The sequence below is a fragment of the Pseudomonas sp. R151218B TE3479 genome (assembly GCF_053629195.1).
This window is the reverse complement of the sequence record NZ_JBRJHV010000001.1, coordinates 3,949,029-4,064,371: the sequence shown is the minus strand read 5'-3', so window position 1 is coordinate 4,064,371 and position 115,343 is coordinate 3,949,029. Positions and strand designations below refer to the sequence as shown.

At 60.8% G+C, this 115,343-nt stretch carries 69 protein-coding genes and 3 pseudogenes (2 of these 72 cut by a window edge); 37 read left to right on the top strand and 35 right to left on the bottom strand.

Annotation, left to right across the window (positions count from 1 at the left end; translation table 11 throughout):
* On the bottom strand, positions 1 to 866 hold the 5' portion of the coding sequence (locus tag AB7M32_RS17515) for a substrate-binding periplasmic protein (RefSeq protein ID WP_454250730.1). It extends 10 nt beyond the left edge of the window; the window shows 866 of its 876 coding nt (coding positions 1–866); its start codon is at positions 864 to 866; the stop codon falls past the left edge of the window.
* Between the two features lie 5 nt (positions 867 to 871).
* On the bottom strand, positions 872 to 1,333 hold the full coding sequence (gene pedF / locus AB7M32_RS17510; protein ID WP_072405424.1) for a cytochrome c-550 PedF: 462 nt from the start codon (positions 1,331 to 1,333) through the stop codon (positions 872 to 874).
* A gap of 253 nt (positions 1,334 to 1,586) precedes the next feature.
* On the opposite strand from pedF, the gene exaA reads away from it, so the two are divergent.
* Together exaA and AB7M32_RS17500 are read left to right on the top strand one after the other, a co-directional pair.
* Positions 1,587 to 3,452, top strand: a complete 1,866-nt coding sequence (gene exaA / locus AB7M32_RS17505; protein WP_454250729.1) for a quinoprotein ethanol dehydrogenase — start codon at positions 1,587 to 1,589, stop codon at positions 3,450 to 3,452.
* A 147-nt stretch (positions 3,453 to 3,599) separates the two neighbouring features.
* Positions 3,600 to 4,244, top strand: a complete 645-nt coding sequence (locus AB7M32_RS17500; RefSeq protein ID WP_454250728.1) for a pentapeptide repeat-containing protein — start codon at positions 3,600 to 3,602, stop codon at positions 4,242 to 4,244.
* A 74-nt stretch (positions 4,245 to 4,318) separates the two neighbouring features.
* On the opposite strand, the gene AB7M32_RS17495 is transcribed toward AB7M32_RS17500, so the two are convergent.
* Together AB7M32_RS17495 and AB7M32_RS17490 are read right to left on the bottom strand one after the other, a co-directional pair.
* A complete protein-coding gene (locus AB7M32_RS17495) occupies positions 4,319 to 4,957 on the bottom strand; it encodes a response regulator (RefSeq protein ID WP_454250727.1) in 639 nt (212 codons plus the stop codon).
* Positions 4,957 to 6,210, bottom strand: coding sequence for a HAMP domain-containing sensor histidine kinase (locus AB7M32_RS17490; RefSeq protein WP_454250726.1), 1,254 nt, complete (start codon positions 6,208 to 6,210; stop codon positions 4,957 to 4,959). The genes AB7M32_RS17495 and AB7M32_RS17490 overlap by 1 nt, the downstream gene beginning before the upstream one ends.
* 376 nt (positions 6,211 to 6,586) lie before the next feature.
* On the opposite strand from AB7M32_RS17490, the gene AB7M32_RS17485 reads away from it, so the two are divergent.
* From AB7M32_RS17485 to AB7M32_RS17460, 6 genes are all read left to right on the top strand, one after another.
* Positions 6,587 to 7,753, top strand: a complete 1,167-nt coding sequence (locus AB7M32_RS17485) for an ABC transporter substrate-binding protein (RefSeq protein WP_454250725.1) — start codon at positions 6,587 to 6,589, stop codon at positions 7,751 to 7,753.
* Between the two features lie 27 nt (positions 7,754 to 7,780).
* On the top strand, positions 7,781 to 8,770 hold the full coding sequence (locus tag AB7M32_RS17480; RefSeq protein WP_063321454.1) for a YVTN family beta-propeller repeat protein: 990 nt from the start codon (positions 7,781 to 7,783) through the stop codon (positions 8,768 to 8,770).
* Positions 8,767 to 9,498 (top strand): ABC transporter ATP-binding protein, encoded by a 732-nt coding sequence (locus tag AB7M32_RS17475; RefSeq protein ID WP_454250724.1) that lies wholly within the window; start codon positions 8,767 to 8,769, stop codon positions 9,496 to 9,498. The genes AB7M32_RS17480 and AB7M32_RS17475 overlap by 4 nt, the downstream gene beginning before the upstream one ends.
* Positions 9,495 to 10,286 (top strand): ABC transporter permease, encoded by a 792-nt coding sequence (locus AB7M32_RS17470; RefSeq protein ID WP_454250723.1) that lies wholly within the window; start codon positions 9,495 to 9,497, stop codon positions 10,284 to 10,286. The genes AB7M32_RS17475 and AB7M32_RS17470 overlap by 4 nt, the downstream gene beginning before the upstream one ends.
* Positions 10,287 to 10,537: 251 nt before the next feature.
* Complete coding sequence (locus AB7M32_RS17465; RefSeq protein ID WP_454250722.1) at positions 10,538 to 11,071, top strand: PQQ-dependent catabolism-associated CXXCW motif protein; 534 nt, start codon at positions 10,538 to 10,540, stop codon at positions 11,069 to 11,071.
* A 60-nt stretch (positions 11,072 to 11,131) separates the two neighbouring features.
* Positions 11,132 to 11,797, top strand: a complete 666-nt coding sequence (locus AB7M32_RS17460) for a response regulator transcription factor (protein WP_060742607.1) — start codon at positions 11,132 to 11,134, stop codon at positions 11,795 to 11,797.
* A 189-nt stretch (positions 11,798 to 11,986) separates the two neighbouring features.
* Here the strand turns inward: AB7M32_RS17460 and nahK are convergent, their stop codons facing one another.
* The 4 genes and pseudogenes from nahK to AB7M32_RS17440 all read right to left on the bottom strand — a co-directional run.
* Positions 11,987 to 14,629 (bottom strand): hybrid sensor histidine kinase/response regulator NahK/ErcS', encoded by a 2,643-nt coding sequence (gene nahK, locus AB7M32_RS17455; RefSeq protein WP_454250721.1) that lies wholly within the window; start codon positions 14,627 to 14,629, stop codon positions 11,987 to 11,989.
* Positions 14,559 to 15,722 carry a nitric oxide-sensing protein NosP gene (nosP, locus tag AB7M32_RS17450; RefSeq protein WP_454250720.1) on the bottom strand — a complete coding sequence of 388 codons (1,164 nt, stop codon included), beginning with the start codon at positions 15,720 to 15,722 and terminating at the stop codon, positions 14,559 to 14,561. The genes nahK and nosP overlap by 71 nt, the downstream gene beginning before the upstream one ends.
* A 179-nt stretch (positions 15,723 to 15,901) precedes the next feature.
* Positions 15,902 to 16,428: pseudogene (locus AB7M32_RS17445) on the bottom strand (nitrous oxide reductase accessory protein NosL).
* Between the two features lie 168 nt (positions 16,429 to 16,596).
* Positions 16,597 to 16,914 (bottom strand): annotated as a pseudogene (locus tag AB7M32_RS17440) (regulatory protein NosR); the annotation flags it as partial.
* 322 nt (positions 16,915 to 17,236) lie between these two features.
* On the opposite strand from AB7M32_RS17440, the gene AB7M32_RS17435 reads away from it, so the two are divergent.
* Positions 17,237 to 18,367 carry an FAD-dependent monooxygenase gene (locus AB7M32_RS17435; RefSeq protein WP_454250719.1) on the top strand — a complete coding sequence of 377 codons (1,131 nt, stop codon included), beginning with the start codon at positions 17,237 to 17,239 and terminating at the stop codon, positions 18,365 to 18,367.
* A 277-nt stretch (positions 18,368 to 18,644) separates the two neighbouring features.
* Complete coding sequence (locus AB7M32_RS17430; protein WP_454250718.1) at positions 18,645 to 19,469, top strand: hypothetical protein; 825 nt, start codon at positions 18,645 to 18,647, stop codon at positions 19,467 to 19,469.
* 202 nt (positions 19,470 to 19,671) lie between these two features.
* On the opposite strand, the gene AB7M32_RS17425 is transcribed toward AB7M32_RS17430, so the two are convergent.
* The 4 genes from AB7M32_RS17425 to AB7M32_RS17410 all read right to left on the bottom strand — a co-directional run bounded on the left by AB7M32_RS17425 (position 19,672) and on the right by AB7M32_RS17410 (position 22,972).
* Positions 19,672 to 21,009 (bottom strand): hypothetical protein, encoded by a 1,338-nt coding sequence (locus AB7M32_RS17425; protein ID WP_454250717.1) that lies wholly within the window; start codon positions 21,007 to 21,009, stop codon positions 19,672 to 19,674.
* A 54-nt stretch (positions 21,010 to 21,063) separates the two neighbouring features.
* A complete protein-coding gene (locus tag AB7M32_RS17420; RefSeq protein ID WP_454250716.1) occupies positions 21,064 to 21,975 on the bottom strand; it encodes a transglycosylase SLT domain-containing protein in 912 nt (303 codons plus the stop codon).
* 2 nt (positions 21,976 to 21,977) lie between these two features.
* Positions 21,978 to 22,337, bottom strand: coding sequence for a hypothetical protein (locus AB7M32_RS17415; protein WP_454250715.1), 360 nt, complete (start codon positions 22,335 to 22,337; stop codon positions 21,978 to 21,980).
* Positions 22,338 to 22,435: 98 nt separating this feature from the next.
* Complete coding sequence (locus AB7M32_RS17410) at positions 22,436 to 22,972, bottom strand: RNA polymerase sigma factor (protein WP_454250714.1); 537 nt, start codon at positions 22,970 to 22,972, stop codon at positions 22,436 to 22,438.
* 246 nt (positions 22,973 to 23,218) lie between these two features.
* Between AB7M32_RS17410 and sctW the strand changes: the two genes are divergently transcribed.
* From sctW to AB7M32_RS17340, 14 genes are all read left to right on the top strand, one after another.
* Complete coding sequence (gene sctW, locus AB7M32_RS17405) at positions 23,219 to 24,331, top strand: type III secretion system gatekeeper subunit SctW (RefSeq protein WP_454250713.1); 1,113 nt, start codon at positions 23,219 to 23,221, stop codon at positions 24,329 to 24,331.
* Positions 24,331 to 26,430, top strand: coding sequence for a type III secretion system export apparatus subunit SctV (gene sctV / locus AB7M32_RS17400; protein WP_454252154.1), 2,100 nt, complete (start codon positions 24,331 to 24,333; stop codon positions 26,428 to 26,430). Before sctW ends, sctV begins: the two co-directional genes overlap by 1 nt.
* A gap of 17 nt (positions 26,431 to 26,447) precedes the next feature.
* On the top strand, positions 26,448 to 27,407 hold the full coding sequence (locus AB7M32_RS17395; protein WP_454250712.1) for an FHA domain-containing protein: 960 nt from the start codon (positions 26,448 to 26,450) through the stop codon (positions 27,405 to 27,407).
* Positions 27,404 to 28,753 (top strand): FliI/YscN family ATPase, encoded by a 1,350-nt coding sequence (locus AB7M32_RS17390; RefSeq protein WP_454250711.1) that lies wholly within the window; start codon positions 27,404 to 27,406, stop codon positions 28,751 to 28,753. The genes AB7M32_RS17395 and AB7M32_RS17390 overlap by 4 nt, the downstream gene beginning before the upstream one ends.
* A 2-nt stretch (positions 28,754 to 28,755) precedes the next feature.
* Entirely contained in the window at positions 28,756 to 29,199 is a 444-nt protein-coding gene (locus AB7M32_RS17385) for a type III secretion protein (RefSeq protein WP_454250710.1), read from the top strand.
* 7 nt (positions 29,200 to 29,206) lie between these two features.
* Positions 29,207 to 29,767, top strand: a complete 561-nt coding sequence (locus tag AB7M32_RS17380; protein ID WP_454250709.1) for a type III secretion system HrpP C-terminal domain-containing protein — start codon at positions 29,207 to 29,209, stop codon at positions 29,765 to 29,767.
* Entirely contained in the window at positions 29,764 to 30,486 is a 723-nt protein-coding gene (locus AB7M32_RS17375) for a type III secretion system protein (RefSeq protein ID WP_454250708.1), read from the top strand. Before AB7M32_RS17380 ends, AB7M32_RS17375 begins: the two co-directional genes overlap by 4 nt.
* Positions 30,476 to 30,856 (top strand): FliM/FliN family flagellar motor switch protein, encoded by a 381-nt coding sequence (locus tag AB7M32_RS17370; RefSeq protein WP_454250707.1) that lies wholly within the window; start codon positions 30,476 to 30,478, stop codon positions 30,854 to 30,856. Before AB7M32_RS17375 ends, AB7M32_RS17370 begins: the two co-directional genes overlap by 11 nt.
* Complete coding sequence (gene sctR, locus AB7M32_RS17365; protein ID WP_454250706.1) at positions 30,853 to 31,506, top strand: type III secretion system export apparatus subunit SctR; 654 nt, start codon at positions 30,853 to 30,855, stop codon at positions 31,504 to 31,506. The genes AB7M32_RS17370 and sctR overlap by 4 nt, the downstream gene beginning before the upstream one ends.
* A gap of 7 nt (positions 31,507 to 31,513) precedes the next feature.
* Positions 31,514 to 31,780 carry a type III secretion system export apparatus subunit SctS gene (gene sctS, locus AB7M32_RS17360; RefSeq protein ID WP_092164917.1) on the top strand — a complete coding sequence of 89 codons (267 nt, stop codon included), beginning with the start codon at positions 31,514 to 31,516 and terminating at the stop codon, positions 31,778 to 31,780.
* Entirely contained in the window at positions 31,780 to 32,574 is a 795-nt protein-coding gene (sctT, locus tag AB7M32_RS17355; protein ID WP_454250705.1) for a type III secretion system export apparatus subunit SctT, read from the top strand. Before sctS ends, sctT begins: the two co-directional genes overlap by 1 nt.
* Complete coding sequence (gene sctU / locus AB7M32_RS17350; protein WP_454250704.1) at positions 32,571 to 33,647, top strand: type III secretion system export apparatus subunit SctU; 1,077 nt, start codon at positions 32,571 to 32,573, stop codon at positions 33,645 to 33,647. Before sctT ends, sctU begins: the two co-directional genes overlap by 4 nt.
* Positions 33,648 to 33,720: 73 nt before the next feature.
* Positions 33,721 to 34,668 carry a type III secretion system chaperone gene (locus AB7M32_RS17345; protein WP_454250703.1) on the top strand — a complete coding sequence of 316 codons (948 nt, stop codon included), beginning with the start codon at positions 33,721 to 33,723 and terminating at the stop codon, positions 34,666 to 34,668.
* Positions 34,656 to 36,077, top strand: a complete 1,422-nt coding sequence (locus AB7M32_RS17340) for a hypothetical protein (protein ID WP_454250702.1) — start codon at positions 34,656 to 34,658, stop codon at positions 36,075 to 36,077. Before AB7M32_RS17345 ends, AB7M32_RS17340 begins: the two co-directional genes overlap by 13 nt.
* 93 nt (positions 36,078 to 36,170) lie before the next feature.
* Here the strand turns inward: AB7M32_RS17340 and AB7M32_RS17335 are convergent, their stop codons facing one another.
* The 11 genes from AB7M32_RS17335 to AB7M32_RS17285 form a co-directional block, all read right to left on the bottom strand.
* Entirely contained in the window at positions 36,171 to 36,518 is a 348-nt protein-coding gene (locus tag AB7M32_RS17335; protein WP_454250701.1) for a type III secretion protein HrpV, read from the bottom strand.
* 5 nt (positions 36,519 to 36,523) lie between these two features.
* Positions 36,524 to 36,733, bottom strand: a complete 210-nt coding sequence (gene hrpT, locus AB7M32_RS17330; protein ID WP_025213875.1) for an HrpT family type III secretion system protein — start codon at positions 36,731 to 36,733, stop codon at positions 36,524 to 36,526.
* Positions 36,730 to 38,811 carry a type III secretion system outer membrane ring subunit SctC gene (gene sctC / locus AB7M32_RS17325; RefSeq protein ID WP_454250700.1) on the bottom strand — a complete coding sequence of 694 codons (2,082 nt, stop codon included), beginning with the start codon at positions 38,809 to 38,811 and terminating at the stop codon, positions 36,730 to 36,732. Before sctC ends, hrpT begins: the two co-directional genes overlap by 4 nt.
* Position 38,812: 1 nt before the next feature.
* Complete coding sequence (locus AB7M32_RS17320; RefSeq protein ID WP_123417482.1) at positions 38,813 to 39,238, bottom strand: type III secretion protein; 426 nt, start codon at positions 39,236 to 39,238, stop codon at positions 38,813 to 38,815.
* Positions 39,225 to 39,449: a type III secretion protein gene (locus AB7M32_RS17315; protein ID WP_025213878.1), complete on the bottom strand. Its 225-nt coding sequence runs from the start codon at positions 39,447 to 39,449 to the stop codon at positions 39,225 to 39,227. The genes AB7M32_RS17320 and AB7M32_RS17315 overlap by 14 nt, the downstream gene beginning before the upstream one ends.
* A 102-nt stretch (positions 39,450 to 39,551) precedes the next feature.
* Entirely contained in the window at positions 39,552 to 40,127 is a 576-nt protein-coding gene (gene sctL, locus AB7M32_RS17310) for a type III secretion system stator protein SctL (RefSeq protein WP_454250699.1), read from the bottom strand.
* Between the two features lie 544 nt (positions 40,128 to 40,671).
* Positions 40,672 to 41,475, bottom strand: coding sequence for a type III secretion system inner membrane ring lipoprotein SctJ (sctJ, locus tag AB7M32_RS17305; RefSeq protein ID WP_454250698.1), 804 nt, complete (start codon positions 41,473 to 41,475; stop codon positions 40,672 to 40,674).
* Between the two features lie 7 nt (positions 41,476 to 41,482).
* Positions 41,483 to 41,839 (bottom strand): type III secretion system inner rod subunit SctI, encoded by a 357-nt coding sequence (gene sctI, locus AB7M32_RS17300; RefSeq protein WP_265028345.1) that lies wholly within the window; start codon positions 41,837 to 41,839, stop codon positions 41,483 to 41,485.
* Between the two features lie 52 nt (positions 41,840 to 41,891).
* The gene (locus AB7M32_RS17295) at positions 41,892 to 42,776 is read right to left on the bottom strand and encodes a hypothetical protein (RefSeq protein WP_454250697.1); all 885 of its coding nucleotides are present in this window, start codon (positions 42,774 to 42,776) and stop codon (positions 41,892 to 41,894) included.
* Positions 42,777 to 42,836: 60 nt separating this feature from the next.
* Entirely contained in the window at positions 42,837 to 43,190 is a 354-nt protein-coding gene (locus AB7M32_RS17290) for a hypothetical protein (protein ID WP_454250696.1), read from the bottom strand.
* 31 nt (positions 43,191 to 43,221) lie between these two features.
* Positions 43,222 to 44,199, bottom strand: coding sequence for a sigma 54-interacting transcriptional regulator (locus tag AB7M32_RS17285; RefSeq protein WP_123417490.1), 978 nt, complete (start codon positions 44,197 to 44,199; stop codon positions 43,222 to 43,224).
* 599 nt (positions 44,200 to 44,798) lie between these two features.
* On the opposite strand from AB7M32_RS17285, the gene AB7M32_RS17280 reads away from it, so the two are divergent.
* Together AB7M32_RS17280 and AB7M32_RS17275 are read left to right on the top strand one after the other, a co-directional pair.
* Positions 44,799 to 45,239, top strand: coding sequence for a CesT family type III secretion system chaperone (locus AB7M32_RS17280; RefSeq protein ID WP_454250695.1), 441 nt, complete (start codon positions 44,799 to 44,801; stop codon positions 45,237 to 45,239).
* Between the two features lie 176 nt (positions 45,240 to 45,415).
* A complete protein-coding gene (locus tag AB7M32_RS17275; protein WP_454250694.1) occupies positions 45,416 to 47,284 on the top strand; it encodes a hypothetical protein in 1,869 nt (622 codons plus the stop codon).
* Positions 47,285 to 47,376: 92 nt separating this feature from the next.
* Here AB7M32_RS17275 and AB7M32_RS17270 read toward each other — a convergent pair whose 3' ends face one another.
* Positions 47,377 to 47,841 carry a transketolase gene (locus AB7M32_RS17270; protein WP_454250693.1) on the bottom strand — a complete coding sequence of 155 codons (465 nt, stop codon included), beginning with the start codon at positions 47,839 to 47,841 and terminating at the stop codon, positions 47,377 to 47,379.
* 184 nt (positions 47,842 to 48,025) lie between these two features.
* The gene (locus AB7M32_RS17265) at positions 48,026 to 48,592 is read right to left on the bottom strand and encodes a response regulator transcription factor (protein ID WP_454250692.1); all 567 of its coding nucleotides are present in this window, start codon (positions 48,590 to 48,592) and stop codon (positions 48,026 to 48,028) included.
* A gap of 662 nt (positions 48,593 to 49,254) precedes the next feature.
* Here AB7M32_RS17265 and AB7M32_RS17260 point away from each other — a divergent pair.
* From AB7M32_RS17260 to AB7M32_RS17235, 6 genes and pseudogenes are all read left to right on the top strand, one after another.
* Positions 49,255 to 50,814 (top strand): GMC family oxidoreductase, encoded by a 1,560-nt coding sequence (locus tag AB7M32_RS17260; protein WP_454250691.1) that lies wholly within the window; start codon positions 49,255 to 49,257, stop codon positions 50,812 to 50,814.
* A gap of 119 nt (positions 50,815 to 50,933) precedes the next feature.
* Positions 50,934 to 51,383: a DoxX family protein gene (locus tag AB7M32_RS17255; protein ID WP_454250690.1), complete on the top strand. Its 450-nt coding sequence runs from the start codon at positions 50,934 to 50,936 to the stop codon at positions 51,381 to 51,383.
* A 137-nt stretch (positions 51,384 to 51,520) separates the two neighbouring features.
* Positions 51,521 to 51,625: pseudogene (locus AB7M32_RS17250) on the top strand (short-chain dehydrogenase); the annotation flags it as partial.
* A 92-nt stretch (positions 51,626 to 51,717) separates the two neighbouring features.
* Positions 51,718 to 53,094: an anthrax toxin-like adenylyl cyclase domain-containing protein gene (locus tag AB7M32_RS17245; protein WP_454250689.1), complete on the top strand. Its 1,377-nt coding sequence runs from the start codon at positions 51,718 to 51,720 to the stop codon at positions 53,092 to 53,094.
* Between the two features lie 115 nt (positions 53,095 to 53,209).
* Entirely contained in the window at positions 53,210 to 54,463 is a 1,254-nt protein-coding gene (locus AB7M32_RS17240; RefSeq protein ID WP_454250688.1) for a hypothetical protein, read from the top strand.
* Between the two features lie 145 nt (positions 54,464 to 54,608).
* Positions 54,609 to 55,538, top strand: coding sequence for a phosphoribosyltransferase family protein (locus AB7M32_RS17235; protein ID WP_454250687.1), 930 nt, complete (start codon positions 54,609 to 54,611; stop codon positions 55,536 to 55,538).
* 210 nt (positions 55,539 to 55,748) lie between these two features.
* Here the strand turns inward: AB7M32_RS17235 and AB7M32_RS17230 are convergent, their stop codons facing one another.
* Positions 55,749 to 57,227 carry a hypothetical protein gene (locus AB7M32_RS17230; protein WP_454250686.1) on the bottom strand — a complete coding sequence of 493 codons (1,479 nt, stop codon included), beginning with the start codon at positions 57,225 to 57,227 and terminating at the stop codon, positions 55,749 to 55,751.
* 194 nt (positions 57,228 to 57,421) lie between these two features.
* Between AB7M32_RS17230 and AB7M32_RS17225 the strand changes: the two genes are divergently transcribed.
* On the top strand, positions 57,422 to 60,079 hold the full coding sequence (locus AB7M32_RS17225; protein ID WP_454250685.1) for an excinuclease ABC subunit A: 2,658 nt from the start codon (positions 57,422 to 57,424) through the stop codon (positions 60,077 to 60,079).
* A 387-nt stretch (positions 60,080 to 60,466) separates the two neighbouring features.
* The gene (locus tag AB7M32_RS17220) at positions 60,467 to 61,195 is read left to right on the top strand and encodes a helix-turn-helix transcriptional regulator (protein ID WP_454250684.1); all 729 of its coding nucleotides are present in this window, start codon (positions 60,467 to 60,469) and stop codon (positions 61,193 to 61,195) included.
* Between the two features lie 73 nt (positions 61,196 to 61,268).
* Here AB7M32_RS17220 and AB7M32_RS17215 read toward each other — a convergent pair whose 3' ends face one another.
* The gene (locus AB7M32_RS17215) at positions 61,269 to 61,868 is read right to left on the bottom strand and encodes a LysE family translocator (RefSeq protein WP_072405402.1); all 600 of its coding nucleotides are present in this window, start codon (positions 61,866 to 61,868) and stop codon (positions 61,269 to 61,271) included.
* 626 nt (positions 61,869 to 62,494) lie between these two features.
* Between AB7M32_RS17215 and AB7M32_RS17210 the strand changes: the two genes are divergently transcribed.
* Together AB7M32_RS17210 and AB7M32_RS17205 are read left to right on the top strand one after the other, a co-directional pair.
* Complete coding sequence (locus AB7M32_RS17210; protein WP_454250683.1) at positions 62,495 to 63,268, top strand: acyl-homoserine-lactone synthase; 774 nt, start codon at positions 62,495 to 62,497, stop codon at positions 63,266 to 63,268.
* A gap of 29 nt (positions 63,269 to 63,297) precedes the next feature.
* The gene (locus AB7M32_RS17205; protein WP_454250682.1) at positions 63,298 to 64,164 is read left to right on the top strand and encodes a helix-turn-helix domain-containing protein; all 867 of its coding nucleotides are present in this window, start codon (positions 63,298 to 63,300) and stop codon (positions 64,162 to 64,164) included.
* A 69-nt stretch (positions 64,165 to 64,233) separates the two neighbouring features.
* Here AB7M32_RS17205 and AB7M32_RS17200 read toward each other — a convergent pair whose 3' ends face one another.
* Genes AB7M32_RS17200 through AB7M32_RS17190 form a run of 3 tightly spaced genes read right to left on the bottom strand, consistent with a single transcriptional unit; the run spans position 64,234 to position 69,835 of the window.
* A complete protein-coding gene (locus tag AB7M32_RS17200; protein ID WP_454250681.1) occupies positions 64,234 to 67,308 on the bottom strand; it encodes an efflux RND transporter permease subunit in 3,075 nt (1,024 codons plus the stop codon).
* Positions 67,305 to 68,408 (bottom strand): efflux RND transporter periplasmic adaptor subunit, encoded by a 1,104-nt coding sequence (locus AB7M32_RS17195; RefSeq protein ID WP_454250680.1) that lies wholly within the window; start codon positions 68,406 to 68,408, stop codon positions 67,305 to 67,307. The genes AB7M32_RS17200 and AB7M32_RS17195 overlap by 4 nt, the downstream gene beginning before the upstream one ends.
* Entirely contained in the window at positions 68,405 to 69,835 is a 1,431-nt protein-coding gene (locus AB7M32_RS17190) for an efflux transporter outer membrane subunit (protein WP_454250679.1), read from the bottom strand. The genes AB7M32_RS17195 and AB7M32_RS17190 overlap by 4 nt, the downstream gene beginning before the upstream one ends.
* 293 nt (positions 69,836 to 70,128) lie before the next feature.
* On the opposite strand from AB7M32_RS17190, the gene AB7M32_RS17185 reads away from it, so the two are divergent.
* Entirely contained in the window at positions 70,129 to 71,469 is a 1,341-nt protein-coding gene (locus AB7M32_RS17185; RefSeq protein ID WP_454250678.1) for a diaminobutyrate--2-oxoglutarate transaminase family protein, read from the top strand.
* Positions 71,470 to 71,554: 85 nt separating this feature from the next.
* Here AB7M32_RS17185 and AB7M32_RS17180 read toward each other — a convergent pair whose 3' ends face one another.
* The 5 genes from AB7M32_RS17180 to AB7M32_RS17160 form a co-directional block, all read right to left on the bottom strand.
* Entirely contained in the window at positions 71,555 to 73,516 is a 1,962-nt protein-coding gene (locus AB7M32_RS17180) for a MacB family efflux pump subunit (RefSeq protein ID WP_454250677.1), read from the bottom strand.
* A gap of 2 nt (positions 73,517 to 73,518) precedes the next feature.
* The gene (gene macA / locus AB7M32_RS17175) at positions 73,519 to 74,670 is read right to left on the bottom strand and encodes a macrolide transporter subunit MacA (RefSeq protein ID WP_072405395.1); all 1,152 of its coding nucleotides are present in this window, start codon (positions 74,668 to 74,670) and stop codon (positions 73,519 to 73,521) included.
* A gap of 78 nt (positions 74,671 to 74,748) precedes the next feature.
* Positions 74,749 to 79,263 carry a non-ribosomal peptide synthetase gene (locus tag AB7M32_RS17170; protein ID WP_454250676.1) on the bottom strand — a complete coding sequence of 1,505 codons (4,515 nt, stop codon included), beginning with the start codon at positions 79,261 to 79,263 and terminating at the stop codon, positions 74,749 to 74,751.
* Entirely contained in the window at positions 79,241 to 105,547 is a 26,307-nt protein-coding gene (locus AB7M32_RS17165) for a non-ribosomal peptide synthase/polyketide synthase (protein ID WP_454252153.1), read from the bottom strand. Before AB7M32_RS17165 ends, AB7M32_RS17170 begins: the two co-directional genes overlap by 23 nt.
* A gap of 472 nt (positions 105,548 to 106,019) precedes the next feature.
* On the bottom strand, positions 106,020 to 115,343 hold the 3' portion of the coding sequence (locus AB7M32_RS17160) for an amino acid adenylation domain-containing protein (RefSeq protein ID WP_454250675.1). The gene runs 3,852 nt beyond the window's last position; only the last 9,324 of its 13,176 coding nucleotides appear in the window; its start codon lies off the right edge, out of view; it ends in the stop codon at positions 106,020 to 106,022.

The window sequence follows — 115,343 nt, the reverse complement described above, 5'->3', positions numbered from 1 at the left end:
ATCTCGGGCACTTCGTAACGCAGGCCGTAATGGGCGTAGACAGCCTTGACGCTGCCATCGCGGATCAAACCTTCCAGTGCCTCTTCCACCGCATAGGCCAATTGACGGTTGCTTTCATGCACCGCCATGCCGATTTCCCAGCGTTGCTTGCCCATGTTCGGATAGGCATTCTCCGCCAGTGCCAATTGCGGATCGGCCGCCTCATGCACTTGCCAGTCGATTTCCCCACGCATGGCCATGACCGCGTCGACCTCGCCAGCCTGCATGGCCTTGAAGGCCTGGCTGACACCAGGGTAATGGCGGGTCTTGGCGCTGAGCATGCCGTTGAACACCGACGTCAGGTAGAACGACGGCACGCTGTCGACTTCCACCCCGATAGGGTGCTGCTGGAACACCGCGACGCTGCCCACCGAATCCAGCCGGCGGCGGTCATACGCCACCTGCCAGCACTCCTGCTGATAAGGCCCGAACATCACCACCTGGGCGTTTTCCAGCTCACCGATGTCGTTGCGCTTTTGCACGTAGTCGTGATCGTACGGCACACGCATCATCAAGTCGGCCAGTTGACGATCATGCAGCGGGCTGCTGCGCCAGATGTAATCACGCAGATCGTCATCGAGCTTCTCGCCGGGCGGTGCCCACATCAGCTTCAGACGCACACCCAGGGCCTTGGCCAAGGCATGGGCCAGTTCGACGTCGACGCCCCTGGGCTGGCCCTGGTCTTCGAAGCTGTAAGGGGCGAAGTCCTTGTAGACCGCCACCTTCAGTTCCCCGGCGGCAATCATCTGGTCGTAGCTGCGCACCTGGGCCTGAACCGCCTGGGCACCTAGCAACACGCAGCAGATTACCCAGGCGAACCAGCGCATGGCGATCACTCCTCGACGTGCACGCTGTCAAGATAGGTGCGCACCGCCCACAAGGCTTCCTGGCTCAGGTAATCGGCCATTTTCGGCATGTAGACCCGACCGTCGCGCACCGCGCCGTGGCGCACGCGCTCGACAAACCATTCGTCTCCGGCTTCGGCGGCGTCCAACATGCGCAGGTCGGGGGCGATCCCGCCGGACTTGGCTTCCAGGCCATGGCAGGCCGCGCAGTTCTGGTTGTAGGCTGAGGCGCCGATTTCCACGGCTTTTTCACGCTCGGGAGAATTGCGATACGGGTTCTGGGCAGCCCACCCATCAGCGTCCAATGGCAAGTTGCTGTCCTTGATCGGGGTCAGCCCCTTGGTTTCCACTGCCTGGGGCACTACGTTGCCATGGGCCCACGCGGAGCCTGCGCCGGTCAGCCCCATCAGTAATGCGGTAACGATGATGGCGTTGCGTTTTGTTGTCATTGTTATGCCCTCTGGATTGCACGCAAGACCTCTTGGCAGAGGCCGTGCCGTCATCTTAGGAACCCTGGGGCGCCAGCCGAATGCTGCTTTGGTGGCCGGGGTCTAGTTCCTTGGTAGCAGGCCATCCGACGCAAGTCGCAAAGACAGGCGGTTCGGGAAGTCTTCCCGGCAAGGGCGGGACTTTTTCCGTATCGGCCAGGCACCGGCGCGACCCAACCTAGTCAGGCCAAAACCTTCACTGGGAACTGCCACCATGAGAATAAAAACGCTACCCGCCCTCTCCGCCCTGACTGTTGCCTTGCTGCTGGCCGGCAGTCTGTCGCTGAGCCCCTTGGCCAACGCCGCGACGCCAGGGGTCAGTTGGGAAGACATTGCCAACGACCACCTGACCACCCAGGACGTGCTGCAATACGGCATGGGCACCAACGCCCAACGCTGGAGCCCGCTGGCCCAGGTCAACGACAAGAACGTCTTCAAGCTCACCCCGGCCTGGTCCTACTCGTTCGGTGACGAGAAGCAGCGCGGCCAGGAGTCCCAGGCCATCGTCAGCGACGGCGTGGTCTACGTCACCGGTTCCTATTCGCGGGTATTCGCCCTCGACGCCAGGACCGGCAAGCGCCTTTGGACCTACAACCACCGGCTGCCGGACAACATTCGCCCATGCTGCGATGTGGTCAACCGCGGCGCGGCGATCTATGGCGACAAGATCTACTTCGGCACCCTGGACGCGCGCGTGGTCGCCCTGGATAAAAACACCGGCAAGGTGGTGTGGAACAAGAAGTTCGGCGACCACGCCGGCGGCTACACCATGACCGGCGCCCCAGTGCTGATCAAAGACAAGACCAGTGGCAAGGTGCTGCTGATCCACGGCAGCTCCGGCGACGAATTCGGTGTGGTCGGGCAGTTGTTCGCCCGCGACCCGGACACCGGCGAAGAAGTCTGGATGCGCCCGTTCGTCGAAGGCCACATGGGCCGCCTCAACGGCAAGGACAGTACCCCGACCGGCGACGTCAAGGCGCCCTCCTGGCCCGACGACAAGACCACTGAAACCGGCAAGGTCGAAGCCTGGAGTCATGGCGGCGGCGCACCTTGGCAGAGCGCCAGTTTCGACGCCGAGACCAACACCATCATCGTCGGCGCGGGCAACCCCGGCCCTTGGAACACCTGGGCGCGCACGGCCAAGGATGGTAACCCCCACGACTACGACAGCCTCTACACCTCGGGCCAGGTCGGTGTCGACCCAAGCACGGGCGAGGTGAAGTGGTTCTACCAACACACGCCCAACGACGCCTGGGACTTCTCCGGCAACAACGAGCTGGTGCTGTTCGACTACAAGGACAAGGACGGCAAGGTGGTCAAGGCCACCGCCCACGCAGACCGCAACGGCTTTTTCTACGTGGTGGACCGCAACAACGGCAAGCTGCAGAACGCCTTCCCCTTCGTCGATAACATCACCTGGGCCAGCCACATCGACCTGAAGACCGGCCGTCCGGTGGAGAATCCCGGCCAGCGCCCGGCCAAGCCATTGCCCGGCGAAACCAAGGGCAAGCCGGTGGAAGTCTCGCCTCCGTTCCTCGGCGGCAAGAACTGGAACCCCATGGCCTACAGCCAGGACACCGGGCTGTTCTACGTCCCCGGCAACCAGTGGAAAGAGGAGTACTGGACCGAAGAGGTGAACTACAAGAAAGGCTCGGCCTACCTGGGCATGGGTTTCCGTATCAAGCGCATGTATGACGATCACGTCGGCAGCCTGCGGGCGATGAACCCCACCACCGGCAAGGTGGTCTGGGAGCACAAGGAACCGCTGCCGCTGTGGGCCGGCGTGCTGGCGACCAAGGGCAACCTGGTGTTCACCGGCACTGGCGACGGATTCTTCAAGGCCTTTGATGCGAAAACCGGTAAGGAGCTGTGGAAGTTCCAGACCGGCAGCGGCATCGTCTCCCCGCCCATCACCTGGGAACAGGACGGCGAGCAGTACATCGGCGTGACCGTCGGCTACGGCGGCGCCGTACCGTTGTGGGGCGGCGACATGGCCGAACTGACCAAGCCCGTGGCCCAGGGTGGGTCGTTCTGGGTGTTCAAGATTCCGAGTTGGGACAAGGCAACCGCGCAGAAATAGCCCGATCCCACCTGAATCCTGATCGATACAACAATCCCCTGTGGGAGCGAGCTTGCTCGCGATGGCGCCGCGTCAGTCAACATCAATGCCGGCTGAACCACCGCCATCGCGAGCAAGCTCGCTCCCACAATTGCCCGAGTTCATGTCATGAGATGCTTGTCATTGCTGCTACTGTTCATTGGCGCCTTTGCCAACGCCGACGACCTCGACACCCCGCTCACCCTCAACGGCTGCGTCATCGCCGAAGCCAGTCAATGCCCCGGCGCCAACCTGCGTGGCGCAAAACTGGCGAACCAGGACCTGCGCAAAATGAACCTCAGCGGTGCCGACCTGCGTGATGCCGATCTGCGGCACGCGCGGCTGGACCTGGCCAACCTTGAGAAAGCCCAGTTGCAGGGCGCCAACCTGACCCGCGCCAGCCTGCAACAAAGCAACCTGCGCCTGGCGGACTTCAGCGGCGCCACGCTCAAGGCGATCCAGGGCTGGGGCCTGTTCGCCCAGGGGGCGCAATTCCAGCGTGCCGACCTGACCGCCGCCTACCTTCAGTTCGCTCGCTTGTCCGGCGCGCGGCTGCAGGGTGCCAACCTGCAGGCCGCTGACCTGGAGATGGCCTGGCTGAGCAAGGCCGACCTCAAGGGCGCCGACCTGCGCGACGCCAACCTGCAGGAGGCCAAGCTCGGCGAAAGCAACCTGGAACAGGCCAACCTGAGCGGCTCCCGCCAGCACTATGGAAATTTCCAGGATGCGAACATGGAAGGCTGCACCGGCTGCCCGACTTCTTGGGATCAGTAAGGATTGCCACAGAACCCTGTGGCGAGGGGATTTATCCCCTCACCACCGTTGACCATCGCAGTGGAACCTGGGATTCACCCCGCCACCCGCACCACCCCCATATCAATCCCCAAGTGCACCAGCTCGGCATGGGAGCTGACCTGCAACTTGCTCTTGAGCAACGTCAGGTGGTTGGACACGGTCTTGGCGCTGATGCACAGCTGTTCGGCGATGGTGCGGGCGGGAGTGCCCTTGGCGAGCATGACGAAGATCTCCAACTCCCGCTGGGTCATGCATTGCAGACGCTGGTCGACATCCTGCCGGGAGCTGGCGCAGGCCAGTTGCGTGGCCAGGGATTGTTCGATGTAGGCATGGCCGGCCAGCACTCGGCGTACCGCTTCCACCAGCACCTGGGGCGCCGAGTTCTTGGTCAGGTAGCCCGCGGCGCCGGCGTCCAATGCCTGGCGCACCAGCGGCAGCTCGTCGTGCATGCTGAAGAACAACACCCGCAATTGCGGCAGGCGCTGGCGCAACCGGCGGGTGGTTTCCAGACCACTGATACCGGGCAGGCCGAAGTCCATGATCACCAGGTGCGGCACCTGCTCCTGCACCTGGCTCAGCGCCTCTTCACCGGTGGCCGCTTCGCGGACCTGCAGGTCCGGCATCAGCACCCGCAACAGGCTGGCGTAGCCCTGCCGAACCACCGCATGGTCATCCACCAACAAAATGTTCATCACGCCTCCAGAGCAATATTCAAGGCCAGCGCCCAACCGGCGCCAGGCTGGCTGATGATGCGCAACTCCCCGCCCAGACTGCGCGCCCGTTCGGACATCGAGTGCAAGCCCACACCGGCGCGCGGTGGCTGCGTCGCACCGCGGCCGTTGTCGCGGACCAGCAAGCGCAGGCGCCCGGCGCGATGTTGCAGGCGAATCCGTACCTGCGTGGCACCGGCATGCCGGGCAACATTGGTGAGGGCTTCCTGTAGCAAGCGATACAGGTGAGTCTTGTCCGATCCGGACATGGGCGGCAATGCTTCGTCGATCCGCAGCTGACAGGCGATGCCCTGGCTGGCCTGCCATTGCCCGGCCAATAGCCCGATGGCCTCGCATAACGGCAGGTGCTGCAACACCACCGGGTACAAGTCATGCACCAGCGCCCGGAAACCCTGTTGCAAATGCTCGCAATGGTCTTCGAGCTGGCTGACGGTCTGCTCCAGCGCCCGCGGTTGATCCATCACCAGGCGCAACAGGCAGGCGCGGGCACGAATGCCAGCCACGTATTGGCCCAGGTCGTCGTGCAGGGTCTGGGCCAGCCGGGTGCGCTCCTGCTCCTGCACGGCCAGCAAGGCCTCGGTGAGTCGGGCGTTATCGGCCTGGGCCTCGGCCAGGGCGGCGGTCATGCGATTGAAATGCCCCGCCAGTTGCTGCGCTTCCGGAACACCTTCAGTGCCCAGGCGCACCTGCAGGTTTCCGGCAGACACCTGACACAGAGCCTGCAGCAATTCATCGAGCAAACCCATGCCCCGGCGTACCGCCCAGCGAATCACCAACAGGCTGAGCGACAGCGCCAAGGCGCAGACGTACAACAGTTGCACCAACGAATCGAGAATCTCGTCGATCTCGTCCCGAGGATCGACGGCAATCCAGGCCCGCCGACCGTCGGGCAACTCCACCACCTGGGCCGCGGGGCCGTCTTCCAGTAGCTGGCGGCCGAGCCAAGCTTTCATCCCGTCTTCGTCCGCGGGGAACCGTTCCCCAGGGGCCAGCCAACGGACCCGCACATGACGTAGGCTGCCGGTCAACCGCGGCTGAAGACTGGCCGGATCGCGCTCGGCGGTTTCACGCAGGTAATGCACCACCGACTCGGCTGATTGCAATTCTCGCGTCACATCGGCCATGGCCTGGTGCAACAGCAGGACGGCACAGGCCAGGGTGACCAGGGCGAAGAAGGCTGACACCCAGAGGTTGATGCGCCATAGGGCCGACATGGCTAGTGCTCCAACCCTGAATTGATACCCCCACCCTGTGGGAGCGAGCTTGCTCGCGATGACGGCGGCACAACCGATACTGAGGCCGACTGAAGCACCGCTATCGCGAGCAAGCTCGCTCCCACAGGAGGGGTTGGAGAGTTCCAGGCCTTGGGACGATCCACCCCGATCAAACTCAGGATCAGCAGCAACGTCAGCAGCAGGGTCTTGAGAGTCCGCATGGTCTGTCCCTTCCTGGGCAATGACGATGCCTGCATCCTAAAACCCCGGCTTCCAACGCGAGTTACTACCTTGGTACTGCCCCGGCGGTACTTTCTGCATATTTCCCCAGAGCCATAGCCTTCCTATGCTGGCGCTACCCGCAATGGAGGACGTCATGCGCCGGCTCGTCAATTACGCCCTGGTTTTTCTGCTGGCAGCGGCGACCGCTCACGCGGGCGACGCCACGCCGCTGCAAGTGCGCATCGGCTACCTGGGTTATCGCCCCGACCCGGGCCCGCTGCTGTCCAATGTCATTGCCGAACCGGCCGATGCCGGGTTGCGCGGCGCTGAGCTGGCGATCGTCGACAGCAACAGCACCGGGCGTTTTCTCCAGCACGACTATCGCCTGGAAAGCGCCAGCGTCGACAGTCCCGAAGCCCTGCTCCAGGCTGCCCGCGCCCAACACGACCAAGGCCTGCGGCTGTTCGTGGTCAATGCACCAGCCACCAGCCTGCGCGATCTCAGCGCCGCCCTACCCGACAGCCTGCTGTTCAACGCCGGCAGCCCCGACGACAGCCTGCGCACCACCGACTGCCTGGGCAACGTGCTGCACAGCCTGCCCGACCGCGCCATGCTCGCCGATGCCCTGGTGCAGTTCAGCGTGGTGCGCAAATGGCAGCGGGCCTTGCTGATCGTTGGCCAGACGCCCGAGGACCAGGCCTATGCCGCCGCATTGCGCCGGGCCATGAAACGCTTCGGCATGAAGATCGTCGCCGAGAAGGCCTGGCAGTTCGACAACGACCAGCGCCGCAGCGCCCAGGCCGACATGCCGCTGTTCACCCAGACCGCCGAGTACGACGTGGTGCTGGTGGCCGACGAGCGAGGTGACTTCGGCGAATACCTGCCCTACCAGACCTGGTACCCACGGCCGGTGGCCGGCACCCAAGGGCTGACGCCCACCGGCTGGCACAAGACCGTGGAAACCTACGGCGCGGCACAGTTGCAAAAACGCTTCGAAGCCCTCGCCGGACGCTGGATGAACGACCGTGACTTCGCCGCCTGGATCGCCGTGCGCAGCATCGCCAGCGCGGTGAGCAAACTGCGTCAGGCCGACCCGTTCGCCATCCGCCAACTGGCCCTCAGCGACCAATTGCCCCTGGACGGTTTCAAGGGCCGCAAGCTCAGCTACCGGCCGTGGAACGGCCAACTGCGCCAACCGATTCCCCTGGTCCAACCCCGGGCGCTGGTCAGCACCTCGCCCCAGGACGGTTTTCTGCACCCCTCCAATGAAATGGACAGCCTGGGCTACGACCGGCCCGAAGTGAGCTGCCGTTACCCCTGATCGATAACAACAATAAGGAAAACCGCCATGCGCCGCCCGCTGTTCAAACCGGCCCTGCTCTGCCAAGTCCTTGCCCTGGGCGCTGTTCTGCTGGCCGCCGGTCCCGCCGCTGCCAGCATCGCCTGGGTCTCCAACGAAAAAGACAACAGCCTGAGCCTGATCGACATGCAGAGCCTGGAAGTCATCGAGACCTTGCCCGTGGGCCAACGCCCCCGCGGCCTGTTGCTGTCCCATGACAATCGCCTGCTCTACATCTGCGCCAGCGACTCGGACCGGGTCCAGGTGATGGACGTCGCCACCCGCAAGATCATCAAGGAGTTGCCTTCGGGCAAGGATCCCGAGCAATTCGCCCTGCATCCCAACGACCGCTGGCTGTATGTCTCCAACGAAGACGACGCCCTGGTCACGGTGATCGACACCCAGACCTCCGAAGTGCTGGGCCAGATCGGCGTAGGTGTCGAGCCCGAAGGCATGGCCGTCAGCCCCGACGGCAAGTGGGCGGTCAACACCAGTGAAACCACGAACATGCTGCACTGGATCGACACCAGCACCCAGACCCTGGCCGACAACACCCTGGTGGACCAACGGCCACGTTTCGTCGAGTTCAATCGCGACGGAACGCAGCTCTGGGCCTCGGCGGAGATCGGCGGCACCCTGACCGTACTCGACGTCGCCACCCGCCAGGTGCTCAAGACCCTGACGTTCCAGATCAAGGGCGTGCATCCGGACAAGGTGCAGCCGGTGGGCATCAAGCTCAGCGCCGACGGCAAGCTGGCGTTCGTCGCCCTGGGCCCGGCCAACCATGTGGCGGTGATCGACGCCAAGACCTTCGAAGTGCTGGATTACCTGCTGGTGGGCCGACGGGTCTGGCAACTGGCTTTCACCCCGGACCAGAAGCAACTGCTGGCGACCAATGGCGTCAGTGGCGATGTCTCGGTGATCGATGTAGAGAGCCGCAAAGTCCTGAAGTCGGTGAAAGTCGGGCGCTACCCTTGGGGCGTGGTGGTCACGCCATGAACGCTCTGGAAGTCAGCGACCTGAGCTTTGCCTATGGCCCGCGCGAAGCCCTCAAGCAGATGAGTTTCAGCCTGCCCGCCGGCCGTTTCGCCGCGCTGCTGGGGCCCAACGGCGCTGGCAAGTCGACGCTGATCGCCCTGCTCACCCGCCTGTACGACCTGCAACGCGGCGATATCCGCGTCGGCGGCCACTCCCTGCGCAAATCACCACGACCGGCCTTGCGCCAGTTGGGCGTGGTGTTCCAACAAAGCACCCTGGACCTGGACCTGAGCATCGAACAGAACTTGCGCTATCACTTGGCGCTCCATGGTTTTTCCCGGCGCCAAGGCTGCGCCCGCATCGATGCCGAACTGATCCGCCAACACCTGACCGAGCGCCGCCACGAGCGGGTACGCGACCTCAATGGCGGCCATCGACGCCGGGTAGAAATCGCCCGCGCGCTGCTCCATGAGCCGCGCCTGTTGTTGCTGGACGAACCCAGCGTCGGCCTCGATCCGGCCAGCCGCCTTGCCCTCGGCCTGCACATTCGACAACTGTGCAGCGAACAGGGCATCAGCGTGCTCTGGACCACTCACTTGCTGGACGAAGTGCAACCCAGCGACGACCTGTTGATCGTGCACCAGGGCCGCCTGGTTGCCAGCGGCCAGGCCGACGCGGTGAGCCTGGAACACGGTGGCACCCTCGGTTCGGCCTTCACCCATTTGACCGCCTCGGGAGCCCGGCCATGAACGCGTATTGGCACTGTTTCAGCGGCATCGTGGTGCGCGAATGGCTGCGCTTCGTGCTGCAACGCACCCGGCTGCTCAGCGCCCTGGTCCGACCACTGCTGTGGCTGCTGGTGTTCGCCGCCGGCTTTCGCGCGGCACTGGGCATCGCCATCATCGCGCCCTATGACACCTACATTCCCTACGAGGTGTACATCGTGCCGGGGCTGGCCTGCATGATCCTGTTGTTCAACGGCATGCAGGGCTCGCTGTCGATGGTCTACGACCGGGAAATGGGCAGCATGCGCGTCCTGCTCACCAGCCCCCTCCCCCGGGCTTTCCTGCTGGCGAGCAAGTTGCTGGCCACCTCGCTGATCTCGCTGTTACAGGTCTATGCCTTTCTTGCCATTGCCTGGCTGTATGGCATCCAGCCACCGGCTATGGGTCTGCTGTCGGCCTTGCCAGCCTTGCTGCTGGTGGCCCTGATGCTCAGCGCCCTGGGCTTGTTGCTGTCCAACGCCATCCGGCAACTGGAGAACTTTGCCGGGGTGATGAATTTCGTGATCTTCCCGATGTTCTTTCTGTCCTCGGCGCTGTACCCACTGTGGAAAATGCAGGAAGCCAGCCCCTGGCTGTACTGGCTCTGCGCGGTCAGCCCGTTCACCCATGGCGTGGAATTGGTGCGTTTTGCGCTGTATGAGCAGTTCAATCTGCTGGCGATGGCGGTATGCGTGGGCTTGACGCTGGTGTTCGCGCTGATGGCGGTGTGGACGTTCAATCCGCAGCATGCGGCGTTGCGTAAGGCGGGTTGATCCTGCCCTATCCCAATATCCCTATGGGTGGAAACCCTGTGGGAGCGAGCTTGCTCGCGATAGCGGCGGATCATTCAGCAATGATGTTGACTGACACACCGCTATCGCGAGCAAGCTCGCTCCCACAAGGGTTCTGCGCGGGGCTCCATGGCTAAAATTACTACTTTAGTACCGGTTTTCCTGTCTATGGTCGCATTCACAAGATCTCGACCCTGGCATGTAATGGGCGCATAACAAAAAGGATAAATCCTATGCCCCGTTTGCTGGCGATCCTCTTGCTGGGCCTGGCGCTGAATGTCGCCCAGGCCGAGACCACGCTGTTTTCAGCGCAGGGCTACCGCATCGCCCAATACCGCAGCCCGACGCCCGCCACCGTCGACGGTGCACAGACCCTGGACACCCAGGCGTTGCAACAGCTGCTCGGGCAAGCGTCGCCTCCTCTGCTGATTGACGTGTACCGCCGGCCCTGGGTCCAGGGGCAGTTTATCGACAACGAGCCCCATGCCAACCTACCAGGCAGCCTGTGGCTGGCCAATACCGGCGACGGTGACCTCACGCCGGCCTGGCAAGACTATTTCGCCCATCACTTGCGCAAGGCCACCGCCGGGCAGACGGATCGACCACTGGTCTTTTATTGCCGCTCCGATTGCTGGTTGAGCTGGAACGCGGTAAAACGCGCCGCTGCCATGGGCTATAAGCAAGTGTACTGGTATCGCGATGGCCTCGATGCCTGGGAGGCGGCCAACCTGCCCCTGCAAGCGGCCCGCCCCGAACCCTTCCCCTGATTTTGCAAAGAAATGCGCGCAACTGCCCTGCCCCACACGACAATAACGAGGTGAATGGCCATGTATAAAATCCTGATAGCCGACGATCACCCACTGTTTCGCGAAGCCATCCACAACGTCATCAGCGACGGGTTTCCTGGCAGCGAGGTCATGGAAACCGCCGACCTGGACAGTGCCCTGGCCTTGACCGCCGAGCACGACGACCTGGACCTGATCCTGCTGGACCTGAACATGCCCGGCATGCACGGGCTCAATGGCCTGATAAACCTGCGCAACGAGGCACCGACCATTCCCGTGGTCATCGTTTCCGCCGAGCAGGACAAGCAAGTGGTGTTGCAGGCCATCACCTATGGCGCGGTGGGTTTCATCACCAAATCCTCGCCGCGCTCGCAGATGACCGACGCCATCGAGCAGATCCTCAACGGCAACGTGTACCTGCCGCCGGACATCATCCGCACGCAAAAGAGCCCGGTGGGCAGACGCCTGAACGAAAACCCGGCGTTCCCGCCGGAACTGCTCCAGGCCTTGACCCGCAAGCAACTGCTGGTGCTCGAACGCATGACCAAGGGCGAGTCGAACAAGCAGATCGCCTACACCCTGGATATCGCCGAAACCACGGTCAAGGCCCACGTCTCGGCGATCCTGCGCAAGCTCAATGTGCACAACCGGGTGCAGGCGATCCTCAGTGCCGGGGATATCGATTTCGGGGCTTATCTGCGGCGGTGAACAGGCAACACAACTACCTGCTGGGCCCGAGGCCATGGGGCCCCTGTGGCGAGGGAGCTTGCTCCCGCTGGGCTACGAAGTAGCCCCAAAACCGTTCACCCTGGTGTGTCAGGTTGAATGCATTCAGCCTCTTTGGGGTTGCTGCGCAACCCAGCGGGAGCAAGCTCCCTCGCCACAATGGGGACCGGCTCAAGGATTGCGGGGCTGGCTCAACAAATGACTCATCGCAATCTTCAACTTCATCGGCCGCACCGGCTTGTGCATCAGGGTGTGGCCGCGCTCGCGGATCTGCTGCTTGAGTTCGTTGCTGTAGTTGGCGGTGATCATCATCGCAGGGATCGGTGAGGCCCGGCGGGCGTTGATCCGGGCCACGGCATCGACGCCGTTCTGATCGTGGTCCAGGTGATAGTCGGCGATCAGCAGGTCCGCCTCGGCGTGGTAGTTGTCCACCTGGCGGGCCAGGTCCTGTTCCGACAGCGCGGTCACCACCCGACAACCCCAGCCTTCCAGCAAGGTGCGCATGCCGGCGCAGATCGCCGCATCGTTATCCAGCACCCAGACCCGTGCCCCACGCAGTCGCTCGAGCATTGGCTCGCTCATGTCCAGGCACGGCAACGGCTTGGGCGCGGTGGCGCTCAGCGGCACGTCGATGGCGAACATCGAGCCCTTGCCCGGCCAGGAGCGCACCTGGATCCGGTGTCCGAGGATCCCGGCAATCTTCTCGACAATCGCCAGGCCCAGGCCCAACCCACGGTCCTGGTTCGGGCGCTGCACGTCGCCACGCTTGAACTCCTGGAATATTTCCTCCAGGCGGTTCTCGGCGATGCCGATGCCGCTGTCCCAGACCTGGATCGACACGCGCTGGCGATGTCGGCGACAGCCCAGCACCACCCGCCCGCTGGGGGTGTAGCGAATGGCGTTGCTCAGCAGGTTACGCAGGATCCGCGCGAGCAGTTGCATGTCGCTGCGTACCAGCACCGAACAGCCGACAAAGTGCAACTCCAACCCTTCGCTGCGGGCGATCTGGGCGTATTCGGCGGCCAGGTTGTCCAGCAACTCACTGAGGCCGAACGGCGCGACATCGGCCTTGATAACCCCGGCGTCCAGCTTGGAGATGTCCACCAGGGTGCCCAACAGGTTCTCCACGTCCTGTAGCGAATTGCTGACGTTGCGCACCAGTTGCGCGTTGGCGACCGGCTCGCGGCGCTCAAGCAAGGCGCTGGTGAACAACCGGGCAGCGTTGAGCGGTTGCAGCAGGTCATGGCTGACGGCCGCGAGGAACTTGGTCTTGGACAGGTTGGCCTGCTCGGCCTCGCGCTTGGCCTCGCGCAGGCGCAACTCCACCCGGCTGCGCTCGTCGATTTCGCGCAACAACTGATCATTGAGCGTGGTCAGTTCGGCGGTGCGCTCCTGGACCCGCTGTTCCAGGTTCTGGTAAGCCTGGTGCAAGGCTTCGGCGGTGCGACGGCGTTCAGTGATGTCGCGGATCAACACGAAAATCCCGACCACTTCACCATTGGCCAAGCGGTTCGGCACGTAGGAGCGCAGCATGTAGCGCTCCTGGTTGTTGATGTTGGTCTCGGCGAATTCGAACGTCACGCTCTCACCCGCCAACGCCCGGGCCACGTAGGCTTCCAGGCGCTGGTAATGCTGCTCGCTATGGGCTTCGCGCAGGCTCTGGCCGAGCATCACCCCACGGGGCCAGCAATACCATTGCTCGTAGACCTTATTGGTGAACTCGTAGACCAGGTCGGCGTTGAGGTAGGCGATCAGCGCCGGCACATGATCGGTGATCAGGCGGATCCAGCGCTCGCTTTCGCTCAGTGCCTCGGCATGCTGGTAGCGCTCGGTGATGTCGGTGAAGGTGTTGACGTAGCCACCGGTGGGCAACGGATGCGTGCGAATCTCCAGCACCCGGCCATCGGACAGCCGCTGCTCGCATTCGTGGATCAGCCGGCCGTTGCTGTCGCGGCTGGCCGGGGTCAGCAGTTGCAACTCACTGTCGGCAATCACTTCGTTGAACGGCCTGTGGGCCGCCACCGGCGCCAGGCCGCTGAGTTCGAGGAAGCGCCGGTTCCACAGTTCCAGCACGCCTTGGGCATTGACCATCGCCACGCCCTGGGACAGGTTGTCCACTGCCCGCTGCAACAAATGGGATTTCTGCGCGATGGCCTGCTCGCGGCGCACGGTTTCGCTGAGCTTGACGTCGGTGATGTCGGTAAACAGGATCACCCGCCCGCCTTCCTGGGTCGGCCGCTCGCTGACTTGCAGCCAACGCCCGTTCTGCAAGCGATACAACACGTGCTCGTCGGCCTGGCCCCGGGGTTCTTCGCTGAACAGGCCGTTGGCGGTCATCAGGCGCTTGACCTCGGACAGACGCATGCCGGCGATGATCCGTACCCGGCTGTTGGCCCAGAAGGCCTTGAAGCGGCTGTTGAACAGGACGATGCGTTGCTGCTCGTCGAACAGCACAAACGCGTCGGAGATGCTTTCGATGGCATCGATCAGGTGTCGATGTGCGGTTTCCGCCCGCAGCCGCGCCTCGCCCAGCAAGTGATTGCCGGCCTTGAGTTCGGCCATGGCCTGGTTCAGGGCATCGGTGCGCTCACGCACCTGCTCGGCCAGCACCACCGAGTGTTGGAATGCCGCATAGGGGTCGTTGCCCCGGGTGACGCCGGACTCCACCCGCTCGATCAGCGCCTCGTTGATGCGCCGCAACTTGCGGTTTTCGTGCTGCAGACTGGCGAGCTGAGCCTGTAGGTCAGCGATGGCCGGGGACGCGATGTCGGGCAATGGCAACTCCGGTGAACGTCTGGTTGATGTGCATGCCATTGAACTGTTCTCCATAGGTGTTGAACCCCATCACCCGTTGTTCCCGCAGGAACTGGCCGATCTGCTCCAGGCCGCCACGATCTTCCAACTCCAGGCGCCGGAGGAAGCAATCGCAGCCGATGGTCAGCAACAAGTCGCCAAGGCGCGCCTGCAAACCGTCGAACAGCGTTTGCAGGTTGTGCAGCAAGGGACCGGGAGTCATCGCGGTAAGGACAATGCCGTTCTCCACCGCACAGTAGAAACTCAGGCTCAAGTCCGGGTGCACCTGCTGGATCGCCCGTACGTAGTACTGGTCATTGATGCGCACGGCCAAGGGATGGGCGGCGAACACCCGGTAGTCGAGCGCGCTCACCGGCACGCCAATGTGCCGGGCGTATTCCTCGGCGGCGGGTTCGGCGTTGAGCTCATAGACCCGTCGCGAGGCGCTGTCCGCACCGGTCACCACCAGTTTCTCTTGCCGAGGCAGGATGTGATGGGTGGTGAAGACTTCGAACTCCAGCCAGGTGTTGATCAACACCACCACGGCCGCGCCACTGTGGAATTGGCCTTCGAAGTAGACGTGGGTGTGGGTCAGGTAGTTGTCATCGCCGGCCGAACCGCCGAAATGCGGGATGTCCCCCAGGGCTGCGCTCAAGGCCGCCAGCACCATCTCCTCGCGGCTGGACAGGCCATCGAGCAGGGTCAAGGCGAAACTATGGCCCTTGATCGGCGCCAAGGCGTTGCTGCGACAACCGCTGGCCAGGCGCTCGACCATTTGCTGGGCGTCGATCAGGCTGAAGTGTTCCATTTCCCCGATCAGCTCGGCGGCAATGGAAAAGTGTCGATGGTCGAAACCCACCGCCGTCACGCAGTTGCGGCCGTAGCCCTGGGGGGTGATTTCCCCGGCGCTGGTGCAGCCCACCAGGCGAATCCCGCCGAAACTCTGGGACAGCGCCTGGCCCAGGGCCGGCAAGTCGTATTCGGCGGAACAGAAAAACAGCACGAACCCCAGGTGCGGGTGCAGCAACTGCCGCGCCAGCGCCTGGGCCACCTGCTGGACGTCGGTCGCCTGGGACATGGCGCTCACCACACCTTCGCTCTGGGCCTGCTGCATCGTCGCCTCCGGCGGGTGCGTGATAGGAGCCCTGAGTGTACGAAGCCGCGCCGGCTCGACGAATGCTACTTGGGTAGTGGGTGGACGCTTCCATGGGATGAGGTTGATGCGCAATGTGGCGAGGGAGCTTGCTCCCTCGCCACAAAGGCGGTTCGGCATACAAGCAACATTGCCAGGTATCAGTGACTCATCGGCGCCATCGCGCTTGCCTGCCCCAGCAGTTTCTGGTCGATGTCTTCCAGGCGCAGCACCCGGCCGCCGGTATCGCTGGCGAGTTTTTGTGCCGCCTGGGGATCGGAGAACGAGGCCAGTACCACGCCCATGGCGCCTTTGAGCCCACTGCCGATGACGAAGTAGGCGGTGCGGGCGTCGATCAGGTGGGCGTCATCCGGCGTGTCCCAATGACTGCGGCCCATGTCATGGACATACAGCTTGACGTCAGCCCGATGGTTTCCGGTTGCAGCCACCAGCCCAGCATCTCCGCCGTCGAGCAGAACTTCTTCACGCCCCCTGCCCCGACTGCCGCGCCCTTGGGCCCGGGAAAGTCAGTGATGACCATGCCGCACACATGGCACTCGTCACCGGGATGGAACGCCGGCACCGCCTCGCTGGCCGCGAGTGGTTCGGCCTTGTCGCAAGCTGCCAACGCCAGGCACATCAGTAACCCGGCCAAGAGACGGCCCGCCTTGAAGGACACCCTGTTCATCGTTGCATGCTCCCTTGTTCAAGTTTAGAAATCATGGGCACACCAGCAGGGCCGCGCCGAGTACGCTGATTTCCATACCTTTCTGGTACCAGAGCGTCAGCCACATCGGCCGGCTGGGCTCCTCGGCGGCCGCCAGTTGCTCGGCGCTGGATAATGGCCGTTCCAGGTAGGATTCGGGCAGTTGATAGACCAGCTCGAAACTGCTGAAGGAGCGGGATCGAGAATGACCTGGACATTGATCGGCTTGCCTGAATAAGCGGAAATGTTCACCCCATCCAGGCTCTGGAACACATAGCCCACGACCTTGCCGGCAGCGGACAGTTTGCGAAGCTCGAAGGGGCCGTCGGGCTCGGAGATCGAATCGACCGCGCTCAGGACGGGGTGGATACGCTGTTGCTGGATATCACCGTAGTCCTTGGCCTGGGCGAGGTTTGCGATCAACAACAAAAGAACGAACAGCCCATGGAGCCAGAAGGCTTTTCTCATCTCTTGCGCCTGGAGTAAATCTGCGCTTACACAACGCTGGGAACTCTATGTAACGGTGGAACCACTCATCGATTCGACAATGTGGTTGAAGGATAAAGGGCTTCGTCATCCACTCCAGTTTTCCAGTACGCCAAGTCATTCACGTGCCTAGCCGAACGTTACGAAGATAATTGCTGCCCTACCCGGAGGAGGACAATCAATGTGTCGCCCTTCGAAATGGGCGCAGTTCCACTCCTCGTCAAGCCGGAGAAGCAGCCCAACCTGATAACTGCATTACATCGACGGAATAAAGTGCCAACTTCGGCTGTTGTAAAGACTTAACATGACTAAGGGCTTGTGGATGAGAATTTTGATTGTCGGTGGCGGAATCGCCGGTTTTTCCATGGCCAGGGCGCTTGAGCTCAAAGGCTACCAGGCAGATTTGGTTGAACGCCGCCCTGACGAAAGCTCCGGTGACTCAGGACTGTTCCTGCCGGGAAACGCTGGCCGCGCGCTCAAGCAACTGGGCCTGCTCGACCGTGTTCAAAGTGCCGCCGCCGTCATCCGCACCCAGAGCATCCTCGACAAAAACGGCAGGCAATTATCTGTGACACAGACCCAAGACGTGTGGGGATCATGTGGGCCCTGCCTCTCACTTCCTCGCGCCGAATTACACGGCATTCTGCGTCAATCCTTGTCTCGGACTCAGCTACGTTTTGGATTGGCGGTAGAAGCAATCGAGCAATCAGCCACGACATGCCAGGTGAACTTTTCCGATGGCTCATCCGCCACTTATGACATTGTCATCGGTGCTGACGGTATTGGTTCATCGGTACGCAGCATGCTGTTCCCGGCGATCGATCCGACCTACGTCGGCAATGTCAGCTGGCGTTTCATAACGCGTAACACCACGGCAATTGATAGCTGGACGGCGATGCTGGGTCATCGCAAAGCTCTGCTCGCAATTCCGGTAAACGCCAATGACATCTACGTATACGCCGATACCGCGCTCGCCTTCCAGGACATTCAGAGCACAACTGCGCAAGCATCGCTGCCAGCACTGTTCAACGATTTTTCCGGTCCTATTTTGCCGCTCATTACGCAGATACCTGCCGGCACTCTGGTGCATTTCAGCAAAATAGAACAAGTCGTCATGGACGATTGGGTAAAGGGACGTGTTGTGCTCATTGGCGATGCGGCTCACGCAGCCTCACCGAGTATGGCGCAGAACGCAGGCATGGCGCTTGAGGATGCGCTGGTATTGGCAGCGTCGATAGCCGCAACAGAGAGCCCAGATGGCGCGCTTGCGACTTACACCGCTAAACGCAGACACCGCGTTGAATGGACGCAAAAGCAATGCGCAGCCCGGGATAAAATGCGGGCGTGGCCGACTCCGATGCGCAACGCCGTCCTCAAAGTGTTCGGTAACAGATTGTATGCACGGAGTTACTCGCCTTTGGCGGCGCCCCTTTGAGTAAAGATCCGGGGCAACGAATGGCTGGTCGATATGGGAACCCGCAGAGAATCTGGAACCACACATTGGATTTAATACTAAGGAAGTGATCACAATGGGTGGTAACTGTATTTCCCGCGTGCGCAACAATCACATGGACGCCACCACGGTGGCTCCATCACCGCCCGAGCCGACTACCGATGGCCCCGCGGCTCATCCACACGATGCGCAAGATACCCCAAGAGACTCATCCTTAACGCGACCGCATGCCCCTGCGAACCATCCACGCGCGTCACTCTTGACGGGCATTCAGTTTGAACATTCATCTGCAGGCCACTCACTTCGGCCCAGCCCTTTGAGCAATGTTCCGCCAGAAATTTTTCTTGAGGTGGCCAGTCATTTGCCTGCGAAAGACAAGGCTGCGCTCGCCAGTACGGCGCGCGCTTACCACCAGACCTTACCCACTGCCGGCCGGGAGCATAAACAATTGCAGAAATTGTTCCGCCAGCTCAATGCTGGTCATGGACGCGCTGCCCCCCAGGCAATAGACGATGCCCTTAGGTTATTAGCCTCACCCCTCCACCCGGAAGATCATGAAAAACTGAGTCGCCGCCTGACAACCTATTTGCAACGCCAACTTTCAGAATTAAGCACCGGCACTCGATACGTTGGGCACTTGGAGAAAACGATCGAGCAGTCTCTATCATTAATTGATACTTCACCCCGTCAAAGCATGGGCCTCGCGAGCGCAATTTCGCCGTTGTTGAATCTCACACGTACGCCGGCCTTGGCCACTACAGGCTTGGCTGCATCAAGCAAGTTGCGCGATGTCGTCACGTCGGCCCAGCCGATGAGCATGACGACAACAACAAAAGACCAGATGGCCTGGACCTTGAGGAATCTGAACCTGCATGGGTTGCAACACCTACCCGAACAAGAGCGAGGCGCCGCGCTCGAGCAACATGTAAGCGCAATGGAGAGCTTATATGCAACGAGCTACACACCCTCGTTGCCGATGCTCAACCCGCTATCTTCCGCGATCCGACAAGTTGCCTCGCTGCCAGCCCCACAGCAAGCGGGTATTGAGGCCAGACTGGATCAGCTTCAACGCTGGGCTAGATAAACAGATCGGATCGCATAAAGGGCATCTGAGGCTAGAAATACAGCGTGGTGCCTATCACCCTGGTGCCATACATTTCGTCAGGTGCTTTACAGCGTTAAAAATGCCCCGCCATTTTGCTGCGACAAAAAACGCTTGGCATAAATGCCAAGCGCATACTCATAGTCCTGACTGCAGCCTATCGACCTCATCCGAGAGGCGTGAATCAGACGGGATTCTCCGTCGCACCTCCGCCCTCTCTGAGTCTGCGATGCTCCAGCGCGCGGTCCTTTATTTCTCTCGCCGTAGTGACAGCGCCTCGCGCCAGCGCCTTACCGGCCTCGAGCGTTGCATCAGCAACTTCCTGCGCTTTGGCGGGAACGTCCTCTTGCAATACTTTTACGGCCGCATTGCTGAGGGGCTCGGTTGCAATACTGGCCACCCCATAAGAACCAAAAGTAAGCGCCGACATGGCGAGGTTAACCGTGTGGTCTACCGCAGCGACCTTTCCTGGCTCCAGACCTTTCTGGGTTGCCAGATCTCTGGCCGCACCACGAGCCAGCGATGCCAAAGCGAATCCGCCGCCCAGTACGCCCGCGTTGGAAACCATACTTGGGAAGGAAAACGCGCCACTCAGAGCCGATGCCGTATCGGTAATGACGTCCAGGGGAAGCTTGGCCAGACGTTTGGCACCGTTTGCCATCGGGCTCAGTGCTGTACTTTCTTTCAGCGCTTGATATTGGGTCTTCCAGTCGGTACGACCTAAAAGATAGGCGGGCCCGGCACGATGGGCCTGCAAGTCGTTTTTGTTCATAAGATGGGCATAACCTGCGCCGGCAGCCAAACCTCCCGCTGAGGCGATAGCCGTATCAACCGCCGAGGCAGCCTTCGGTCCGACTGTGGCATTCATGGCGCCCGCTACCACCAAGCGCACAGCATTGCGAGCACTGAAGGTCTGCCAGGACAGCGCAGACTCCCCAGCGTTACTCACCCTGGTTTGCTCCTTTTTGCTGGTCAGGGCTTGCTGCATCACCGGCTCCAAGGTTTCCGGCGGCGGCTTCAGCCAATAAGTGTCGTGCGTGGCTCTCGCCAGCAGACCACCGCCTACCGCATCCATCGCACCGGAAAAGGAGCCCGCCACAAAGCCGGTCAAGGCTGGATTATCGGCAACATGAGCCGTCACCTCGGGCACCTTGTCCAAAATAACCGAGGCCGCCGCAAAGGGTACGGAAGCCACCGCACCTTGTATCGGAGCCGTGACACGATCCATGCGCGCCGCTTTGTCGAGCAACGCATCGAGCGTCTCCGGCGTCTCTCCCATTTCCTTCAATTCAACGGCGCGATCATGAATCAAGGCATTGATGGCCTCATGGTTCTCAGCCGTCCTGTGGGGTTCGAACAGGCCGTCAAGTTTGTCTTTCAACGCGGTCAGCTCTGGAGAGTTGTCTCCATTAACAGACGACACGTCCCCGCTTCGCTCCAGATGCGTTGATCGCGCATCGTCAACGTGATGTCTCTCTAGTGTGCGCAGTGGCACGGGCGAGCCGGCTCTATTGATATCCATGAGGTGCTACTCCTTACATGCGGGTTTATGTTCTGCGCAAACGCGAGGTGTCTATCAGCCAGGCAGTTGGCCTCTGCCGCTTCCAATGATCTCGGCGAATTGCAATACGTTGGCCGGATAACCGGGATCCCCTACCCCTCCGGTATCCGCCAAATCGTTGCGATTGACCTTGTCGGGGCCAGAGTTATAGGCGCGCAGCCCTGCGCCGATGTCGCCACCGAAAGCATTGGTCTGATCACGCAAATAGAGGGCCCCCGCCATGATGTTGTCGCGGGGGTTGTTGACGTCGGCATTGCCAAGCAGCGCTGGATTGTCCCTCTTCAATTGAGCGAAGGTGTCGGCATTGACTTGCATCAAGCCAGCGTCGGTCTTGCCGTTGACATTGGTGCTGCTGGAATTCAGGTTGCCTCTGGACTCCGCCCAGATCTGCGCTGCTATCACGTTGCCTGGAACGCCCGTAGCATTGGAGGCATCCACGATATCCTGGCGATACGGCTCCAGCTGCGCGGGCAAATGCAACCCACCCTGACCGCTCAAGGCCGGACTGCCTGCCACACCACCGGCCTGGGCATTGTTGACTCCACCGCCTGGCGCGGCAGAACTACCCGGTTGCGCCATCAACGTGTTGTGAGGTTGAGGCCCTGGCTGGGCAACCCCGCCTTCCCCGGCCCCTTCCTGTTGATTCATCAAGGAATGGAGCCACTGCATGATGGCCTTCATGATGACTTCCATCAGTTGCATCATCAGGTCCGTTGGCTCGGCATTACACTTCTGTGCAGACACAGGCCCGTCAGGCACCTGCGGAGGCGGGCCGAAATTGATCGGCCGCTCAGGGCGAGCTGCGAACATATCGCCAGCCACGGCGGGATTTGAACCGGCGTGCCGTCTAAACCGCTCGTTGTGGTTTTCAGGCGCAAGGAGCGCCTCGGGGGCGGGGCTACGAATGGGAGAGATAGACAGGCTCAAATTCAATGCTCCAGGTTCGCGGATACAGTGGCGATCGGTTCGAGGGCATAGTGCTCAGGCAAAACGGTTTGATGTACGGAGTGCGAAACAGGGCCAGTATCGAACAGTCGCCTCATCAATCGAGCAAACTGACGTTTGGCGGAAGGCGATTTTTCGACGAGCGCTCTGGTCGTTTCCTGCAACGCCAGCTCGATGCCGGTTGGCCTGAATACAAGCAATGTTCGGCTGGAGGCCAGGTTCGCGCACACATTCCCGGCGCTTACCGATGATGTCTCGAGTGTCCAGTTCGGAACCCGTGCGATAGCCTGTCCGGCCTCGGAATTGTCATCAGGACCCTGGATGTAAGCGATGCAGATTCGCATACCGGGCACTCCGTGAAGATGGGATCTAAATAATGCGTGGAGCCAGAGGCGAAAGAGGTTCCCTGTTCTAATCGCCATGGGCACAGATTCGCTTGGGCTCAGTACTCGCTGGAGACTCGCCGCTTGAGTTGCTCGCGGGCCCGCGACAGGCGCGAACGCACCGTGCCAACCGGTATATCCAGCCGAGCGGCGGTCTCCAGGTAATTACCTTCCATTTCCATCGCGACCCGAATCACCTCCTCCATATTCGGCGGCAAGGTTTCCATCGCACGAAAGACTCGCACCAGCTGACGCAAGCCGCTGACCTCGGACACAACATCGCGACTGTCGGCCATCTCCAATACGCCGCATTCTTGCAGGTCATCATGAAACGGCTGGTTGTAGAGGCGCCTGAAATGGCTGCGAACGAGGTTGAGCGCAATGCCGCAGAGCCAGGTCAGCAGCAGCGAGTCGTGCCGAAACTTGTGCTCGTTACGTAGCGCTTCGAGGAAGGTTGCCTGAAGCAGATCCTCTGCATCATCAGGGTTCGCGACCTTTGCCCTGATAAACAACCGCACCTTCTGCACCATCCTGCGATCGAGCTGACGAAGGAGAGAAGCCGGAGCCGGATACGTGATCGAGTTGATTACACACATGGACAATAACCATTTGACGGTAAGTCCGGCTGTAAGAGCGATATGCGTGCCAACCGTTTGCGCGATCTAAACCACTGTTCTTCATGAAGATTTTTTTAAGTTTTTTTCTGTTCGTGCAATCTTTTGCATAAACCGATCGAAGTCGTCACGCATTTATGCACGCCCGCGCGAAAGCGCTGACTTCAGGAACCCGATGGTGGGTTTGCGCCACTCACTGCGCATGATTCTTTGCATCGATGCCGTCCCATGAAAATCCCCGGTTTCACCCCAGTCGCGATTCATTCGGTCAATCCGGTAAGCGCCCGCCCAGCGTTGTCCGCTACGCAGACGGCGTCGCACATCGCAAAAGACCAGGGCACCACGCCGCAACAGGTGGCGCGATTCACCTCGGCATTGATCCAACAAAGCAAAGAACTCAGCCAGCGTGAGCTGGTCATCGGCGGTACCGTCTTGCAATCAAAGGCGATGAAGCTCGGTGAGCTTTATCAGATGCTGATGGGCAGTAATGACAGAAGGCTGGATGAAGCAGTGCGTATCCTGCGCCAGACCCTGAAACGTCAACGCCCTGATGAGTCGATGCTTGGCCGGGTGCTCGCCTTCGCTGGCGGGGACCCGGCCAAAGCGCACGTCATGCTGCAAGCCGCAATGAAACAAGCACATCACGAGGGGGCCCGGGATGAGCACCAGGCGCTGTCGGATCACGCCAGCGCACTCAGGCAGCGCCATGGCAACAGAGCCCGCGCGGGGATCAATACGGCCCGGGCCTTTTCCAGATCGGGGCTGGACTCTCAGCGACGCAAGAATCTGCGGGAACTGTATTACAACGGCGTCGTGGGCCAGCCCACCATAACCAGCCTCATCGACACGCTATTGGGTCAAGAGGATGGCGAAGCACAGTTCGAGCCGACCTTGCGCGACCTGCGTCGTGCCATTGCCGACGACCTGGCCTCAGCCAATCCATCGAGCCCTCGCCAGCAATTACGCACCTTGATGCATGGCGTGAATACCGCCAGGCATGTATCGACTCTGCTTAAAAGCTGCGAACACCTGCTCGGGCGCATGCGTGACAAGAACCCGCAACTGCAGGTGAGCGCACCGACGTTTCTCAAACACTTGCTCGTACTCTCGGGCAAGGGCATGAACCTGCAGGAAACCTTGCAACTCACGCAATTTATCGGCGGCGCGCAACTCAAGCATCAGTTGTCATTCCTCAACGGCCTGCGCCCGATGCTCCAACAGCTGCCTATCTTGCTGTGGCAAGACCTCAAGTCCCGACAGAATGCTTTGGGGAACCTGTTGTTGCTGATGGCCGAACTCACTCAGCAAGAGCAAAACCAGCTCAAGGGGAACCTGGCCTGATGAATCTGATTATCGACCTGCTAAACCGTCTGGCACTCGCGGCGATGCGCCGCTCAGAAGTCGTCGGTGCGTTTATCGTGCTGGCCATTGTGTTCATGATGATTACCCCGATACCCACCTGGCTGGTGGACATTCTGATCGCGGTGAACATCTGCATCTCCTGTCTGCTGATCATGTTGGCCATGCAGTTGCCCCGCCCACTCGCCTTCTCGACGTTCCCTTCGGTGCTGCTGATCACAACCATGTTTCGTCTGGCCCTGTCGATTGCCACGACCCGGCTGATTCTGCTGGACCAGGACGCCGGGCACATCGTGGAAGCGTTCGGGCAATTCGTGGTGGGCGGAAACCTGGCGGTCGGCATGGTGATTTTCATGATTCTGACAGTGGTGAATTTCATGGTCATCACCAAGGGTTCGGAACGGGTGGCCGAAGTAGGCGCACGTTTCACGCTTGACGCCATGCCCGGTAAACAGATGTCGATCGACAGTGACTTACGTGCCAACCTCATCAGCGTCCACGAGGCCAAGCGCAGGCGCTCGGAGCTTGGCAAGGAAAGCCAGCTGTTTGGCGCAATGGACGGAGCAATGAAGTTCGTCAACGGCGACGCAATCGCCAGCCTGATCATCGTCGCGATCAACATGATTGGCGGTATCACCATTGGCGTCATACAACACGGCATGACTGCCGGCGATGCCGTGCAGCTGTATTCGGTACTGACCATCGGCGACGGCCTCATTGCACAGATCCCCGCGCTGCTGATCTCCGTGACGGCCGGCATGATCATCACTCGCGTGCCGAACGAAGATGCCGCCGGGCCGGCCAATATCGGCCGTGAAATTGCTGAACAGATCACCAGCCAGCCCAAGGCCTGGATCATCGCCTCGGCAGCGATGCTCGGCTTCGCCGCCATGCCCGGGATGCCGACCCTGGTGTTCATCACGATCGCCATCATCTGTTGCGGCGGCGGCCTGTTGCAGATCAATCGCGCCAAGCCCAAGGGCAATCAAGAGCAAGCCGCCCCGACCACCCCGGAAAATAACGGACAGGAAGACCTGCGAATGTTCCTGCCCAGCCGCCAGTTTGTCCTGCAATTTCATCCCAGCCAGAGTCTTGAGCGGATCGAAGCCCTGGTCAGCGAGATTCGTCAACGGCGCAATCGCCTGGTGGTGAACTTCGGGCTGACGCTGCCCTCGTTCATCATCGAACACCAGGCGCATCTGGAGCCGGATGAATTCCGCTTTACGGTGTACGAGGTTCCTGTACTCAAGGCCACGTTCAGCGAGACCCTGGTGGCTATCGATGGCTCCTCACAGGCCATTGAGAGCGACCAGCAATACAGCAAAGGCAGTTCGGAACGGCAGGAAAGCCAATGGATCTGGGTACCGGCCGATGCTGACCACCTGAACAATTGCGACGTGGAAATTATCAGCCCCAATACGCTGATTATCGAACGCATGGAGCGCGCGCTGCAGATTTGCGGGCCGCAATTCATCGGGCTGCAGGAAACCAAAGCGATCCTCGGTTGGCTGGAGACAGAACAGCCGGAACTGGCGCAGGAGCTGCAGCGCGTCATGCCTCTGGCGCGTTTTTCTCAGGTACTGCAGCGGCTGGCTTCCGAATGCGTGCCCCTGCGCGGTATCCGGGTGATCGCCGAAACCTTGATCGAACATGGGCAACATGAGCGAGATGTCCTGGTCCTCACCGATTATGTACGTATCGCCCTCAAGTCGTTGATCTACAACCAGTATTGCAGCCAGGAGGGATTGCTCGTCTGGCTGTTCACCCCTGAGAGCGAAGGCATCCTGCGTGACAGCCTGCGTCAGACGCAAACCGAGACATTCTTTGCCCTGAACAGCGAATCCAGCCTGATGCTGGTTCAACAATTGCGCATGGCTTTCCCGCAGCGATCGTCAGAACGCGCGGTGATGTTGGTCGCCCAGGATCTGCGCGCTCCGCTACGCACGTTATTGCAGGACGAGTTCCATCACGTGCCGGTGCTCTCCTTTGCCGAGATTACCAATGCCTCCGAGGTGAAGGTGCTCGGCCGTTTCGACCTGGAAAATGAATTCTTGCCCTTGGAAGACGACTATGCGGCTTGATGTCGAGTGCCTTCGCGATGTTTGAACTACGTGTATTGAATGGGCTGCACCAGGGCGCTGCATTGCCGTTGGTCGGTGACCAATGGGTGATCGGCGCCAACGACGACCATGATCTGGCGTTATACGACCCGGGCATCGCCTCGCTCCATTGTCGGTTGAGCAGAACCGAGGAAGGCTGGAACCTGGCGGCCGAACAGATGCCGGTCAACGACGACGAAGGGCGTGCGTCAAATGCCATCACACTGACGCCGAACCAACCGTTCGCCGTCGCAAACGTCTGGCTGTGCCTGGCATCCGCCGAAGAGCCCTGGCCTGACGTACCGGCTCTGGCTACGCCTGCGGATACCAACGGCCAGCCGCCTCAGTCGTCATCGTCTCCCGCGCGTAAATCGATGCCAGGCGTGCCATCCTTGAAGCTGATATCGGCGGTGATCGCTGGCGTGGTCGTAGGCCTGGTCGGTGGCGCCTGGGGCCTTAGCCAGTCCGAAGCCCCGCCGAGCGCCGTCAAGGTTACCGCGGCCAAGGCGCCTCAAAGTCCGGCGCAGCCCTCCCCGGCGACTGCCTCCGCCCAATCCTCCGCTAGCACCCGCCTGAAAGATCGGGAACAGATCCGTCGGCTCCTGACCACTCAATTGGCGGAACGCCTGCTCACAGAGGTCACCGTCGAGGAGCTTGACGAAGGATTGGTGCTCAAAGGCAACCTCAAGGAGGAAGCGCTGGAGGTCTATCAGCGAATGCTCAAGAGTTTCAAGGAGCGCTATCCCACCACGGTCCCGATGGTCGATCAAGTCGGCATCGTCAGGACCAGCTTGCCGTTCACCCTGGTGCAAATCATCGCTGGCAACAACGCTCACCTGGTGACCGCCGACGGCCTGCAGATTTATGTTGGCGACGTGGTGCAGGGCCTGCGTTTGACGCGGATAGATGAGCACAAAATCATCTTCGATGGCGACCAGCATATCGAGGTGAGCTGGTGACCGATGCGCTTGAACAATGGGCTCGACAACAGCGCGCGCGGCTGGCCAGTTGTACGGCCGTGCGAATCAGCGGCAAGGTTTCGGCGGTGAGCGGGATACTGCTGGAATGCCAGGTGCCTGCGGCCAAGATTGGCGATCTTTGCGAGGTCAGCAAGGCGGACGGCAGCTCAATGCTGGCGGAAATTGTCGGTTTTACCGATCAATGCACACTGCTCAGTGCCCTTGGCACCCCTGCCGGCATTCAAGTCGGAGCCCGTATCCAACCGCTTGGGATGGCTCACCGCATAGGGGTGGATGATCAGTTGCTCGGAAGCGTGCTCGATGGTTTTGGTCGACCGTTGCTAGGCGCCGGCCTCGGCGCTTTTGCCGATGTCCATGATGGGCGCAGCACCACGGCGGTGATTGCCGATGCCCTGCCGCCGATGCAAAAGCCACGCATCAGCAACCCGCTACCCACCGGTATTCGCGCCATCGACAGCGCCATCCTGTTGGGCGAAGGGCAGCGTGTCGGATTGTTCGCCGGAGCGGGCTGCGGCAAGACCACGCTGCTGGCGGAGATGGCCAGGAACATGGACTGCGACGTCATCGTTTTCGGCCTGATCGGCGAACGGGGACGGGAACTGCGCGAGTTCCTCGACCATGAACTCGATGATGAATTACGCCGGCGTTCGGTACTGATCTGCGCCACCTCCGATCGCTCCAGCATGGAGCGTGCGCGCGCCGCTTTCACCGCCACCGCTATCGCGGAAGCCTACCGTCAGCGCGGCATGAAAGTGCTCTTGCTGATTGATTCGCTCACCCGTTTTGCCCGTGCTCAACGCGAAATCGGCATCGCCGCCGGGGAACCGATCGGACGTGGCGGCCTGCCCCCCTCGGTCTACACCCTGCTGCCGCAACTGGTCGAGCGCGCGGGCATGAGCGAGAACGGCTCGATCACCGCCATCTACACCGTGCTGATCGAGGCCGACTCGATGAACGATCCCGTCGCCGACGAAGTCAGGTCGCTGCTCGACGGGCACATCGTGCTGTCGCGCAAGTTGGCCGAGCGTGGGCACTATCCGGCCATTGACGTGTCCGCGAGCATCAGCCGGATCCTCGGCAACGTCACCAGCCGCGAACATGTCCAGGCCAATAATCGCCTGCGCCAGTTGATGGCGGCCTACAAGCAGGTGGAAATGCTCCTGCGCCTGGGTGAATACCAGGCCGGCGCCGACCCGGTCACTGACCTGGCGGTACAACTGAACGACAGCATCAACCGCTTCCTGCGCCAGGACCTGCGCGGTCCGGTAGCGCTTGAAGAAACACTCGCCCAACTCAATCACATTACCTCGCAGCTGGTGGACTGACCTTGGACGAAGATCTCGATACGGACCCGGAGCGTCAGGCGCTGGAGCGCGTCATCGGCCTGCTCGGCCCTTTGCGCCAACACCGCCAGGCCAGTGCCGAACGTGCCCGTGCGCGCCTTGCACGGGAGGTGGCGAGGTTGCGCGCGCAACTGCTGTCTAGCGAAAGCTCAATGAACCAGGAGCGTACCAACCAGAAGCGCAAGCGGCGGTCGCTAGCCGATACCCACCTGCAGACCACTCTGGAACTGGCTGATATCGACCGCTGGCACGAAAAGGAGCGACGCATGCTTGATCGCCTCGCCCAGATCCGCCAGGACGTCAGCCAGTTGCGCTTGCACATCGAAGCGCAGGAGCAGTCGTTGCAACAAGCACAGCTGGACGCCAAGGCACGGCAACGCGCGGTGGAAAAACTCGCCTGCATGAGCGAGACACTCAGTGAGGAATAAGTGAGACATGACTGCCCCCATCAAGCACACGCCACCCCAGCGCCCTGCTCCACAGGTACCTGCCGCGCCTGCGGCAAGACCCACCGCCGCGGCATCCTCGACGCCGTCGAGCAAAGGCCCCGAGGTCCAACGCAACCGTCCGGTCGAAGTCAGATCTGCCAACGACGGCGTCAGACCGCTGGACGCCGATGCGATGTTGTTCATGCAGATGCTTGTGCCACCGCCCCCCGCCTATTCGGACGACCAGGGCAGCTCGGGCAATGGTTCGAGCTCGTTCTCGATGTTCGCGCCGCTCGACGGCATACCGACACAGTTGATTGATGAGCTGGCGCTGCAGTTGCCGCAACACGGCGATCGTCCTTTCAGCGCCACCCTGCTCATGCCCAATCTGGGCAAGGTCCAGATTCGTGCCCAGAAACGAGACAGCCATTGGGACATCGAGCTCGGCCTGGAACGCGCAGACGTCCTGGAGCGATTGACCAAGCATCATGGCGCCTGCCAGCAAGCGTTCGCCCAGGCGCTGGACCATGACGTCGAGCTGAGATTACAGCCGACGGGGCCTGCATGAAAAAACTCAGCCTGAGACGCCTGTCGAGCACGGTCGCAATGGCCTCCCTGGCCTTGGGGCGCGGCCGTTTTCTGGAGTTCACCAGCGGAGCTGAAAAGATACGCATGACGCTCGGTCCCCTGACACCCTGCGGCGTCATTGCCGATGAGCGCTGGATAGGCTTGTCCAGCCGACACGGCCCCCTGCTGTTGTCGAACGCCGATGCGCTGCTGAGTCTGTGCGGTGAAGTTCCCGTGCTCACCGCAGAGCCGCCGCAAGCGTGGTATTGGCAGTTGATCAATCAACGGATGGCGCCGGTGTTGTCCGACCTGCTCGCACCGTTGGCGTCACTGGCCGAGGAGCCGGTACTGGATGACCGCTGGGATTGTCGCGTGCTCATCGAGCGCAATGGCGAGAAAGCCTACGGAACGCTAAGCCTCGGCGCCGAATCACTGCTGCGAATGCTGAATGACGCACCGTGGCGATTTATCGAACAAACCGTGCCTGAATGTTGGGTTCTGACTCATCCGGTCATCGTTGGGCGCATGGATTTGCTGGTCAATCAGCTGCGCTCATTACGGCCAGGCGATGTGCTGTTGCCTGCCGAGGCAGTCTTCGATGTTCAAGGTCGAGGAAACCTGCACCTGGGCAACCAGCGCTGGGCGGTTTGTAGCGAAGACCGGAATGATCACTTACAGCTCAGGCTGATTCACGAGGAAGGCTCCATTCATGAGCAATGAACTGCAGGATGAAGAACCGTTGTACGAGTTCGACAATAACGATGAGTTGGCGGCCCAGGAAGCGAACGACGACCAGCAGGAACGGCTCGATTCAGCGCAGCCAGACGTCCCCCTCACGCAGGAGGCTGCAACGCAGCCGCCATCGCCCTTGTCCGGCGTGACCCTGGCGTTGACCATACGGTGTGGCGAAGTGAAGCTGAGCCTCGAAGCGCTCGGCCGGCTGGCGGCCGGTTCCGTGGTGGATGTCACAGGCATGGCACCGGGCGCAGCGACGTTGTGCCATGAAGAGCGGGTGGTCGCCTACGGTGAGCTGGTAGACGTGGATGGACGCTTGGGTATGCAAATCACTCGCTTGGTATTTGATCAATGATTCTGGATGGCATGAACCCGATCATGCTCGCGCTGTTTCTGGGTGCGCTCTCGCTGATCCCGTTGTTTTTGATTGTCTGCACCGCATTTCTGAAAATCTCCATGGTGTTGCTGATAACGCGCAATGCCATCGGCGTTCAACAGGTTCCGCCCAATATGGCGTTGTACGGCATTGCCCTGGCGGCGACGATGTTCGTGATGGCTCCGGTGGCTTATGAAATCCAGCAACGGGTGGCTGAAAATCCTTTGCAGATAGGCACTACCGAACAACTTCAAGCCAGCGTGAACACGGTCATCGCCCCGCTGCAAAACTTCATGAGCCGTAACACCGATCCGGACGTCCTGACTCATCTGGTCGACAACACCCATCGTATGTGGCCTGCGGAACTGGCCGAAAAAGCCAGCAGCGAGGATCTGCTGCTGGCGATTCCAGCCTTCGTATTGTCGGAGCTGCAGGCCGGGTTCGAGATCGGTTTTCTGATTTACATTCCGTTCATCGTCATTGATCTGATCGTGTCCAACCTGCTGCTTGCGCTTGGCATGCAAATGGTCTCGCCCATGACCATTTCGCTGCCGCTCAAACTGTTGCTGTTCGTCCTTGTCCAGGGCTGGACGCGGTTACTCGACAGTCTGTTCTATTCCTATCTGTGAGGCTGCCGTGGAAGCGCTGGAGTTGTTCAAACAGGGCATGTATCTGGTGGTGATTCTTACCGCACCACCGCTGCTGGTCGCGGTGCTGGTGGGCGTGTTGACGTCGCTCGTACAAGCCTTGATGCAGATCCAGGACCAGACCCTGCCCTTTGGCATCAAGCTGGTCGCCGTGGGCGTGACCCTGGCGGCGACCGGCCGCTGGATCGGTGTTGAATTGATCCTGTTCATCAACACCGCGTTCGACCTCATCGCGCGCACCGGAGGCGCCGTTTGATGCCATTCAATGCCGAGTATTTGTTCGAACTGATGCTCGGTATCGCGTTAGCCATGGCCAGGATTCTACCGTGCATGATGCTGGTGCCAGCGTTTTGCTTCAAATACCTCAAGGGGCCGCTGCGTTATGCCGTGACCTGCGCGGTTGCGATGGTTCCAGCGCCGAGCATCGGTCGGGTGTTGTCCGGACAACATGAGAACTGGCTGATGATCGGCGGTTTGTTGCTCAAGGAAATGGTCCTGGGCGTTCTGTTGGGGTTACTGCTGTATATGCCTTTCTGGATGTTCGCGACGGTAGGCGCCTTGCTCGACAGCCAGCGCGGCGCCCTCAGCGGCGGCCAGATGAACCCTTCCCTCGGGCCCGACGCGACGCCACTGGGCGAGTTGCTGCAGGAAGTGCTGATCATGCTGGTCATCCTGTCCGGCGGCCTCTCGCTGATTACCCAGGTCATCTGGGACAGCTACATCATTTGGCCGCCCACCGCATGGATGCCTATCATGACGGTAGAGGGGCTGGACATATTGCTTGGCGAGCTGAACAGGACCCTGCAGCACGCATTGCTTTACGCGGCGCCGTTCATAGGCCTGTTGCTGCTGATTGAGGCCGCTTTCGTCATCGTCGGTCTTTATGCCCAGCAACTGAATGTTTCGATTCTGGCGATGCCGGCCAAGAGCGTTATCGGTTTGCTGTTTCTGCTCGTGTATCTGCCCACGCTCCTCGATCTGGGTAACGCCGAGGTCGGACGCTGGTTCGATTTGAAGTTTCTGCTGAACCTGTTGGTGAAAGTGCCGTGAGCGAAAAAACCGAAAAGGCGACGCCAAAGAAAGAACGCGACGCGAGGGAAAAAGGCCAGGTTGGGCAGAGCCAGGACCTGGCCAAACTGCTGGTGCTGATGGTGGTCAGCGAAGTCTGTCTGGGCATGGCCGAGGAAAGCATGACGCGCCTCCAGCACCTCACCGAATTACCCTTGCGACGACTGAACGAACCCTTCGCCAGTACTGCCATCGAGCTCAGCGGCACAGCGCTGTGGACACTTGTTTCCTTCATCGTGGCCAGCGTCGGCGTGGCGATTCTGATACGCCTGGCCGGCACCTGGATGCAGATCGGATTTCTCTTTGCGCCCAAGGCCCTGAAGGTCGATCTCGGCAAGCTCAATCCAATCGGCCAGATCAAGCAGATGTTCTCTAAACAGAATCTGATGAACCTGCTGTTGAGCGTCCTCAAAGCGCTGGCCATTGCGGTCATTCTGTATGTCTCGATCATGCCCATCCTGGGCAAGCTGGTGCTGTTGGCCGACACCGATCTCGTCACCTACTGGCGCTCGTTGCTGGAGGTATTTCAGAACATCTTGCGCAACACCTTGGGCCTGTTGCTGGTGATCGGCATGGTCGACTTTGCCCTGCAGAAATATTTTCACGCCAAGAAATTGCGCATGAGCCACGAAGACATCAAGCAGGAATACAAGCAGTCCGAAGGCGATCCGCACGTCAAAGGCCATCGTCGTCAGCTGGCGCACGAACTGCTCAACTCCGAACCCAGCACGGCCCCCCGGCCGGTCGAGGATGCCGACCTGCTGTTGGTCAATCCGACCCACTACGCGGTGGCACTGTTCTATCGACCAGGCCAGACACCTTTGCCACTGATTCATTGCAAAGGACAAGACGATGATGCACTGGCGCTGATCAAACGCGCCCAGGACGCCAAGATTCCGGTGGTCCAGTGTGTTTGGCTGGCACGTGCGTTGTACACCGTTCGCACGGGTCGCCATATACCGCGCGAAACCCTGCTGGAAGTTGCCCACATCTATCAGGTCATTCGCCAGCTTGATGAAGTCACCGAGGAAATCATCCAGCTCGAAACCCACTGAGCAACCATTGCAGTCATAAAACTTTAATACCGGCGCGCTTTAATGGTGGTCAAAACTTCTGGAAGTTTACCCCATGCATTCGTCGAGCTCGCGCTTCCAATCCCCGGGATCGATCCCACTCTCAGAGCAAACGAACACGTGGTTATTGGAGGCCGCTGAGCGGCTCGGCATTCCCTCTGCGCAGGCACGAGCGTTCTCCCGTAGCGCCCAACTGTCGTTGCCGGGGCTGACCTTGCAATTGTCGCTCTGGCAGACGTCGCCTGTGCAGCAGTGGGTGGTGTTGGCTCTGCTGCCACGCCCCAACGGTTTGCCGGTTGAGGTCTGGAGCGAGTTGCTGCTGCGGTCCAATTGCGCCATATCGGCAATGAGCAGTAGCAGCGTGAGCCTGAACGACAGCGGTGACGCCGTGCTCGTGCTGCGCCTTATCTCGCAGCCGCAACATCAGCGTGAATTGCTTGCCGATGAGCTGAGCCATCTCTTGTCCGTCGGCGAAAGCCTCGTGGCGGGTGCCACCGCACTTCAAGATAACCAAGGCGGCGCACCCGGGCCCGTCACCACGGCACCGAGGCAAGATGAGCGCGCGGGGCAACAGGCGCAGGCGGCGATGAATCGGGAATGGCATCGTCCATTACTGATCGCTGCGCTGCAGCACTTGGACATCGCCGCCCCACCCTTCGAGCAGATATTGACCGTCGGCGTGATCCAGGCCAACGGCCGTGCCTATGAAGTGATTGCCGACAGTGACCACCAACATCTGCTGATCAGTACGCCGCTGCCAACTTCGCTGAACACGGCGACGCAACGCGAACGCGCATTACTGGCCAACCTGCACCTGATGATGCTGACCCAAGCTGCCGTGGTCCTCGCGCCACACGGCAGCGCGTTACAGGCGCGCTGGAACAGCACAGGGCTGGATGGTCAGGCATTTGCCGAATGGCTGCTGGACTTCGGTCAACTGGCCGAGAGCTTCATGCAGACCCCAGCCATTCGCCCAGCAAGGAACATCCCATGGACCCGATAACCCCAAACCTGGGACGCATCCTGCCAGCACCGCAAATCGAGTTGCGGCATCGTCATCCCACCGCTGATGCAAATGCTTTGGAACGCGGCGAGGCACCCGCTCACTTGCCTGACTTCACTTCGCGCGCCCGCGCGCATGTGACAGGCCTGAGCCAGGCCTTCCATCGCGACTATCTGGCGCCGGCAGGCAGAGCCACGGGCGCCCTCTGGGAAAGCGCCAAGGAACACGGCGTGGCCCTGGGCAACAAGGTCGGACGCGGAGCAAAGCTCGCGTTGAGCGACAGCATGGCTAATTTGCCTTCCGGCCGCACAACGCTTGCCGCTGCGGGCCATACGGTCCAACAGATGGTCAACTGCGGAGCGCCTACCTATCTTCGCGAGTTGGCGTTCATGCATGCCTACAGCGCGCTCAACGAAGGGCTCGCGAAAAAAAGCCCGGGGGCAATGCTGACTTTGCAGGCCGCTGTCTCACTGACGACCATTGCCACCCAGCTCTACGTACGCCAACCGCGCCTGGATCGTCTCGCCGCCGATTCCAGCGATGCGGTACGCGGGCACTTCGCCCTCAGCGAAGCGAAATGGAACGCTCTGCCGCCCGATAAACAAGACACGCTGCGCCTGCAGATGAAGCGCGATTCGCGCAACATCACCCGCAACCAGGTCGTCGCTGAGGCGCTGTATCTGGGTATGGGCGCCATGGGCGTTGCGCGTGGTGACGGCGCGCTGAGCGCGAGGGTTTTGGCCACTCAGCTACGCGACGTGATTTATGCTCTTTCTCGCGAAACCATGCAGGCCACTTTCAGCATGACCGCCCCCCAGGACGACACCAAGACCTACGGGGTCGACGAGGATAATATGCCGACGCTCGGCTGGGCCTACGGTGCCATGACCTTGAGCATGGGTTTCATGCTCGACTCCATCAGTGAACAGGTCTTGCCACCGGGCCAGACGTTGACGAGTCCGGCACTGCTCGGGCCGGATCAGCAACCGCTGTTGGGCGAAGCACTGGTCGCTTCCATCCAATCCCTGGCCGGCACGCGCGCGGCATTCAACACCGTTGTCGCGACCCTCGACAACCATCTGCAGCGGCATTTCGACACGCGCCAGGTGGGCACCAACCAGGAGTTGAAACCGAACCTGCCGCTCAAGGATTATGGCCGGGTCTTGGACCAATCCCCCGCCCGAGTCGCCTGGGCCAGCCTGGCTGGCGCAATCAATATGGCCACCGGCGAAGCACTGCGCGGCAAGGTTGCGCCCGCCCTCTCCGGCTTTCTCGGGAATATGGGGACCGCAGCGGCGATGGGTTTGGCCTATCGCACCGTCAATCAAACATTCCAATCCCACGCGAGTGTGCGCAAGGCCGTCGACAAACAAGCGGCGACGGCTGCTGCCGGGCAACAGCAAGCTTGAACCGCAACGCCGCGCCGCGCGGTCGACAGTTCAAGCGTCGCAAAAGGAAGGGAAACTGCGCCAGCAATCGCTACTGGCGCAGCGGATGGACGGTCATTCCAAGGGGCTCAAGCCTGCCAACAGCAATTGATGTTGGCAGATATTATCGAGCACCGCGCGACCATGGGAGAATGACGGCACCGCATGCCAGACAACGAAGTCGCGGTGGGCATCGAGAAACAGAAAATAGTCAGGGAACAGGTAGGATTGCGTGAAGCGCCGCTCCAGCGCCTCACGCAGTTGCTGGGGCTGCAGCGCGCGACTGTCGATGTGCAACGCTATACCCCAATCATGGTGCTCATGGCGACTCACGAAAGAAACACCCGTTGCTACCGGCCATACCGCTGTCTGCCCAGCAGCCACCCGTTCGTAGAACTCCGCTTTCCCCGAGACTTGTATCATGGTGCTCAATCCCGCAGTGGCACGACAGTATAGTCCGCGGTGTCCTGCGGATTTTCCAGGCCAGTACGCATGTCCGCTGGCCACCAGATCACCAGCTCCCGGTTATTGGAGTCGGGACGGTCGCAGGACCGTCCAGAACAGCCGCCCGAGGTCGTCGAGCAACCGGAGAGCATCACACACAGAAGGCCGAACGCAGCCCAGTTCATCTTGGTCATCGAGTTGCCTCCTTGAGTAATGAGTCGCGAAGGGTCGCATTGCTCTTGAGCGACTGGGGATTACGCACCGCGACATAGACTTCGCTTTGTTCCCCAGGCTGCAACCAAGCGCGAGGCCATGCACTGACACCCAGCACCCAGCGCCCGCCACAACTGCTTTCATCGATACGCAGCGGTTTATCACCCGTATTGCGCGCGACCACCACGCCAATGCTCCAGGCATTGCGCCCATACCACTGGCTGCGATCGGCGTCGATGACCAGGCCCTGTTGCGGCGCGCATAAAGTGGCCGGCGCGAATAAAGGCTCGTTACTCGGGGTAAAACCAGTCGGTTGCACATCACTCAACAACTGAGTGAAGGCGCGCTGAATATCAACGCGAGTGGGTTGCCCATCGCCATGGCGCCCGTCGATCCGCTGAGCGGTGGAATCGATATCTTCCGGGTTACCGCTTTCGACATAACGTGCCGGGTCAATCTGGTTGCCCACCAGCCGAGGCGTAAGAATGAACAAGCGTTCTATCTTGTTGGTGCTGCGGCTACTGGACGTGAACAGCAATTTGCCAATGAGCGGAATGTCACTGAGCCACGGGATTTTGCTTACCTTGTCGCTCGACTGCAGAGAATGAAAACCACCGACGACCAACGATCCACGCTCGGCGATGACCGCCTGAGTGCTGACGCTGCCATTACGCACGCTGGGTTTGGTGCCATCAAGCAGCGATGCTTCGATTTGTCCGTCCTCGATATCGAGGATCAACTGCACCTGCGTCTTGCCATTGTGCTGCATCGAGCGCGGAACTACTTGAAGGCTGGTACCGGCAGTAATCGGCTGGATATCGGCAACACGCTCTCCCGTCGCGGTGAGGAACTCGGTCCGGCTGAAATCGATGACAGCGGGCTGGTTCTCCAGGGTGAGGATCGAAGGATTGCTGATCACCGTCGCCGCCCCCTTGGCTTCCAGCGTGCGGACCGCCAGGGCGAATCGCCCGGCATTTTCGGCCGACAGCGTCGAGCTGCCTGACTCAAGCAAGGACCCTCTGACGTTGGTCCCTCCGGCCCAGACATTCCAGTTGCTGGACAACTCGTTCAACTCGTCGCGGTCGATGTCGTAGATCACCGCGTCGATTTCGATCAGGTTGCGCGGCACATCAAGCTGCCTGACCAGGTTTTCGTACAAGACTCTACGCTTGGGCGAGTCGTAGATCAGCACCGCATTGTTGCGTACGTCGGCTGCGACCCGTATCCGCGACCTGCCAGCGGAGCCACCCTTGTTCTGAGCGCCGCCGCTGGCGCCGGCAATCACGCGATCCAGGGTTTGCTGCAACTGATCATCGGCCAAGCCGCCAAGCAAACTTGGCGTGCCCGCGAAGCTGCTGGCGCCGCTCGCGCCAGCTCCCAATCCTGCGCCTTGCAAGACGTTAAAGACGCTACCTGATCCGCCTTGCGAGCGGCTGTCCAGCAGCTCCTTGAGGATCGTGGCTACCCCTGAAACGGTCAGCTGTTCATCACGGTAACTGATGGTGCGATCGGCAGCGTTCGCGTAACGCAACGGTAAGACCACGACGTCTTGCTTTTCCTCGGGCTTGTCGACGTTGCTGCTGTAGTCGCGAATGAACTGAACATACCGAGCAGGTCCGCTGACCAACACCACGCCCTCATCCGGCAGGACTCCCCAGCCAAATCGTGAATCGAGCAAACCGAGTTCAGTCAATGCGCCCTTGAGGTCGTCAACGGCGTCCGGGGATACCTCGATTCGCTCGGTTATCTGATCACGGGCCGGGCTGACGTACAGGGTGTTGTTGTAGACGAACCATTGGAACTGATGCTGCTGGCTCAAACGATCAAGAAACGCCTGCGGGCTGTCCGCGCGGATACGCCCCTCGACGATGCCTTCAATGGGGTCCATCTCAAGGTTGACGCCAAACTCTCGGGCAAATGCTTCAAGAACGCTTGAAAGCTCGGTCTGTTGCGCGTCGAACGCATAGGCCGTTTGTTTCCACGCTGGCGGTATCGCCGCGAACGCTGGGGCACTCAGTCCCAATAACAGCCACGGTAACCACCGGTAGGCCTTACGCATATCACACTCCAGTGTGCCAATTAGTTGCTAGACGGGACTCGGCCGAAGGCGAATCAAATAAGGTTTTATGCATCAGGCTAAGCATGGCTGCGCGCTGATTGGCCAGGGTCTGCAAGACCTCCAGTAGGGCCTCGACCGAACTCGACGGGGCCATCCAGTGCACCAGCACCAGACACTGGCTTTGCGGATCGGTACCCAGTGCCCCCGGACAACGGCACGCAACGCTCGCTCCCCCCTGCCCCAGGATGCTCATCAATCGATCAGGAGCGCTGGCATCAAACGGATCCAGCACGTCGATGCTGCAGCGGATTCCGCCTTCGACCCAGGCAAGCTGCACATTCGCATCGTCAACCCAGCAATCCAAAGGGGCGACCGAACAGTCATCGAGCCACCGGTTCAGTCGCGCGCTGAAATCACTGAATTCCATCAATGATCGCTTTGGTCATGCCGTGATGGGCGCGCATGCCCTCGCCCATGACAACGGTCGCGGTGGCTACCGATTGGCTCGCTTGAGCGAAAGCCCTGATGTCTTCAATGTTGCCGCTCTCAGCAGCAGCCAGTGCGGCATCATTCGCCGTTTCGTGAGCGTTGGAGAAATTCTTCTCCAACTGGTTCTGGACGGATTTAAAGTTGATCATGCAGACATCTCCTTGAGAATTTACGCAATATGAGTGGCGGCGCCTCTCTTGCTGGTTCCAAAAGAATGGGCGACTTCAAAATATGATGGGATTGCCGAAGTGTTATGTTGCGACCTGAAATGAGCGTTGTAGACCGGCCCAATCAACGTCGTACTCGCCGGTGTCGGTGCTCAGGCGAATAGACTGGACCGGCATCGTGGTGTCTTCTTTCAACTGCCACAGAGTCGAAGAGCTGTTGGCCGCCAGCCAAGCTTTCACCTCGACTAAAAGCTCGGGATGACACCTCAACGTGGCGCTACCCATCGGGTATGCCTGGGAGGCCGCCAGATGTTCCAGCAAGATCCTGGCCCGCTCTCTGGGCTGACATTCATCGAACAGTCGGCCGATGACGACATTCAACAAATCCCGGCAAACGTCGACCGCACGGCTCCTGCATTGTTGGCGTTCGGCCTCCAGCGCCTCCAACAAACGACTGGCTTGGTCCCAGAACTGAGCCAGCGCTCGATCCAGATAATCCTGCCGCAGTTTTTCTGCCTCCAGTAGCAACGCATCCGCTTCGGCTCGCGCCTGCGACATCACATCAGCGGCTGTCCGGTAGTCAGCGAACTGCTCGTGACGGACGACCAACTCGCCCCCCGCCTCGTGATCGCCCAAGGACAAATTTCGTCGAATCAACATGTTTGACGTTCAACCTGTATGTCTGTCATGCCCGAACCCTCCACAACACAGACCGCCACAGCGCATCGAGTTTGCGGGCGGGAATGTTAAAAGCAGGCTCTGGTGCCTCCTCGGGGGGCCATAAAAGGCGCAGGCGCGACCAGCACCGCTCGCCCAGCCAGCCGGCCAGTATTGCGCGGGGGTCAGTGACGTTCTCATTCAACCAGAGCCCTGGGCGTAGAGCCTTGGCTACACCACGACACCCAAGACCACTGTTCATCGGACAATTGATCATTTGGCGCGGCAAGACAGATCGCGTGCACCAGAGCCAAAGCCTGCAACCTTTGGGCTTCTGTCAAAGACAGCCATTCGATTACGTTGGGCTCTGGCTCGGGCGGTGCCGAGGGGGGGATGCCCAGCAAGGTCAGCAACGCGTCGTGTCGGCTGCGCCAGACGCCCATGCAAACATCAAAATCAATCCCCCATTGCTCCCCCACGCTGGACTTCCACTTCGGGTGCATCCAGCGCCACGTACAGCACCACCACCCGACCCACTGCTCATCGGTCATAGCTGCGCGGGCAAGCCGGTTGGCCTACGCCTGGCGCGCAAGCGTGCTAACAAGGCCTGGCGCCAGTCTGGACGCAGCATCAGGACTGCCCCCCCCGCCATGGACACCAGGCACAGCGGCAAGGCAATGACCATCACCCACCAGAAGCCGGCATCCTCGCTGTCAATCAGAAACGGTCCGAAAGGCACAAGATGCTCCGGGTCCTGAAACTCCACCGATGGCACGAATACAATCGAAAATTTCTTTGTGGCGCTGCTGTCCTGACTCATCCCTGGAATGCTGCTGGCAACCATCTGTTGAATACGCCCGCGGACACTGTCCGGATCCAGCGTCGACGCCGCATACTTGATGAATACCGAGGCGGAAGCCGGCTGAACCGGCTCCCCCGGTGCGATGCGCTCCGGCAAGACGACATGCACACGAGCCACGATGACCCCGTCAATCTGGGACAGCGTTGACTCCAATTCTTGCGACAGCGCATAGATGTAGCGAGCCCGCTCTTCCAGCGGTGTGGAGATGACCCCTTCCTTTTTAAATATCTCGCCAAGACTGGCCCGTGTCTGATTCGGTAGACCGGCAGCATCAAGCACCCTCACCGCACGGTTCACATCACTATTGGCGACGATTACGGTAACGCCGGCTTTCTCCATCTGCTTACGAGCCGTTATATGCTCCTGAGCCAACTTGGCGATTACTGAGTTGGAATGCTGCTCGGTCATGCCGCTGAACAATACGGTGTCGTCGCTGCATCCGGCGAGCGCCAGGAAAGCCAGAACCGTTAATAAGCCGGGGACTTTCACGAAGAACCTATTGCAGATTGGTCAGTTTATCGAGCACTTGTGCGCCTTTACTCACGACCTTGGTGGTGAGCGCCGTTTGTAATGAGTACTGGGAAAGGGTTCCACTCATTTTCAATATATCCATCGGATCCATTGAAACGGATGCGGACTTCATCGCGCGCTCAGCCTGATGCGACAGTTCGACTTGGCCAGTGAGACGATCCGAAATCGCGCTCATCAGGCCACTTGCTAGGCCAGCAGGCTCGTGGTTGTCGCGCAGGGCACTGTCAAACAGATCGACATCAGCTTGAGGGGGAGCGGAAACCATCTCCAGCTCATGGTCAGGTGCGGCGTTCCTGAATGAATTCACGTTGGAAATGGTCACCGGGTTTCTCCTGTAGAACGTAGACGATGGACTGGGAACTGGCTTTTCAGGACTACGCTACGCTGGCGCGCATCACGTCAACGACGTTCTGAGCAGCCTGAGAAGCCGTATGCTCGCCTTGACTCATCGCAATGCCAGACGGCGCACCGGAAGCGATTCCCAACCCCAACTGCAACCCTTGTTGAAAAGCCTCCATGCCTGCGGTGCTATTTAACATCTGGCGCAATTGGTCTATCTCACTCGTGCCACTCGATGGCGCGGGACTGCTGCCGAAACCACCTTGTCCGCCTCCCATCATCCTTTCATTATCCGGATAATCGGTTTTATTGGGCCCGCCCGCCATATGTTGAGAGACCTGCTCGAGTGCCTGCTTGAATTTAGCGGTTTCGCCACTAGTCAGATAATTGTCTTCGTCCAGTTCTTTACTCCATGACCCGGAATCGGGCGCTCCGAAGGTGGCCATGTTTTTATCCATATAGTCAGCCACTTGCTGAAGCAACGGTTTGTCAGCCTTGGAGAAAGTCGTGCCGTCGCCTTTGGGCTGCAGTGCGTTGTTCAGCGCGGACTGGCCCAACCCACTCGCCACCTCAGCCATGAGGTCCTTACTGTCCCTGCTTCCTGCATTGGCGATAAAGTTGCTACCCATCTTTTCTTTAACAACGTCCATCAGGGCATTTTTCAGGGTCTCTTGAGGGTTTGCAGCCAAGCTCATAAGACCCAGTCCACCATTTTGGGAAAGTTTGTCATTTACCATCTTTCCCAAGGGACTATTAAGATCCGCTTTCCCGCCGGACATCAGGGAGTTGGCTAACTCCGTAATGACACCTGACAAAGAAGGCGAGGCATTGGATGAACCGCTGTTTTTAGAAGAAGAAACACCAGAAGCACCTGTCCCGCCCATACCGGGGGCGACCAAACTGATAATAGGATTCAGCATTTTTTAGACTCTCACTGATATGAAGCCCTTACGCCGCTACAAACGGTCGGGCGGGGGCTCTTAATAGCTAATGCCTTTCATCGTCTGAGCAACGTTGGAAATAGATTTGTTCGCCGTATCGGCTTGAGCACCAGCGATAGAAGCCAAGGTATTCTGCATCAAGTTCTGCTCAGCTGCCTTGTTCTGCAGCGCAATCATTTGAGCCTGTTTCTTGTCCATACTTTCCATCGCCGCCATTTGTGCAGACGCGGCATCGCCTCCTCCAGACATATGCGTCGCCTGAGACTGCTGCGCGGCGTTCCCTTTAGTGTTATTCGCCTCTTGTTTGGCGCCCTGAAATGCATTGACGCCCGCATTTGCCGCACTACCGATGGTGCTGGTAATGCTGGAAAATGGATTAGTCGAGATTGGCATGATAAAGACTCCTCATACGCTAGCGAAATTGCTAGGTAATAATAGGTGGGAAGTTCTCTAAATCAGGTTCCAATTTTTTTTCAAGCGTTGAGGCCTTGCCAAATACGTCTAACGATTTGATGCGATGATAGAGTGTTCTACGAGGTATACCCAATTCCACACTCACCGCATCAATCGAGTGCCCGTGACGCTTGAGGGCCTCTTGAATAAGGATACGTTCGATAGCCCGCATTTGCGCCTTGAGCGTGCGCCCCTCGATCTCCGCGCTTGAGCCAAGGGTTAACGACGGCAGCCCCAGAACAAATCGCTTGGCCGCGGATTTCAACTCGCGGATATTCCCCGGCCACGGATGACCCAAGAGCGCTTGCATGAGTTCGGGCGATATAGCCCGAGGCGCACACCCCAGGTCTTGCGCAGCCGCGGTCACGAACTGGGAAAACAGCGGAACGATGTCTTCGCGACGGTCACGTAGCGCTGGCAACTGGATCGTCAGCACGTTGAGTCGAAAATACAGATCGCGCCTGAACTCGCCCCGATCCACCAACTCGGCCAAGGGCCGCTGAGCTGATGCAATCACACAGATATCCAGCGGAATGACCGTGGTAGAGCCCAAGCGCTCAATCGCTCGCACCTCAAGGACACGCAGCAACTTGGCCTGCAAACTGAGCGGCATGCTATCGATTTCATCGAGGTATAAAGTCCCGCCCTGCGCAGCCTCGATGTAGCCCTTTCGCGAGCGATTAGCCCCGGTGAACGCACCGTTGACCACACCAAACAATTCACTTTCGGCCAGTGACTCCGGGATTGCCGCACAGTTCATCGCGACAAAGGCCCCCTTGCGCCCAGACATTGAATGGATACGCTGAGCCAGAGTGTCCTTGCCGGTCCCCGTCTCCCCGGAAAGCAACAGATCGACACCAAGCAGTGAAGTACTTTGGGCGATGACCTTGATATCAGGCGCTTCGGTTATGTTGTCAGGTCCGCAGTAAAAGTAATCGCACACACCCATATAAACCCCGTGATCGGCACTACTTCATACGGCCCCGTTGCAAGCACGAGGCGAAGCATGGCCATAAGCTGCGCGATCATTACTTATGATCGCAGGTCGGACAGACCCGTTACACCAAGCCTGACGGCTGCACGCGCACTGCGCCTACAGTCTATTTATTGATCCAATGCCACGGCAGATCCAAAAGTGCGTGTGTGACGCGCGCTGCGACCAGTTATTCCATCGAGTGCAGATGATATTTTTTGAAACAATTTGAATGGCTACTTGGCACTATCGTACTGACCAGTATTCTCTGGTCACTGTCGGTGCTTCTTCTTGAAAGCCACTCAACCACTGGTGCTTTAGGGCGGCAGAGAATACCGCTCACCTAAAGTCTGTCAATCGCCGACGGTCATTTTAATGGTATTACTTCACAGTTCGGATACAACGCGGTTTGACCGGAGCCCTCGAGAAAGTTCGATAAACATTTTACGCTTGGCGTTATTTTTAAAAAAAACATGGAACCTGCTCGGCGGCATGCACCACTCAGTACTTGAGACAATTCAACACAAATAAAAAAGAACAACTGTTTCACCTTCAAACAGCTCAGAGAATAAAAAATGAGTAAAGAGCGCTACCACCGTTTGGTTACTGATATCTGTCAGCTTTGTCAAATTCCTGTGACTGCGGTTGACTTCGATCTGGTTCAGCTAAACGTGAAAGGCATTGCCTTCAGTTTTGCCAACTTAGCCGATACCGTCATGATTCACGCAGACTTCGGTCCGTTACCGGATCGACGCAGAGATGCCATCCTACTTCAGCTTATGAATGTCAATTTTCATTTATTCAACGGAGACCGTTCCTGTTGCTTTTCACACAACGACGACACGGGCCAAGTGCAGTTCAGTTGCACAGTCGAGCTGACCCAGATCGGCGCCCCCCAGTTTGTGCAGTTGCTGGGGCATATCGCTGAATATGCGCAATCATGGCAGCACTGCTACTTTCTCGATGAAGGCGCAAAACGCGATTCCTCGGCGCGCACGAATCTGGGGGGATTATGATAGGTCTGACGCTACCCGCAGGAAATTTTCCCTTCACCCCAACACAGTCCACACTTGGGGTAAATATCCCTTTGACGCCCACTCGTGCTCGTGCGCCCGTCAACAACCCAGCCCCCCAAGCTCATCAGCCGCCACAACCTGGACAGCCCTCCCCCGCGCTAGCCAGGGAGGCCGCGGTGTTGGCACCCCGACTGGGGCAGTCCGGCTTTGACGTCGCGATAGCCAAACAGCGCATGGTTCTGGAAGGTAAGTATTTACACGAGCACCCTGGTACTCCTTACGCCGATATAAGTGACAAGCTATTTGCAAGAACCAATGGAAAAGCGCCCGAATCCATGACTGGACGCTTGCTGATCGACGCCAAGGAGGCGCAACAGACGCTGATCCGCGAGCTGGAACAACTGACGGAGGATCCACAACAACCACCGGACCTGGAGGCTTACCGCAAAGCGCTGACAGAGGCTGTACGCGCGCAAACTGATTTACTTGGCGCACACGTCGCACTCTACGACCAGGTATTGACCGACCCACAGCTATCGGCCGCCGACCGACAACACATAGAACGTAGCGAAAACGCCTTCTCGCTTCATGCCCAACAGACTGTGAACTCGATCCCAGGCGCTTTAAAAACGGCCTTGACCAAAGCGGACGCAACGGTCAGTGCGCTGAAGCAATTGAAACAACCGTCAGAGGACTGGGAAAACATCAGCCAGATGCTCGGTGAATTGGTCGAGCACACATCAGTCGATGGCGAGTTCAAGGATGCACTGGATAACGCCAAGCTTCCGGCCAGGCTTCAGCAGCTCCATCAACACAACGAAGGCTGGGGAGCGACTGCCAAGGCGGTCGTCGCAGGCGCCGTGCCACAAATGCTCGCGTCGGGCCTGGCGTTCGGCTTCGCGCGGGCGGTCGTGGAGTCAGCGGTTCCCAACCTCAAGGCCCAGGCATTCGCCACCGCACCCGTGATGGCGGCGGCACATGAGGTGGGGGTCAACCTGCTCAAACCCATGAGTCAAGAGATGATGGGGGGATGGTCGCTTAAACCCGTGAGCGCGTCAGAGGTGATTCCAAACCCTAACCCACGGGTTATTGTCGATGGCGAGCTCAAGCCCCTGCCCGCAGAACAGAAAGATGCCGCCATGCAGGAGGTTGAACAACTGCGCAGCCGCCATCTCAACGCCCAGCAAGCCAACAAGAATGGAACCGGCGTTGGCGAGGCTGAAGCCTTCGGCGCGTTTGGCCTGGCACAAGGTATCCGCAAAGGCATAGGACTAGCCAAGCCGCATATTCCAGTCGATCAATTTGGGCCGCGCACGCTGGCCTCCATGGCGGGCGGCCTGTTCATGGGAGGTGTGCAATCGGGCGCGCAGCTACGCAGTAGCGTTTCTGATCGGCGCGGGCGCGAGCTGCCGACCCACACCTTCAAGGACGTCGACAAACCGTTGGCGAATCGCTTGGCGAAAGCGGCTTCGGACGCGGTGCTGGCCAGCGACCCGAGCAATCCCGGGGTCCGTCAAAGCCTGTTCAGTAAAACCTACGGTTCACTCGTCGGGTTGGGCAGTGCAATGGCGGTCAGCTCAGCCGCGCGAGCCTTTGGCTCAGACACGGCGAAACAGCGATTCGGCCAGGTACTCCTGGCTGCGTTGGGCTCGCCGGCCCTACTTATTCCGGCGTATGCAAGCTTTCAGGCGGGCGCGGAAACCGACGCCCATCAGGCGGCTCTTGAAAAGGAGCGAAAAACGCAAGAGTTGCCCGGGCCAGGCGCCCCCGCTCAAGTACCGGCGTCCAACTTCCCACGCACACAAACGGCAATGCAGAACATCCGGTCGCCCGACCGGGCCGATTTACCGCACGGGTCCATGCCGGGAACATGGGGCAGAGCTGCAGAAAATACCTACCATCGTATCCGAGGGGGGTTGCAAGTCGCGTCCCAGGTTCCGACGGAACTCACCGAACTTGCCATCAAGAAAGTTGCCGCACACTTGGACGAGGGCTCTGATGACGTGGCGGACCCACAACCACCCGGAGCTTTCCCGAAAAAGTGACGCGGCTCCATCGCCTCCGGATAACTGGACACTTCAGCCGGCAGACACATCACCCCCGTGCTGTCGGTTGAGTCTTATCGACATGTCCTACGCTAGAGCACGCATCGCTCTTGCAGCAGGCACCGGGCCAGGGTCCGAGCGGCCGACAGAATCCGCTCGACCTGTTGGTCCATTTCCACATTGGACAACCCATCGATGCTCAGCTCGAGGACCCGCAGCTTGTGACCACAGACCGACCCCAGCCAGGCGAGGCTTGGGATCGCTTCGACTTCGACATCCAACAAAAAGCAATTTGGACACACAGGGCTTAGCAACTGCTTCGCCTGGCCGCGAGAAGGCGTCCCCGATTGCGTCGGCTTCGCCCCTGACTGCAGCCAGTCGCGCATCAATTCCGCTGGACGATGGACTGCCAGATACGCAACCTGATCCCAATCGTCCAAGGCAACGTGCACCTGATCAATGATGTATTTGGGTAACGACGCACTGATGACAATAACCACCCCGACATCCGCCGAAGGCTCCTTGATCCAAGCTGCTGCTTGTGACATCACATCCATCGCACCCACTCCCATTAATCTGCACCTATTGCACTACCTGATCCCAGAGAGCAAACCTGTCGCCAGACGCCCCCCCTCGATCTTTCGTGCGCCAATACTCTGTCAACCGTTACGGAACAGGCTTGCCGCCGCCATTGCCACGTTCATGTTCCCAGCCTGGCCGGATGCCGATATTAAAACCTGTTCAGATCAACCCAAGGCTCAGTGCTTTAAGCGTGGCCGCTGCGCGTGTGGTGCATTGAAGCTTGCGGAACATGTTTTCAACGTGAGTGCGCACCGTACTCGGGCTGATTCCAAGCTGACGCGCTATTTCCTTGTTGCTGCCGCCCTCACTGATGCAGCGCAATATTTGTGCTTCACGCTCGGAGAGCGGGTTGCTATTTGCTCTGGGTTGGGCGATGGCGCGATTGCCCTCGGCGCTCAAGTCAGGTTGCCGCGGTTGCTGGCTGCGCAATGCCTCCAAAGTCAATGTTGCAACTCGCAGTCGATAGCGAATCAGCCCTGAATCGCCTTCGAAGCCGCGGATATAGTCGCGGCCATCGAGCTGTTCATAAGACTGGACTAATCCCCGAGCTGCCAACGAACGTCCATCGGGCCGACCGCAGGCACCGACGGTCCAATGAGGCACCCTGGCTTTCTTTGCAAAAACGCCGTCTGAAAGCACCCCGGGAATGAGCCAGACATGATGAGCCGCCATGGCTTGGCTCTCGGCATCGCTTGACAGGCAACTAAAACCGTTCAGGTCCATCATGCTCAGCTCCCGGTTATTTATTATTCACGCTTTGTCGACAGGTTCGCCGCTTCATCTTAAGTATATTTATCAGAAAGCGCGTTGCATCTTTTCAATCAAATTCGAAATAATATTTCTCCATCAGCCATACAAACTATTTTTATTTCAAATAGATTAATCCAAACGCAATAAAAGTAACGACGCGCTTATTAAGGCACTTTTCCGACCATGCGCAAGTCAGCCACGTGCCACACCATCGCGTCCCGCTGACGTCGCAAAAGGCATCATCCAGGCCGTTAAGAAGGGCTAATAATTTCGGGCCTCTTCTGCACCCGGATCGAGGGAAGTGCTGCATCTGGATGGATTGCCACCGGTTTCAGGACTGGGTGGCCGGAAGCTCTAACGCAACGCACTTCCCTCACAACGCTCGTCACCCCTGACGAGATTGAGCTCCACCTCCTGCTACCGAGCCGACGGCAAACATCCGTTGGAACCTTTTGCCCGCCTGCCGTCACTCATTGCCCAACAAACAAAACGGCAATCGATTGACCCGTCATCGTGCCTGGCTTCATCCATCAATACCCTAGCGAGATTCACCGCATGTTCTCCCCTGCAATGATTTTGCCCCTCGATCGACGCTTGAATCTGGCAAGCGATACCACACCGGCCAAGGAACCTCGCTCATGCCTATGAATCCCGAGCTGAAAAAGCATCATTTCGATTTTATCGTCTGTGGCGCGGGAACCGCCGGCTCCGTCGTGGCCGGACGACTGGCCGAGAATCCCGAGGTGCAGGTATTGCTCATCGAGGCAGGAGGCAGCGATGACCACCCCCATGTGCTGGAGCCGGGGAACTGGCCGCTGAACCTGGGCACCGAGCGCGACTGGAACTTCGTGGGCGCCGCGAACCCTCATCTCAACGACCGGAAAATCCCATTGAATATGGGCCGCGGCTTGGGTGGCGGATCCAGCGTCAATGTCATGTTGTGGGCCCGCGGCCACAAAAACGATTGGGAAGATTTCGCCGCACTCAGTGGCGACCCGGCGTGGAGCTACGCGTCGGTCCTGAAAATTTATCAACACGTGGAAGACTATCGGGGCACCTGCGATCCGGTGCGTCGCGGCAAGGGCGGACCGGTTCATGTCGCGCCTGTGCGAGACGCCCAGCCGATTGCCAACGCCATGATCAGTGCCGCTGCCGGCATGGGTATACCGGCTTTCGAGAACCCGAACGGCGCCATGATGGAAGGCCGCGGAGGTGCGGCCTTGAACGATCTCATCGTCAAGGATGGGCGGCGCAACTCCATCTACCGCGCCTACGTCGCTCCACGCTGTGGCCAGCCCAACCTCACCGTTCTGACCGATACGCTTGTCAGCCGCGTGCTGTTCAGGGACCAACGCGCCATCGGCGTGCAAACCATAAACAATGGGCAGGCCGAGTGTTTTTACGCCGATCACGAAGTGATTCTTTCACTGGGGGCGATCAACACGCCCAAGGTCTTGATGCAGTCAGGTGTGGGGCCGGAGGAGGAACTGCAGCGCCATGGTATTCCCCTCGTCCAGCATCTCCCCGGCGTTGGCGCCAATCATCAGGACCACGTGTCCTTTGCCGTTATTTTCGAGTACGCGACGCCTCAACCAGTGGGTTATGGCGGCTCGGAGGCGACGCTCTACTGGAGCAGCGAAAGCGCTTTGCATCTCCCCGACATGTTCCACTGCCAAGTTGAATTTCCTGTGCCCAGCACAGAGACCGCCTCACTCGGCGTCCCCGCACATGGCTGGACAATGTTCGCAGGCCTTGCCCACCCGGAAAGTCGCGGCCGGGTCAAGCTCAGCGGCCCGAATGTGACCGATGCCCCGATCATTCAACCCAACACGCTGTCGCATCCCACCGATCGGCGCAACGCACTGGAAAACATCCGTTTTGTCCAGGAACTGGGCGCGCAGGCGCCCTTCAAGGGCTTGATCAAACATGAAAGCCTGCCTGGAAAACTCAACACCCAATCGCTCGAACATTACGCTCGCAACGCTGCCGTTACTTACTGGCACCAATGCGGTACGGCAAAAATGGGGCAGGACGCGATGTCCGTGGTCGATAGTCAACTGCGCGTCTACGGAGTCCAGGGCCTGCGCATTGCCGATGCCTCCATCATGCCCCATATCACGAGCGGCAATACCATGGCCCCGTGCGTTGTGATCGGCGAGCGGGCCGTGGAGGCTATACGGTCCACTTACGAGTTTTGAGCGTCAGCAGGCGCCGGTGACTCTGCTCGAGCCAGCCACTCGCGAGGGCTGCTTCGAGCCGAATCCCGCGGGAGAACCGGGCCTCGCTTGAATTAAACACGGGTGCGTCAACCCATCCAATGAGTTTCACCACGGTCCTGATCATGATTTCAGATATACATAAAAAAACCAGCGCCGCGCACTGGACAGGCAGAGTCCTGGGCGCTCTGGTGGTGTTGGCATTACTTGCCGACGCCGGTGTGAATCTTTTCGCGCCCCAAGTCCTCGCAAAAAACATGGAGCTGACCGGGTTCCCTGATTACCTCTCCCCTGTCATTGGCAGCATCATCCTGGTTTGCACGGTGCTCTACGTGATTCCGAGAACCGCCGTGTTGGGCGCGATACTGGTGACAGGGTTCCTGGGTGGTGCCATTTGCACCCATTTGCGCCTGGGGGAATTCGGCTCTGCTTCGCAGCTCATCAGCGCGCTATTGGGCATTGCGGCCTGGGCTTCGCTTTACCTGCGCAGCAATGCCGTCCGTTGCCTGCTGCCGTTGGCTGAAAGCAAAGGGCGGAAATCACGTTTCTGAGGGCCAGAGATTTATGGACACACGCGTGCGATTGCATTGACCTGCCGATCAAACAGCCGCACAGGTCCAGTCATGAGCTCCTTTGGTTGGCCGCATCCAGCCAATTTTTAACGCGCTCTTTCGGGGCGCGTTTTTTTTCGGTGCCATCGGCCAAGCGCCTGGCAAAGGAAGCAGGTACCGATTATGAAGGCGGCAAGCAGGTGAGCATGGATGCGTTAGGCGGTATTCCACTCGGTCGCCCCTAACCTTCAGGAGCAAATTCCCGAGGTTTGCGGAACCCACATGCCTGAAATCGCCACCTATTCGAGAACTAAAGTTCTGGAAAGCAGATGGAATGACTATCTTAGGCCCGGTTCAATTGAACCCAACGTTCAGCTTTACCCCAGCAACAGCGCCTAAGGCTGGGCATGCCACGTCAGTTTCCGCCCGCCCGTTGAATGAGGTTGTTCGCGACGATATCGATAAAGTCAGCCAGCAAACAGGCATCTGTGGGAAGCACTTGCAGCAGCTCCATGACATCGCTCGGAAGCATCGATGCATTATCGCTTTCCGCCCTGTTGATCCACACAACGCACAGCTGATAGAGATGGGCTATCCAACCAAGGGGCTGAATATAAAAGGGAAGAGTTCCATGATCGGCCCGCTGTTCGGTTTTATTCCGGCAAATCAGCAGCTCAGTGGAAAAGGCGGCACGACATCGGCCGAGACGGAAAAAGCGAATCTGCAGATCGAACAGTGCGTGGCGAACGGCCATGCGGTTAAGGTGCCTTTGGAACTGCCAGCAGCACGTATGGATTACCTGAAACAACATAATTTGATAAGACCGCTTGTTCCACCTGCGTTCGCAAGCACCAAGGAGGATGGTTCCGCGTTTAACTTCACTGCTGAGAAAACAGCAAACGGCACCTATCGAATAGTCACGGACGGTCAGGCTGTTGAAGTGCTAGCACCGAAGGTTCAACCTCACGACAGGCCTGCTCTTCCCTTCACCGCTGACTACGACTTGCTGTTTTTGATGCCGCAATGGGATGACGTCCCACAACAGAGTCAACGACGAGGCTCGGTAAAACCAGCCGCGCTAAACGAGCAACCCGCTGATCTTGGCATTGCCCATATTCGATCGAAATATGAAAATGTCACCGCCAAAGATAAGGCGGGTGCCGCCCCGACTGTTGATTATGTCACCCGCCTCGAGGAACGAGTCATCGGCGACATCAACCACTCATTACGCGGCGAGTTGAAAACACACCTGAATGTTGATGATCCATCAGACTGGAACCTGGTTCATCATGGCTCGGACGAAGGCAATCCAAGTACAGACATGCACAGGAACCTTCCAGCTACCGTCATTGCCCCGCAAGCATTGGGCGAATTTGGCGCCATTGCAGTCATACCTGACAAAGTCACGTTAAACGATTTCCTGGAGGAGGCGCGTGACGCTCACGCAAGCGGTCATACAGGCTATGTGCTGGTTGGAAACAGACGTTGGTTTGATGACGAATTAAAGACTAACGTCGCCAACCGCAGTCAAGAAATCATGCGCAAGCTCAATAGTCAGTCGTCTACCCCTTCACCCCCTGACACTCGTCGCGGGAGTATAGCGTCCGGCCAAGGCAGCCGGCGTGGCAGTCATATTTCCCAGTCTGATCTGGATTTATTGAAAGTGCTTGCCGAGCACCGGCGAATTCAGTCCGGTGTATTGACCGAGTAAATCCTCGCCGACTTATACGGAGCAAATTCATTGGGCTGACGTGGGAACCGGCATAACACTATTGACCACTCATCTGATCGAACCAATTTGCACAAGCGCATGAGGAGAGAATCAAATGATACCGGGTGCAAGTAACTCTTACGTGTTCCGTGGTCACTTGCGGCATGGGCAAGCCATCGAGTCTGCCAAGACTTCGGCTCAATCCGAGCACGTCGCTAAACTTTCACCCGCACATTTGAGTAAAAAGACCCTTGATGCTTTTAAAGAGACCTCCCCCGACAAGATACAGTCGGCCATTACCCATATGGCTGCCGACGCCATTGCCGATGGGACGCTGAATCTCTACTCGACTGAGCACAACGAGGCAACATTCAAGCTATTGCTAAGTCAAGGAAATACCAGCCCGGGCGAATTGCTCGTGCATGCAAGAAAGAATAAGCAACAGCGCTACGACATTTTTGAACTCAAACATAAATCCTATGCATCGGGCCCCACCGAAACCGTCGTGCTCATGGAGCGGTCGCATGAAGCCGTCCGTTCGGCTACCCCTCAACAAGAGGCGATGGAAAAATCGAAAAAAATAAACTCCTTGCTGTCGAAGCTGGGCGGCGGTTTTCACAAACAAAATCTTCCCAGGCTGAGCGAGTATGCTCGAGAGCAGATTCAGAAAAGAGATGCTCAATTCGTCGGCGAGAAGGTGGATAAAGAAGACGTTCGTAAGCGCTATCAAAAGCTTGAACAGGAAAGCCGGCAACTGCCTCCTGCACAAAGAAAAACAGAAGAAGAAATGTGGAAAAGCGCAATAACCGGGGCGGCACTTTTAAAGCGCTCTGGCCTCTCTGCCCGCCATCGCATGTCACTTCGTGAGGGGAGAGCTCCTCTGGAAGCGAAAGCAAGGGCAGCATTGAGTGTCCTCCACGTCCCTATCGGTATGGCACGCAAAGCCTTTGCATCCAAGCAAGTAAACGTCGATAAGAAGGCACAAGAAGAAAAACGCAGACTTGACTCATTACCTAGTGAAAGAAACAAAGGGATCATCGCGTCGCGTCCGAAGCGAGATAGCTTGGAGTCGCTGGCTCTTAGTGATGTATCACTGGGGCCAGACACCAGGCTATCCACAAGACCGAGTCGCGTCGAGTCCGATGCCCCGGATCATTTGACGATCAAGGCCGGCGCCGAGGCTTATCAAGCACTCCCCCCAGAGAAGCGTGCGGCGCTAGATGCGATTCTAGTGCTTATCGAAAACCATGGAGAAGCCGCATTGCCAGACCTTTCTAAAGAAGCACGACATTCCCTCAACGAATTTCGCGAGCTGTCCTCCCGACTTTCCTTCGTGGCCGCCGACGATGGTGAGCCAGTAACCTTGTAACCACCCATAGTCCTGCGCAATGGCTCTACAGCGCCGTCGTGAGCAACAGGCACCCGCCAACCGAGTCACTTCATCAGCGGATAAAACAGTGCCTGTCGAGCAAGCGCCCTTGAATAAACCCGTACTGCCTGTCACATATGAGCAAATGGATCGCTGGGTCGCCTCGATACAACCGACGCTTCTCGAAGAAGCCTTCAGCAGCATCATTGGCATCTTGCGAGGCGGCGCCCCCTTGGCGTTGATGGTCTCGCATGCCACGGGCGTAGAACCGGCCTTTTTGCGTTATTACCGGGCGGATCGAAGCGTGATCTGGGACTCATCGGTCCCGCTCCCTCCACCCGGCAGCAAGGTGCTGCTCTGCGAGGACATCGCCGGCACCGGGCATACCCTGAAGGACTGCGTGGCGTTTTTGCAGCAGCGGGGTTTGAAGGTCAGGATCTTCACTGTCGGCTTCGACGATCTAAGCGGCATTCGCCCCGATTACGGGCTGGACGGGCGAGGATATTTCTTGCAGTTCCCTTGGGAGCGCCAAGCCGTTACCCGCGCTTATCGCGATCGCTGGAACGACACCGGTGGCGGGCGTACCGGCAGGATGGCCCATGACCATGATTACGACGTGTACGCCATCGACCTCGACGGAATACTGCTTCCGGATATCCCGCTCCAACGCTATGCGGCTGACTTGAGCGCGGCGCTTGACGAGCGCGACCGCCTCGAGCCCTTCAAGCAGCTGCCGCCCCTGGGGCGGGTGAAGGCGATTATCACCGGGCGCCCGGAGATGGATCGCGTTCGTACTCAAGCCTGGCTAAGCCAGCACGGCCATGGCGGGACACCGCTGGTCATGAGAGATACCCGCTCGTGCAACGACAACCCGGAACAGGTTGCCCTCTACAAAGCCCGGGCATGCGTACAGTTGGGGTGCACGCACTTCGTTGAAAGCGACCCGACACAAGCGATCCTGATCGCGCAGCAAGCACCTTTGCTGCGGGTAATCTGGTGGGATGCCGGGTGCGGCCGGGGAAGATTGATCGGCGCGGCAGATTGGAAACACGGTGCGCCTGGGGCGCCATCCTGAACGCGAAAATGGCGAACACGCCGCGGGTTATCACCGCGGACCAACAAGACACCCGCCATGGCGTGACCGATCCGCTGCTTCACGGCGATCCGGTCAACCTGTCCCGGGCATATCCCCTTCGTTTGCTGCGCGACAGCGCAGCGCCGAAGAGGCGGCGGGATCTCCCTTGCCACAATTGCTCACTCGGGCGCCAAGTGCACTGATTCATGTTCAGCGCAAACCATAGGAATAAATCCCCAGGTCATTGTTGTCGAACCAGTTGCCCTTGGCCCAGATCACTCGATCCTGCTCTGCTTGAAAACCGAGGATGCCCAGGTAACCGCCGATGGCGAGGCGCTGCCAGGAGCGGCCCCAGTTCTTGGAATAGAACACCCCATCAGCGGAGATGTTCGCGTCCGACCACCAGTAGAGCCAGCGCGGTGGATGGTGATTGCTGGTGGTGTTGATCAGCAGGGTGTTTTTCCCCATCCAGAAGTTGCTGCCACGCACCTGGTTATCCGACGCCAACGGCGCGAACACACTGGGCAGGTCGCTCAAGGGCGTCCAGGTCAGCGCGGCGGTATCCAGTTCGGCGACCACATCTTGCCCCCGCTCCCCCTGGTCAATCAGTCCAATCACCCGCCCGGCATCGTTCTGTAGCAGCTTGCTCACGAACAAGTTGTCGTCACGCTGCCTATCCACTACCTGCCACTGCCCTGCCTTGGCCTGCAACCGGGCCCGTGTCGTGACATTGACCGCGATATTGTGGCTGACGCCATCGGGATGGCCGCCCCAGAAGCGTTGGGACACCCAGATAAAGGCCGTCTGTGCATCGAGCTGCAGGACATGGGTCTGGATTTCCCCCTGTGCGCCTGCGTTCGTGCCCCAATCAATGATGTCAGGACGTTTGCCACGGGCGTATTCGGCGGACACCAGCAGCGACTCGGGCGCCATTATCGGCGAGCTGTTCGCACCGCGATCGGCCGAGTAAAAGACGCCGGTGGAAACGGCTGTCGGTTTCACCTCATCGCTGTCTTCGTCCGCCACGTCCGGTGTGCCCACGACCCAGACTTCATTCGAGCCGTGGAAATAGGGAACCAGGTTCCAGGCCAACGAATCGGCCTCGGGAAACCAACCTTTGGTCAACCAAGTCCAGCGTTGGCCTTGATCATCACTGCGAAGGATCACGGTTTGATCGGGCTCATGGGTATTCGCAGTTTCAGGCCGACGCAGGCCCGTGAGCAGGAATACACTGCTCCCGTCGGGGCTGGTCACGAGACAAGCGGCGCCGCTGACATGGGCCACGAGCTGAAATTGCCCTTGGGCATCCAGGCGGGAAATGAAGGAAGTTTCCTTTTCGGCACGAGAGAACAATCGGGCAAAGGTCCCGGGCTCCTGAGGTTCTTCAGCCTCAGCGGGCTTGCCATAGACCACCGCATCCAGGTCCACGACATCAGCGGACGGTTCAAGGGCCTGGGCCTCTTCCTCCAGGCGTCCCACCAGCCAAGTCCCCTGCGGAGTCACCGTCACGCCCGTGCAATACTGGGTCATCGCGCGCAAGCGGGTATCCTTCACGGCGCCCACTTGCTGCTGATCGGGGTTGTCGCCACCCCACTCCAGCTTGGCACTGGTCATCATCCACATGTACCACAGCGCCGCACCGGCCAGCAGAGCGACAAACAATCTAGAGAGCAGTTTTGAACGAGGCATGGGGAGGTCGGTATCCGGGGGAAAACTGCGAAGCTTTTCTCATCTCTTTTGTCCGGAGTAAATTTTTATCGCACGAGAATGGACGAACCCGGTCGCATAATTGTCAACGCTGTGACCCAGGTTCCATTCTCTGCGTGACGCCGCTTCACCTGAAAGCCCCAACGCGTTAAGCAGACGCCCACAAGGAACGCTCCATGCCCGCAAGCTCCGGCCCCGCCACCGTCTCTCCATTGCCGCAAACCACCGGTTTCGTCCGGGTGCGTGGCGCCCGCGAACACAACCTCAAGAATGTCGACGTGGACATCCCTCGCGATGCCCTGGTGGTATTCACTGGCGTGTCGGGTTCCGGCAAGTCGTCGCTGGCTTTCTCCACGCTCTATGCCGAAGCCCAGCGTCGTTACTTCGAATCCGTCGCGCCTTACGCGCGGCGCCTGATCGACCAGGTGGGCGTACCGGACGTGGACAGCATCGAAGGCTTGCCGCCCGCAGTCGCCTTGCAGCAACAACGCGGCACCCCCAGTGCACGTTCATCCGTGGGCAGCGTCACCACCCTGTCGAGCCTGATTCGCATGCTTTACTCCCGCGCCGGCAGCTACCCGGCCGACCAACCCATGCTCTACGCCGAGGACTTCTCGCCCAACACGCCCCAGGGCGCCTGCCAGGAATGCCACGGCCTGGGCCGGGTCTATGAAGTGACCGAAGCCTCCATGGTGCCGGACCCATCGCTGACTATCCGCGAACGCGCCGTGGCTGCCTGGCCCATGGCTTGGCAAGGCCAGAACCTGCGGGACATTCTGGTGACCCTGGGGTATGACGTCGACATCCCCTGGCGCGACCTGCCGAAAAAGCAAAGGGACTGGATTCTCTTCACCGAAGAAACCCCTACCGTTCCCGTCTACGCCGGACTGACGCCGTCCCAGACCCGCGCCGCCCTCAAGCGCAAGCTCGAACCCAGTTACCAAGGCACGTTCAGCGGCGCCCGACGCTACCTGCTGCACACCTTCATGCATTCCCAAAGTGCCCAGATGCGTAAACGCGTGGCGCAATACATGCGTGCCAGCCCATGCCCGGTGTGCGAGGGCAAACGCCTCAAACGCGAGGCGCTGACCGTGACCTTTGCCGGCCTGGACATCGCCGAGCTGTCGCACCTGCCGCTGCTCGAACTGGCCGAGGTGCTCAAGCAGGTCCTGGCACCCGACTACCTTGCACAGGCCGAAGAAACGGGCAATGTCCTCAGCCACCGACAAACACGCGAGGCCCGTGAGCAACGCGCCGCCAGGGGCGACAATCCCCATGCGGGCGGTCCCGACGCCCGCCACACACCCAACCTCTCCCTGGAAAAACGCCTGGCTGCCCAACGCATCGCCGCCGAGCTGCTGGAACGGATCACCACCCTGATCGACCTGGGCCTCGGCTACCTCGCCCTGGAACGCAGCACGCCGACGCTTTCGTCCGGCGAACTGCAACGCCTGCGTCTGGCGACCCAACTCAATTCCCAGTTGTTCGGCGTGATCTACGTGCTCGACGAACCCTCCGCCGGCCTGCACCCGGCCGACAGCGAAGCGCTGTTTGGCGCCCTGCAACGCCTCAAGGCAGCGGGCAACTCCGTGTTTGTGGTCGAACATGACCTCGATACCATGCGCCGCGCCGACTGGCTCATCGACGTGGGCCCGGACGCTGGCGAACAAGGCGGCAAAGTCCTCTACAGCGGCCCGCCGGCAGGCCTTGGCCAGGTGCACGAATCACGCACCCGTGCCTACCTTTTTGGCGAAGAACACACTGCGACACGCAGCCCAGGAGCACCCAAGGATTGGCTGCGCCTGGAAGGCATTACCCGCAACAACCTCGACAACCTGAACGCGGCCTTCCCGTTGGGCTGTTTCACCGCCGTGACCGGCATCTCTGGCTCAGGCAAATCCAGCCTCGTCAGCCAGGCCCTGCTGGATCTGGTCGGCGCGCACCTGGGCCAGGCCAGCCCCAACACCGAACCCGACGAGCAAAGCCTGGAAGACGAACCCGCGCAAACCAGCACTGGGCGCGTTGTCGCCGGGCTCGATGCGGTCAAGCGGCTGGTCCAGGTGGACCAGAAACCCATCGGCCGCACCCCGCGCTCCAACCTCGCCACTTACACCGGGTTATTCGACCACGTGCGCAAACTGTTTGCTGCCACAGAACAGGCGCAGGCGCTGGGATTCGATGCCGGGCGGTTTTCCTTCAACGTCGCCAAGGGGCGCTGTGAAACCTGCGAAGGTGAAGGCTTTGTCAGCGTGGAGTTGTTGTTCATGCCCAGCGTGTACGCCCCCTGCCCCACCTGCCACGGCGCCCGCTACAACCCACAGACACTGGAAGTTCGCTGGCAGGGCCTGGACATTTCCCAGGTGTTGCAACTGACCGTGAACCAGGCACTCGAGGTGTTTGCCGAACAAGCGGCGACCAGGCGCTCGTTGCAAGTGCTGCAAGATATCGGACTGGGCTACCTTCGCCTGGGCCAACCGGCCACGGAGCTGTCCGGCGGCGAAGCCCAGCGGATCAAGCTGGCGACAGAACTGCAGCGCAAGGCCCGGGGGGCAACCTTGTATGTGTTGGATGAGCCGACCAATGGGCTGCATCCCCAGGATGTGGATCGCTTGCTGGTGCAGTTGAATCGCCTGGTGGAGGAAGGTCATACGGTGGTTGTGGTGGAGCATGACATGCGGGTGGTGGCGCAGAGTGACTGGGTTATCGATATCGGCCCGGGGGCAGGCACCCAGGGCGGAAACGTGGTCGCCTGCGGGGCTCCGGAAACCGTGGCGAAATGCCGGGAGAGTCGAACGGCAACATTCCTGAAAAGGGCTTTGCGAGGTGAAAAATAAAGGTTGCCAATGTTTCTCGCTGTTGCGAAAAAGCTGTCTATACTGTCCTCCAGTTAATCGTTTCAGTAGTCGTAATTAACTACAACCTCAGGGGCAAAGGGCTGAGGTTACACAGGCAAGGATGCAAAATGAAATCATCTCAATTGAGAGAGCAAGCATTACACGGCGACATGAGGGGCTATTATCACGCGCCGAAGCGAACCCCGACGAACTGGAAAACCCCACCCGATACTCCAACCCCTTTCGCGATCCCGATAGCGGTTACAAAGCAGTGTGTGGGTGTTGCTGTCAACGCTATAAGACTTCCCTCCTTCGCTGGACGAATATCAAGGTGAAACCTTTGCTACATACAGGTATTCACATTAATATTTTTCGAGCGCGCCCACTATGCTCAAGCCCATTTCAAGCCAACTACTCAATTTAATTCAAGAGGTCGAGAATAACATCCCAGGAAAAAGCCACGAAGAGTACACCGAGATACTAGGCTGGATATTCTCCAAGCTAGGGCTTGATAAGTTTGCTTATGTTCACTTGGAGCCCATGCCCTTCGACAATTCTAAAGTCTCCATCCACAGCAACTATCCCGCCGAATGGGTGGACACCTACCGCAAAAACTCACTGCACGAATCAGACCCTGTAATGGCCAACACAGCCATTACTGCCATTCCTTTTTTCTGGGATGAAATCCCACAAGAAATCGACAATAATCCGGAAATATTTGATCAGTCCGCATCCTATGGCATCAAGCAAGGGTTCACTGTACCAATTCATGAGCCCGGCAGATCGTTCGGCTCCGTTCACCTATCTTCGGAAGAAAATGATCCTGATTTCCCAACCATTGTCAGGGAGAACATATTCATTATTCAAACACTCAGCATCATCGCCAACCAGCACCGCCCGGTTGAGACCATTGTCGAGAGCACACTCAAGCTATCGCCCAGGGAAATTGAATTCCTGCGCTGGCTTGCCCTGGGCAAAAACTATAAGGAGATCGGTTTGATCATGAATATCACCGAACGAACAGTGAAATTTCATGCCAAGCAAATGACCGAAAAAATGGAGTGCTCCAATGTCAAGCAAGCCATGTTCAAAGCGGCGCAGTTGAACCTCATCTAAAACGTTTACGTTAAAGCTTTCCTACTTTCCCCAATTCGCACTCGACGCCCTCAACTTCAATATCAAGACACAATCAGACGAAATTCACCTGGGATGCGATATTGAAAAGCATGCCGCAAGCGAACAACCCAATCACCAAAGAAATGGCTCGATTTAAAAATCGTCCAGATACAATTGCGTGAAATTTTCGACCACAAAAAGCGCCTACTGCGATCCACACAAGCCCTACCGGAAAAATAATGGCTGTAAATAGCAGTATGAATGACAGCCAGTTATCCAGCGACAGGAATGTGCCCGCCGGCGCAACGAAGGAAACAAAAAACAGCCCCTTTGGATTTGTCAGCGTTGCCACAAACAAATCCGCAACGGTAATACCCGCCGTTGCCCCAGGCGCATGCTCTTTGACCGAGAACCAAAGTTTCAAGGAAATATAAAACAGAAAACACACAGCAAAAATCTTGGTAGCGATCACCACCCACGAGTGATCGGTCATCAGTAAGTCAATGAACACCCCCCACATCGTCATCTGAATAACGTATGCCAGCCACTCGGCTGCGACGAAGCGCATCGAAAGCGTGTTGAACCCTCTACTGATGCCTGCTTGCAACAACAATGAATTCGTCGGTCCCGGAACCAACAACACGGTCAACAATGAAAGCGCAATATAATTCATAGCATCCATCCATATCAGCAGCCTGTACGGCTCATTTTCAGGGTCAGATCAATCCATCATCTTTCCACATGACTTCAAGCACAGTGACATGAAGTCAGCCTTTTCGGTCATACGAGATCATACAACCAACTTAAATAGAGCAATCACACTAGACCAACATCAATGTGCCACATACTAAAGTCCCCCCGCTCAATCCATATCCCTTGGATTCACCGTCAGTGAGGCACCCCGTGAAAGAAAGTCATCATACCCCATGCCAGATGACCGTTTTCTTATAGCCACCGAAGTCTATCTGATGGCGTCAATTTTTTGAACATCACCTTATCAACCAGTTACGAGATACAATTTTATCATCGTCAAAAAAACAACAGGTCAAGCCTATTTCGACTCATGTAAGTCCACTTGATTAACACCAGTTCGCCATCATGCCGCACCTATACTTTTTTGGATTCATAGCGATACAAACCCACAACTAACGAGCTCGCCAATAATTTTAAGCCGCTCACAAAACCGCACTCTCTAATTAGGCTGCACACTCTATAACTCAAAGACTGTACTTTAGGACAGTTGAAATACCGTAGTGCAAAGTTAACAGTAGCTTCACCTGCAGCCACGAAGTCGCATCCATGAACTACTCCCCATGCACCTATGGATTTTCCGACGTATCCACCAGCATCGTAAGCTACTCAAAAATCCCTCTTAACACCCTCGAACAAATACTGTCCATTCGCAAACTCGCCTTCATCGATCGAAAGAAGTGGGACATTGAAAGTTATCAAGGCAGTGATTACGAGTGGGATGAATACGACGACCCTGATGCGATCTATATCTACGCCCATGAAAACGACCGCGTCACCGGCTGTGTTCGACTACGTCCCTCCAGCAAACCCACGCTGATGAGCGGCCCCCTGAGTTTTATCCTTCCAACCGAAAAAACCAGACCGCACTTGGGGTACTGTTGGGAGGCCACAAGATTTGCACTTTCAAGCAATAATTTTTCTGCGGGAAAACTCACCCGAGCTAATGTAGACATTCGCACAGCAGCACTTTTCCTGTCAATGATTAAGTTCGCCCAACAACAAAAAATTCACGCCTATGAAATCGTCGTGGACACCCTCATGGAAAAAATCCTGAAACGTTCTGGCTGGCCAATTGAAAGACTTAATACGGCATTGGGCTCAAAGGGCGAACACATAATTTACGGCACTTTGCCATGCACGCTTAAAACTTATGAAGAGGTCCTCAGCAAGAACGCCATCAACAGAACAACGATACTTACCAACCCCCACATGACACACCGCTCGTCAGATACACTCCATAAATCCTTGGATACTACCCCGATATTCCCCGCTCGAAATATTCCGGCAAAGATACCCATGCACACTGAGCTCCAGCTCTAATCAAATAATTGGACGATTTTGGAGAAAGGATGAACCTACAACGATTATTCCCTCACGTTGGTAAAGTCATTGCCAGTACAGGTAGTCGCAATTTTCCGCGTATGTTGCACGACCTGATACTCACGGAAATACCCGTGGATGCAACACATATTACCGAACAACGGATCGGCACAAGTAATATGTCTGAACCCAGCACCTCCAGCATCGGTTGCGTCGGCCTGGACAACGCTTGCGTCGGTGCGCTCATGGACACGCACACCGCCAAGCCCTTTTTCCTGGCCGACGACATACTCTTTGAAGATGCGGCATCGCAGAAAATACCCAACTTTTCCCGCTGCCTGCTTAAATGCGAGCGTCCGGAAAAATCCCCCGGCCACAGCGCAACGACGCAATTACATCTGTCGACCCGCAAGAATGGTCGACGTTATGTACTGTCCATCTATCGATCGTCTCTTTCAAAGGGATTTACCGCACAAGAACATGCATTACTGAAAGATTTCTCCTGTCTTTTATTGCCCATGGTCGAGGAGCACGTGGCAGCCCTTGTTCCACCGGAATCCACTCGGCAGGACCCTTTCCTGGCATTGGACGCTTCGGAAAACGGCGGCATGGAAGCACTGCGCCAAAGGTTCGCTGATCGATTGCTACTGTCGGGATTGAGTCTGTCTTCTCGGGAAACGGAAGTGTGCGTAGGTTTGCTGGCCGGGCGCACTGCCCCCGAACTTGCCGAGCAACTCAACTTGAAAGTCAATACAGTCGAAAGTTATCTGAAGCGCGCGGCCATAAAGATGGGAATTGGTGGGCGTCGTTCGCTGATCCGCTGGATGCATTCGATGGATGCCACACCGGCTCACATGGAATGGAATGGCAACAGCCCCATCCAACAAGCCGTATAAACCTACCCCCAACGATTGCTCGCTCGCTGATCGAGTCGAGTATTTGTTGGGGGAATATTGGTTTCCCCCTTAAACGTCCTCCACCCCCCCTTCTTCCATTGGCGATCGAGTACGACGCTTCAGCCATTCAAGCGCATCGTCCACGTAAGTGAAAATCACCGGTACCACCAGCAGGCTCAACAACGTCGACGTCAGCAAACCACCCATGACTACCACCGCCATCGGCTGCCTGAAACTCGGATCCTCGCCCATTCCCATCGCCGTCGGCAACATCCCGGCCCCCATCGCAATGGTGGTCATCAGGATCGGGCGGGCACGCTTGTGGCAAGCATCCACCAATGCATCGTATCGACCCAGGCCATAATCGCGGCGAGCCATGATGGCGTACTCCACCAACAGAATGGAGTTCTTGGTCACGATGCCCATCAACATCAACAAACCGATGACCGATGACAGGGAAAAACTGAAGTTGCACACCAGCAAGGCCAACAATGCGCCACCCAGCGAGAGCGGCAAGGCCGAAAGAATCGTGGCCGGTTGCAAGAAGTCGTGAAACAGCAACACCAGGACTGAATAGATACAAAACACACCGATGGCCATGGCCAGCCCGAAGCTGGCGAACAACTCCGTCATCAACTGCAACTCCCCCTGTTCCACCAGTTTCACTTCGGCTGGCAAGTTGCGCATCGCCGACAGTTGGCGGGCCTCGGCCATGACCTCACCCAGGTTGCGACCGTTGAGTTCGACAGACAGGGTGACATTGCGCAGGCGGTCCAGTCGGCTGATTTGCGCCGGTCCGCTGCCCATGCTGATTTCTCCCAACGAGGCCAGGGCGACCTGGCCGTCTCGACCGGTTACCCGCAATTGGCTGATCGCCTGCAAGTCGTCGCGCAATAGCGAATCCATGCGCACCCGCACGTCCACCTGGCGCTGGGACAAATTGATCTTGCCCAGTTGCGAGGAGTATTCGCCGTAAGTCGCCATGCGCAGGGTATCGGCGATGTCCTGGCTGGTGATACCCAATTCCGCTGCCCGGGCAAAATCCGGCCGCATCTGGATTTCCGGTCGTTGCAAGGCGCTACTGGACGAGACATTGCCGATCCCGCGCAACTCACGCAACTGGGGCTCAAGGGCGCTGGCCGTGCGCTCCAGCAGATCGCCGTCATCGCTGGCAAGCACGATATTGAGCTTCTCTCCGCTGCCATCGCCGCCAACATTGATGCGTACTCCCGCAAGTGTGCGCAACACCTGGCGCATCTGCGCTTCGACCTCCACCTGCTTGCGATCGCGTACATTTCGAGGCGCCAGCTCCACCGTCAGGATCGCATCACCGGCGCCAGTGATATCGCCAGGCCCGACGCCCGAACTGCTGGCGGTCCCCACCGAGCTGAACACATGCGTGACGTCGGGGAGTTCGCGCAGCCGTTCGCTGGCCTGCAAGACCATCGCGGTCGTGTGGTCCAGTGTCGTCCCTGGCGGCAGCTCCAATGTTATCTTGCTGCGACCGGTGTCCTGCGCTGGCAGGAAGCTGGTAGGCAGCAACGGGACCAACGCCAGAGCCCCGACGAAGCACAGGCCGGCCAGGCCCATCGTCGTCTTGCGCCAAGTCAGGCTGGCGTGGATCCAGCCCAGGTAGCGGGTCATCAACGGGCTGTCATGGTCGGCTTCATTCCTGGCCTTGAGGAAATAAGCCGCCAACATCGGCGTCAGCAGCCGCGCCACCAGCAGTGAAAACAGCAACGCCACCGACGCCGTCACACCGAACTGGCGGAATAACTTCCCGGCGATCCCCCCCATGAACGCCGTGGGCAGGAACACTGCAACCAAGGTGACCGTCGTGGCGAGCACCGCCAGACCGATTTCATCCGCAGCCTCGGTGGCGGCCTGAAGCGGGGTTTTGCCCATGCGCAAGTGCCGCGCGATGTTCTCGATCTCGACGATGGCATCGTCCACCAGCACACCGATGACCAGCGCCAGGGCCAGCAGGGAAACGGCATTGAGGGTGAATCCGGCCAGGTACATCACGCCAAAGGTGGGGATGATCGACAGCGGCAGTGCCGTGGCGACGATGAGCGTGGCGCGCCAGTCCCGCAGGAACCACCAGACCACCAGCACCGCCAGCAACATGCCTTCGTACAGTAAATTCATCGAATCGTGATAGTTGGCAAGCACGGCCTTGACCGTGTCACTGGCTTCAACGATCTGCACGTTGGGATGCAGCTTTTCAAACGCGGTCATGGCCTTGCGCACGTCATTGGCGACGCCGACATCGGAGAAACCCAGGGAACGGGTGACCTGGAAGCCGATCACGGGCCTGCCATCGCGAAACGCTCGGGTGCTGCGTTCGGCATGGGTATCGCGAATGTCGGCCAACTGCCCCAGGGCGAGCAGACGACCGTCGCCGCTGGGAATGTCGATGGCGCCGAGCGCCGCCGGATCGTCAATGGCACCCAAGGTCCTCATGGCTTGCTGGCCGCTGCCCAGGTTGCCCTGGCCGCCGGAGTTGTCCTTTTGCATCGCCCGTAACTGGTTGGCGATGTCCGTGACGCGAATGCCCAGGCCCGCCATCAAGGCCGGGTCGAGATTGACCTGGACTTCCCGGTCGACACCGCCCATGCGGGCGATCATTGCCACTCCGGGCACCGCCAGCAGTTCTTTGCTCAACTCATTGTCGACGAACCACGACAACGCTTCTTCATCCAGGTTATCGGAGTCGATGACATAGGTGAGCAATGCCGAGGCGCTGGTGGTCAGCCGGGAAACCGAGGGCGTGTCCAGGTTCGCCGGCAGCTGCGCCATGGCACTGTCGACCGCGTTACGCACTTCGTTGAGCGCCTCGTTGCCATCCTTGTCGATGTCAAAGCTGACGCTGATATTGACGGCACCGTCGGTGATGGCCGTCGTCACGTGCTTGAGCAGGCGCAGGGACGTCAGTTTGTCCTCGATCTTGCGTGCCACTTCCGTTTCCAGTTGCTCCGGGGCCGCGCCTTCCAGCGAGGCGCTGATCACCACCACTGGCAGGTCCATGTCCGGGAAATCCTGGATGGCGAGCTTCTCGAAACCCGACAGGCCAAAGAGCGTCAGCAGAATGAACAGCATGACGGCCGGGACCGGATGGCGGATCGACAGGGCTGAAATGTTCATGGCTGGGCGACCTGGGATTGAACGAGGGTCACACTTGCGCCATCGTTGAGGAACGCACCGCCAGCACGCACGATTCGGGCAGGCTCATCGAGACCGCTGAGGATCTCCACCGCCTGATGCAAACGCCGGCCGACCACCACCGGTCGCTGGACCACGTGCATGTCGTCATTGAGCGTGAACACATAGGAGCGCCCGTCCCGCAGGATGACGGCAGTGTCTGGCACCGTGACGGCCTCGCGGGGCGCCAGCTCGATCTGGCCACTGGCATACATACCGGCCTGGGCGGCGCTGTCGGTGGGCAGGGAGATGTAGACCAATCCCCGGCTGGTCTTGGTATTCAACGTGGGCGATACCAACCGCACGCGCCCTTCCAGGCTCTGGCCGTCGGGCAACGTCATACGGGCAACCTGGCCAGGCTGAACCTGGGCCAGTTGGCGGGCATCCAGCTCGGCCTGCCATTCGATGCGGCCGTCGCGCACCATGCGAAACAGCTCGTCGCCGGCGGAGAGCACCTTGCCAAGCAGCGCCGTGCGCGCCGAAATGATGCCATCGTCCACGGCGAGAATGCGGGTTTGTCCGAGCCTGATCCGCGTGCTCTGCAATTCGGCACGGGCGCTGGCGAGGTCAGCCTCGGCGAGCACGACCTTGATCCGGTAGTCTTCACGCTGTTGTTCCGACAAAGCCCCGCCCTGACCGACGACCCGGGCCCGACGATCATTGGAGCGGGCCTGCTCCAGGTTGGCGCCGGCCTGGGCGACGAGCGCCTTCTGCTTGTTCTCTTCGGCAACCACCGTTTCGCTCGCCAGCGTGGCCAATAACTGGCCTTTCTTCACCCGGCTGCCCACATCGGCCTCGATGCTGGCGATGCGCAGGTTGCTGGTCTCGGCATTGATGACCGCTTCCTGCCAGGGAGCGAGCGCGCCATTGGCAAACAGTAACTGCGGCCAGACCTGACGTTGCGCCTGGACGACTTCCACGCTCAAGCTGCTGACCTGGGGGGCGGCCTCGACCGGTTCATCGCCCCGGCGAAAATAGATCAGCGCCACCACGATCGCGCACACCGCGATCGCCAACGCGAACTTGCCTGATCGCGACCTCACGCGCCATCCCCGCCCAATGCCGGACTGCGCGCAAGGGGCTGACCGACTTGCCAGCCGCCCCCCAGCGCCTTGTACAGGGCGATCCAGTAGCGCACTTGATTCTGCTGCAAGGTGATCAATTCAATCTCGGCCGTCAGCGCCTGGCGGCGTGCGGTTTCCCGGTCCAGCAGGCTGACATTGCCGGCCTGCCAACTGCGGTCGATGGCTTCGAAAGACTCCCGGAAACCCGCAGTGGAACGCTCTACATCCGACTCCCGGCGACGTGCCGCATCGAGACGCACCAGGGCCTGCTCCACTTCCATCACACCGGTGCGCAGCGTTTGGCGATAGACCGCCAGGGCCGCGTCATACGAGGCCTTGGCACCCTCCGCCGCCGCGCGCCGCTTGCCACCGTCGAACAGCGGAATCGACAGCACCGGGCCCAGCGACCATGAACGGTTGCGCTGACCCACCATGGTTCCCACGGAAATCGTCCCGGAAAGACTCAGGCTCGGCAGGCGATCAGCCTGAGCCGCGCCGATCTCGGCATTCGCCGCTGCCAGCTCGCGCTCGCCGGAGGCGATGTCCGGGCGTTGGCGCAACAAGTCGGCCGGAACCTGTTGCACGTTGAGTTCGGCCGGTTTCGGCAGTTGCGCGGGCGTGTGGCCCAGCACGTCCAGCAGTCGCCCTTCCTCACTGCCTGTCAGTGCCACCAGGCTCTTGAGCAGCACCTGGCATTCACTCTGCTGCTGGACCAGGGCCGCGGCGCTGCTGGCGGCACTGGCATCGGCCAGCGCGGCGTCGGCGGAGGACGTGAAGCCCGCCCCGAACGACTGGCGCGTCATGCGCGCAGTGTCTTGTTGTGACTGGGCCTGATCACGGTAAGCCAATACCAACTTCTGGCAGCCCCGGTATTGCACGTAGTAATCACCCACCTGGGCCGCCAGGGAAACCCTCGCGTCATGCCAGTCATCCACCCGTGCTTCAACGCGGGAGTTGGCCGCTTCACTGTTGCGGCGCAACTTGCCGAACAGATCGAGTTCCCAGGCGGCATCCATCGTTGCAGAGGAGCCTGAGCCCCCCAAGCGCTCTGAACCGGTCTGCTGCCCACCTCGGCCACCGGACACCCGGCCGTCGAACTTGGGCAAGGCATCGGCGGCGTGGCTGTCGGCGGTCGCACGGGCCATCGAGATATTCGCCCAGGCCTGGTCCATGGACGGACTATCGGCTTCGGCCAGGCGCAACAGCTCGGCCAATGCCGGGTCATCGAATTGCCGCCACCAGTCGGCCAACGCGGCCACGGACGCGCCATGGGGCACTGGTGCCTGCCACTTGGCGGCGATCGGGACATCTGGTACCCGATAGTCAGGGCCCAATACGCAGCCACTCAAGGCCACCGCACACAGTGTCACCAGCAATATGCTCTCTGGGGGCTTGAAGACATGCATAGGGTTCTCTAGGGGTGTCAAAGGTGAAAACAGCAAGGCACCCGGCACCGGCACCACTCAGGGAGATGGCGGATTATTAACGATGGCTTGATGAGGCTCGTGTGGCAGTTATTTAACCTTGCGCCCGTTCCGATGTCTGGCGTGGAAATTGGGGACAGGTGCCGCCAGGAAAACTCGCGATAAAGACGGGGGCCTGTTGAAATGAGCCCGACCTGCCCAGTAATGGCTGCACTTGCTGTCGAGCATGAATGGCCCCGCTCGGTTCACGTTCCATAGCCAATGGATGATCGAATATGGAAGCACTTACTTACCTCGAAAATATCGAGTCGAACGCACGTACCTATGCGCAGACTTTCCAGCGCCTGTTCGTCAGCGGCAGGGGCATGCGTATCAAGGATGCCAGCGGCCAGGAGTTCCTCGATTGCCTGTCGAACGCCGGGACACTGGCCCTGGGGCATAACCCGCCCGAAGTCCGGGACGCGGTGATGCGCTTCCTTGACAGCGATCACCTGCAGCAGGCACTGGACCTGGCCACGCCGGCCAAGCATGCGTTCGTGCAGGAGCTGTTCTCGATGCTGCCTGCGCAAATGCGCGACACCAGCAAGATTCTCTTCTGCGGGCCCAGCGGTTCGGATGCCGTCGAGGCCGCCATTAAATTGGCCCGCCACTACACCAAACGCTCGCCATTGATGGCGTTCCACGGCGGCTACCACGGCATGACGGCCGGCGCACTGTCGGCGATGGGCAAGCTGTCTCCCAAGACCGGCGATGGCCTGATTGCCCAAGGCACGCACTTTCTGCCCTTCCCCTATCGGTTTCGATGCCCGTTCGGCACCAATGGCGAGCATACCGATCAACTGTCCATCGACTACATCCGTACCGTCCTCTCCGACCCCGAAGGCGGTATCGCCAAGCCGGCGGCGGTCATCGTCGAGGTGGTGCAAGGCGAAGGCGGCTGCATCCCGGCCTCGGCCAACTGGCTGCGGGCGCTACGGGAAATCACCCTCGAGCAGGACATCTTGCTGATCGTCGACGAAGTCCAGACCGGCCTGGGTCGCACCGGCAGCACATTCGCCATCGAGCACGCAGGCATCGTCCCCGACATCCTGGTGCTGTCCAAAGCCATCGGCGGTGGCTACCCACTGGCGGTGATCGTCTACGCCGAACATCTGGATACCTGGGGCCCCGGCATGCATGCGGGGACCTTCCGCGGCAATCAGATCGCGATGGTTGCTGGCGCCGCCACCATGCGGCAAATCCGCAGGGACCATCTCGTCGCCCATGCCGCCCGGATGGGCGAACGACTGGAAAGCGGCCTGCGGGACATCGCGCAGCGTTTCCCCTTCATCAGCGACATCCGCGGTCGCGGGCTGATGATTGGCGTGGAAATCACCAAGCCGGCCGACAACCAGCGCGTCGGCCAGGCTGACGGCGCCCGGGCACACGCCATCAAGCTCAACTGTTTCGACAATGGCTTGATGATGGAAACCGGTGGGCGCCATGGCGCAGTGCTCAGGTTCCTGCCACCCCTGACCATCACCGAGACCGAGGTCGGCATGGTGCTGGACCGCTTCGAACAGGCGGTGAGGAAGGTTGGCGAGACTCGCCCGCATGCGGCACGCGTGGCGGTATAAGGCGCCAGGCACACCTTATGTGGCGAGGGAGCTTGCTCCCTCGCCACAGGGCTCCTTACCTGGCTTCATGCCTGAGTAGCCCGGATCAGTCCCGTGCCAATGCATTGATCGGATCGAGCCGCGCGGCATTGCGCGCGGGCACGAAGCCGAACACGATACCGATCAGGGTCGAGCAGACGACAGCAGCGACGATCGATCCCATCGAGAACACCATTTGCCATTCCTTGACGAAGATCGAGAAGACGTAGCCGATCCCAAACGACAAGGCGATGCCAATCGTGCCGCCCATCAGGCACACCATCACCGCCTCCACCAGGAACTGCTGGCGTATATCGGACTGACGCGCACCGACGGCCATGCGGATACCTATTTCACGGGTACGCTCGGTCACCGAGACGAGCATGATGTTCATCACCCCGATGCCCCCCACCACCAGCGAGATGATCGCAATCAACGAGAGCAACAGCGCCAGGGACTGGCTGGTCTTTTGCACCGTCTGCAGCACGCTGTCGAGGTTGTAGGTGAAGAAGTCCTTGATGCCGTGGCGTTGGGTCAGGAGCTTGACAACGTTGTCTTCCACGACTTTGCTCGGCTGCCCGTCCTTTATCCGGACCGTGACGCTGTCCAGGAACCGCTGGCCCAGCAACCGGCCGGCCGCCGTTTCATAGGGCATCCAGATGTTCAGGTTTTTGTTGGTATTGAACACGCTTTTGCGGTCTTCGGTCACACCAATGACCGTGCAAGGCAGGTTGTCGATGAGAATCACCTTGCCCAACGGGTCGGTGTTCGGGCCGAACAGTCGATGGCGGGTGTTATGGTCGATCACCACCACTTGTGACTGCCGTCGGGCATCGTCCTTGCTGAACGCGACACCGGAACCGATCTTGATCCCGCGAACCTGGAAATAGCTCTCGCTCACCCCGTTGACGGTCGCATTGAGGTCGATATTTTCATAACGCAACAACAGGTTGCGGCCAACGTTGGGGGTCGCGCTGTCGATGTAATACTGATCGCTCAGGGCCGTGACGTCGGACAACACCAGGGTTTCGATCGCCGTCGAGCGACTGTCCCCCCAGTCGGCCCCGGGCATGATCTCGATCGTATTGCTGCCGATCGCCTGGATGTCTTTCAGGACATACTGCTTGACCCCTTCGCCGATGGCCACGATCGAGACCACCGAGGTGATGCCGATGATGATGCCCAACATGGTCAGCAGGGTGCGCATGCGATGGGAAACCAGCGCCACCCAGGCCATGTTGAACGCTTCGCTGAACAGGCCGAAGCTGGCGAGCAGGCCATTGGCTGGTTTGGCCTTGGCCGGACGCGTGCCTTGCGGCGACTGATCCTCCAGCGGTGGCTGCGGATTGGGCCGATCACTGACAATCTCGCCGTCGCGGATCTCGATGATGCGCTGGGCGTGGGCCGCCACTTTCTCATCGTGGGTCACGATGATGACCGTGTGCCCCGCCCTGTTGAGCTCCAGCAGGATCTTCATCACTTCCTTGCCGCTGGTGGTGTCCAGCGCCCCGGTGGGTTCGTCCGCCAGAATGATGTCGCCACCGTTCATCAGGGCCCTGGCGATACTCACCCGCTGCTGTTGACCACCCGAGAGCTGGTTGGGCCGATTGCTCAAGTGCCCCACCAACCCCAAACGTTTCAACAACTCTCCGGCACGACTGTGCCGTTGCGACTCGGCGGCGCCGGCATAAATCGCCGGCATCTCGACGTTGTGCAAGGCGCTCAGGTGCGGCAGCAAATGGTAGCGCTGGAAAATGAAACCGAAGTGATCGCGACGCAACATCGCCAGTTCCTGGTCGCTCATCGAACCGGTTTCGCGCCCGTCTACCTTGTAGCTTCCGGCGCTCGGATGGTCGAGGCAGCCGAGCACGTTCATCAAGGTCGACTTGCCGGAACCGGACGCCCCGGTGATCGCGACCACCTCGCCGGCATTGATCGTCAGGTTGATGTCCTTGAGGGCGATGAAGGCTTTTTCGCCAGCCAAGAAGCTGCGGGTGATGCCCTTGAGTTCCAGCAATGGTCGAGTCATGGTCAGGCTCCCGCCACGGCCGGGGTCGGCTCGCCGATGACGACCTTGTCACCTTCGGCCAGGCCATCCTTGATCTCGGCCCTGACGTTGTTGTTGATGCCCATGCGCACGTTACGCGGCTGAGCCTTGCCTTCGGCATCCAGCACTCGGACCACGTAGCTGCCATCCTGGTTTTTCGCACCCAGGGCAGCGACGGGAACCGTCAACACGTCCTTGGCCTTGTCCAGGACAATACGGACCTGGGCCGTCATTGAAATGCGCAGGCGATGATCGGGGTTCGGCACATCGAAAAGGCTGTTGTAGAACACCGCGGTGTTTTGCTTCGGCGTCCCGGCGTTCTGGGTTTCGAGGAAGTTCTGTGGCGCCGGCTCAGTGCCGCGCAGCTTGGCGTAGTAACGCTTTTCCGACTCGCCCAGGATGGTGAAATACACCTCTTGGCCAGGCACGATGTGAATCACGTCGGCTTCCGACACCTGCGCCTTGACCGTCATGGTGTCCAGGTCGGCGAGCTTGAGCAGGACCGGCGCCAGTTGCTCGGCGATCACGGTCTGGCCTTCCTGCGTGACGATCCCCACCACATAACCATCGATCGGCGCGACGATGTGGGTGTAGGCCAGGTTGACACGAGCGGTTTCCACTTGGATGCGGGCGTCCTTGATCTGTGCATTGAGGGAGAGCAGGTTCGCCTCTTCCACCCTGTAGTTGGACTCGGCGGTCTCATACTCCTGTTTGGAAATCGCGTCGTCCGGCTGCAGTTTTCTGTAGCGATCATAGGTGGCCTTGGCGTCCTTGAGTTGCGCCGCCGTAGCCTGCCGCTTGGCCACCAGGTTCTCTTCGTTGACCAGGGCCTGGCGCAAGGAGTTCTGCGCCAGCATCGGGTCGATTTCCGCCAGCCACTGGCCCTTCTTGACCTTGTCGCCCAATTTGACCTTGAGCGATTTCAGCTGGCCCGACACCTGGGCGCCGACATCGACCTGCTTGACCCCCTGCAGCGTGCCGGACGCCAGCACTGCGTTCTCGATGTCCGTGCGCTCGACCATGGCAGTCAGGTACTCCGGCGGTTTGCCCGGCGATTGCGCGCTGTAGAAAATCAGACCGGCCACCACGACCAGTACGAGCACGATAGCGATTTTGCGAAACTTCGACTTTTCCATAAATAACCATGAGTGCGTTGATTTCAGACCCGGCCAACGTGGCGCCGGGTTCCATGGATGCGCGTCAAGGAAGGACAGTCATACGTAATCACTGGCGGCCTCCTCGTCGAGCATGGGAAGGCCGTCCTGCCACCAGGCTGCCAGGTGATGTACGTGAGGGGCCTTGAGGATCGTGAAGTGGTTACCCGGACCGTACCAGATACTGAGGTCAGGGATATGCTTGCGCCATCCTTCGATCATTTGTTCCTGTTCGCGTTTGTTACCGGCCGTGTCCAGGGTCGGATCATTGGCCAGCACCAACCGCACCGGGCCGGTGTAGCGGTGTTGTGGTTGATAAACCGTGCGCAGGGCCGTACCGAAGGCTCGCGCCGGACCGCGCATGGAATCCACCGCCGAGCGCTGCGGCAACATGCCGGCGCGGACCATGCCGGCATGCAGCAAGCGCATCTGCGCGGTATCGTCCTGGGTACCGAAGACCGTGGCATCAATCCCCAAGGACTTGCCGGAAGCCAACTGCATCGCCTCGATCAACCGATTCAGCACCCCCGTCGCGGTGTAGGGCTTGCCCACCACGCCGTTGCCACCCGGCGACTCACTGTCGATCAGGGTCAGCGAAGCCACCTTACGTCCGCGGGCATGCAGGCGGGCCGCCATTTCGAACACGATCCAGCCGCCGAAGGAATGGCCGAGCAGATGCACCGGCCCCTCCGGTTGTACCTTGTCGATTGCGTCGAGGTACGCCTGGGCAGCGGTCTCCACGAGGCTGAAAGGCTCTGTGCTGCCGTCCAGCCCACGGTGTTGCAGCCCATGGATAGGCCATTCCGGTCCAAAGGCATCGGTCAGCCCGATAAAACCGGTCACGCTGTCGCCAGCCCCCGGGACACAGAATATCGGTGCCCGGTCGGCGCGTCCGCCCTGAATCGTCAGCAGTGGTTGGTAACGGTTCTTCGGCGAAGGTGCCGGACGGGCTGCGACGGTGTCCAGTACATCGCTGATGGCTTGGCCCAATGCCCTGACCTGTGGGGCCTGCATCATCGTCTGGTGGTTACCCGGCACCTTGACGCAGTGCATCTGCGTCTTCGGCAGGACAGCGTCCCACCCCAGGTAACCGGAATGTTCAGGCGCGTCGTCCTGGCGTTCCTCAGCCACCAGCAGATGTACCGGTACGGAGATCGGATACACCAGGTAATGGGCCAATGCATGACCGTGGGCGACCTCGCGATCCAGGTATTGCCAGAGCTGGGCCGCGCTGTACTGCGCCAGTTCGGGCGGGAGCAGGCCTTCGTCGTAGCAGTGTTGCACAAGGCCTTCGAATGCGAAGTCGCTCAGGCGAATCTGCAGGCGGGCCAGTTTTTCGAGCATCAAGGCGAGCTCCGGCTCTCCCAGGACACCGGCCTTCCAGAACACCTCGCAGCGATCCAGCAGATGCCGTGTGTGGGCTTCGTCCGGTGACCAGCGTTCCCTGCCCTGATCCACCAGCCGTGGCATGTAGCTGTCGATCAGGCCGACGAACTCGACCTCTTCGTCCAGCCCAATGAGCTGGATGGCGATCTCGTAGGCCAACACGCCGCCGAACGACCAGCCGGCCAGGCGATAAGGGCCTTGGGGCTGGACCGAACGGATGACGCCCACCAGCCGCGAGGCCAGGCACTCCATTGTCTGCAACTGCGGTTCGCCCCACGGGATGGCAGGCAGGCCATAGACCGGAATATCCGGATCGATGTGTTTGCCCAGCATCGGGAAGTAAAGATCCAGGCCGCTGAACTCGTGCACCAGGAACAGCGGGTTCTGCTGGCCGGTGGTGCGCACCGGTACAAAAGCCTCCTGCACCTGGACTTCGGTGCCGCGGGTCTGCAGCAACAGTGCCATGGACGCGACGCTGTCGTGCTGGAACAACTCAGCCAGGGACATCGTCAAGTTAGCTTGGGCCATCAGCCCCAGCAAACGAATCGCCAGCAGCGAGTGCCCACCCAATTCGAAGAAGTTGTCGTGGCGACCGACCTGCTGCAGGCCCAGTACCTCCTGCCAGATCTGCGCGAGCAGGGTTTCGACTTCGCCTTGGGGAGCCTCGTAGACACGGCTGACGACAGCCTCCTGGTCCGGTGCCGGCAGCGCCTTGCGATCGAGCTTGCCGTTGGCGGTCAGCGGCAGCACATCGAGTCGCACGTAGGCCGCCGGCACCATGTAGTCAGGCAACTGCGCGTGCAAATACCCGCGCAGGTCTTCGATTGGCAGCGCCTCATCCGCCGCGTGCTGGGTGAAGTAAGCCACCAGGCGCTTCTCACCCGGGGCGTCTTCGCGCACCAGCACCACGGCGTCCTTGACGTCGTCATGCAGGGCCAACCGGGCTTCGATCTCGCCCAGCTCGATACGGAAGCCACGGATCTTCACCTGATCGTCGTTTCGTCCCAGGCATTGCAGGTTACCGTCCGGCAACCAGCGGCCGAGGTCGCCGGTGCGGTACAGCAGTGCGTCGGGTTCATGGCTGAACGGGTCGGCGATGAACTTTTGCGCAGTAAGGTCCGGTCGGTTCAGGTACCCCTTCGCCACGCCCTTGCCGCCGATGTATATCTCACCGACAACCCCCATTGGCGCCAGGTGTTGGCAGGCATCGAGCACATAGACCTGGGTGTTGGAAATCGGTCCGCCAATGGGCACGCATTCGGCCCCCGGCGCCACGGACTTCACCTCATAGGTAGTGGCGTAGGTGGTGGTTTCGGTCGGACCGTAGCAATGCACCACGCGCAACCCGGGAACCAGCTCCAGCAAACGCCGGAACGAAGCCACATCGGCCCGTTCACCGCCGCACAACAGGATACGCAGGCCGCCAATGGCCTGGGGAATCAGTTGCACGTATTGGTTGAAGATCGCAGTGGTCACGAACAGTACCGTGACCCCCGAGTCCTCCAGCACTTGGGCGAACCTTGACGGCTCAAGCAGGGTTTCATGATCGATCACCACCACTTGCCCACCATTGAGCAAGGCGCCCCAGACGTCCATGGTGCTGGCGTCGAACGCCGGGTTGGAGGCGAACGCGATACGGTCGTGTTCGTTGAAATCAGCATAGCCGTTGTTGATCACCAGGCGACTGATCGCCCGGTGTGGCACCAGTACGCCTTTCGGCGTGCCGGTGGAACCGGAGGTGTACATGATGTAGGCGACCGATTCAGTGCTTTGCATCATGTCGAGGTTATTGGACTCTTCGTCCAACACGACAGTGTCCAGGTCCACGCGCAATGTGTCTTCAGGAACAGTCCTAACGCTCAGGGTCAGTACGACCCGCGTCCCACTGTCCCGCACCATGAAGCCTTGACGCTCGAGCGGCGCGTTGACGTCCAGTGGCACGTAGACAGCGGCACACTTGAGAATCGCCAGTTGGCTGACCAGCAGTTCGATCGAGCGCTCCAACTGCATCGCCACGCAATCGCCCGGTTGTACGCCCAGGCCGATCAGATGACGGGCCAGGCGGTTGGCCCGGACATTAAGCTCGCTGTAGGTCAGGGTTTGTGCGTTGTGCACGACCGCAATAGCCTCCGGGCGCTCGTTGGCCTGCGCCTCGAACAGGCCATGGACGGTCCTGTCCTGGGGATAGCGACGGGTAGTGGCGTTGAAATCCACCAGCAATTGCCGACGCTCGGCCGACGGCAGGATCGAGACGCTGTTCAAAGGTGTTTGCGGTGCTTGCTCCAACGCCTCCACCAACTGCTCCAGGGCAATGTTCATGTAGACGCACATGCGCTGCGCGCCGATCTGCGGCACCGCCAGCGCCGACACGCTGAAACCTTCGCCCAGGTCATCCACCGACAAGGTCAGCGGGTAATTGGTGCGTTCCTCACTGCCCAGGGCCTCGATGCCTTCCCAGGCGGCGAACGCTTCGCTCGAAGCGGTGCCCATTGCGCTGTGCCGATAATTGAGCAAGGCGTTGAACAGCGGCATGGGCGCGGCAACGGCGCTGCAACGCTGGGCCAAGGCCAGCGAGGAGTGCTCGTGCCCCAGCAGATCGGTCAAGCGAGCGTGGGTGGCTTTCACCCCATCACGCACGCCTTGGCTACCGACATCCACCCGCAACGGCAAGGTATTGATGAACATGCCCAGTGCCCGGTCGGCGCCCTCGCCGCCCTGCATCCGCCCCATCAATACGGTGCCAAAGACCACATCCTGCCGGCCGGACACTTTGCTCAGGACCTGCGCCCACGCCAAGTGATGCAAACTCGCGGCACTCACGCCCAACTGACGAGCCTGGGCCCGCAGACGGCGGCTCAGGCCGGCGGCGAGGTTGAGCCCTGCGGCTTCGATATCGCTGCCATCGCCACGGACATCCATCAAGCCGAACGGCAACGTCGGCTCGTCGATATCGCCGAGCATGTCGCTGAAGAAGGTTTCGTGCTGCTCGCGGCTCACGCCCAAGCGGGCCTGGGCCACATAGTTGCGAAACGGCACCGCTGCGCCCAACTGGTCAGCGTGACCCAACAGGTGCGCCTGCATTTCGTGTTGCACCACTTCCAGCGCCGTGTGGTCGAGGGCCATGTGGTGGAACAGCAGCATGGCGACCCAACGCTGGTTGGCGGCGTCACGAGTGTACGCCAGGCGCATCAGGGGTGCCTGGCGTACGTCGAGGCGCACGTGTTGCCGGTCGAAACGTTCGAGCAGTTGCGCGGTGACGTCGTGGCCCGGTTCGAAAACACACTCCTCCAGAATCAGATTGTGCCTGGCGAACGACCACTTGAACCGGCTCGCGCAGGCCTTCCCAGAGCACGGCGGTGCGCAAGATGTCGTGGCGGTCGATGACGCCTTGCAAGGCGTCGACAAAGGCATCCAGCCGGGTGCGATCCTTGAAGTTGAAGGTGGCCTGCTGCACGTAGAGATCGCCCTGCGGCGAAGCCAGGTGGTGATACAGGATGCCTTCCTGCAGCGGCGCCAGGGCATAGATGTCCTGGACGTTGTTCACGCCGCCCGGCACCGTCGCGACGATCTGCTCGATTTCCTCTTGGGACAGATCGGCCAACGGCAACATGTCCGGCGTGATGCGTGTGCAGCCGGCCGGGATAGCGTTTACCGGCACCACAATCTCCGTTGCGCTGCCTACAGCCGCGGCCAATGCCGCCAACGTCGGCTGGCCGAACAGCACGCGCACATCGGCACTCAGGCCCACCTGGCGCATGCGCTCGATCAACGTGACCGCCAGCAGGGAATGCCCACCCAGTTCGAAGAAGTGGTCATGACGCCCCACCCGCTCGACCTGGAGCAAATCGGCCCATAGCTGCGCCAGCGTGGTTTCCACGGAGCCCTGCGGGGCCTCGTATTCGCGGGTGATCACCGCGTCCCGGTCCGGTGCCGGCAGCGCCTTGCGGTCAAGCTTGCCGTTGGGGGTCAGCGGTAGCGTATCGAGCCGCACATAGGCGGTCGGTACCATGTATTCCGGCAGTTGCCCTGACAGATGGGTACGCAGGGCTTCGAGGTCGGCGAAAGCTTCTGGCGCATGCGGGGTGAAATAAGCCACCAGGCGTTTCTCGCCCGGTGCATCCTCACGGGCCAGCACCACGGCTTCCTTCACCGCGTCATGCTGCGCCAACCGGGCTTCGATCTCGCCCAATTCAATGCGGAAACCACGAATCTTCACCTGATCATCGTTACGCCCCAGGTATTCGATGTTGCCGTCCGGCAAGTACCGACCCAGATCCCCGGTTCGATACATCCGCGCATTCGCCCCACGGCTGAACGGATCCCGCAGGAAGCGCTCGACGGTCAGTTCCGGACGGTTCAGGTAACCTCGTGCCACCTGCACACCGCCGATGTAAATCTCCCCGGCCACGCCCATGGGCACCGGTTGCTGATGACCATCGAGCAGGTAGATCCGGGTGTTGGCTATCGGCTTGCCGATCGGCGTGCTGTCCGGCGTCTCCGCCCCCGCGCAATCCCACGCCGTCACGTCCACCGCGGCTTCGGTCGGACCGTACAGGTTGTACAGGCCGGTCTGCGGCAATTGCGCCTTGAAGCGCCGCACCAGATGCCCCGGCAACGCCTCGCCGCTGCACATCACCTGACGCAACCCCTCGCACTGACTTGCCTCGCCATGGGCCAGGAACACATCGAGCATCGACGGCACGAAGTGCAGTGTGGTGATGCCCTGGGCCTGGATCACTTCGCGCAGGTACGCCGGGTCGCGATGCCCACCCGGACGAGCCATCACCAACCGCGCACCGCTGAACAGCGGCCAGAAGAACTCCCACACCGACACGTCGAAGCTGAACGGGGTCTTTTGCAGCACCGCGTCGGCGGCGGTCAAGCCGTATTGGTCCTGCATCCACAGCAGGCGGTTGACCACCCCGCCATGCTCGTTCATCACGCCCTTGGGCAGGCCGGTGGAACCCGAGGTGTAGATGACATAGGCCAGGTGATGGGCATGCAGGCCTTCGACCGACGGATTGTGGGTTGGCTGGATCGAGAAACCTTCCTCGTCGGCCGCGTCCAACAGCATGACCCGGGCAGCGGTGCTCGGCAGGCTGGCCTGCAAGGCACGTTGGGTCAGCACCACCATGGGCGCGCTGTTCTCCAACATGTAGGCCAGGCGCTCCAGGGGATAATCCGGATCCAGCGGCACATACGCCGCGCCGGCCTTGAGAATCCCAAGCAGGCCCGCGACCATGTCCAGGCTGCGATCGGCACAGATCGCCACACGGTCGTCCGGGCGGATGCCCAGGGCGATCAGGCGATGGGCAACCTGATTGGCGCGACGATTCAGTTGCGCGTAGCTCAGTTGAGCGTCGTCGGACACTACGGCCACAGCGTCCGGGCACATATCAACGCGTACCTCGAACAGGCCGTGCAAGGTCACGCCTTGCGGGTAATCCACCACCGTGGCGTTGAACCCGTCCAGCAGAGACTGGCGCTCGCTGTCACCCAGCAACGGGATCTGCGCCACGCGTGCCTGCTCGTCAGCGACCATGGTGCGCAGCACGCACTCCAGGTACCCGAGGTAGCGTTCCATCGTGGTCTGATCGAAGAGCGCCGTGGCGTACTCCAGCGCCCCGAACAGGCGCCCATCAATAAGGGCCATGTCCAGCAACACGTCGAACTTCGCGGTGCGGCTGGTCACACCCAGCCCTTGCAGCGACATGTCGCCCAGTTCCAATCCCGTGGCTTCGTTGTTCTGCCATGACAGCATGGCCTGGAACACCGGGCTATGGGACAGGCTGCGCAATGGCCGGACCACCTCCACCACCTGTTCGAACGGCAGGTCCTGGTGCGCCTGGGCATCCAGGGTCCGAACCTTCACTTGTTGCAACAAGGCTTGCACCGTCAGCTCATCCGCCACATCGACGCGCAGCGCCAGCGTGTTGACGAATAGGCCGATCAAGCCCTCGACTTCCGCCTGCATGCGGTTCGCCACCGGCGTGCCGATGACAACGTCGTGCTGGCCGGAGAGGCGACTGAGCACCGTAGCCCAGGCGGCCATGACCGTCATGAACAAGGTGGCGCCATGGCGCTGGCTCAACGCCTTGAGGCCTTGGGTCAGGGTTTCGTCGAGGACGACCCCCACCGCGGCGCCGGCGTGATCCTGCTGTGCAGGCCGTGGCCGATCGGAAGGCAACGTCAACAGGGCCGGTGCATCGGCCAGGGTTTGCCGCCAGAAGCGTTCCTGCTTGTCCAGGACCTCCCCGGTAAGCCAGCGCCGCTGCCAGAGGGCATAGTCCGCGTACTGAATCGGCAATGCCGGCAACGGATCGTCCTGCCCCTGACGGAACGCCTCATACAGCACGCCCAACTCATGGGTCAGCAGATCGGCGGACCAACCGTCCGAGACGATATGGTGCAGGGTGATCAACAGCGCATGATCATCGTCCGCCATCCGCACCAGTCGGCCACGTACCAGCGGGCCGTGGGCCAGGTCGAAAGCCTTGCGAGCCTCTTCCTCGGCCAGGGCCTGCAGCTCGGTTTCGGCGTCCGCTCGCCCTGCCAGGGCCTGCAACTGCAACGCAAAACCGACATCGACCGGGGCAATGCGCTGCTCTACTTCCTGCCCCTGCGCCTGCACAAACGTGGTGCGCAAGGCCTCGTGGCGGGCCACGATACGGTCCAGCGCACGCTTGAGGGCCGAAGTATCCAGCGCGCCTCGCAGGCGCAAACCGGTGGGGATGTGATACGCCGCACTGCTACCGTCCAGTTGCGCCAGGAACCAGAGACGCTGCTGGGCGAAAGACAACGGCAACGCCTGTTCGCGGGACACCGGCACGATACCCGGCCGGGTGCTGCGCGCCGCCTCGGAGAGCACCTGGGCCAGCGCACTCAATTGCGGCTGGGCAAAGACATCCCTCAGGTTCAGTTCCACGCCCAATTGCTCGCGCACCTGGGCGATCAAGCGCATCACCAGCAAGGAATGCCCACCCAGTTCGAAGAAGTGATCGTGGCGGCCCACCGACTCGACCTTGAGCAGGGCTTGCCAGATCTGCGCCAGAACGATTTCCGTGTTGCCCTGAGGCGCTTCATGGGCGCGGCTGGCGTACGCCTTGGCATCGGGTGCCGGCAACGCCTGGCGGTCGAGCTTGCGGTTCGGCGTCAGCGGCAGCGCCGCCAGGCTGACGAACGCGCCAGGCAGCATGTACTCGGCCAGTTGCATCGACAACTGCGCGCGCAGGGTCGCCGCGTTCAGGTTCGCTCCAGCCTGCGGTACCACATAGGCCACCAGGCGTTTGTCGCCCGGCGTGTCTTCGCGCACGATCACCGCCGCTTCCTTGACCCCGGCACAGTCGCTCAGCCGGGCCTCGATCTCGCCCAATTCGATCCGGAAGCCACGGACTTTGACCTGGAAGTCGTTGCGCCCCAGGTATTCGAGGCGTCCGTCCGGACGATAACGGGCCAGGTCGCCGGTCTTGTACAGGCGCGCATCGGGCTGGTCGCTGAACGGGTCGGCCAAGAAGCGTTCGGCGCTGATGGCGTCAAGGTTCAGGTAGCCGCGCGCCACACCGTCGCCACCGATGAAGATTTCCCCCATGACCCCGAACGGCACCGGCTGGCGGTGCGCATCGAGCAGGTAGATACGGGTGTTGGCCATCGGCCTGCCGATGCTGGCATTGCCGAGGATGCCATCGACCGCGTCATGCTCCATGTAGGCGGCCGTGCAGGACACCGTGGCCTCGGTCGGGCCATAGGTGTTGACCAATCGGGTATGCGCGGGACGAACCGCGTCCCACATCTGCAATTTCTGCGTCGACAAGGCGTCACCGGTGACGTTGATCAGCCGCACGTCGCGCAAATGGTCCCGCGCCTGGGCCGGTGAGTTGTGCCATTCGGCCGCGAGGGTATGCCAGTGGGCCGCCGTCAGGTGCAGGAAGGTCGGGCGAATATCACCGTTTTGTTGCAACTCGGCACTGCCAAACAGCTGCCGGGTCGGCGCCAGGGTGGCGCCGGCCAGCAGCGCCGGGAAGATCTCTTCCACCGACAGGTCGAAGTTCAGGGTGTTCTGCTGCAGCACCGTGTCGGCCGGTGTCAGGCCGAACAAGCGAACCGCATCGACGCAGTAGTTGACCAGGCCCCGGTGTTCGATCATCACCCCTTTGGGGTTACCGGTGGAGCCAGAGGTGTAGATGACGTAGGCCAGGTGGCGCACGCCCAGGGTCGCGACGAGCGGATTATCGTCGCGACCGGCGGCAATACCGCAACGCACGCGCTCGGCGCGGTCGAGCAGCACCACCGGCACCGCCAGCGCGGGCAGACGACCTAGCAACTCACCTTGGCTCAGCAGCGCCACCGGGGCACTGTCGGCGAGCATGTAGGCCAAGCGTTCGGCTGGAAACGCCGGATCGAGCGGTACGTAACCGGCACCGGCCTTGAGAATGGCCAACAGGCCGATGAGCATGTCGGCACCGCGTTCAACGCAGATCGCCACCCGGTCATCCGGGCGGATGCCCAGGCCGATCAGGTGATGGGCCATCTGGTTAGCCTGGCGGTTCAGTTCGGCGTAACTCAGGCGCTCATCACCGAACACGACAGCAATGGCGTCCGGTCGAGCCTCGACCTGAGCTTCGAACAACTGGTGGACCGTCTGTTCACGTGGGTACGCGGCCTGGGTCGCGTTGAGGCCTGCCAGCAAATGCTCGCGTTCGGCGTTGTCCAGCAGCGCGATCCGTTCGATCAGGGTCTGATCACTGGCGACCATGGCCCGCAGCAGGCGCTCGAAGTAGCCGAGGTAACGCTGCACCGTGCTCTCGTCGAACAACGCCGTGGCGTATTCAAGGGCACCAAACATCTGCCCTTGGATCTCGCTCAGCTCCAGGGACACGTCGAATTTGGCAACGTTGCTTGCCGCCCCCAGGCCTTCGAGTTTCAAGTCCCCCAGCACCAGTTCAGCGTTGTCATGGGTCTGCCACGACAGCATGGCCTGGAACAGCGGGCTGTGGGCCAGGCTGCGCACCGGTTTGAGCACTTCCACCACTTGTTCGAATGGCAGGTCCTGATGCGCCTGGGCGCCAAGGGCCTGGGCCTTGACCCGGGCCAGCAAGGTTTCCACGGTCGGCGCCCCCGAGAGATCGATGCGCACGGCCAAGGTGTTGACGAAGAAGCCGATCAATCCCTCGACTTCCGACCGCGTGCGGTTGGCCACCGGCGAGCCGATCACCACTTCATCCTGGCCCGAAAGCCGGCTCAACAACGCCCCCCAGGCGGCCATCATGGTCATGTACAAGGTAACGCCGTGGCGCTGGCTCAGGGCCTTGAGGTTCGCGGTCAACTCGGCATCGAAGGCCACCGGCAATGTCGCCCCGGCATAGTCCTGCTGCGCAGGACGGGCACGGTCGGTGGGCAGCATCAACAAGGCTGGTGCATCGGCCAGGGCCTGTCGCCAGTAATCGCTTTGGGTTTGCAGCACTTCGCCGCTCAACCAGCGACGTTGCCAGACAGCGTAGTCGCTGTACTGCACCGTCAACGCCGGCAGTGGATCGTCCAGGTCATGACGAAACGCTTCATAAAGTGCCGTCAATTCCTTGATCAACACGCCAATGGACCAACCGTCCGAGACGATGTGGTGCATGGTCAGCAGCAACACATGGTCCTCGCTGCCGAGACGGATCAGCCGGCCGCGGATCAATGGACCCTGTTCCAGGCTAAAGGTATCTGTGGCTTCCTGCGCCGCCAGTGCGTGCAGTTGGTCCTCGGCATCGGCCTGGCCGCAGAAGTCATGGTGCAGCAGCGCGAACCCGACATCGGCGGGCGCGATGCGCTGCCGAGCCTCCTGTCCCCGCACCTGCACGAAGGTAGTACGCAGGGCCTCATGGCGGGCGACAATACGGTCCAGGGCCCGCTGCAAGGCGGCTCGGTCCAGCACACCGCGTAGGCGCAGCCCGGCGGGTATGTGGTAGGCCGCGCTCGCCCCTTCCATCTGTGCCAGGAACCATAGGCGCTGTTGGGCGAACGACAAGGGCAAGTCGTCCTTTCGAGAAACCCGGACAATCTCCGGCAACGTGCTGCGCCCGGCAACGGCCACTGCCTGCGCCAACCCCATGAGCTGGGGCTGGGCGAACAGTTCGGTCAGGCCCAACTCCACACCCAGGCGCAGACGCACCTGGGAAATCAATTGAATCGCCAGCAACGAGTGGCCCCCCAGTTCGAAGAACTGATCATGACGACCGACCTGTTGCAGGCCCAGCAGGTCTTGCCAGATCTGCGCCAGGGTGGTTTCGACCTCGCCTTGCGGGGCTTCGTAGCCACGGGAAATGACGGCATCCAGGTCTGGCGCCGGCAGAGCCTTGCGGTCGAGCTTACCGTTCGGCGTCAGTGGCAACGCATCCAGGCGCACGTAGGCAGCGGGCACCATATAGGCCGGCAGCTGTGCTTGCAGATGCGCGCGCAGGGCTTCGATGTCTACTGGCGAATGCTGGGTGAAATAGGCGACCAGGCGCTTGTCCCCCGGCACATCTTCACGAGCCAGGACCACGGCTTCGTTCAAGGCATCGTGTTGCGCGAGCTTGGCTTCGATCTCCCCCAGTTCGATGCGGAAACCGCGGATCTTCACCTGGTCATCGTTACGGCCCAGGTATTCGATGTTGCCGTCCGCCAGGTAGCGGCCCAGGTCGCCAGTGCGATACATGCGGGCGTTTACAGAGCTGCTGAACGGGTCCTTGAGGAAGCGTTCAGCCGTCAGGTCATCACGATTGAGATAACCACGAGCGACCCCGGCACCACCGATGTAGATTTCGCCCGGCACGCCCAGTGGCACGGGTTGTTTGTGCTCGTCCAACAGGTAGAACTGGGTGTTCGCCACCGGTTTGCCGATGTGCGCGGCAAATCCATCTTCGCGGGCCATCGACACCCAGCTTGAGTAAGTCGTGGTTTCCGAAGGGCCGTAGAGGTTGCACAGGCGTTTGACCTGGGTCTGCTCGAACAACGTCTCCACCAGGCTGCGCTTCAAGGCTTCACCGGCGACGTTGACCGTGTCGACGCCCTCGCCTACACCGCCAGACTCCAGCAAGGCCTTGAGCGCCGACGGCACGGTATTGATCAGGGTGATGTCGTGCTCGCCCTCTTGCAGTTCCAGCACATTAGTGACCACTTCGATGCTGCCGCCCGAGGTCAACGGCGCGAAGCACTCGTAGACCGCCAGGTCGAAGTTCAGCGATGTCGAGAACAGGGTTTTCGACAACGTGGCGTCATCGAACGAACGATGGGCCCAGGTCAGGAAGTTCACCGTGTTGCGGTGTTCGATCATCACACCCTTGGGCAGACCGGTCGAACCTGAGGTATAGATGACATAGGCCAGGTGCGACGAGGTCAAGCCCGGCACCTGCGGATTGGGCGCCGCCTCGTCCTGCCAGAGGCCTTTGTCGAGGTCGATCACCGGTACCGCCGTCTCACCCAGCAAGCTGCGTGTGGTTCCTTGAACCAGGATCGCCGCCGGGGCGCTGTCTTCCAGCATGTAGGCGATGCGATCCAGCGGATAGGCCGGATCCAGCGGCACATAACCGCCGCCGGCCTTGAGAATCGCCAACAACCCCACGACCATGTCGATACCGCGCTCGACGCAGATCGCCACCCGCGAATCGGGCTGCACGCCCTGCTTGCGCAGGTAATGGGCCAAGCGGTTGGAGAGCCCATTGAGTTCACGATAATTGAACTGACGCCGGCCATGGCGCACCGCCACGGCATCCGGCGTGCGCAGTACCTGGGCCTCGAACAGGCCATGGATGGTCTGCTCTTGCGGATAGTCAGACTGGGTGGCGTTGAAGTTCACCAGCAACTTTGCGCGCTCTGCTGCCGGCACAATCGGCAATTCATGCAACGCCCGTTCAGGCGTCTGCTCCAATGCTGTCACCAGGCTTTCCAGCGCTGTATGCATGTAACCGCAGACACGTTGGGCACCCACTTCGACCACTGCTTGAGCGGTGAACCGGAAGCCTTCGCCCAGGTCGTCCACGTTCAGGCACAACGGATAGTTGGTGCGTTCTTCCATGTGCAGGGTTTGCATCCCCTGCCAGGCCGAGATGGCCTGATCGGACACCGCTTCAGCCGCGCTGTGTCGATAATTGAGCAAGGCGCTGAACAATGGCAGCGAGGTCGGTACACCACTGCAGCGCTGCGCCAGGGACAACGAGGCGTGCTCGTGCCCCAGCAAGGCCGACAACCGGCCATGAGTCGCCTTGACACCGGCACGGGCGCCTTGAGCGCCGACACTGACACGCAATGGCAACGTATTGATGAACATGCCCAGGGCCCGATCGGCCCCGTCGCCGCCCTGCATCCGTCCCATCAGCACGGTGCCGAACACCACCTCTTCACGGCCCGAAACCCGCCCGACCACATGCCCCCAGGCCAAGTGAACCAGGCTTGCCGCGCTCACACCGAGCTGACGGGCCTGGGCCCGCAGGCGCTGCGCCAGCGCAGCATCCACGTCCTGATGTGCTTCTTCGATACCGCTGCCATCACCCTGCACATCCTGCAAACCGAACGGCAACGTTGGCGCATCGATATCGCTGAGCATCTCGCGGAAAAACGCTTCGTGCTGTTCCCGACTGACCCCCAGTCGCGCCTGGGCCACATGGTTGCGATACGGCACGGCGGGCGCAAGCAAGTGCGCCTGGCCCAAGAGACTGGCCTGCATCTCGTGCACCACGACCTCAAGCGCCGTGTGATCCAACGCCATGTGATGGAACAACAGCATGCCGACCCAGCGCTGATTCGCCACATCCTGGGCAAAGGCAAAGCGCATCAACGGTGCCTGGGCGATGTCGAGACGGTAATGACGCGGATCGAAACGCCCGTGCAGTTGCTGCACCACCTCGCCCCCCGCCGGATCCACCTCGATCTCTTCCAGGTCCAGGGTCGCATGGCGCCATACCACTTGCACCGGTGCTTCCAGGCCTTGCCAGACCATGCTGGTGCGCAAGATGTCATTACGCGACACCACGCTCTGCAAGGCCTGGGCAAAGGCTTGCAACCGTTCGCGGTTGTCAAAGCCGAACAGCACCTGCAGCACGTAGGGGTCGCCCTGCTCCGCGGCAAGGTGGTGGTAGAGAATCCCCTCCTGCAGTGGCGCCAGGGCGTAGATATCCTGCACATTCGTCACGCCACCCGGCACCGTGGCCACGATTCGGTCGATGGCGTCCTGGTCCAGGTCAGCCAGGGGCAACATGTCCGGGGTGATCCGCGTACAGCCATCCGGAATCGCATTGCCCGGCACCACAACCGCCCTGACACCGCCCACCGCGGCGGCCAACGCGGCCAGCGTCGGCTGGCCGAACAGCACCCGCACATCGGCGGCCAGGTCGACCTGGCGCATACGTTCGATCAGTTTCACGGCCAGTAGCGAATGACCGCCCAGCTCGAAGAAATTGTCGTGACGACCGACCCGTTCAAGCTTGAGCAAATCCTGCCAGATCCGCGCGATGGTCGTCTCGACCTCGCCTTGCGGGACTTCGTATTCACGGCTGATCACTGCCGACTGATCCGGCGCCGGCAACACCTTGCGATCAAGCTTGCCGTTGGTGGTCAACGGGAACGCGTCAAGGATCACGAAGGCGCTGGGGACCATGTGCTCCGCCAGCGACTGCAACAACTGTGTACGCAAGTCGACCGCCGACGGTTGCGCACCCTCTGCGGCAATCACATAAGCCACCAGGCGCTTGTTGCCCGGCTCGTCCTCGCGAGCGATGACCACTGCCTCGCTGACCCCCTCGCAGGCGGTCAAGGTCGCTTCGATCTCGCCCAGTTCGATCCGGAAACCACGGATCTTCACCTGGTCGTCGTTGCGCCCCAGGTACTCGATGCTGCCGTCCGCCAGCCAGCGACCCAGGTCGCCGGTCCGGTACATCCGCGCATTCGGCTCGGGGCTGAACGGGTTGTCGAGGAAGCGCTCGGCGGTCAGTTCGTCGCGGTTCAAATAACCACGGCTGACACCCGCGCCCCCCACGTACATCTCGCCCACCACGCCCACCGGCGCCGGCTCGCGCTGGGCATCGAGCACGTACAACTGCAGGTCGGGAATGCGCTTGCCGATGGGGCTGACCCCCGTCAACTGCGCGTCGGCCGCTTCAAGCGGACGGTAAGTCACATGCACCGTCGTTTCGGTGATGCCGTACATGTTCACCAGTTGTGTCCCGGCATTGGTCGCACGGGCATACCACGGCTTGAGCATGCTGGTTTCCAGCGCCTCACCGCCAAAGATCACCTGGCGCAGGCTGTGGCGCTGGTCGCTCTCACCCTGGGCCACGATCAGTTGCCGGAAAGCGCTTGGCGTCTGGTTCAGCACGGTCACACCGGCCTCGCACAGCAGCGCGTAGCAATCTTGCGGAGAACGACTGACCAGTTGCGGCACCACCAGCAAGCGGCCACCGTGGGTCAAGGTGCCCCAGATTTCCCAGACCGAGAAGTCGAAGGCGAAGGAATGGAACAGCGCCCAAACATCTTGCGGGCCAAATTCGAACCAGGGCTGGGTTGCCGAAAACAGTCGGGCGACGTTGCGGTGCTCGACCATCACCCCCTTGGGCAACCCGGTCGAACCCGAGGTGTAGATCACATAGGCCAAGTGGCTGGAGTCCAGGCCCGGCACTTGCGGGTTGGCGACGGATTCGTCCTGCCAGCTACCGTCATCGAGTTGCAGCACCGGCATCGAGACGCCCGCCAACAGACGATGCGTGGCGGCGTGGGCCAACAGCGCAACCGGCATACTGTCACGCAGCATGTAGGCAATGCGTTCCATCGGGTAGGCCGGATCCACCGGCACATAACCGGCGCCGGCCTTCAGGATCCCCAACAGGCCGACGATCATGTCCAAACCACGCTCGACACAGATCGCGACCCGGTCATCCGGGCGAATACCCTGCGCCAACAGGCGATGAGCGACCTGGTTGGCCCGGGCGTTGAGCTCGCCGTAGGTCAACGTTCGTTCCTCGAACATGACCGCCATGGCCTCGGGCTGTGCCGCGGCCCAGACTTCAAACTGAGCATGGATGAGCGCATCCTGGGCGAATGCGACGCCCGTGCCGTTCCAGCTCTCGAGCAATTGCCGACGCTCGGCCGGCGGCAGGATCTTCAGCCCGCTCAAAGGAGCCAACGGCGATTGCTCCAGCGCCTGCACCAGATTCTCCACAACGCATTGCACATAATTGCAAACACGCTCGGCACCAATGGGTGCCTGGGCCATGACGGTCAGGTTGAAACCTTCACCCAAGTCATCCACCGACAACGTCAGCGGATAGTTGGTGCGCTCCTCACCTTCCAGTGTCTGGATCCCCTCCCAGGCCGCAATGACTTCACTGGAAGGCGCCTGGGCACCGAGATGGCGATAGTTGAGCAGCGCGCTGAACAACGGCGCCGGTGCAGCCACGCCACTGCAGCGCTGCGCCAGGACCAACGAGGCATGCTCGTGCCCCAGCAGCGCCGTCAAGCGTGCATGGGTCGACTTGACGGCGGCACGCACCCCTTGCGCGCCCAGGCTCACCCGCAACGGCAAGGTGTTGATGAACATGCCCAATGCACGGTCGGCGCCTTCACCGCCCTGCATGCGCCCCAACAGCACGGTGCCAAAGACCACGTCTTCCTTGCCCGACACTTTGCCCAGCACCAGCGCCCAGGCCAGGTGATACAAGCTTGCCGCGCTCACGCCAAGCTGACGCGCCTGTACGCGCAGACGCTGGCCAAGCTGGGCATCGACTCTCTGGCGGACCTCCTCGATGTCGTGCCCGTCACCCTGCACATCCTGCAAACCGAAGGGCAGCGTCGGTTCAGCCACATCACCCAGCATGTCACGGAAAAATGCTTCATGTTCTTCGCGGCTGACGCCGAGCCGCGCCTGTGCCACGAAGTTGCGATACGGCACCGAGGCCGCCAGTCCCTGTTCGCCGCCGGACATGTGCACGCCAATTTCCGCAGCGAGCATGGCCAGCGAGGTCGCATCATCGACCATGTGGTGGAACAACAGCATGCCCACCCAGCGGTTGTTCGCCACGTCTTGTGCGTAGCCAATGCGCATCATCGGCGCCTGACGAATGTCCAGGCGATAGTGGCGCGGATCCAGACGTTCGCGCAGTTGCCGGGCGATATCTCCCGCCGCAGCGTCCAACACGATCTCATCGAACCCCAGCCGCGCCTCGCGCCAGACCACTTGAACCGGTTCGTCAATGCCTTCCCAGACCACGCCGGTGCGCAGGATGTCATGCCTGGACACCACGCTTTGCAGTGCCTTGGCGAAAAGATCCAAGTGGGCACGGCTGTCAAAAGCGAACAGGATGTATTGCAGGTAAGGATCACCTTTGGCCGCCGCGACGTGGTGATACAGAATGCCCTCCTGCAGCGGCGTCAAGGCATAGATGTCCTGCACATTGCCCACGCCACCGGGCACCGTCGCCACGACACGGTCGATCTCGTCCTGGCTCAACGTGGCCAGCGGCAACATGTCCGGCGTGATCCGCGAACAGTCGTCCGGGATGAGGTTGGCCGGCACCCGGACTTCCTGGCAGCCACCCACCGCAGCGGCCAGCGCCGCCAACGTCGGCTGGCCGAACAGCACGCGGACGTCGGCCGCCAAGTCGATCTGGCGCATACGCTCGACCAACTTCACCGCCAGCAACGAGTGGCCGCCCATTTCAAAGAAATGATCGTGGCGGCCGACCCGCTCAACGTGCAGCAGGTCTTGCCAGATCCTGGCAATGGCGATCTCGACCTCGCCTTGAGGGGCCTCATATTCACGGGTCACCACCGACGACTGGTCAGGCACCGGCAATGCCTTGCGGTCCAACTTGCCGTTGGTGGTCAACGGGAACACCGTCAACATCACGAATGCGCTGGGCACCATGTATTCGGCCAGCGAACCCAGCAGTTCGTCGCGCAGCTCGGCGGCCGATGGCGGCTCGCCCTCCTCGGCGATCACATAGGCCACCAGGCGCTGATCGCCCGGTGTATCCTGGCGCGCCACCACCACGGCCTCCCGCACACCATTGCACGCGGCCAGCTTGGCTTCGATCTCGCCCAATTCGATACGGAAACCGCGGATCTTCACTTGGTCGTCGTTGCGGCCCAGGTACTCGATGCTGCCGTCCGCCAGCCAGCGACCCAAGTCGCCGGTCCGGTACATTCGTGCGTTCGGCTCGGGGCTGAACGGGTTGTCGAGGAAACGCTCGGCGGTCAGTTCGTCACGGTTCAAATAACCACGACTGACCCCGCCGCCGCCCACGTACATCTCGCCTATCACTCCCACCGGCACCGGCTCGCGCTGGGCGTCGAGCACGTACAGTTGCAGGTCGGGAATGCGCTTGCCAATCGGGCTGACGCCGGCCAACTGCGCGTCGGCCGCGTCAAGCGGACGATACGTCACGTGCACCGTCGTTTCGGTAATGCCGTACATGTTGACCAACTGCGTCCTGGCATTGGCCTGGCGGGCGTACCACGGCTTGAGGATCCCGGTTTCCAATGCCTCGCCGCCGAAGATCACTTGCCGCAGGTGGTGATCCAGGTCGCTTTCACCCTGGGCGGCGATCAATTGGCGGAAGGCACTCGGCGTCTGGTTGAGGATGGTCACACTCGCTTCGCACAACAAGGCATAGCAGTATTGCGGTGAACGGCTGACCAGTTGCGGTACCACCAGCAAGCGGCCACCGTGGGTCAAGGCGCCCCAGATTTCCCAGACCGAGAAGTCGAAGGCAAAGGAATGGAACAGCGCCCATACATCTTGCGGGCCAAATTCGAACCAGGGCTGGGTTGCCGAAAACAGCCGCGCGACGTTGCGATGCTCGACCATCACGCCCTTGGGCAGGCCGGTGGAGCCGGAGGTGTAGATCACGTAGGCCAAGTGGCTGGCATTCAGGTCTGCCACATCGGGATTGTGCCGCGGTTGCGGGCTGATTTCGCCGGCTTCGGCCGGGTCGAGCACCAGGGTGGGCACCGGCAATACCGGCAGGCTGTCGCGCCATTGCGGCTGGGTCACCACCGCCACGGGGCTGCTGTCATGCAGCATGTAGGCGATGCGTTCGGGTGGATAAGTGGGGTCCAGCGGTACATACCCCGCGCCGGCTTTCAGGATGCCCAGCAGGCCAATGATCATGTCCAGGCCGCGCTCGACACAGATGGCGACCCGATCATCCGGACGAACACCCAGGGCCACGAGGCTGTGGGCCAGTTGGTTGGCGCGGGCATTGAGTTCGCCGTAGGTCAGTGCCTGGTCTTCATGCACGACGGCCACGGTATCGGGTTGAGAAGCGGCCCAGCCCTCGAATTGCCGATGGATCAGGGCATCGTCGGCATACGCGACGTCGGTCGTGTTCCAGGTTTCGAGCAATTGCCGACGCTCGGCCGGTGGCAGGATCGCCAACGCGTGGAGCGGGGTTTGCGGTGCCTGCTCCAGGGCCATGACCAGGTTTTCCAAGGCTACCTGCATATAACCGCAAATACGTTGCGCACCAATGACCGTATCGACCATCGCCGTGAGGAAGAACCCGTCACCCAGGTCATCCACGTTGAGGGTCAAGGGATAATTGGTCCGCTCATCACCGCCCAGCGCGTCGATCCCGCTCCAGGCCGACAGGGCGTCCTGGGTCACCTGGACCGCGCTGTGGCGGTAGTTGAGCAAGGCGCTGAACAGTGGCGTCGGCGCCACCACGCCACTGCACCGTTGCGCCAGTGCCAACGAGGCATGTTCGTGGCCCAGCAAGGCGGTCAAGCGTGCGTGAGTGGCCTTGACGCCGCTGCGCACGTCCTGGGTGCCCACATCCACTCGCAACGGCAAGGTGTTGATGAACATCCCCAGGGCGCGGTCGGCCCCGTCGCCGCCCTGCATCCGGCCCAACAAGACCGTACCGAACACCACCTCCTGCTTGCCCGATACCTTGCCCAGCACCTGTGCCCAGGCCAGGTGCACCAGGCTGGCGGCACTCACCCCCAGATGGCGTGCCTGCACCCGCAGGCGCCTGGACAGCGCAAGATCGACAGGCTGGCGATCCTCATCGATGTCATGCCCCTCACCCTGCACGTCCTGCAAGCCAAAAGGCAACGTCGGCTCGTCGATATCACCAAGCATCTCGCGGAAGAACGTTTCGTGCTCTTGTTCGCTCGTGCCCAGGCGGGCCTGGGCCACGTAGTTGCGATAAGGCATCGCTTCGCCGAACTGCTCGCCCTGCCCCAGCAAATGCATTTGCATTTCATGTTGCATCACATCCAGGGCGGTGTGGTCCAGCGCCATGTGATGGAACAACAGGATCGCGACCCAGCGGTCCTGGGCCTCGTCCCGGGCGTAAGCCAAGTGCAACAACGGTGCCCGGCCCAGGTCCAGGCGATAGTGCCGCGCATCGAAGCGGTTGGCCAGTTGCGTGGCAATGTCGCCAGCGGTGGCGTCCGGCACAATGCACTGTGGTTCAAGCAGCACCTGGCGCCAAACCACTTGCACCGGCTCATCCAGCCCCTCCCAGACCACACTGGTGCGCAAGATGTCGTGGCGATCGATCACCACCTGCAGCGCCTCGATGAAGGCATCCAGGCGTTCACGGTTGTCGAAGGCGAACTGTGACTGGAGCACATACGGGTCGCCCTGCTCGGCGGCCAGGTGGTGATAAAGAATCCCTTCCTGCAACGGTGCCAGCGGGTAGATGTCCTGCACGTTGCGCGCACCACCGGGAACGGTGGCGACGAGTCGGTCGATGGCGTCCTGGGACAGGTTGACCAGCGGTAATAGATCAGGGGTGATGTATTCGCAGTGCAAAGGAATCAGGTTCGCCGGAACGCTGACTTCCCTGCCACTGCCAATCGCCGCAGCCAGTGCGGCCAGGGTCGGTTGGCTGAACAGTACGCGCACGTCGGCGCTCAAGCCGGCCTGGCGCATGCGTTCGATCAGCGTCACCGCCAGCAGCGAGTGCCCGCCCAGTTCGAAGAAGTGGTCGTGGCGCCCCACCTGCTCGACCTTCAGCACGTCCGCCCAGATTCGTGCCAGGGTCTGTTCCACCTTTCCCAGCGGTGCTTCATATTCGCGAGAGGCATAGGCCTCGGCATCCGGCGCCGGGAGCTCACGGCGATCCAGTTTGCCGTTGGCGGTCAGCGGGAAGGCTGGCAGTACCACGAACGCGCTGGGCAGCATGTAATCGGCCAACACGCTCGACAATTGTCCCCGCAAGTCGTGTACCGACAAGGTCACGCCCGGCTCGGGGATCACATACCCCACCAGGCGCTTGGGACCGGCATCGTCTTGCCGCGCCAGCACGACCGCATCTTTCACGCCTGGGCATTGGCCCAATCGCGCTTCGATCTCGCCCAACTCGATACGAAAACCACGGATCTTCACCTGGTCGTCGTTGCGCCCCAGGTAATCCACCGTGCCGTCCGCCCGCCAGCGCGCCAGGTCGCCGGTGCGGTAGAGCAAGGCACCGGGATCGGCATTGAACGGGTCGGCGACGAACTTCTCTGCGCTCAGCTCGGGGCGATTCAGATACCCTTTCGCCACACCATCGCCACCGATGTACAGCTCGCCAGCCACGCCGATGGGCACTGGCTGTTGGTTGGCATCCAATACATAGACACGGGTGTTGCCAATCGGGCGACCGATGGGAATACCGCCCTCACCCATGGTCTTGATCTCATGGGTGGTGGTGAACGTGGTGGCTTCGGTCGGGCCGTAGCCGTTGAGCAGGTGCAACGGCGCGCCTTCCTTCAGGACGCGGCCGATCACTGCTGGGTCGAGCACATCGCCACCGACGATCAGGTAGCGCAATTGGGCGAACGCCGACATCAGTCCGGCAGCGTATTGATGAAACAGTCCCGCGGTCATCCACAACACAGTGATCGATTGTTCGAGCAACAACGCGTGGAAATCCGCCTGGGACAACAGCACGTCCTGGTCGACCACCACCACGCAACCGCCGTTGAGCAACGGCGCCCAGACGTCGAGGGTGCTGGCGTCGAAGGCCGGGTTGGAGGCGAAGGCCACCCGGTCCTGGGCGTTGAAGTCGGCGTAGCCGTTATTGATCACCAGTCGGTTGATCGCCCGGTGCGGCACCAGCACGCCTTTCGGAGTGCCGGTGGAGCCGGAGGTGTACATGATGTAGGCCACCGATTCGGTGCTTTGTATCAGCCGCAGGTCATGGTCCGCCTCGGTCTCCAGGACCACGCTATCCAGATCCACACGGGCAACCCCCTCAGGCAGCGCCATCGCGCTCAGGGTCAGAAGCGTCCGGGCACCGCTGTCGCGCACCATGAAATCCTGACGTTCGAGCGGTGCGCTGACGTCCAGCGGCACGTAGACCGCGGCGCACTTGAGAATCGCCAGCTGGCTGACCAGCAGCTCGACCGAGCGTTCCAGCATAATCGCCACGCGATCGCCCGGTTGCACCCCCAGGCCAATCAAATGACGGGTCAGGCAATTGGCTCGGCGGTTCAACTCGACGTACGTCAGGCTGTGGCCGTTGTGCACAACCGCGGTTGCTTCCGGATGCTCCTTGGCCCGTGCCTCGAACAGGCCATGGACGGTCCTGTCCTGGGGATAGCTGCGGGTGGTGGCGTTGAAGTCCACCAGCAATTGCCGACGCTCGGCCGGCGGCAGGATCGACAGGCTGTGCAACGGCGTCGCCGGAGCCTGTTCCAGCGCTTCGACCAGATGCTCCAGGGCAATGTTCATGTAGACACATATCCGCTGCGCGCCGACCTGCGGCACTGCCAGCGCCGACAAGTGGAAATCTTCGCCCAGGTCATCTACCGACAAGGTCAGCGGGTAGTTGGTACGCTCTTCGTTGCTCAGCAGTTGAATACCGTCCCAGGCCACCAAGGCGTCGCTTGAGGCAACGCCTGGGGCACTGTGCCGATAATTGAGCAAGGCATTGAACAGCGGCATCGGTGCGACCACGCCGCTGCAACGCTGGGCCAACGCCAGCGAGGCGTGTTCGTGCCCCAGCAGGCCGGTCAGGCGAGCGTGGGTGGCTTTTACGCCGTCACGCACGCCTTGGGCTCCGACGCCCACCCGCAATGGCAAGGTATTGATGAACATGCCCAATGCATGGTCAGCGCCGTCGCCGCCCTGCATCCGCCCCATCAGCACCGTGCCAAACACAACGTCCTGCTTGCCGGACACCTGCCCCAGCACTTGCGCCCAGGCCAGGTGATGCAGGCTCGCGGCGCTCACGCCCAACTGACGGGCCTGGGCCCGCAGTCGGCGGCTCAGGTCGGCAGACAGGCTCAGTCCGGCCTCTTCGATATCGCTGCCATCGCCACGTACGTCCAGCAAGCCGAACGGCAATGTCGGTTCGTCGACATCACTCAACATGTCGCGGAAGAACCCTTCGTGCTCTTCACGGCTCACGCCCAAGCGGGCCTGGGCCACGTAATTGCGGAACGGCACGGCTTGGCCCAGTTGCTCGGCCTGGCCCAGCAGGTGCGCCTGCATCTCGTGCTGCACCACTTCCAGCGCCGTGTGGTCGAGGACCATGTGATGGAACAACAACATCGCCACCCAGCGTTGATTGGCCGGGTCGTGGGCGAAGGCGATGCGCATCAACGGCGCCTGCTGCATGTCCAGACGGTAATGCAGCGTGTCGAAGCGCTCGCGCAGCTGCCCGGCGATATCGCCCGCCTCGGCGCTCAGCGCCAATTCTTCCACCGCCAGTTGCGCTTTGCGCCAGACCACTTGCACCGGCTCGTCCAGACCTTCCCAGACCACCGAAGTACGCAGGATGTCGTGGCGATCGATGACGCCCTGCAGAGCCTGGGCAAACGCCTCCAGCCGCTCGCGATCCGCGACGGTGAACGTGGCCTGCAACACATAGGGATCCCCCGTGTGCGCAGCGATGTGGTGATAAAGAATACCTTCCTGCAACGGCGCCAACGGGTAGATGTCCTGCACGTTGCGCGCACCACCGGGCACCGTCTCCACAAGACGATCGATGTCTTGCTGGTCCAACGCCACCAAGGGCAGCATCGACGGCGTGATCCGGGTGCACCCCAGCAGAATGCCGTTGTCCGGCACCGCGACCTCGCCGCCACTGCCGACTGCGGCGGCCAGCGCCGCGAGCGTTGGCTGGCTGAACAGCACCCGCACGTCCGCCGACAAGCCGAGCTGGCGCATCCGGCCAATCAGGCTGACGGCCAACAGCGAGTGTCCACCCAACTCGAAGAAATGGTCATGACGGCCCACGCGTTCGATCTTGAGCAAGTCTTGCCAGATCTGCGCCAGGATGGTTTCGACCTCGCCTTGCGGGGCTTCGTAGCCACGGGTGATCAGCGCATCGAGGTCCGGCGCCGGCAGGGCTTTGCGATCGAGTTTACCGTTTGGTGTCAGTGGCAAGGCATCCAGGCGCACGTAGGCGACGGGCACCATGTAGGCCGGCAGTTGCGCTTGCAGGTGCGTGCGCAGGGCTTCGATCTCTACTGTTTCGTCCGGCGAGTGTTGGGTGAAATAAGCCACCAGGCGCTTGTCACCCGGCACGTCTTCACGGGCCACGACCACGGTTTCCTTGATGTTTGGAGCCTGGGCGAGTTTGGCTTCGATCTCCCCCAGCTCGATACGAAAACCGCGGATCTTCACCTGATCGTCGTTACGGCCCAGGTATTCGATGTTGCCGTCCGGCAGGTAGCGGCCCAGGTCGCCAGTGCGATACATGCGCGCATTTTGAGCCGTGCTGAATGGATCTTTCAGGAAGCGCTCGGCCGTCAGGTCATCGCGGTTCAGATAACCACGAGCGACCCCGGCACCACCGATGTAGATTTCGCCCGGAACGCCCAGTGGCACGGGTTGTTTGTGCTCGTCCAACAGATAGAACTGGGTGTTCGCCACCGGTTTGCCGATATGCGCGGCAAATCCATCTTCGCGGGCCATCGACACCCAGCTTGAGTAAGTCGTGGTTTCCGAAGGGCCGTAGAGGTTGCACAGGCGTTTGACCTGGGTCTGTTCGAACAAGGTTTCCACCAGGCTTCGCTTCAAGGCTTCACCGGCCACGTTGACCGTGTCGACGCCCTCGCCCAATCCGCCGGATTCCAGCAAGGCCTTGAGCGCCGACGGCACGGTATTGATCAGCGTGATGTCGTGATCGCCCTGTTGCAGTTCCAGCACATTAGTGACCACTTCGATGCTGCCGCCCGAGGTCAGCGGCGCGAAGCATTCATAGACCGCCAGGTCGAAGTTCAGCGAGGTCGAAAACAGGGTTTTCGACAACGTGGCGTCATCGAACGAACGATGGGCCCAGGTCAGGAAGTTCACTGTATTTCGGTGTTCGATCATCACGCCCTTGGGCAGACCGGTCGAACCGGAGGTGTAAATGACATAGGCCAGGTGCGAAGACGTCAGCTCAGCCACTTCAGGATTTTGGACGGACTCGTCCTGCCAATCGCCACTATCGAGATTGATCACCGGCATCGAGGCTGCGGCCAGCAATCCAAGGGTCGCCGTCTGCGCCAACACCGCCGCCGGCGCACTGTCTTCCAGCATGTAGGCGATGCGATCCAGCGGATACGCCGGGTCCAGCGGCACATAACCGCCGCCGGCCTTGAGAATCGCCAGCAACCCCACGACCATGTCGATGCCACGCTCGACACAGATCGCCACCCGCGAATCGGGCTGCACGCCCTGTTTGCGCAGGTAATGGGCCAGGCGGTTGGCCCGCTCGTTCAACTCGCGGTAGTTCAGGCGCTGTTCGCCACGGACCACCGCCACCGCCTCCGGCGTACGCTGGACCTGCTCTTCAAACAATCCATGAATCGTTTGCTGATGCGGATAGTCCGCCTCGGTGGCGTTGAACGTCACCAGCAATTGCTCCAGTTCCGCTGCGGGCAAGATCGACAGACGATACAGCGCCGCCTGTGGCGTCTGTTCCAGTGCCTGCACGAGCGTTTGCAATGCCGCGTGCATATAAGCGCAAATCCGTTGGGCACCAATCTGTTGCCCGACCAGCACCGTCAGGTTGAAACCGGTCCCCAGGTCATCGACGTTCAATGTCAGCGGGTAATTGGTCCGTTCTTCACCACCCAGCGCCTGCATACCGTTCCAGGCCGACGATGCTTCGTTCGACGCCGTCGTGGCACCATGGCGGTAATTGAGCAAGGCACTGAACAACGGCAACGGTGCCGCTACGCCACTGCAACGTTGGGCCAGCGCCAGCGAGGCATGCTCGTGTCCCAGCAAGGCAGTCAGTTGCCCATGGACAGCCTTGACGCCAGCCTTGACGCCTTGCTCGCCCAGACTCACGCGAAGCGGCAGGGTGTTGATGAACATCCCCAGCGCCCGATCGGCGCCCTCGCCGCCCTGCATGCGGCCCATCAGTACCGTACCGAACACCACCTCCTGCTTGCCGGATACCTTGGCCAGCACTTGCGCCCACGCCAAGTGCACCAGGCTGGCGGCACTCACCCCCAGTTGACGCGCCTGGGCCCGCAGACGCAGGTCCAAGGCACCCTCCACCGCTTGGCTGGTCTCTTCGATGTCGTGTCCGCCAGCCTGTACATCCTGCAAATTGAATGGCAGCGTTGGCTCGTCGATATCGCCGAGCATGTCACGGAAAAACGCCTCATGCTCTTCGCGATCCACACCCAGTCGTGCCTGCGCCACGTAGTTGCGATAGGGCACCGCTCCGGCCAATTGCCCGGCCTCACCCAGCAGGTGCGCTTGCATTTCGTGTTGCACCACTTCCAGCGCCGTATGGTCCAGGGCGAGGTGATGGAACAACAATGTCGCGACCAGGCGATGATTGGCCTCGTCCCTTCCATAAGCCAGGCGCATCAGCGGTGCCTGAGCGATGTCCAGGCGGTAATGCCGCGAGTCGAAACGCTGGCGCAGTTGCTCAGCGACATCGCCAGCGACCGGATCGAGATCGAGCGTTTCGAGGTGCAGCCTGGCCTCACGACGGACCACTTGCATGGGCTCGTCCAGGCCTTCCCATACAATACTGGTGCGCAAGATATCGTGACGATCAATGACGCTTTGCAGGGCCTGGGTGAACGCGTCGAGGCGTTCGCGGCTGTCAAAGGCAAACTGCGCCTGCAGCACGTAGGGATCGCCTTGTTCGGCGGCCAGGTGATGATAAAGAATGCCTTCCTGCAGCGGCGCCAACGGGTAGATGTCCTGCACGTTGCGTGTACCACCCGGCACTGTCGCCACGAGACGGTCGATGGTCGCCTGGGACAGGTTGGCCAGCGGCAGCAGCTCGGGGGTGATGCGTTCGCAGTCCAGCGCAATCAGGTTCGCCGGAACGCTGATCTCCTTCCCGCTGCCGACAGCGGCCGCCAGCGCGGCCAGGGTGGGCTGGCTGAACAGTACGCGCACGTCGGCGCTCAAGCCGGCCTGGCGCATCCGCTCGATCAGCGTGACCGCCAGCAGGGAATGGCCGCCCAGCTCGAAGAAATGATCGTGGCGGCCCACGCGTTCGACCTTGAGCAAGTCTTGCCAGATCTGCGCCAGGGTGGTCTCGACCTCGCCTTGCGGGGCTTCGTAGCCACGGGTGATGACGGCATCGAGATCCGGTGCCGGCAGGGCCTTGCGGTCGAGCTTGCCGTTCGGCGTCAGTGGCAAGGCATCCAGGCGCACGTAGGCGACGGGCACCATGTAGGCCGGCAGTTGCGCTTGCAGGTGCGTGCGCAGGGCTTCGATGTCTACCGAATCGTCTGGCGAATGCTGGGTGAAATACGCGACCAGGCGCTTGTCGCCCGGTACGTCTTCACGGGCCAGGACTACGGTTTCCTTGATGTCTGGAGCCTGGGCGAGCTTGGCCTCGATCTCCCCCAGTTCGATGCGGAAACCGCGGATCTTCACTTGGTCATCGTTACGGCCCAGGTATTCGATGTTGCCGTCCGCCAGGTAGCGGCCCAAGTCGCCGGTCTTGTACATGCGGGCGTTTGGAACGGCGCTGAACGGATCTTTCAGGAAGCGTTCGGCCGTGAGTTCGTCGCGGTTCAAGTAACCACGAGCGACCCCGACACCACCGATGTAGATTTCACCCGGCACGCCCAACGGCACAGGTTGTTTATGCTCATCCAGCAGATAGAACTGGGTGTTTGCCACGGGTTTCCCGATATGCGCGGCAAACCCATCTTCCCGGGCCATCGATACCCAGCTTGAATAGGTCGTGGTTTCCGAAGGGCCGTAGAGGTTGCACAGGCGTTTGACCTGGGTCTGCTCGAACAACGTCTCCACCAGGCTTCGCTTGAGCGCTTCACCGGCCACGTTTACCGTGTCGATGCCCTCGCCCAATCCGCCGGATTCCAGCAAGGCCTTGAGCGCCGACGGCACGGTATTGATCAGCGTGATGTCGTGCTCGCCTTGCTGCAGTTCCAGCACATTAGTCACGACTTCGATGCTGCCGCCCGAGGTCAACGGCGCGAAGCACTCGTAGACCGCCAGGTCAAAGTTCAGCGACGTCGAGAACAGGGTTTTCGACAACGTGGCGTCATCGAACGAACGATGGGCCCAGATCAGGAAGTTCACCGTGTTGCGGTGCTCGATCATCACGCCCTTGGGCAGACCGGTCGAACCCGAGGTGTAGATGACATAAGCCAAGTGCGAGGACGTCAGGCCAGTGACTTCAGGATTCAGCGGCGATTCACCCTGCCACAAGCCGCTGTCGAGATCGATCACCGGCATTGATGCTGCGGCCAGCAATTCAAGGGTCGCCGTCTGTGCCAACACCGCCGCCGGCGCACTGTCTTCCAGCATGTAGGCGATGCGATCCAGCGGATACGCCGGATCCAGCGGCACATAACCACCACCGGCCTTGAGAATCGCCAGCAACCCAACAACCATGTCGATACCGCGCTCGACGCAGATCGCCACCCGCGAATCAGGCTCTACGCCCTGCTTGCGCAGGTAATGGGCCAGGCGGTTGGCCCGCTCGTTCAGTTCCCCATAGCTCAGGCGCTGCTCGCCACGGATCACCGCCACCGCCTCCGGCGTGAGCCGGACCTGGTCCTCGAACAACCCGTGAATCGTCTGCTGCCGCGGATAGTCGGCCTCGGTGGCATTAAATGTCACCAGCAGTTGCTCACGTTCCGAGGCCGGCAGGATCGACACGTGCTGCAAGGACAGGTCCGGCTGCTGCTCGAGCATCCAGACCAGGTTCTCCAATGCCTGGCGCATATACCCGCCAATGCGTTGGGCGCCCATTCCGGCCAGGGCCAGTACGCTGAGACTGAAGCCTTCGCCCAAATCATCCACCGACAAGGTCAGCGGATAGTTCGTGCCCTCTGCGCCTCCCAGCGCATGCAAACCTTCCCATGCTTCAAGAGTCTGGGTCGAAAGTGCTTGGGCCGTATTGCTATGCCGATAGTTGAGCAAGGCACCGAACAGCGGAGCGGGTGCAGGCACGCCGCTGCAGCGCTGGGCCAAAGCCAGCGAAGCATGCTCGTGACCGAGCAAGGCCGTCAGGCTGGCGTGGGTGTTTTTTACACCTTCGCGCACGCCTTGCCCGGCCAGTTTCACGCGCAGCGGCAGCGTGTTGATGAACATGCCCAACGCGCGGTCGGCACCGTCACCGCCCTGCATCCGCCCCATCAATACCGTACCGAAGACCACGTCCTGCTTGCCCGAAATACCCCCCACCACTCGCGCCCAGGCCAAGTGGTGCAGGCTGGCGGCGCTGACGCCCAACTGGCGGGCCTGCGCCCGCAAGCGACGGCTCAACGAGGCGTCGATCGGCAAGTGGGCTTCTTCGATCACCGACTGGCCTTCAGGCACCTCGGCAAAACCCAGTGGCAAGGTCGGCTCATCGACATCGGCCAGCATTTCGCGGAAAAACGCTTCATGGGAATCACCGCCCACACCCAGGCGAACCTGCGCCACGTAGTTGCGATAAGGCACGGGGTCGGGCAATTGGTGGGCCTGCCCAAGCAGGAACGCTTGCATTTCATCCTGCACCAGTTCCAGTGCCGTATGGTCTATTGCCATGTGGTGGAACAGCAGGATCGCCACCCAACGGTCGTTGTCACGATCCTGCGCGCAAATCAGCCGCATCAGCGGCGCCTGCCCTACATCCAGACGATGATGGCGGGTGTCGAAACGCTGTTGCAGTTGCCACACGGCATCACCGGCGGCCGGATCAAGCACGATTTCCTCCAACGTCAGCTTGGCCTCGTGCCAGACCACTTGCACCGGCTCATCCAGCCCCTCCCAAACCACTGAGGTGCGCAGAATGTCATGACGATTGATCACGCCCTGCAACGCCTGGGCAAAGTCGTCCAGGCGTGCCCTGCGATCGGCACCGAACAAGGACTGCAGCACATAGGGGTCGCCCTGCTCCGCCGCCAGGTGATGGTAAAGAATGCCTTCCTGCAACGGTGCCAGCGGGTAGATGTCCTGCACATTGCCCGCGCCGCCGGGCACCGTATCGACAATCCGGTCGATCTCTTCCTGCGTCAGGTCAGCCAGGGGCAGCATGTCCGGCGTGATCCGGAATGCCGGGCTCAGCCAGTCGCCACCATTTCTCTCCACCAGGTCGAGCAGTTCCTGCTTATGGACGGCAAGGCGGTCCCACAGCGCGTGGTCCATTCCTTCGTCGTCGCCCAGGATCACGAGGTTGTCGCCGTCTTGTTGCAGACGGATCGGATGCTTGGACAGAGCTGCCATCAATTCGCTGAATTGCATCGAAGAACCTGCTTTTCTAGTTCGGAGTGGTTGACGATAAAAACGTGTTTTTCAGGTACGGCGCGGCGCCTGGACGGCGGTTGGGCCGACCTCGGCGCATGAGCCAAAGCGATGGATAATCGTCACGTTCAACCGAAGGCGGCGGTTTGCGAACCGCTGCCTTACAGGCCAAAAAAAATTAGAGCATTCGGTAGGTGATGTCTGTCATGGGAAGCAGGGACAAGCCCCGACGTCGGCCAGACAGGACATACAGATGCGCAGGATTCAGGGCGAACGCCCTGCCCGGAAAGCCCGGGACAGGGCACTCACCCTTCGGTTGGAGGTTGCCGATTCAGATGCTGCGTCTGCGTGTCAGCGCGGGAATTTTCGTCATCGGCACATCAATATGTCGTACCTCGCCCACGGCGGCAGCCACCAGGGCCAGCGTCGGCTGGCCGAACAGCACACGGATATCGGCCTCCATGCCGTCCTTGCGCATGCGTTCGATCAGCGTCACGGCGAGCAACGAGTGACCACCCAGCTCGAAGAAGTGGTCATGCCGCCCCACCCGTTCGACCTTGAGCAACTCTGCCCACAGCGCGGCAAGCTTGATTTCCATATCGCCCACGGGAGCTTCATACAGACGCGTGGTGTACGCATTGCTGTCGGGGGCCGATAGCGCCTTGCGGTCGAGCTTGCCGTTCGGCGTCAGTGGCAAGGCATCCAGGCGCACGTAGGCGACGGGCACCATGTAGGCCGGCAGTTGCGCTTGCAGGTGCGTGCGCAGGGCTTCGATCTCTACTGTTTCGTCCGGCGAGTGTTGGGTGAAATAAGCCACCAGGCGCTTGTCACCCGGCACGTCTTCACGGGCCACGACCACGGTTTCCTTGATGTCTGGAGCCTGGGCGAGCTTGGCTTCGATCTCCCCCAGTTCGATGCGGAAACCACGGATTTTCACCTGGTCATCGTTACGGCCCAGGTATTCGATGTTGCCGTCCGCCAGGTAGCGGCCCAAGTCGCCGGTCTTGTACATGCGGGCGTTTGGAACGGCGCTGAACGGATCTTTCAGGAAGCGTTCGGCCGTGAGTTCGTCGCGGTTCAAGTAACCACGAGCGACCCCGACACCACCGATGTAGATTTCACCCGGCACGCCCAACGGCACAGGTTGTTTATGCTCATCCAGCAGATAGAACTGGGTGTTTGCCACGGGTTTCCCGATATGCGCGGCAAACCCATCTTCGCGGGCCATCGATACCCAGCTTGAATAGGTCGTGGTTTCCGAAGGGCCGTAGAGGTTGCACAGGCGCTTGACCTGGGTCTGTTCGAACAAGGCCTCCACCAGGCTGCGCTTCAAGGCTTCACCGGCCACGTTGACCGTGTCGACGCCCTCGCCCAATCCGCCGGATTCCAGCAAGGCCTTGAGCGCCGAGGGCACGGTGTTGATCAGCGTGATGTCGTGCTCGCCCTTTTGCAGTTCCAGCACATTAGTGACCACCTCGATGCTGCCACCCGATGTCAACGGCGCGAAGCACTCGTAGACCGCCAAGTCGAAGTTCAACGAAGTCGAGAACAGGGTTTTCGACAGGGTTTGAGCATCAAATGAACGATGAGCCCAGGTCAGGAAGTTCACCGTGTTGCGATGTTCGATCATCACGCCTTTAGGCAGACCGGTCGAACCCGAAGTATAGATGACATAGGCCAGATGAGAGGACGTCAGGCCAGTGACTTCAGGATCCAGCGACGATTCGCCCTGCCACAAGCCACTGTCGAGATCGATCACCGGCATTGATGCTGCGGCCAGCAATCCAAGGGTCGCCGTCTGTGCCAACACCGCCGCCGGCGCACTGTCTTCCAGCATGTAGGCGATGCGATCCAGCGGATACGCCGGATCCAGCGGCACATAACCACCACCGGCCTTGAGAATCGCCAGCAACCCCACGACCATGTCGATGCCACGCTCGACGCAGATCGCCACCCGCGAATCGGGCTGCACGCCCTGTTTGCGCAGGTAATGGGCCAGGCGGTTGGCCCGCTCGTTCAACTCGCGGTAGCTCAGGCGCTGCTCGCCACGAATCACCGCCACGGCCTCCGGCGTACGCTGGACCTGGTCCTCGAACAACCCATGAATCGTCTGCTGCCGCGGATAGTCGGCCTCGGTGGCGTTGAACGTCACCAGCAGTTGTTCACGTTCCAAGGCCGGCAGGATCGACAGGTGCTGCAATGGTCGATCCGGCGTCTGTTCGAGCATGCCGACCAGGTTTTCCAACGTGTGCTGCACATAACCGCACAGCCGCTGCGCACCAATGCGCGCCGGGGTCATGACGGTAAAGCTGAACGCTTCGCCCTGATCGTCCACCGACAACATCAATGGATAGTTGGTCCGTTCCTCGCCACTGAGAATCTGGATACCGTTCCAGGCCGACAATGCCTCGCTCGATACTGTCGTGGCGGTGTGACGGTAATTGAGCAAGGCACTGAACAACGGCGTCGGCGCCTGCACGCCACTGCAGCGTTGCGCCAGCGCCAATGCGGCGTGTTCATGACCCAGCAACGCGGTCAGGCGGGCATGTGTCGCCTTGACCCCGGCTCGCACCCCCTGCGCCCCCAGGCCAACCCGCAAGGGCAAGGTATTGATGAACATCCCCAACGCCCGGTCGGCGCCCTCGCCGCCCTGCATCCGGCCCACCAGCACCGTGCCGAACACCACATCGTCCTTGCCCGACACCTGGCCCAGGACTTGCGCCCAAACCAGATGATACAGGCTCGCCGCGCTCACCCCGAGCTGACGCGCCTGGGCCCGCAACCGGCGACTCAGGTCGGCCTCGACCTCTTGGCGCACCTCTTCGAGGCCGCTGCCATCGCCTTGCACATCCTGCAAATCGAACGGCAACGTCGGCTCGTCGACATCGCCGAGCATGTCGCGGAAGAAGGTTTCGTGTTCCTCACGGCTCACGCCCAAGCGGGCCTGGGCCACGAAGTTGCGGTATGGCACCGACGCCGACAGCCGCTGCGCCTGGCCGAGCATGTGCGCCTCGATTTCCGCGGACAACACCGCCAGTGACGTGACGTCGTCCACCAGATGGTGAAACAACAGCATGCCCACCCAGCGTTGGTTTGCCGGGTCTTGCGTATAGACAATCCGCATCATCGGTGCCTGGCGAATGTCCAGGCGGTAGAACCGGGGATCGAAACGCTGGTGCAACTGCGTGGCGATATCGCCCTGGGCCGGATCCAGCGCAACCGATTCGACACTCAATGGCGCGTCACGCCAGACCACCTGCATGGGCTCGGACAGGCCCTCCCAGAGCACACCGGTGCGCAGGATATCGTGCCGGGTAATGACGGCTTGCAATGCGTGGGCGAAATCCTCCAGACGCGTAAAACTGTCGAAACCGAATATTACCTGTTGCAGATAGGGGTCGCCTTCGGCGGCGGTGAGGTGGTGATACAGAATCCCTTCCTGCAGCGGCGCCAGGGCATAGATGTCCTGGACATTGGCCACGCCGCCCGGCACCGCCGCGACAATTCGCTCGATCTCCTCTTGAGACAGATCGGCCAACGGCAGCATGTCCGGTGTGATGCGTGTGCAACCGGCCGGGATACCGTTGGCCGGCACCACGACTTCCCGGTAGCCACCGACGGCGTCGGCCAATGCGGCCAAGGTGGGCTGGCCGAACAAGACCCGCACATCGACGCTCAGGTCGACCTGGCGCATGCGCTCGATCATTTTCACCGCCAACAGCGAGTGCCCGCCCAGCTCGAAGAAGTTGTCGTGGCGACCGACGTGTTCGAGCTTGAGCAAGTCTTCCCAGATCCGGGCAATGCGAGCTTCCACTTCGCCTTGTGGGGCCTCGTACTCACGGGCGATCAGCGCTGAATGATCCGGTGCCGGCAAGGCCTTGCGGTCCAACTTGCCGTTTGGCGTCAGAGGCAAAGCGTCGAGTCGCACATAAGCACTCGGCACCATGTATTCCGGCAATTGCCCTTGCAAGTGGGCCCGCAAGGTTTCGATGTCGGCAGTCTCATCGGCAGAATGCATCGTGAAATAAGCCACCAGGCGCTTCTCGCCCGGTGCATCTTCACGGGCCAGCACCACAGCTTCCTTCACCGCGTCATGCTGCGCCAACCGGGCTTCGATCTCGCCCAACTCGATGCGGAAACCGCGAATCTTCACCTGATCATCGTTACGCCCCAGGTACTCGATATTGCCGTCCGGCAAGTACCGACCCAGATCCCCGGTTCGATACATCCGCGCATTCGCCCCACGGCTGAACGGATCCCGCAGGAAGCGCTCGACGGTCAGTTCCGGACGGTTCAGGTAACCTCGTGCCACCTGCACACCGCCGATGTAAATCTCCCCGGCCACGCCCATGGGCACCGGTTGCTGATGACCATCGAGCAGGTAGATCCGGGTGTTGGCTATCGGCTTGCCGATCGGCGTGCTGTCCGGCGTCTCCGCCCCCGCGCAATCCCACGCCGTCACGTCCACCGCGGCTTCGGTCGGACCGTACAGGTTGTACAGGCCGGTCTGCGGCAATTGCGCCTTGAAGCGCCGCACCAGATGCCCCGGCAACGCTTCGCCGCTGCACATCACCTGACGCAACCCCTCGCACTGACTTGCCTCGCCATGGGCCAGGAACACATCGAGCATCGACGGCACGAAGTGCAGTGTGGTGATGCCCTGGGCCTGGATCACTTCGCGCAGGTACGCCGGGTCGCGATGCCCACCAGGACGGGCCATCACCAACCGCGCACCGCTGAACAGCGGCCAGAAGAACTCCCACACCGACACGTCGAAGCTGAACGGGGTCTTTTGCAGCACCGCGTCGGCGGCGGTCAAGCCGTATTCGTCCTGCATCCACAGCAGACGGTTGACCACCCCGCCATGCTCGTTCATCACGCCCTTGGGCAGGCCGGTGGAACCCGAGGTGTAGATGACATAGGCCAGGTGATGGGCATGCAGGCCTTCGACCTGGGGATTGTCGGTTGGCTGCGTCGAGAACCCTTGCGCTTCATCCAGCAGCAGGGTTCGCGCCTGCGTCGCCGGCAGGCTCGCCTGCAAGGCACGTTGGGTCAGCACCACCATTGGCGCGCTGTTCTCCAGCATGTAGGCCAGGCGCTCGTGGGGATAATCCGGGTCCAGCGGCACATACGCCGCGCCGGCCTTGAGAATCCCCAGCAGGCCCGCGACCATGTCCAGGCTGCGATCGGCACAGATCGCCACACGGTCGTCCGGGCGGATGCCCAGGGCGATCAGGCGATGGGCAACCTGGTTGGCCCGCTCATTGAGTTGCGCGTAGCTCAGTTGCGCCTCGTCGGAGACCACGGCGACCGCGTCCGGGCTAGCCTCGACCCGCGCTTCGAACAGGCCGTGCAAGGTCAGGCCCTGCGGGTAGTCGACCGCAGTGGCATTGAACGTTTCCAACAGGTGCTGACGTTCGGCTGCCGGCAGGCTCGTGAGGGCCTGCAATGGCGTATCCGGTGCCTGCTCCAGTGCAGTGACCAGGCTTTCGAGCGTCGTCTGCACGTATTCACCGATACGCCGCGCACCGGTCCCGACCAGCGCCTGCACCACCAGGCTGAAACCCTCGCCTTCATCATCCACGGCCAGCGCCAAGGGATAATTGGTACGTTCTTCACCGCCAATCGACTCGATGCCTTGCCACGCCGTCAGCGCCTGCGCGGTCACCTCGACCCCGCAATGACGATAGTTGAGCATCGAACTGAACAACGGCGTTGGCGCAACCACGCCACTGCAACGCTGGGCCAGTGCCAGCGGAGCATGCTCATGGCCCAGCAGGCCGGTGAGTCGCTTGTGGGTCGCCTTCACCGCTGCGTACACACCTTGCCCAGCCAGGCTCACCCGCAATGGCAGGGTGTTGATGAACATGCCCAGCGCCCGATCAGCCCCATCGCCGGCCTGCAGGCGACCCAACAGCACGGTGCCGAAGACCACATCGTCGCGACCGCTGACACGGCCCAAGACTTGCGCCCATGCCAAGTGCATCAGGCTGGCCGCGCTGACGCCCAACTGGCGGGCCTGGGCGCGAAGACGACGGCACAGGCCCGCCTCCACGACCAGCTTCACCTCTTCCACGCCATTGCCATCGCCTTGCACGTCCCGCAGGCCGAACGGCAGCGTTGGCTCATCGATGTCGCCAAGCATGTCGCGGAAAAACGCTTCATGGGCCTGTTGATTGATCCCCAGGCGCGCCTGGGCCACGTAATTGCGATAAGGCACCGATTCGCCCAGTTCATGCACCTTGCCCAGCAACTGGGCCTGCATTTCACGCTCCAGCACTTCCAGGCCGGTATGGTCCAAGACCATGTGGTGGAACAGCAGCATGGCGACCCAACGCTGGTTGGCGACATCCTCGGCAATGGCCAGGCGCAGCATCGGGGCCTGACGCACGTCCAACCGGTAATGCCGGGCATCGAAACGCTCATACAACCGGGCAACGGCATCGCCGGCACCCAGGTCCGCGTCCAACTCGTCAACGCTGAGCCGAGCCTGTCGCCACACCACCTGCATCGGTTCGTCGAGGTTTTCCCAAACCATCGAGGTCCTGAGAATGTCGTGCCGGTCGACCACCCCCTGCAACGCCTGGGCAAATTCATCCAGGCGGGCCCGGCTGTCAAACCCGAACAGCGTCTGCAGCACGTACGGATCACCCATTTTCGCCGTCAAATGGTGATACAGGATGCCTTCCTGCAACGGCGCCAGGGGATAGATCTCCTGCACGTTACGCGCCCCTCCCGGCACGCTCGCCACGATCCGATCGATGGCCTCCTGGCTCAATACAGCCAGCGGCAACATGGCCGGCGTGATGCGCTCACAGCCCTCGACGATGGCGCAGGCCGGCACCACCACTTCGCGGTGCCCGCCCACCGCAGCGGCCAGCGCCCGCAGCGTTGGCTGGCTGAACAGCACACGTACGTCCACCGACAGCTCGACCTGGCGCATACGTTCGATCAGCCTCATCGCCAGCAACGAATGCCCGCCCAGCTCGAAGAAATTGTCGTGGCGACCGACCCGCTCCACTTTCAGCAACTCGGCCCACATACCGGCCAAGACCTGTTCGATCTCGCCCTGCGGCGCCTCGTAGGCCTGGCTGGCGTAAGCCTCGGCGTCCGGCGCCGGCAGTACCTTGCGGTCCACCTTGCCATTGAGCGTCAACGGGAACGCTGGCAACATCACGAACGCCGCGGGCACCATGTACTCCGGCAGAGTCGCGGACAATTGCTCGCGCAATCCGGCCACACTCAGCGTGACTTGCGGTTGGGCAATGACATAGGCCACCAGGCGTTTCTCGCCGGTTTCATCGGCCCGCACCAGCACCACCGCGTCCTTCACGCCGTCACAGGCCGCCAGCTTGGCTTCGATCTCGCCCAGCTCGATGCGGAAACCGCGGATCTTCACCTGGTCGTCGTTGCGTCCCAGACATTCCAGACTGCCCTCCGGCAACCAGCGACCGAGGTCACCGGTGCGGTACAGCAGCGCGTCGGGTTCATGGCTGAACGGGTCGGCGATGAATTTTTCCGCGGTCAGGTCTGGTCGATTCAGGTACCCCTTGGCCACACCCTTGCCGCCGATGTACATCTCGCCGACGACACCCAACGGCGCCAATTGCTGGCGTGCATCGAGCACGTACACCTGGGTGTTGCCGATCGGTCCGCCAATGGGCACGCACTCGGCATCCGCCGCCACGCCCTTCACCTCGAGGGTGGTGGCGTAGGTGGTGGTTTCGGTCGGGCCGTAGCAGTGCACCAGGCGCAAACCAGGCGCCAGGTCCAGCAAGCGCCGGAACGACGCCACATCGGCCCGTTCGCCGCCGCACAACAGGATCCGCAGGCCGCCGAGGGCGTGGGGAATCAGTTGCACGTATTGGTTGAAGATCGCCGTGGTCACGAACAGCACCGTGACGCCCGAGTCCTGCAGGACCTGGGCAAACCTTGACGGCTCAAGCAGGGTTTCGTGGTCGATCACCACCACCTGCCCGCCATTGAGCAAGGCGCCCCAGACGTCCATGGTGCTGGCGTCGAACGCCGGGTTCGAGGCGAAGGCGATGCGGTCGTGGGCATTGAAGTCGGCGTAACCGTTGTTGATCACCAGGCGGTTGATGGCTCGATGGGGAACCAGCACGCCCTTGGGCTGCCCGGTGGAACCCGAGGTGTACATGATGTAGGCGATCGACTCGCTGGACTGCGCCAATGCCGGGTTGTGTGCCGCCCCTTGGCTGTCCAGCGTGTCCAGGTCGATGCGCGAGGCGCCCTCGGGTACGGTCTCGGTACTGAACGTCAGCAGGCACTTGGCCTGGCAGTCGTCGAGCATGAAGCCCTGGCGTTCCAGGGAGGCGTTGCGGTCCAGCGGCACATAAGCCGCGGCGCACTTGAGGATCGCCAATTGGCTGGCCAGCAGCTCGATGGAGCGTGGCAGCAGGATCGCCACACAGTCGTCCGGTTGCACGCCAAGGCCGATCAGGTGATGGGCCAGTCGGTTGGCCTGCTCGTTCAACTGCGCGTAGCTCACTTGCCGCTGTCCGTGCACCACCGCAGTCGCCTGCGGCAGGTACGCGGCCTGGGCCTCGAACAGCGCCAGGACGGTTTGCTCATGTGGATAGGCGCGCTGGGTGGCGTTGAAATCCTCCAGTAGCTGGTTACGTTCGCTTTGCGGCAGGATCTCCAGTCGGTTGAGTGGCGTCTGAGGCGCGTGTTCGAGAGCCTGCACCAGACTTTCCAGGGCCGTGTGCATGTAGGCGCAGATGCGCGCCGCACCGATGCCCTGCACTACCAGGGCGCTCAGCATGAAGCCATCGCCCAAGTCATCCACCGACAGGGTCAGTGGGTAATTGGTCCGCTCTTCGTTACTCAGGATTTCCATGCCCTGCCAGGCGCTCATGGCCTCGGCTGAAGCCGAACCGGTCGCGCTGTGCCGGTAATTCAGCAGCGCACTGAACAACGGGGCCGGTGCGGCGACGCGGCTGCAACGTTGTGCCAGGGCCAGCGAAGCATGTTCGTGACCGAGCAATGCAGTCAGTCGCCCATGGGTGGTCTTGACCCCGGCGCGGGCGCCCTGCTCATCCAGGTTGACCCGCAGCGGCAGGGTGTTGATGAACATGCCAAGGACCCGGTCGGCGCCCTCGCCGGCCTGCATCCGCCCCATCAGGACCGTGCCGAACACCACGTCCTCCCGTGCGGACAGGCGCCCCAGTACCTGCGCCCAAGCCAAATGGTGCAGGCTCGCCGCACTCACCCCGAGTTGCCGCGCCTGCGCCCGTAAGCGGCGGCTCAAAGCGGCATCCACTTCCAGCTTGGCCTCCTTGATGCCGCGACCGTCACCCTGCACCTGTTGCAATCCCAACGGCAGGGTCGGCTCGTCGACATCACCGAGCATCTCGCGGAAAAACACCTCGTGCTCTGCCTCGCTGACACCCAGGCGCGCCTGGGCCACATAGTTGCGGTACGGCAGCGCGGCGGCCAATTGGCCGGCCTGGCCCAACAGGTGCGCCTGCATTTCCTGCTGCACTACCTCCAGCGCGGTATGGTCCAGGGCAATGTGGTGGAACAGCAACATCGCCACCCAACGCTGGTTGGCCCGGTCATGGGCATAACGCAGGCACATCAGCGGGGCCTGGCGAATGTCCAGGCGATGATGACGGGAATCGTAACGTGCATG

Excerpts from the sequence above, each read along its gene's own strand:
- AB7M32_RS17415 (WP_454250715.1), bottom strand. The coding sequence starts at position 22,337 with ATGCGAATCTGCATCGCTTACATCCAGGGTCCTGATGACAATTCCGAG.
- AB7M32_RS17375 (WP_454250708.1), top strand. The coding sequence starts at position 29,764 with ATGAAAAAACTCAGCCTGAGACGCCTGTCGAGCACGGTCGCAATGGCC.
- AB7M32_RS17285 (WP_123417490.1), bottom strand. The coding sequence starts at position 44,199 with ATGGGTGTGTGCGATTACTTTTACTGCGGACCTGACAACATAACCGAA.
- sctL (WP_454250699.1), bottom strand. The coding sequence starts at position 40,127 with ATGTTGATTCGACGAAATTTGTCCTTGGGCGATCACGAGGCGGGGGGC.
- AB7M32_RS17185 (WP_454250678.1), top strand. The coding sequence starts at position 70,129 with ATGGAAGCACTTACTTACCTCGAAAATATCGAGTCGAACGCACGTACC.
- sctR (WP_454250706.1), top strand. The coding sequence starts at position 30,853 with ATGATTCTGGATGGCATGAACCCGATCATGCTCGCGCTGTTTCTGGGT.
- AB7M32_RS17255 (WP_454250690.1), top strand. The coding sequence starts at position 50,934 with ATGAGTTTCACCACGGTCCTGATCATGATTTCAGATATACATAAAAAA.
- AB7M32_RS17490 (WP_454250726.1), bottom strand. The coding sequence starts at position 6,210 with ATGTCGGCCCTATGGCGCATCAACCTCTGGGTGTCAGCCTTCTTCGCC.
- AB7M32_RS17215 (WP_072405402.1), bottom strand. The coding sequence starts at position 61,868 with ATGAATTATATTGCGCTTTCATTGTTGACCGTGTTGTTGGTTCCGGGA.
- sctV (WP_454252154.1), top strand. The coding sequence starts at position 24,331 with ATGAATCTGATTATCGACCTGCTAAACCGTCTGGCACTCGCGGCGATG.
- AB7M32_RS17320 (WP_123417482.1), bottom strand. The coding sequence starts at position 39,238 with ATGGAATTCAGTGATTTCAGCGCGCGACTGAACCGGTGGCTCGATGAC.
- AB7M32_RS17465 (WP_454250722.1), top strand. The coding sequence starts at position 10,538 with ATGCCCCGTTTGCTGGCGATCCTCTTGCTGGGCCTGGCGCTGAATGTC.
- sctC (WP_454250700.1), bottom strand. The coding sequence starts at position 38,811 with ATGCGTAAGGCCTACCGGTGGTTACCGTGGCTGTTATTGGGACTGAGT.
- hrpT (WP_025213875.1), bottom strand. The coding sequence starts at position 36,733 with ATGACCAAGATGAACTGGGCTGCGTTCGGCCTTCTGTGTGTGATGCTC.
- AB7M32_RS17460 (WP_060742607.1), top strand. The coding sequence starts at position 11,132 with ATGTATAAAATCCTGATAGCCGACGATCACCCACTGTTTCGCGAAGCC.
- AB7M32_RS17395 (WP_454250712.1), top strand. The coding sequence starts at position 26,448 with ATGTTTGAACTACGTGTATTGAATGGGCTGCACCAGGGCGCTGCATTG.
- AB7M32_RS17425 (WP_454250717.1), bottom strand. The coding sequence starts at position 21,009 with ATGGATATCAATAGAGCCGGCTCGCCCGTGCCACTGCGCACACTAGAG.
- AB7M32_RS17340 (WP_454250702.1), top strand. The coding sequence starts at position 34,656 with ATGGACCCGATAACCCCAAACCTGGGACGCATCCTGCCAGCACCGCAA.
- AB7M32_RS17295 (WP_454250697.1), bottom strand. The coding sequence starts at position 42,776 with ATGCTGAATCCTATTATCAGTTTGGTCGCCCCCGGTATGGGCGGGACA.
- exaA (WP_454250729.1), top strand. The coding sequence starts at position 1,587 with ATGAGAATAAAAACGCTACCCGCCCTCTCCGCCCTGACTGTTGCCTTG.
- AB7M32_RS17380 (WP_454250709.1), top strand. The coding sequence starts at position 29,207 with ATGACTGCCCCCATCAAGCACACGCCACCCCAGCGCCCTGCTCCACAG.
- AB7M32_RS17205 (WP_454250682.1), top strand. The coding sequence starts at position 63,298 with ATGAACCTACAACGATTATTCCCTCACGTTGGTAAAGTCATTGCCAGT.
- pedF (WP_072405424.1), bottom strand. The coding sequence starts at position 1,333 with ATGACAACAAAACGCAACGCCATCATCGTTACCGCATTACTGATGGGG.
- nahK (WP_454250721.1), bottom strand. The coding sequence starts at position 14,629 with ATGGCATGCACATCAACCAGACGTTCACCGGAGTTGCCATTGCCCGAC.
- AB7M32_RS17495 (WP_454250727.1), bottom strand. The coding sequence starts at position 4,957 with ATGAACATTTTGTTGGTGGATGACCATGCGGTGGTTCGGCAGGGCTAC.
- AB7M32_RS17485 (WP_454250725.1), top strand. The coding sequence starts at position 6,587 with ATGCGCCGGCTCGTCAATTACGCCCTGGTTTTTCTGCTGGCAGCGGCG.
- AB7M32_RS17475 (WP_454250724.1), top strand. The coding sequence starts at position 8,767 with ATGAACGCTCTGGAAGTCAGCGACCTGAGCTTTGCCTATGGCCCGCGC.
- AB7M32_RS17170 (WP_454250676.1), bottom strand. The coding sequence starts at position 79,263 with ATGCGCCTGGCGTACACTCGTGACGCCGCCAACCAGCGTTGGGTCGCC.
- AB7M32_RS17270 (WP_454250693.1), bottom strand. The coding sequence starts at position 47,841 with ATGGATGTGATGTCACAAGCAGCAGCTTGGATCAAGGAGCCTTCGGCG.
- AB7M32_RS17410 (WP_454250714.1), bottom strand. The coding sequence starts at position 22,972 with ATGTGTGTAATCAACTCGATCACGTATCCGGCTCCGGCTTCTCTCCTT.
- AB7M32_RS17230 (WP_454250686.1), bottom strand. The coding sequence starts at position 57,227 with ATGCCTCGTTCAAAACTGCTCTCTAGATTGTTTGTCGCTCTGCTGGCC.
- AB7M32_RS17370 (WP_454250707.1), top strand. The coding sequence starts at position 30,476 with ATGAGCAATGAACTGCAGGATGAAGAACCGTTGTACGAGTTCGACAAT.
- AB7M32_RS17290 (WP_454250696.1), bottom strand. The coding sequence starts at position 43,190 with ATGCCAATCTCGACTAATCCATTTTCCAGCATTACCAGCACCATCGGT.
- AB7M32_RS17470 (WP_454250723.1), top strand. The coding sequence starts at position 9,495 with ATGAACGCGTATTGGCACTGTTTCAGCGGCATCGTGGTGCGCGAATGG.
- AB7M32_RS17315 (WP_025213878.1), bottom strand. The coding sequence starts at position 39,449 with ATGATCAACTTTAAATCCGTCCAGAACCAGTTGGAGAAGAATTTCTCC.
- AB7M32_RS17200 (WP_454250681.1), bottom strand. The coding sequence starts at position 67,308 with ATGAACATTTCAGCCCTGTCGATCCGCCATCCGGTCCCGGCCGTCATG.
- AB7M32_RS17180 (WP_454250677.1), bottom strand. The coding sequence starts at position 73,516 with ATGACTCGACCATTGCTGGAACTCAAGGGCATCACCCGCAGCTTCTTG.
- AB7M32_RS17345 (WP_454250703.1), top strand. The coding sequence starts at position 33,721 with ATGCATTCGTCGAGCTCGCGCTTCCAATCCCCGGGATCGATCCCACTC.
- AB7M32_RS17435 (WP_454250719.1), top strand. The coding sequence starts at position 17,237 with ATGACTAAGGGCTTGTGGATGAGAATTTTGATTGTCGGTGGCGGAATC.
- AB7M32_RS17220 (WP_454250684.1), top strand. The coding sequence starts at position 60,467 with ATGCTCAAGCCCATTTCAAGCCAACTACTCAATTTAATTCAAGAGGTC.
- AB7M32_RS17245 (WP_454250689.1), top strand. The coding sequence starts at position 51,718 with ATGACTATCTTAGGCCCGGTTCAATTGAACCCAACGTTCAGCTTTACC.
- AB7M32_RS17260 (WP_454250691.1), top strand. The coding sequence starts at position 49,255 with ATGCCTATGAATCCCGAGCTGAAAAAGCATCATTTCGATTTTATCGTC.
- sctW (WP_454250713.1), top strand. The coding sequence starts at position 23,219 with ATGAAAATCCCCGGTTTCACCCCAGTCGCGATTCATTCGGTCAATCCG.
- AB7M32_RS17500 (WP_454250728.1), top strand. The coding sequence starts at position 3,600 with ATGAGATGCTTGTCATTGCTGCTACTGTTCATTGGCGCCTTTGCCAAC.
- AB7M32_RS17240 (WP_454250688.1), top strand. The coding sequence starts at position 53,210 with ATGATACCGGGTGCAAGTAACTCTTACGTGTTCCGTGGTCACTTGCGG.
- AB7M32_RS17480 (WP_063321454.1), top strand. The coding sequence starts at position 7,781 with ATGCGCCGCCCGCTGTTCAAACCGGCCCTGCTCTGCCAAGTCCTTGCC.
- nosP (WP_454250720.1), bottom strand. The coding sequence starts at position 15,722 with ATGCAGCAGGCCCAGAGCGAAGGTGTGGTGAGCGCCATGTCCCAGGCG.
- AB7M32_RS17265 (WP_454250692.1), bottom strand. The coding sequence starts at position 48,592 with ATGATGGACCTGAACGGTTTTAGTTGCCTGTCAAGCGATGCCGAGAGC.
- AB7M32_RS17335 (WP_454250701.1), bottom strand. The coding sequence starts at position 36,518 with ATGATACAAGTCTCGGGGAAAGCGGAGTTCTACGAACGGGTGGCTGCT.
- AB7M32_RS17190 (WP_454250679.1), bottom strand. The coding sequence starts at position 69,835 with ATGCATGTCTTCAAGCCCCCAGAGAGCATATTGCTGGTGACACTGTGT.
- AB7M32_RS17280 (WP_454250695.1), top strand. The coding sequence starts at position 44,799 with ATGAGTAAAGAGCGCTACCACCGTTTGGTTACTGATATCTGTCAGCTT.
- AB7M32_RS17210 (WP_454250683.1), top strand. The coding sequence starts at position 62,495 with ATGAACTACTCCCCATGCACCTATGGATTTTCCGACGTATCCACCAGC.
- sctT (WP_454250705.1), top strand. The coding sequence starts at position 31,780 with ATGCCATTCAATGCCGAGTATTTGTTCGAACTGATGCTCGGTATCGCG.
- AB7M32_RS17225 (WP_454250685.1), top strand. The coding sequence starts at position 57,422 with ATGCCCGCAAGCTCCGGCCCCGCCACCGTCTCTCCATTGCCGCAAACC.
- macA (WP_072405395.1), bottom strand. The coding sequence starts at position 74,670 with ATGGAAAAGTCGAAGTTTCGCAAAATCGCTATCGTGCTCGTACTGGTC.
- AB7M32_RS17235 (WP_454250687.1), top strand. The coding sequence starts at position 54,609 with ATGGATCGCTGGGTCGCCTCGATACAACCGACGCTTCTCGAAGAAGCC.